Raw genomic sequence first — 115,343 nt, 5'->3', positions numbered from 1 at the left:
CGGCGAGCGCGTCCGGGAGGTCCTGCGGCGGCCTGACGGGGGGTACGGTACTCACCAGCGTGGCTCCATGTAATGAGGCGTGCTGGGATGGTAGTCGCCCTGGCCCCTCACGATAAAGACCTTCAGGGCGCCCGGTTCTTACGGCCTGCGGGCCACGACGACCTCCGTGGCGATCTCCTCTTCCCAGGTCTCGGTGGGGTTGGACTCCACCAGCGCCTGCTCCAGCCGCTCCAGGAACGCGGGCAGCCGGTCCCCCAGCCGTGCGGGTGAGGAGTAGGAGAACGACAGCTGCAACCCGATCACGGCCTGGGTGTCACGCACCGCCGTACGGTGGAAGGAGGCGGTGGACAAACGGCTGAAGGGCGACTCGGCGAGCAACTCGGGATGGTGCCGGCCGGTGCGCTGGAAGGAGCCGTTCCCGACCGGCCACTCAAGGGCGAACGACTGCCGCACGGCCTGTGCCACCGGCTCCCAGGGCGGCTCCACCAAGGTGGCGGTCGGCCCGACGAGCACGACGGCCCCCGTGGGGGGAAGCATGCCGTCGAGGTCGGCCAGCACGCGGGCGCGATCCATCCAGTGGAACGACCGGCCCATGACGACGTGGTCGACGCGGCGGAGCGGTAGCTCCTTCAGGCGGCTCGAATCGCCTTTCAGCCATTGCACGTTCGCGGGCGACCGGCGCCGCCCCTCGGCCAGCATGTCGTCGCTCGGATCGACGGCCACGACCGCCCCGGCGAACCGCGCCAGCGGGATGGCCAGCGTGCCGGGCCCGCAGCCCAGGTCGAGCACTCGCGATCGCCTGCCCAGGGCGAGCTCCCTCGCCATGTGATCGACGACCTCTTCGCCATACCCGTGGCGGTACCGGTTGTAGTAAACGGCGGCACCATCGAACAACAGCCCAGGTTCCACGCCGACAAGCCTACCGACGTCCGCCGCGCCGGCCCGGACGGTTCCCCTGGCCTCACGCGGACGCCGTCGAGCGGCGTCGCCGTGGCTTGACGGACGCTTACGGTTCGCATAGATGACACCATGGTCGGGTCTAGATAAATGCGAAGAAAGGTCATTTCCCGGTGAGGCGACTTCTCGCGGTCCTGCTGGTGGCCTGTGCGGCGCTGGCTGTGGCCGTCGCCCCCGCCCAGGCCCACAACGTGCTGACGGGCAGCGACCCCAGGGACGGCTCGACGCTCTCCTCCGTGCCCGGCAAGGTGACGCTGACCTTCGACCAGCCGGTCAGGGCCGACTTCGCCCAGGTCGCGCTGACGAGCCCCGACGGCATCGTCTCCGCTGCCACGGTGGAGGTCATGGACAACGAGGTGACGGCCACGCTTCCCGCCACGGTCGCGGCCGGCGCGTACATCGTGGGCTACCAGATCGTCTCCAACGACGGCCACCCCGTCAGCGGCAAGATCGGCTTCACCGTCACCGGTGGGACCGGGCAGACCCCCGCGACGACCGCGAGGCAGATCGCCCCCTCGGATGCGCCGGTGCCGAGCAGTGGCGGCTGGGTGTGGGGCCTGCTCGTGGTCGCGCTGCTGCTCTCGGGGCTCGGCATCCTGATCGTCGCGCGCAAGGGGCGCCGGAAGAAGGGCTCCCGCGGGTGAGCACCACCGACGAGACACAGACGCCGTCCACCGGCACCGACCCGTCCCAAGCGCCCACCGGTACGGGGACGGACTCCCCCCGGCCGTCCACCGGCACCCACCCGTCCCAAGCGCCCACCGGCACAGGGACGGACTCTCCCCGGCCGTCCACCGGTGCCGAGCCGTCCGGGGCGCCGTTGCCTGCCGACGCGAACGGCCACGCCCCGGACCAGGTGCCGGCGGAGGAGGCCAGGCGGGTGCCGGCCTTGGGGCTGGCCGGCGCCGGGCTGCTGGCCGTGGCGGTGTCGACCTGGTGGACGGCGCCCGAATCCGTCCCGGGGATCACGCTTCCCGGGCCGCTCGTCGAGTACGGCCTGCCGGTGGTCCGCCTGGTGCTCGATCTGTGCGCGCTCGCGACCGTCGGGCTCAGCCTGCTGCCCAGGTTCCTCGGATTCGACGATCAGGAACGCACCGAGCCGATCCTGTCGAGGGCCCGCGTCTGGGCGGTCGTGGCGGCCTTCGGATGGGCGCTCGCGGCCCTGGTGGCCATGGTGCTCAGCGCCGCCGAGATCACTCCCGGCCGCATGCCCGACCCCGCCGTCTACGTGAGCCTGATCGGCGCCGGCCAGGGCCTGGTGATCAGCGCGGCGTGCGCGCTCATCTACACGTTCTTCGGGCTGCTCGCCGTGCGTTTCGGGGAGAAGGTGCCCGCGGAGCTGCGCGTGGTCGTGGCCGTGTTCGGCCTGCTCCCGCTGCCGGTCAGCGGGCACGCCTCGAACTGGTACTGGCACGACCTGAGCATGGTGTCGATGGAGCTGCACGTCGTCGCCGCGGCGGCGTGGACCGGCGGCCTGGTGGCGCTGGCCGTGCTGCTGACACGTGACCGCGAGCTGCTGGCCAGGGCCCTGCCGAGGTTCTCCCGGCTGGCCACCGTGGCCCTGGTGGTGGTCGCCCTCTCCGGGCTGTTCAGCGGCCTGGTCGAGCTGGCGCTCTCGCCGGCCACCAGCCTGCCCGGGTCGCTGTTCACCACCCACTACGGTCAGCTCGTGGTCGCCAAGGTGGTCTTCGTGTGCGCGGTGGGCGCGCTCGGGGCCAACATCCGCTGGCGCCTGCTGCCCGGTGTGGCACGGCGGCAGGCGACCTCCTTCGCCGCCTGGGCGGCGCTGGAGCTGGGCGTGATGGGCCTGGCGTACGGTGTCGCGGTGGCGCTCACGCGCGCCCCGGTCGCCTGACCCCCGCTGCCCTGGACCGGGGAGCCGCCCTTACGGCCGGGGTGCCGCCCTTACGGTACGACGGGCGCGGTGACGGGCAAGGGCGCCTGGGCCTCGGGCTCGTCGGAGCGCCTGCGGGCGTACCGCTCGGCGCCGAACCACCCCGCACCGAGCAGGACGGCCGTGACGGGCGCGGAGGCGAGCAGGAACGGCGGGGCCTCCAGCAGCAGGTCCTGCGCGGCCAGCCCGCCGTAGACCGCCGCGGTGACCAGCACGGCGCCGAGCGCGGCCCGTACGGCCGGAATCCGGATCAGGAACGCCAGGTCCACGCATACGGCCGCGGCGAGCAGGAAGAACGGGACGGCCGACGGCGGGAAGTGGAAGACGACGAGCAGCGGCCAGATGGCGGTGCGGAAGCCGACGTAGACGGCCGCCACCGCGGTGGCCGACCAGTGGCGGCCGATCAGCTTGCGCGCCAGGACCAGCACCAGCACCGCGGCGACGCCGAACCACATGGGATACACCCAGTCGGGGACGGGCAGGGAGAACGCCTCCACCATGCCCCGATCGACCGGGCGGCCCATCTGCTCGGCGGCGAAGTTGATCAGTGACGGCTCGGCGTAGGGCCGGCCGCGATCCCACGAGGCGAGCTCCAGGATGCCGTACTCCTGGTGCTCGCTCGGGAAGAGCGTGTTCTCCAGGAAGAAGACGAAGAGCGCGCCGAGGACGATGGAGCGCCGCCCGTCCTCGGGCGCGTAGAGGTACCACCCGCGGATCACTCCGGCGATCATGAACGCCGTGCCGACGTAGAGCAGCATGTGGGAAGGGCTCCACGAGGTGATGTCGACGCCGTTCACCCGGTGGTTGATCAGGTCGATCGGGACCGCGATCAGGAACGCCCCCGTGCCCCACTGGATCAGCCGCTGCGCCGTGCGGTCCACGCCGTACCCGGTGTAGCTGTGCACGATCGTCAGCGTGAGCACGATGGCCGTGCCGGCGCTGTTGAGCAGGTGCGGAGGGGCAAGGTCGTCACGCAGCCACTTGAAGTGCCAGGAGACGTCCCATGAGGCGCCGGCGACCTTGAGGACGAAGGCTCCGATCCAGCCGTAGTACAGCACACGGAGAAGCTCGGGTGGGGTCTCACGGCCCGCCTCACCCCTGGTCCAGTAGGGGAGGGCCCACTCGACTCCGCGAGTGGCCTTGTCCTTCAAACCTGCGCCTGGCTTCACGCGATGAATGATGCCGGTCCTCGACATGCTCCGCAATCGGGGATTTCCCCGAGATACCCCGCATCGACCTCGGGCGGGGCGTCTCAGCGGACTCTCAGGGGCGGTCAGTAGGCTCTCGGCATGAAGCTTGCGGGGAAGCGGCCGGTCGCGTTGATCGTCGCGACGGTGCTGGTCCTCGGCGCCGCGGTGTGGATGCTGTGGCCGTCACCCGCGCCGGTGAGAGGGCTCGACCAGAGGATCCCCGTCGTCGACGGGCCCGGTGACGACCAGCGCGTCACGCTGGACGCCACGTTCTTCCCGCCGGCCGGGGGCGGGAAGGCGCCCGTCGTGCTTCTGGCCCATGGCTTCGGCGGCAGCAAGGAGAGCGTGCGCGCCGAGGCCGTGCGCACGGCGGAGGAGGGGTACGCCGTGCTGACCTGGTCGGCCCGCGGGTTCGGCGCCTCCACCGGCCAGATCGCGCTGAACTCCCCCGACTACGAGGTCAAGGACGTCAGGCAGCTCATCGACTGGGTGGCCCGGCGGCCCGAAGTCCTGCTGGACTCCGCGGGCGATCCCCGCCTGGGCGTCGCCGGAGGCTCCTACGGCGGGGCGATCAGCCTGATGGCCGCCGCCTACGACGACCGCGTCGACGCGATCGTCCCGCAGATCACCTGGTACGACCTCGCCGACGCCCTGTTCCCCGGCGCCACCGGCGAGGGCCCGGAGCAGGGCGTCTTCAAGCGCATGTGGGCCGGGCTGTTCTTCAGCAGGGCCGTCGGGTCGCCCCTGGCACCGGGCGCGGACGCTCTGGGAGGCCTCACCGGCGGCCCCGGCGGACCCGGTGAGGCGCCGCCGGCGACGGGCTCCCCCGATCCCGCCGTCCAGGCGCGTGAGGTGCGGTGCGGGCGGTTCCTCCCGGCGATCTGCGAGATGTACCAGCAGGTCGCGACGACCGGCCGCGCCACCCCCGGCGCCGTCGAGATGCTCCGGCGGTCGAGCCCGATCTCGGTGCCCGGGAAGATCCGGGTACCGGCACTGCTCATCCAGGGCAAGCAGGACTCGCTGTTCCCCCTCGGCCACGCCGACGCCAACGCCAGGGCCATCGCGGCCACCGGCGCCCCCGTCGAGGTCGCCTGGTTCGACGGCGGCCACGACGGCGGCGACGGCGAGATCGACTGGGTGGCCGACCGGACGATCGGCTGGTTCGACCGATGGCTCAAGAAGGACGGCACCCCCGCAGGAGACGCCTTCACCGTCACCCGTGACGGCGGGCGCGACCCGGGCACGCGCCGCCCCATCCTCGTCCATGCCGCCACGGCTCGCTATCCCGGCCTGTCGGGCACGGCGCAGACGTCCGTCCAGCTCACAGGCCCGGACCAGCCGGTGGCCAGCCCGCCGGGCGGGTCCCCCGCCTCGATCTCCACGGTGCCGGGCGTGGGCGGGCTGCTGGCCAACCTCGGCGGGGCGGGGCTCGCGATGGACATGCCCGGACAGTCGGCCGCCTTCCAGTCCGCGCCGCTCACCGCGCCGCTGGAGGTGACCGGCGCCCCGGTGGTCAAGGTGCGGGTGCGGGGCAAGGGGGAGGTGACGTTGTTCGCCAAGCTCTACGACATGGGCGGTCAGCGTCCGGCGCTGCCGCAGGGCCTGGTGGCCCCGGTGCGGGTCACCGCCTCCGAGAGCGGCACGCCGGTCTCGATCACGCTTCCGGCGATCGACCACCGGTTCGACGTGGGGCACCGGCTGCGGGTCGTGCTGAGCACCACGGACATGGGTTACGCCTCCCCCTCGGCTCCCGCCGTGCACCGGGTCGGCCTGGCCTCACCGGCGCTCACCGTGCCCACGGACACCTCGCTGAGGGCGGGCGCCCCCGGTCTGGCCTGGTGGACCTGGGCGCTCCCCCTCGCGGCGCTCGCCGTCTCCGCCGTCCTGCTGCTCCTTGGACGTACGCGACGTACGGACGAGGCGGAGCCGGAGCTGGCCGGGGTGCCGCTGCAGATCACCGGGCTGACCAAGAGGTACCGCAACGGCGAGCTCGCGGTGGACGACCTGTCGTTCAGGGTCGAGCAGGGTCAGGTCCTCGGCCTGCTCGGGCCGAACGGCGCGGGCAAGACGACGACGATGCGCATGCTGATGGGCCTGATCCACCCGGATGCGGGCGAGATCCGCATCTTCGGGCACCAGGTCAAGCCGGGCGCGTCCGTCCTGTCGCGGCTCGGCTCGTTCGTCGAGGGCCCGGGATTCCTGCCCCACCTGTCCGGCAGGGAGAACATCGAGCTCTACTGGCGGGCGACCGGACGCGCGCGGGACGACGCGCACATGCAGGAGGCGCTGGAGATCGCCGCCCTCGGCCCGGCTCTCGACCGGGCGGTGCGCACCTACTCCCAGGGCATGCGCCAGCGCCTGGCCATCGCGCAGGCCATGCTCGGCCTGCCCGACCTGCTGGTGCTCGACGAGCCCACCAACGGCCTGGACCCGCCGCAGATCGCCGAGATGCGCAAGGTCCTGATCCGCTACGCCGCACAGGGCCGCACGGTGATCGTGTCCAGCCACATGCTGGCCGAGGTGGAGCAGACCTGCGACCACGTGGTCGTGATGCACCGCGGCCGGCTGGTCACGGCCGGCCCGGTAGCCGGCCTGCTCGGCGGCGCGGTGTCGTCCAACGGATCGAAGGGACGTCTCGAGGACGTCTTCCTGGACCTGATCGGGGACAAGGCATGAGCGCGGCACCAAGGTGGACGCGATGAACGCGATGACCGACCGCACGGCCGGCAGCAAGGCCTACGCGCCCGGACGTACCCTGCCGCTGCGTGTGGAGATCGTGCGGCAGTTCAAGCGTCGCCGCACGCTGGTGATGTTCGGCGTGCTGCTGGCGCTGCCGTGGATCCTGGTGGTGGCGTTCTCCCTGGGCCCGGGCCCGGGCCAGCAGAACTCCCTGCGGCTGTCCGACCTGGCCACCCAGGGCGGCCTCAACTTCGCCGCCTTCGTGCTCTCGGTGTCGGCCACGCTGCTGCTGGTGGTGGCCGTGGCGCTGTTCTGCGGGGACACCGTGGCGAGCGAGGCGAGCTGGGCGTCGCTGCGCTACCTTCTGGCGGCCCCGGTGCCCCGCGACCGGCTGCTGCGTCAGAAGCTGGTCGTGGCGCTCGGCTACTCGGCGGCGGCGGTGATCTCGCTGCCGTTGATGGCGTTGCTCGCCGGCACCGTCGCCTTCGGCTGGAACGACATCCACCTGCCCGGCAGCGGTGAGATGATCCCGGCCTCGACGGTGCTGCCCCGGTTCGGCATCGTCATCGGGTACGCCCTGGTGAACCAGCTCGTCGTGGCCGCCCTGGCGTTCCTGCTTTCGGTGAGCACCGACTCGCCGCTCGGCGCGGTCGGCGGCGCCGTCGGGCTCGTGATCGTGAGCAACATCCTGCAGGCGGTGGAGGCGCTCGGGGTGATACGCGAGTTCCTGCCGACGTTCTGGAGCACGGCGTGGCTGGACGCGCTCTCGCCGGAGCTCGACTGGAGCGGCATGATCAAGGGCTCATCCCTGTCGGTCACCTACGCGGCGATCCTCATGGCCCTGGCCTTCCGCCGCTTCCGCCGCAAGGACGTGGTGTCTTGACCCGACCAGCCGACGCGGATTTATCCGGAAATATCCATTTATGACGCCCTCCGCAGGCACCAGCCATGGAATGGGCCCACTCAGGGGCCCCCTGCGCATGGTGACATTCAGGAGACGGATGTCCGTTTCGGCAAGCATGTCTGCCGACGTTCTGGAATGATCCCCTCGGATAATCCTGTCGGACATCGAGAATGACGGACAGAGACTGATGCCCCCCATCGATCAGATAACCACTTTCGCGTCGGACCATCCCGTTGGAACGGCCACGATTTGCGTGTCCGCCCTGGTGGTTATGGTCCTGGCGTTCTTCGCGCTTCGCGCCGCCTATCGCGCCGTCGCCCGCGCTTACCGCCGGTTCGCCGAGAACCGCTCGGCCGAGGACATCCTCACCATCGTCGCCGCCAGCATCGCCACCGGGGTGTCCGCTCAGGGCATGTGGCGTTTCGCCGGCGACGTGCTCGGCTTCGACGGGCCGCTGCGGCTGCTGCTCTTCGCGTTCATCGAGGTGGCCGTGATCACCAGCGCCGTCCGCGCCCGCCGCAACATGCGCGAGAACTACTCCGCCGGCATCGACGGCATGGCGGTGTGGGCGCTCACCAGCCTCTCCGCGATCCTGTCCAGCCTGGATGCCCGCAGCCCCGCCGAGGCGATCTTCCGGCTCGCCGCCCCGCTCGTCGCCGCGTGGCTGTGGGAGCGCGGCATGGCCATCGAACGGCACCGCATCACCGGGCGTTCGCGCATCAAGTGGCGGCTCACGCCCGAGCGGGCGATGGTCCGGCTCGGGCTCGCCGAGGTGAGCGACCGCACCGCCAGCGAGGTGGACGCCCACCGCAGGCTGACCCGGGTGGCCCTCGCCGCCAAGCGGGCCCGCGCGATGCGCGAGGACGGCGCCTCCGACCGCAAGATGCGCGCGGCCCTCGCCAGGCTCGACCGCATGATGGACCAGGCCGTGGAGCACACCGGGCTCGCGGTCGACCCCAGCCGCCAGGAAGCCCTGTTGTCGCAGATCGGCGCGCTGTACAACACGAACGCGCTGATCGACCTGCGACCGCCGGTCCCATGGGCTCCCGAGCCCGAGCCCCAGCGGCCTCATGCGCTTCCCGTGGCCTCCTCACCGGTCGCGGCGTACATCGCCGACGAGGACGAGGACGCCGAGATGCTGGAGCCCGCCCCGGCCGTGGTCGACACCGCTCAGCGTGCGGCACTGATGCGCGCCGCCCGCGCGTACTGGGACAAGCAGATCGACCGCAAGTTCGTCCCGCGCGCGGCCGACATCGCCAGGGAGACCGGCGTCTCGCTGGCCACCGCCCGGGAGTACCGCGCGCTGTGGAAGCTTGAGCCGAGAGCACACGCGCTGATCGAGATCGCCTACAACGAGCACGGCATCGTCGACACCGGCACCTTCCCCGCGATCGTGGTGCCGGACGGCCCGGAGCGGCAGGAGCGCGTGCTCACGATGAACGGCTCCACCCCGTCGGCCGACCCCGTCGGAGCCTGACGCGGCGCGCCGGCGCGCACGAGCGGCGAGCCGGCGCGATCGCGGTCAGCCCCAGTGCGGGGGGCGCTCCTCCAGAAGGTGGGACACGTCGTCGGGTGGGCGCCAGTCGCCCCAACCGGAGTCGGTGTCGTCGCTGGTCTGGTCGGGCAGCACCGGCAGTCCCTCGTCGAAGAGGTCCACCGGACGCAGGTCATCCGGCTCTCGCGCAGTCACGCCACAATGGTACGCGCCCGGCGGGGGCGGGCGATCGTCCCGCGCCCCGGCGACTTCACCGGTCCCCCGCCTGAGCGCGTGCCGGGCGGGGTTCCGCGGCGGCGGCCTGCTCAGCAGATCACTCTCAGGCGTACATCCGTGGCACAAAGACAGCTAACGGCCCGCACAGGTACGATGCGGGAGCAGGTAGCACGCCGGAACGACCCCCCGTGAGGCGGCCCATGGCAACGCCGGCAGGATGGCGAAGAGAGGGAAATCTCCCCGCGGAGCTGACCAGCTTCGTCGGCAGAGAACGGCTGCTTGCCACCATCAGGCAACGCCTCCAGGAGTCCCGTCTGGTCACGGTGACGGGCATCGGCGGTGTGGGCAAGTCCCGCACCGCGCTGCGCATCGCGCACCAGGTCGGCGGGCAGTTCCCCGACGGGGTCTGGTACGCCGACCTGTCCCGCCTGCAGGACCCCACCATGGTGCGGCACGCCGTCAACGCGGCGCTCGGCATCGCCGACCAGTCGGCCCGGTCCGAGGCGGACACCCTCACCGAGTGGCTGAACCCGCGCCGGCTTCTCCTGGTCATCGACTCCTGCGAGCATCTCCTCAGCGCCTGCGCTGAGCTTGTGAACCAGGTCCTGCGCAGCGCCCCGCAGGTGCGGGTGCTGGCGACGAGCAGGCAGTCCATGGGCGTCCCGGGTGAGCAGACCATCCCGGTCGCGCCACTGCTGGTGCCCGGCGACGACGACTCCGAGAGCCCGTACGTCAACGAGTCGATCCAGCTCTTCGCCGAGCGCGCGTCCGCCGTCGTCCCCGGTTTCTCGGTCGACGAGGAGAACATCGCGGCGGTCTCCGAGCTGTGCCGGCGGCTCGACGGCATCCCGCTGGCGATCGAGCTCGCCTCGGTCCGCCTCCGCGCGCTGTCGGTGGAGCAGATCCTGACGCTGCTGACCGACCGGTTCAGCCTGCTCGCCGGGGCCAGCCGCACGGCGCTGCCCCGCCACCAGACGCTGCGCGCGGCCATCGGGTGGAGCCACGAGCTGTGCGAGCCCGCCGAGCGGCTGCTGTGGGCCCGGCTGTCGATCTTCTCCGGCGACTTCGAGCTGGAGGCGGCCCGCTATGTCTGCGCCAGCGAGGACCTTCCGGCCGAGAACGTCATGGAGCTCGTCTCCGGCCTGGTGGAGAAGTCGATCCTGCTGAGCAGCAACGAACGGGCCGGCGTCCGCTATCGGCTCATCGACACCCTGCGCCACTACGGCAAGGAGTGGCTCGACAAGCTCGACGAGACCGACTGGGTCCGGCGCCGCCACCGCGACTACTACCTCCAGCTCGCCGAGCGGGGCGAGCACGCCTGGTCGGGGCCCCGGCAGGTCTACTGGTTCGGGCGGATGCGGCAGGAGCACGACAACATCCGCGCCGCGCTCGACTACTGCCTGAACGACTCCGCCGAGGCACGCACGGGTCTGGAGCTGCTGTCCTCGCTGTGGTTCATGTGGGTCGCCTGCGGGTTCGCCCGAGAGGGCCGCCTGTACCTTGAGCGGGCCCTGCACGCCTGCCCCCAGCCCAGCAAGGAACGCTGCAAGGCGCTGTGGGTCCTCGCGTACGTCCGCAGCGCCCAGGGGGACACCGTGGGCGCGCTGGACGCGGCGGAGCAGTGCGCCACCGACGCGGTGCGCGTGGGCGACTCGATCGCGGTGATCCTGGCGACGAAGATGCAGGGCACCGCCGCCTTCCTGCAGGGCGACCTGCACAAGGCGACCGCTCTGCTCGGAGTCGCGATCGAGTTCCACCGCAGCGGGCGCGAGCTCAACCCCGGCCTGCTTCCCGCGATCGTCGAGCTCGCGGTCGTGCTCACCCAGCAGAACGAGCTCACCGAGGCCGAATCGCTGCTTCGCGACTGCCGCCAGCTGTGCGCCGAGCGCGGGGAGCTGTGGCTGCGCTCGTACGCCGTCTGGGCCACGTCGGCGATCGAGCGGATGACCGGGCGCACGACGGACGCCGTGATGAGCGCGCAGGAGTCCCTGCGGATCAAGCGCCACTTCCACGACGTGCTGGGCGCCGTCCTGGCGATGGAGACCCTGTCCCAGCTCGCCGTCGACCAGGGCGACCCCACGAGGGCGGCGCGCATCCTCGGCGCGGCGCAGGCCAACTGGCAGCTGTTCGGCCTCCCGCAGTTCGGCTCCCCGTTCTTCAGCACCGAGCACGAGCAGTGCGTCAAGGAATGCAAGCGGTCGCTGGGCGAGGAGGCCTACATGGCCGCCTACCAGCAGGGCACCACGATGAACTTCGAGGAGGCCGTCAGCTTCACCATGGGCGAGATCGACCCGGGTGATCCGCCCGTGGCACAGCCGGCCGGTTGAGCGGCCGGCCCCGGCTCAGTGTCTCTCGTGGCGGATCACGCGCGGAGCCGAGGTGCCCTGCCAGGCCCGGGTGTACCTCGTGCTGGTGAGGGAGTAGTCGATGCTCCCGCTGATCCAGTGCTCCAGGCCCCGCACGTAGCCCGTGACGGCTTCGGACCGCAGGCTCTCCAGCTCCGAGCGCAGCACGAGCATCCGCAGGATCGCCTCGTCGCGCATCCTGCCGATGTGGTTCATCGCGTGCTGGATCGACCGGTGCCGGTGCCTGGCCAGCACGCTCACGAGGTTGTTGCGCGAGTTGACCCCGTGCCGCTCCTTCGCGTACGACAGCAGGTCGTTGTCCCAGACCACCACGTCGTTGGCGCTCTCGGTGATCGCCCGCACGTCGGGGTGGCGCCAGTCGTCAGGGGTCAGGGGATGTCCGGTGGCCAGGTCGATCAGCGCGAACACCGTGAGCATGGCCCCGGTCCTGCGCCGCATGAAGATGTAGTCGCCGTATGTCGGCACGACGGCGTCCTCGCGGTTGGCCGCCTCCCAAACCTGCGCGAACAGGTAGTCCTTGGTGACCGAGCGCCATCGGTCGAGCTGGTCGGCGTTCGCGGACGCGATGACGCGGCCCTTGATGTCGAGCATCGCGCGGGCGAACGGGTTCTCCACCCGCACGCCGGCGAGGTCGTCCACGTCGTCGAGGACGGTGAGCAACTGCGGCAGGGCGCGGGCGATCTCGGCGGCACGCCGGTCCGACTCGCAGAAGGCGTCGTCGAAGGCGAACAGCCATACACACCAGTCGGTCACCAGGCGGAGCATGTCGTGGTCGGCGTAGGGATAGGTGCGGGCTCCGAGCCGACCGTAATTGGCCTCACGGTAGCGGGCCAGCTCGACCGGATCGTCGATCATGCCACTCGCCACCAACCAGGAGAAGGTCTCCTGGTTCACCTGGTCGGCGTACGGGCTGATCAGGCTGGGGAACGGACACGACAAAGGGGGTAGACGAAGCCTGGAAGGCGCTAAATCAGCCATCTCCACATCATGGCAACAAAAACTCCCCGTAACTACTCCGCGACACACCCGGATCTGGGGTGCTATTTCCCTATATGACCGACCCATATGAGGAATTCGGCATGTCCGAACATCTGAGCAGTATCGATCGCGGACGGCGCGCCCTCCGCCGGATCGGCCCCGGCGTCGAGCAGTGCCCGCACGACCTCGGGCTGCTTCCCGAACACCGCCACCGCGAGGGGGGTCTGCCCGCGGTCGTTCGCACGCCCGGAATCGGCCCTCCGCGAGAGCGGCGCCGCGACGGTCTCCTCGGTCCCCATACCGAACCGTGGGCGGCGCTCGACTCGCCCAGCGGAATCCCCAGGACATCCCATAGGTTCTCTCTTGAGAGACGAAAGAAAGGCTGGGACCCAAGGTGTTCGACCCGACGGATCTTTACCGGCTCAGCGGTGATGTGCCTGAGCTGACCGATCCGGTGCTGCTCTACCACTTTGAGGGTTTCGTGGACGCGGGAGGAGCCGGACGGCTCGCCATCGGCCACCTGCTCGCCGAACTGGAGCACCGGGTCGTGGCGACGTTCGACGTCGACCGGCTCCTGGACTACCGCTCCCGGCGGCCACTGATGACCTTCGACACCGACCGCTGGGTCGACTGCGAGGCCCCCGAGCTCGCCGTCCACCTGGCCCAGGACGCAGGGGGCACGCAGTTCCTGCTGATGAGCGGGCCGGAGCCCGATCGGGAGTGGGAGCTGTTCACCGAGGCGATCGGCGCCCTGGCCACCCGGCTGAACGTCGGCAAGCTGGTCACCGTGCACGGCATCCCCATGGCCGCCCCGCACACCCGCCCGCTCGGGGTGACCGCGCACGGCACCAGGCGCGACCTCATCGCCGGTCCCGGCAGCCCGTTCGGCAGGATCCAGGTGCCGGGCAGCGCCGCCGCCCTGATCGAGCTGCGGCTCGGGGCCAGGGGACACGACGCGCTGGGCTACGCCGTGCACGTCCCCCACTACCTCGCCCAGGCGGAGTACCCCCGCGCGGCGGTGACGGCCCTTGAGGCCGTGACGCGCAGCACCGGCCTGATGTTCCCCCTGGAGGACCTGCGGGACGCGGCGGAGAAGACCACGGCCGAGATCGAGGAGCAGATCGTCGCCTCGGCCGAGCTTTCCACCGCCATCCAGGGCCTGGAGCAGCAGTACGACGCGTTCACCGCCGGCTCGGAGCGGGAGAACCTCATGGCCGAGTCCGCGCCCATGCCGACGGGGGACGAGCTGGCCGCGCAGTTCGAACGCTTCCTCGCCGAGCGCGACGAGAGCGATTCATGATCAAGGTGGGCCTGGTCGGATACGGCCCGGCCGGAGAGTTCTTCCACGCGCCGCTGATCGCCGCCACGCCCGGCCTCCGGCTCGACGCGGTCGTCACGGGCGACCCCGGGCGCGCCGAGCGGATCGGGCGCGACCATCCGAAGACCCAGATCGTCCCCTCGGCCGACGACCTGCTCGCGCGCGATCTCGACCTCGTGGTCATCGCCTCGCCGAACCGCACCCACGTCCCGCTGGCCACGCTGGCGCTGACGGCGGGGCGGGCCGTCGTGGTCGACAAGCCCCTTGCCGCCACCGCCGCCGAGGCCCTCGGCCTGGTGCGGCTGGCGCGCGAGCGCGGCCTGATGCTCACGGTCTTCCAGAACCGGCGGTGGGATGGTGACTTCCGCACGCTGCGCACCCTCGACCTGGGCGAGGTCCACCGCTTCGAGTCGCGCTTCGAACGCTGGCGGCCCGTGCCCAAGGGCGGGTGGCGGGAGAACGGCGGCCCCGACGAGCTCGGCGGCCTGCTGTACGACCTGGGGAGCCACCTGGTCGACCAGGCGCTGCGCTACCTCGGCCCGGTGACCGGCGTGTACGCCGAGACCGACGTCCGGCGGGCCGGGGTGGGGGCGGACGACGACGCGTTCATCGCGCTGGCCCACGCGAACGGCGCCAGGTCCCACCTGTGGATGAGCGCCGTCGCCGGGCAGCTCGGGCCCCGGTTCCGGGTGCTCGGATCGCGAGGGGCGTACACCAAGTGGGGCCTCGACCCCCAGGAGGACCGGCTGAGGGCCGGCGAGCGGCCGGGCGGCCCGGGATGGGGCGCCGAGCCTCCGGAGCGCTGGGGCGTGCTGGGCGTCGACGGCGACAGCCGCGCGGTGGAGACGCTGCCCGGGGCCTACCAGGACTTCTACGCCGGCGTGGTCGCGTCCCTCACGGGCGGCGCGCCCCCGCCGGTGGACCCGATGGAGGTCGCCGAGGCCCTGGCGGTGCTGCACGCGGCCCGGACCTCCGCGGCGGAAAGCCGCGTCGTCACGCTCGCCACGGACGCGGAACCGGCCGACGGCACCTAGATCGCCGCGGACACGGTGCCGACCGACGGCACCCAGATCGCCACGGACACGGTGCCGACCGACGGCACCCAGATCGCCACGGACACGGTGCCGACCGACGGCACCCAGATCGCCACGGACACGGTGCCGACCGACGGCACCCAGATCGCCACGGACGCGTAACCGGCCTGCGGCACCCAGGTCGCCGTGGGCCGTCCTGGCTCAGTCGAGCAGGCGGGAGCGCAGGGCCGTGGCGTCCTCGTCCGTCCAGCCGTGCTCGCCGAGCCAGCCGAGCGGGCCCTGGTGCCTGTAGTCCAGCACCCGCAGGAAGTTCTCCATGAACTCCGGGCGCGGCATGTGGCTCTCGGCCGGTCGTGAGTCCATGTCGGCACGGTAGGTGTCGCTGCGGCGCAACCGCCCGAGGATCGCCTCCAAACGGTCGCCCGTCGCCACGTAGTCGGCCACGATGGCCTCGCGGGTCACCCCGGCCACCGAGAGGGCCAGCGCGGAGACCACTCCGGTCCGGTCCTTTCCGGCCGCGCAGTGGACGATCGCCGCGCCCTCGCCCTGCGCGAGGACCCGCAGGGCGGCGAGGATGGAGTCGGGGCGGTCACGAAGGTAGGCGTAGTAGAAGCCCAGGACCCTGACCTCGGCGAGATCGTTCTCGCGCCTGCCCTGCCAGGGCAGCACCCGGTCGCCTTCGATCCGCGTGTTCCCGACGTCGCCGGTGTCGGCCTCGACATCGGTGTACCGGCCGCCCTCGGCGAACAGGGTCAGGTGATGGATGCCGACCTCCGGCACCCGGGTCAGCGGGCCGGGGCCTTCGAGGGCGACTTCGGCGTTGGAACGCAGGTCGATCACGTCGCGCAGTTTGATCTCGCCGACGAGCCGTTCCACGTCGGCGTCCGTCAGGCCCTGGAGGTTGTCGGACCGCAGCACGCGCCCGAATCTGGTCGTCTCGCCGTCGACCGTGGGAAGACCGCCAAGATCTCGCACGTTCACGGCACCGTCAAGAGCTATCCACCTCGTTAGTTCATTCATCACTTGCAACCCTATATGCGCTGTATGTCCACGCGAAGAAGGCGGTAGGAGCACAGTGGCAAAAGAACATGTCCAGTACGTGGCGTCTGCCATCGTGGCGTCGACCGGCGCGTGATGTAAAGGAGTGAGCCCGACATGGGCTCCGCCACCTTCCCCCCGAGGAGGTCAAGTGGACCCACGTAAGCCCACCCCGGAGCTTGTCCTCGACCCGTCCCTGCCCGCCAACGTCGCGCAGATCCTCCGGAGCAGCCCTGGGGCGCTCAAGTCCGCCCGCGCCGGAGTCGTTCCCCGGCCCTGCGGCCCCGGCCGGCTCACCGTCGTGACCGTCGCGTTCCTCCTGCTCCTCGCCCTGCTGCTGACCGGCCCCTGGGGCATGTTCGTGCTCGGGGTCGTCGTCACGGTCCTCCGCGGCGCCCAGGTGGCGGCGGGCGACCCCAAGCAGCGTGAGGCCCGCCGGCGGCTCCGCGTGGCCGTCGAGCACTCCGACCGGTTCGTCCTTCCCGAAGACCTCGACCCCGCCTGCCGCGAACTGCTGGCGCGAGCCCAGGGGGCCGTGGAGGACGTGCTGGCCTCGCAGGTCGACGGCGCCGGCCTGCTGGATTCCATCGACAACTCCGTGACCCTGCCGGCCGAGGTCTGGCGGCTGGCGACGCGGCTGGCCGATCTGACCCGTACGCGGGCGGAGCACGAGCGGATCGTGCCCCGCGACGTGCCCGCCGACATCGCCGGGGTCTTCACGCCGTACGACGAGGTGCTCGACCAGGCACGCCGCTCGCTCGCGGCCCGGGTGACGGCGCTGGAGGAGTACGCCCGCGAGGTGCGGAGGGCCGACGCGGTCTACCGGGCCTACCGGCAGCTGGGGGTGCTGCGGGAGCGCACCCCCGACTACGAGCGGCTCCTGGCCGAGACCGTCCAGGACCGGCTGGCCATCCCGCACATCGACAGGCTGAGCGGGCAGGCCCGGGAGGTGGAGCGCGTGTTCAACACCAGCATCGACGAGGCCAGGCGCGCCGGCAGCCATCTGCTCTCACTGACCGCCGCCTGACCTCGGCCCGGCACATATGTGCGCTTCACTCAAGCAGCGAGATCACCTGGCCGGCCTCTCTCTGTTACCCGGAAATTCATCACCGGCGTTCGAAACACCCCCGTAACGCGCACGGGCGCCGGCTTCATCCCCCCGTAATTCAGCTAGCCGTAAGCGCATGATTCGGTCACGTCTTCTCAGACACGGCTCCCCACCCGCAATTGCGCTCAGGTGTTGATCTCCCCTTTAATCTCCTCTGGACACAGGTCCGGTACGAGCTCCCGCGCAGCTCCGCACTTCGAAAGGAGATGGGTGATCCCGTCATGACCGCGCTCATCGAGGTCCGTGACGCGACCGTCCGCTACCTTTCGACCGGGCAGGCAGCCCTTGGCCCGACCAGCCTCACCGTCGAGCCCGGGGACCTCTCCCTGGTCAGCGGCCCGTCGGGGTGTGGCAAGAGCACACTGCTCCGCCTGGTCAACGGCCTGATCCCGCACGCCTACCGCGCCCAGGTGACCGGCGAGATCCTGGTCGGCGGGCGCCCGGTCGCGGGCCGGTCGATCCGCGACATGTCCGGAGTCGTCGGCACGATGTTGCAGGATCCCCGCAAGCAGATCGTCGGCACGACCGTGGCGGCGGAGATCGCCTTCGGCCCCGAGAACCTCGGCCTGCCGCGGGACGAGATCCGGCGGCGGATCGCCGAGGTGGCCGACCGCGTCGGGATCTCCCATCTCCTCGACCGCGCCACCGCCGGGCTCAGCGGCGGGGAGCTGCAGATGGTCGCCTTCGCGGGCGTGCTGGTGATGCGGCCCAAGGTCGTCGTCGTGGACGAGCCGCTGGCCAACCTCGATCCGGCGGCGAGCCTGCGCCTCATGCGGGAGGTCCGCAGGTTCGTCGACGAGGGTGGCGCCGCCGTGGTGGTCGAGCACCGGGTCGAGGAGATCCTCCGGTTCGAGCCCACCCAGGTGCTCTACCTGGAGGAGGGCTCGACCCGGTACCAGGGATCCGTCGAGGGGTTCCTCGCGATGGCGCCGGCCGGGCACGTCAAGCTGCCGTTCGCCACCCTGGTCGCCCGTGCCGACGAGCTGCCCGCCGTACCGGTGCCGCCCCGCCGGGAGGGCACAGGCGGCACCCCCCGCCTGGAGTACCAGGGAGTCACCCTCGGATACGGCACGCGGACCGTGCTCGGCGACATCGACCTCGTCCTCGGCCCGCACGAGCGGGTGGCGGTGCTGGGCCCCAACGGGGCGGGCAAGTCCACGCTGCTGCGCGCCGCCGTCCTGCTCATCGCCGCCTCACGCGGACAGGTGCTCGTGGACGGCTCCCCCGTCGCCGATCGGTCGATCCTGAGCCTGGCCACGACCTTCGGCTACGTGTTCCAGAACCCCGGGCAGGCGCTGTTCAGCGCCACGGTCGGGCAGGAGCTCGCGTTCGGCCCGCGCAACCTCGGCATGAGCCCCGCCGAGATCGCCGAGGAGTCCAGGAAGGTGCTGCGGGCCATGCTCCTCGACGGCGAGAAGGACATCATGGACCGGCCGCCGCGCACGCTGTCGTTCGGCCAGCAGCGCCGCCTCACCGTGGCGGTCGCCCTGGCCATGCGGCCGCGCACGCTGATCCTCGACGAGCCCACGGCCGGGCAGGACCTGCACACCACCACCGAGTTCATCGGTCACGCGCTCGCCGCCGAGAGCGTCGAGAGCGTCTACTTCATCACCCACGACGTCGACCTCGCGCTCACCTACGCCGACCGCATCGTCGTCGTGGACGAGGGACGCGTCGTCGCCGACACCTCCCCCGCCGAGCTGGCCCGGGCCGGCGACGTGTGGTCGCGTGCGGGACTCGAGGCCACCGGCCTGGTGCGGGCGGTCCGCGACCACCTGACCGACATCGGGCCGATCCCCCATCCCTTCGACCTGGCCCGCCGCCTTTCGCTCCTCTCACGTTCCAACCCATCCCCCCAGGAAGGAACCACCCCCTCATGAACGCAGACGCGACAACCCCACGCGAACCGGTTCTGGCCATCTCCTCCCGCACGGTCGTGTTCGGCGCGGTCGGCGCGGCCCTGTACGCCGTGCTCGGGCTGTTCAGCTTCCTCATCCCCGGCACGCAGGCCGTCGCCGTCCGGCCCGCCTTCGCGCTGGTGCCGTTCTTCGGCAAGCGCTTCGGGGTCATCGCCGGATTCTTCACCGGCCTGGTCGGCAACATGATCATCGACCTGCTCACGGGCAGCGGCCTGACCTACTGGAACTGGAGCATCGCCAACGGCCTGGTCGGCGCCATCGCCGGGCTGATCTTCGCCTACATGCCCCCGATCGCCAACGAGGCCGTGCGCCTGATCGTGACCGCCCTCGGCGCGCTGCTCGCCACCGCCCTCGGCCTGCTGTTCGTCATCACCGACATCTGGGTCCAGGGCATCGACTTCAACACCTTCCTGACGCTGAACTACGGGCCCGCGCTGCTGTCGAACGCCATCGCCGTCGTCATCCTGACCCCGGCGCTGGACGCGCTCTGGGAACCGCTCTCCAAGCGGACCGGACGGTAACCAGGTGGATGTCACGCCGCGCTACCTGGGCGCGGGTTCCTTCCTGAGCCGCCGCGATCCGCGCCTGCTCCTGCTGGTTCCCGTGCTCTACCTGGTGGCCGTGGCGGGGATCGACGACCTTCGCGGCGTGCTCCTGTGCGCCGCGGCCGCCGTGGTGTACTACCGCGCCGCGGGCATCCCGTGGCGCGGTGTGCGGGCCAACTGGGCGGTCATGCTGGCCTTCACCACCGTTCTGGTCGTGGTGAACAGCATCCTGACCTCGGTGGACACCCGCTCCGCCGGGGACGCCGAGGTCCTGTTCACGGTCCCGGTCACCCACAGTGCCGTCACCTGGACCACCCTGTCGTACGCGGCGACCATCTTCCTGCGGTACACCACTCTCGCCATGGTGGGCTTCCCGGTGGCGTTCAACATCGCGCCCTCGGACCTCGGGGTGGCGTTCGCGCGGCTCGGGCTGTCCCAGCGGCTGGCCTACGGCGTGGACCTGACGTTCCGGTTCCTGCCCTCCACCTGGGCGAGCCTCCAGGAGACCGTGGACGCCCAGCGGCTCAGAGGGTACGAGCACAGCCGCAGCCGTAACCCGGTGAAGAGGCTGATCACACTGGGGCCGGTCGTCCTGCCCGTGACCGTGAACGCGCTGATCGACGCGGAGGACACCGTGAACGCCATGGACCTGCGCGGCTTCGGCGGCAGGCACCGCACGTGGATGCGCGAGCTCGCCTTCGACCGGGTCGACTACCTGGTCCTCGCGGGCTTCGCCGTCATGGCCGCGGCGATGGTCACCGCCAAGTTCCTCGGCCTGACGGAGACCGTATGGGTGCCGTGATCCACTCGGCGCCACATGTCATCCCGGTCTCGCGCCCGCCCATCCTCGATGGCGCGATCGCCGTACGGCGGGGCAGGGTGCTCGCGGTCGGGCCCCGCCGCGAGATCCTCGCCGCCCATCCAGAAGAGGAGGAGGTCCGGTGGCCGGGGGTCGTCGTCGCCGGCCTGGTCAACGCCCACACCCACCTGCAGTTCACGCGCATGGCCGAGGTGGGCCGGCGCGCCTACGACAGCTTCGAGGAGTGGTCGGCCGCCTTCGACGCGGTCTACTTCTCCCCTGTGAGGACCGACTGGGCGGCGAGCGCACGCGAGGGCGCCCTCCTGGCGCTCCGCCACGGCACCACCGCCGTGGCGGACGTGGTCACCGACGTCGAGGCCATGCCCGCGCTCAGCCAGACGGGCCTGGGCGGGATCTCCTACCTGGAAGTACTCGGCGACACCGACGCGAGCTGGGCGGAGACCGGGCGCCACCACCTGACCTCGACGGTTCGCGAGCTCGGCGGCGCGGGGGACGCCGGGACGGGCTTGATCGGGATCTCGCCTCATGCCCCCTACACCCTCGACACCGGGGTGCTCGCCGATCTGGCGGTCCTCGCCCGCAGGTTCGGGCTGCGCCAGCACATCCACCTGCTGGAGTCGGTCCACGAGCGTGAGTACACGATCTCGGGCACGGGACCGATCGCCCGCCTGGTGCGCGACCTGGGTTTCGACTTCGAGATCCTGCGCGCCGGAGGCACCGGTCACGGGCCGGTCGCCTTCCTTGACGCGCTGGGCCTGCTGGGACCGCACTGCCATATCGCCCATGGCGTCCACCTCGACGCCGGGGAACGGGCGCTGCTGCGCGAGCGCGGGGTGAGCGTGGCGCTGTGCCCGCGTTCCAACCGCACTCTCGGCCTCGACGGGCCGCCGGTCGCCGCGCTGCTGGCGGAGGGCAGCGCGATCGCGGTCGGCACCGACTCGCTCGCCTCCTCGCCCTCGCTCGACCTGCTGGAGGACGTCCGGCTGCTGCACGCGCTCGCCCGGCAGCAGGGGTACCGGTCGCCGGATCTCGCCCGCCGCCTGATCGAGGCGGCCACCATCGGAGGCGCCCGGGCGCTCGGACTCGACGAGGGGCCCGACCGGATCGGCGCCCTCGACCGGGGCGCGCGTTGCGACTTCGCGGTGTTCGCCATCGACGCGGACGAGAGCGATCCCTACCGCACGTTGATCGAGGACGGGCCGGGGCGGTGCGTCGCCACGGTGACGGGCGGCGACCAGGCCGGCCGCGTGCACCTCGTCAACTCCGCCACGGAGGTCGGCCGTGGGTGCTAACCTCACAGCGATCTTTTCGCAATTGGGCGCGGTATTAGCAAGAAGTACCTTTTATAGGCCTCACGCAAGGCGCGGAGACATGGCCCCTCAGAATCGTACTATTCGGTTTAAGTTATACTCGCTGCTCAGCCTGCCGATTGTCGCGCTAATCGTGCTCTGGAGCTTTATCACCGGGCACATCGTCGGCGACTACTTCGATCTGCGCAGAGCCGTCACCCTGTTCGATCAGGTGGCGACCCCGGCGGGAATTCTCGCCAACCACGTCCAGCAGGAGCGGCAGCTTTCCGCCATCTTCCTGAGCGGCACCTCGCCCGACGGCGGGCGCCTCTCGGCCGCACGCGAGGAGACCGACAGGGCGGTGACCCTGTTCCACCAGCGCGCCACCTCGCTGGAGGGCCGCTCGGCGACCGGCCCCGACGTGGTGCAGAGCATGGCCGAGCTGGAGAGGGAGCTCGACAGGCTCAGCGTGATCCGCGAGGACGTCGACGCCCGCGCCACCGACCGCCTCCAGGCGGTGCTGGAGTACACCGAGATCCAGGAATCGCTCTACCAGATGTACGACCAGCTCGTCACCGTGCCCGAGCTGGCCCTCTACAGGAAGGCCGCGGGCCTGCAGACGGTGGTCAGGTCGCGCGAGCTGCTGTCCCAGGAGGACGCGCTGCTGTCCGGCGCCATCCTGCAGGGCTCGCTGACCGAGGAGGAGCAGCGCGCGTTCGCCCAGATGGTCGCCGGTCGCCGGCTGCTGCTCGGCCGCGGTCTCCAGGCGCTCGACACGGAGCTGCGGCAGCCGTACGACGAGCTGCTCGCCTCTGCCGACTACAAGCGGTTCACCGCCATGGAGAACCAGGTGGTGTCCCGGGGCGACCGTCCCGAGCAGTCCGCCGCCTGGCAGCCCCTGGCGAACCAGCTCGGCTCGCGGACCGACCAGCTCGTCGCCAGCCGCGCCAAGCTGCTCAACGAGCGAACCGACGCCACCGCCTCGGGGATCATCGCGCAGATCGTCATCGCCGCCGGTCTCGGCCTCCTCGCGATCATCCTCGCCGTGGTGCTGTCCGCGCGGCTCGGCCGCGGCCTCGCGCAGGAGCTGGCCGGCCTGCGCAGCTCGGCCCTGGACCTGGCCGACGTACGACTCCCCCGTGTCGTGGCCAAGCTGCGCGCCGGCGAGGCCGTGAACGTCGAGAGCGAGGCGCCGCCGATCCCGGTCACCGGCACCACGCTGGAGGTGCAGGATGTGGCCCAGGCGTTCTCGACCGTGCGCAGGACCGCCGTCGAGGCCGCGGTGGGCCAGGCCGATCTGCGCAAGGGCATCAGCCTCGTGTTCCGCAACCTCGCCCGGCGCAACCAGTCGCTGCTGCACCGCCAGCTCACCCAGCTCGACTCGATGCAGCGGAAGACCAGCGCCCCCGACGCCCTGTCCGATCTGTTCAGGCTCGACCACCTCACCACGCGCATGCGCCGCCAGGCGGAGGGCCTGATCATCCTGTCCGGCGCCCCAGCCGGACGGGCGTGGCGCAAGCCCGTCCCCATGCACGACGTCGTACGGGGAGCGGTCGCGGAGGTCGAGGACTACACGCGTGTCACCGTGATGCCGATGTCCGACGCCGCGGTGGTCGGCACGGCGGTGGCCGACGTGATCCACATGCTCGCCGAGCTGGTGGAGAACGCCACCGTCTTCTCCCCGCCCAGCACCCGGGTGACCGTCAGGGGAGAGCTGGTGGGCCGGGGCTTCGCCATCGAGGTCGAGGACCGGGGCCTTGGGATGAGCGAGGAGGACCGCGGCGAGATCAACCGCCGGCTGGCCAACCCGCCGGAGTTCAACCTGGCCGACAGCGACCGTCTGGGGCTGTTCGTGGTGAGCCAGCTCGCCATCCGGCACGACATCAAGGTCAGCATCCGCCGCTCACCGTACGGCGGCACCACCGCCGTCGTCCTCGTGCCGCACGCCCTGATCATCCTCACCGGCGACGCCGCGCCGCTGGACCAGCGCGACCTGGACCCCCGCTCCCTCACCTCCGCCCCGGAACCCACCCCCGAGCCGGACAACCACCTCTGAACCTCGCGGTCACAGACCGCGCTCGGCGAGGACGGTGGCGATCTCGGGGATGCCGTCGACGATCATGTCCGCCTGGAGTGCCCCGGGGCGCTCAGCGTGCAGGTAGCCCCACGGGCCGCGGCGCAGCAGCGCCGTGCGCATCCCGGCCTCGCGGGCCGGGAGCACGTCGTTGTCGAGCCGGTCCCCCACGTACAGGATCTCGCCGGGGTCCCGCCCGGCGACGGCGGCGACCTTCTGGAAGAATTCGGGTCGCGGCTTGCTGACGCCCCACCCGGCCGAGGTGTGAACGGCGTCGACCGGAAGGCTCATCGCGACGAGCGCGTCATAGGCCTGCGGGGGTTGGTTGCCCGCGACGATCAGCTGGTACCCCGCCGCGCGCAGCGCCGCCAGACCGGGCCGTACGTCAGGGTAGAGGTCGTCGGCGTCGAAGTTCTCGCGCAGCCCGCCGGGATCGTCGCGGCGCCAGGCGTCGATCTCGGCGTACACGTCGATGCCGGGCCGCACCACCTCGAAGGCGTCCTTGTGCGACCGGTCGAGCGCGGCCATCCCGCCCAGCACCCCGAGCATGACGAAGCGCGAGACTCCCAGCCGGTCGGCCCACCGCGACCAGATGCGCGTCTCGTCGATCAGCGTCTCCCCCACATCGAACACCAGCGCCCGGACCACTCGGACTCCTCCCCTTTGATGTGCCATCCGACCTTACTCGGCCGGGTGTGCCCGCCCGTCCTGGAGGTGCCGAGGACCTCGCTCGCGCGCCAGGCCGGATCGGCCCGCGCGGGCCGAGGATCGGCGGAGGCCTCAGACCCCTGAACCCGTCCAGATGTAGCGGTGCTCGGGACGCCCCATGGTGCCGTACCGGGGCTGGAGCGCGGCTCTGCCCGACTCGCACAGGTACTCGAGGTAACGGCGGGCGCTCACCCGGGACAGCCCCGTCAGCTCGGCGGCCTCGGCTGAGGAGAGGTCCGACCCGGCGGTCCTCAGCGCCTCGGCGACCAGAGCGCAGGTCGCGGCGGACAGCCCTTTCGGCAGGGCGGGAACGCGGGCCACGCCGAACAGCCTGTCCACGTCGCTCTGATCGGCGCTGGGGCCGAGCGCGGCGAGCCTGTGGCGCGACTTCGCATAGTCCTCCAGCCGTTCGGTGAGCGCGGCCGGCGTGAACGGCTTGATCAGGTAATGCACCGCTCCGCCCCGCATCGCCGTACGCACCGTGGACAGATCGCGGGCCGCGGTGATGACGAGCACGTCCACCGGGATGGCGGAGCCGCGCAGCGCACGGAGTACCTCCAGCCCTGACATGTCGGGCAGGTAGATGTCGAGCAGCACGAGGTCCGGCCGGTGGGCGGCGACCGCGGCGAGGGCGGCTTCGCCCGTGTGGGCCATGCCCGTGACGTGGAACCCGGGTGTCCTGGTCACGTAGCCGGTGTGGACCCGGGCCACCATGAAGTCGTCGTCGACGACGAGTACCCTGATCATCGCGCCTCCGTGGGGAGCAGGGCGGTGAACACCGCACCGGAGTCGTTGTGCAGACGCACCCACCCGCCCCGCCGCTGACACGCCTGCCGGGTGAGCGCCAGTCCGAGCCCACGCGCCCCCGCCTGCGCGGCCTTCGTGGTGAACCCCTGCCGGAACACCTCTTCTGCGAGTTCGGGCGCGATGCCCGGGCCCGAGTCTCGCACCTGTATGCGCAGCCCCTCATCATCGGTGGCCAGGACGACCTCGACGCCTCCTGGTTTGCCGTCGAGCGCGTCGAACGCGTTGTCCACGAGGTTCCCCAGCACCAGTACGGCGTCGTGGGGATCACCGATGAGCGACGGGTCCACACGCGAGTCCGGCGAGACCGTGAGAGTCATTCCGCGCTCGGCCGCCTCCGCCGACTTGGCGAGCAGGAGCGCGGCCAGCGTGGGTTCCGCGACGCGCTCGCCGAACGTCCCGGCCAGGCGCTGGTGGGCGTCGGTGGTCTCGGTGATGTACCGGATGGCCTCGTCGAACTCCTTGAGGGACAGCAGGCCGACCACGGTGTGCATGCGGTTGGCGAACTCGTGTGCCTGTGCCCGGAGGGCGTCGGTCGTGCTCGACGCGCGATCCAGGTCCTGCGTGAGCCGGACCAACTCGGTGCGGTCGCGCAACGTGACCACCCAGCCGAGGCTTCGCTCGCCGAGGGCCACGGGCATCCGGTTGAGCACGAGCACGCGGTCCTCGTGCGGCACGATGCTGTCCTCCCCGGCGTCCTCTCCTGCCAGCACGTCCCGGAGCCGCTCCGAGATGGGCATATCGGTCAGCGTTCCGGTGGTCGCATGCAAACCGAGCAGTTGGCGTGCGGCGTCGTTGACCACGGTGACACGTCCGTCGAGGTCGAACGCCAGCACGCCCTCCTTGACCGCGTGGAGCACCGCCTCCTGCTGCTCGAACAGCGTCGCGATCTCGTGCGGCTCCAGGCCGAACGTCTGACGGCGCAGCCTGCGGGCCAGCAGCACCGCCGCCATCGCCCCGGCGAGCAGCACGGCCAGCACGGTCCAGATCAGCGGCGGAAGGGCGGACCCGAACTGCTCGGCCACCGCCTCCTCCAGCACTCCGACCGAGACCAGGCCGATGACCCGTCCGGACGAGTCGAGGACAGGGGCCTTTCCGCGCAAGGATCGCCCGAGGGTGCCGGTCTGCGTCCCGGTCCAGGTCCGCCCGGCCAGTACGGGAGAGCCGTCCGTGGAGAGTCGTTTGCCGATGAGCGAGGCGGTGGGATGGGCGTAGCGGATCTGGTCGCGGTTGGCGATGACGACGTAGTCCGCGCCTGTCCGCCGCTGGACGCCGAGCGCGATCGGCTGCAGCAGATCCTGCGGCCGGGCGGCGGTGAACGCCTCCTGGACCGCGGGCATGCCGGCGACCGACTGGGCGATCGCGAGCGCGCGGTGCTGGTTGCCGACGTCGAGCTGGCGCCTGGTGTGCTGCGTCCACACAGCCGCCGTGCCCCCCACCGCCAGGAGCACGATCACCATCAGGAGCACGAACATCTGGGTGCCGAGTGACAGTCGCCTCATGATCCTATCCCGCGGGTCAGGGCCTCAGCGTCGCACCGCCGGATAACGGATCGATGACGAGGCGGGCGACCAATATGACCAATACGATGCCAAGCTTCCAAAGCATCGACGCGCGCACCGCCAGCGCCCACGATCCTCACCACATCTCGTCAGAAGAAGTGGGAGCGATGTCATGCGCATCGGAATCCTCGCCGCGCTCGCCGCGCTGGCCATCACCACGGTGTCCGGATGCGGCGGCGCGGGACGGCAGGAAAGCGGCTCCACCGCACTGCGGATCATGGTTCCGGCCGCGCCCGGCGGCGGCTGGGACACCACATCCCGCACGGTGCAGCAGGCGCTCGCGACAGCCGAACCAGGCAGGAAGGTCGAGGTCTACAACGTGCCGGGCGCGGGCGGCACGATCGGCCTGGCACAGCTCGCCGGCGAGAAGGGGAACGGCAACCTGCTGATGGCCATGGGTCTGGTCATGGTGGGCGCGGTCGAGCAGAACAAGTCCAAGATCACCCTCTCGGAGGTCACTCCGATCGCCAAACTGACCGAGGAATTCGAGATCGTCGTGGTGCCGGCGGCTTCGCCGTACAAGAGCATCGGCGATCTGGTGACCGCGTGGCAGGCGGATCCGGCCAAGGTCGCCATCGCGGGCGGCTCCGCCGGCGGTACCGACCACATCCTCGCCGGGCTGATCGCCAAGGCCGGCGGCGTGGATCCCAAGCAGGTCAACTACATCGCCCACTCGGGTGGCGGCGAGGCGCTCAACGCCCTGCTGGGGAACAAGGTGGCGGCAGGCATCTCGGGCGTCGGAGAGTTCGCCGAGCACGTCAAGTCGGGCAAGCTGCGCGCGCTGGCCGTCTCCGGGCCGCAACGTGACCCGAACGTGGACGCCCCGACGCTGAAGGAGGGCGGGCTGGAGGTGGAGATCACCAACTGGCGTGGTCTCGTCGCGCCTCCCGGCCTGAGCGACGCCGACAAGCAGGCGCTGACCGCGCTGGTGACCAAGCTGCACGACTCGCAGGCGTGGAAGGACGCGCTCAGGACCAAGGGGTGGATCGACTCCTTCCAGAGTGGTCAGCAGTTCGCCGACTACCTGGCCCAGGAGCAGACCCGAGTCAAGGCCATCATCGCCGAAATGGGCCTCGTGTCGTGACAAGTCCGGACCTGGAGGCGAGCCGCATGGCGAACGCGGGTCTGCGGCAGAAGTCCGAGCTGGTGCTCGCCGGGCTGGTCCTGGGGCTCGGGATCTTCGTGATCGCCGGAACCGCGGGGATCACGGCCGCCGGCTCCGCCATCGGCCTTGGCCCGCGGTTCTTCCCGTTCCTGGTCGGCGGCGCGCTGATCATCGTCGGCGGGTGCTACATCGCCGACGTGCTGCGCGGGGGCCGGGGTGACCCCGAGGAGTCCGAGGACGTCGACGAGTCGGCCGGGTCCGACTGGCGCGCGGTCGCCCTGGTCGGCGGCGTCTTCCTCGGCTTCGCCCTGCTCCTGGACCTGCTCGGGTTCATCGTCGCCGGGGCGCTGCTGTTCGCCGGGGTCGCCTGGGCGCTCGGCGCCCGGGGGCTGCCGCGCACCATGGCGGTGGCCGTCGTCCTGTCGCTGGGCAGCTACCTGATCTTCGTGAAGGGGATGGGCGTGACCCTGCCCGCCGGGATCCTGGAAGGCGTGATCTAGATGGACTCCTTCCGGTTGCTCCTGGACGGGTTCGCCACGGCGCTGACCGTGCAGAACCTGCTCTACGCCCTGCTCGGCGTCACCCTCGGCACCTTGGTGGGCGTCCTGCCTGGCATCGGGCCTGCGATGACCGTCGCCCTGCTGCTGCCGATCACCTTCACCGTTCCTCCGGCCAGCGCGTTCATCATGTTCGCCGGGATCTACTACGGCGGCATGTACGGGGGGTCGACCACCTCGATCCTGCTCAACACGCCCGGCGAGAGCTCCTCCATGATCACTGCGCTGGAGGGCAACAAGATGGCCAGGCGCGGGCGGGCCGCGCAGGCTCTGGCGACCGCCGCGATCGGATCGTTCGTCGCGGGCACCATCGCCACGGCCCTGCTCGTGGTCGCCGCTCCTGCGGTCGTCGATTTCGCGATCTCGTTCGGGCCCGAGGACTACTTCGCGCTGGCGGTGCTCGCCTTCATCATGTGCTCGGCGGTCCTGTCCCGCTCGCTGGTGCGAGGCCTGGCGTCCCTGGGGATCGGCCTGGCCATAGGTCTGGTCGGCATCGACCAGCAGACCGGCCAGGCGCGGCTGACCCTCGGCATTCCGCAGTTGCTCGACGGGATCGACGTCGTCATCATCGCGGTCGGCCTGTTCGCGGTCGGCGAGGCGCTCTACGTGGCCTCCCGTCTCCGGCACGCCTCTCCCGACGTGGTGCCGGTCGGCCGCGCCTGGATGGGACGTGCCGACTGGTCGAGATCATGGCGGCCCTGGCTGCGCGGCACCGCCCTCGGCTTTCCGATCGGCGCCCTCCCCGGAGGAGGAGCCGAGATCCCGACGTTCCTGTCGTACGCGGTGGAGAAGCGGCTGACCCGGCACAAGGACGAGTTCGGGTCGGGCGCCATCGAGGGAGTGGCCGGGCCGGAGGCGGCCAACAACGCCTCGGCCGCGGGAACGCTCGTGCCGCTGCTCTCGCTCGGCCTGCCGACCTCGGCCACCGCCGCGATCATGCTGGCGGCGTTCCAGCAGTACGGCCTCCAGCCGGGCCCGCAGCTCTTCACCCACAACCCGGCCCTGGTCTGGGGGATGGTGGCCTCGCTGTTCGTCGGCAACGTGATGCTGCTCGTGCTGAACCTGCCGCTGGCTCCCCTCTGGGCCAGGCTGCTGCGCATCCCGCGGCCCTATCTCTACGCCGGGATCGTGTTCTTCGCCGGGCTCGGGTGCTACGCCGTGAACAACTCCTGGGTGGACCTCGTCATCCTGTTCGTACTCGGCCTCCTCGGCTTCGCCATGCGCCGCTTCGGCCTGCCGATCGCTCCGGCGGTGATCGGCGTGATCCTCGGGCCGATGGCGGAGATCCAGCTGCGCCGAGCGCTGGCCATAGGCGCAGGCGACGCGACGGTGCTGGTGAGGAGCCCGATCGCGGCCGTCCTCCTCACAGTCGCCGTGCTCGCCCTGCTCGCTCCGCTCCTGCGCCGCCGGATCTCGCGTGATGTGCCATCGGAGGTCAGGCGATGAGCTGGGACATGGCCTTCTGGATGCGCTTGTCGGAGACGGGATAGGGGGTGCCGAGGGTCTGGGCGAAGTAGCTGACCCTCAGCTCCTCGAGCATCCAGCGGATCTCCGAGACGGCGTCCTCCGACCTTCGCGCGGCGGGAAGCCTCTCGACCATCTCGTCGTACGCGTCGCGCATCTGGTCGAGCTTGAGCATGCGCTCGCGGTCGCGGAAGGGGTCGTCGGGAAGCTTCTCCAGGCGCCGCTCGACCGCCCGGAGGTAGCGCTGGAGGTCGGGCAGCCGCCGGTATCCGGTCGCGGTGACGAAGCCGGGGAAGACCAGTGAGGACAGGTGCTCCTCGATCTCGTCGAGGAGGTCCGCCGGCCCCTTCATCGCGCCGAGCGTGTTCCGCACGCCCTGCCAGATCACCAGGATGCCCTCGACCCTGGCCACGATCTCGGACACGGTGTCGAACAGCTCGGCCCGTACGTGCTCGTGGACACGCTTGAAGTCGCCGGGCCGCCACGCCGGGCCGCCCGACTCGGCGATGAGCTTGTCCACCGCGCAGGTGACGCAGTCCTCGAAGAGCTCGGCGGCGTCCCGGTGCGGGCTGTGGCTGAGGGCCAGCTTCTGCCGGGTGGTGAGGCCGCGCAGGATGGCCTTGGCCGGCGAGTTGACGTTCAGCAGGACGAGCCGCCGCATGCCCGCCCACATCGCGGACCGCTGCTCGGCCTCGGTCTCGAAGACGCGGATCGCGACGCTCGCGCCCTCGTCGACCAGCGCCGGATAGGCCTTGACCCGGCCCTGCTCGAAGAGCTTGGGCAGCTCGCCGAAAGTCCAGGCGCGTAGCCCTGTCCGTTCGAGCTCCTCGCCCGCGCGGGCGAGCGTGGCACGCATCTTGGGCGCCAGCCGCCGTTTCAGCGCCGACAGGTCCTTGTCCTCGGCGACGGTGCGCCTGTGCTCGTCGACCACGCGATAGGTGACCCTCAGGTGGTCGGGCAGGCGCCCGGGCTCCCAGGCGTCCTGCGGCACCCGCACGCCGGTGAGGTTGAACAGCTCGCGGCCCACCGCCTCGACGAGCGGCTCCCTTCCCGGGCTCACCCGTTCGAGCACGGCCTTGGCGAAGTTGGGGGCGGGCACGAAGTTGCGCCGGATGGGCTTGGGCAGCGACCGGATCAGCTCGACGACCAGTTCCTCCCGCAGCCCGGGGATCTGCCAGTCGAAACCGTCGCCCTCGACCTGGTTGAGCACCTGGAGGGGGACGTGCACGGTCACACCGTCGGCGTCCGCCCCGGGCTCGAACTGGTAGGTGAGCCGCATGCGCTGGCCGCCCTGCCGCCAGGCGTCGGGATAGGCCTCCTGCAACCCCCCGGCGTCGGCCCCCTCGTTGATCAGCATGTCGGCGGAGAAGGTCAGCAGGTCGGGCTCACTCTGCCGCTTCTGCTTCCACCAGGTGTCGAAGTGGGCCGCCGACACGACGCTCTCGGGCACGCGCTTGTCGTAGAAGTCGAACAGCGTCTCGTCGTCGACCATGATGTCGCGCCGCCGCGCGCGGTTCTCCAGCTCCTCCACCTCGGAGAGCAGCCGGCGGTTCTCCTTGAGGAAGCGGTGGTGGGTCTCCCAGTCGCCCTCGACCAGGCCGTGGCGGATGAACAGCTCCCGCGACAGGTCAGGGTCGATGCGGCCATAGTTGATCTTGCGCTCGACCACGATCGGCACGCCGTACAGGGTGACCTTCTCGTACGCCATGACGGCGCCCTGGTTCTTCTCCCAGTGTGGCTCGCTGTAGGTGCGCTTGACCAGGTGCTGGGCGAGCGGCTCGACCCACTCGGGCTCGATCTTGGCGACGACCCGCGCCCACAGGCGCGAGGTCTCCACCAGCTCGCCCGCCATGACCCAGCGGGGCTGCTTCCGGTACAGCGCCGACCCAGGGAAGATCGCGAACCGCGCGTTGCGGGCGCCGATGTACTCGCGGACGCCCCTCCGGCGCGGGCCGTCCTCCTTCTTGTCGGCCTTCTCCACATCCATGAGCCCGATGTGGGAGAGCATCCCGGCGAGCAGGGAGACGTGGATCTGGTACGGATCGGGGCGCGTGGTGTTCAGGGTGACGCCCATGCCCTTGGCGACCTGCTTGAGCTGGCTGTAGATGTCCTGCCACTCGCGGACGCGCAGGTAGTTGAGGTAGTCGGCCTTGCACATCCGCCGGAACTGGCCGGAGGACAGCTCTCTCTGCTGCTCGCGCAGGTGGTCCCACAGATTCAGATAGGTCAGGAAGTCGGATTCCTTGTCGGCGAAGCGCGCGTGCTTCTGGTCCGCCTGGGCCTGCTTGTCCGCCGGCCGCTCGCGGGGATCCTGGATGGACAGCGCCGCAGCGATCACCATGACCTCGGTGGCACAGCCGTTGGCGTCGGCGGCCAGCACCATGCGGGCGAGCCTCGGGTCGACAGGGAGCTGGGCGAGCTTCTCGCCGATCGCCGTGAGCTTCTTGTGCTCGTCGAAGGCGCTGAGCTCCTGCAGCAGGTTGACGCCGTCCTTGACCTGCCGCTGGTCGGGCGGCTCGACGAACGGGAACGCCGCGATGTCGCCCAGCCCGAGCGAGGTCATCTGCAGGATGACCGAGGCGAGGTTGGTCCGCAGGATCTCGGGGTCGGTGAACTCGGGCCGCCCGAGGAAGTCCTCCTCGGAGTACAGCCGGATGCAGATGCCGTCGGAGGTCCGGCCGCAGCGGCCCTTGCGCTGGTTGGCGGACGCCTGGGAGATCGGCTCGATCGGCAGGCGCTGCACCTTGAGGCGGTGGCTGTAGCGGGAGATGCGGGCGAAGCCGGGATCCACGACGTACTTGATGCCGGGAACGGTCAGCGAGGTCTCCGCGACGTTGGTCGCGAGGACGATGCGGCGCCCGCGGTGGGCCTGGAAGACGCGGTGCTGCTCGCCGGACGACAGGCGCGCGTACAGCGGGAGCACCTCCTCCTTGCGGTCCTTGAGCGCCTCGGCGGTGTCCCGGATCTCCCGCTCTCCGCTGAGGAAGACCAGGATGTCGCCGGGGCCCTCGGCGCACAGCTCGTCGACCGCGTCGACGATGGCCTGCGCCTGGTCCTCCTGGTCCTCGCTGATCGGCCGGTGGCGCACCTCGACGGGGTAGGTGCGGCCGGACACCTCCACGATCGGGGCGCCGCCGAAATGCCGGGAGAACCGCTCGGGGTCGATGGTGGCCGAGGTGATGATCAGCTTGAGGTCGGGGCGCTTCGGCAGGAGCTGCTTCAGATAGCCCAGGATGAAGTCGATGTTGAGGCTGCGTTCGTGCGCCTCGTCGATGATCAGTGTGTCGTACCGGGACAGCAGGCGGTCGCGCTGCATCTCGGCCAGCAGGATGCCGTCGGTCATGAGCTTGACCAGCGTGCCCTCGCCGGAGTGGTCGGTGAAGCGCACCTTGTAGCCGACGGCGTCGCCCAGCGGGGTGTCCAGCTCCTCGGCGATCCGCTCGGCCACCGTGCGCGCCGCGATGCGGCGGGGCTGCGTGTGACCGATCTGGCCGCGCACTCCGCGGCCGAGCTCCAGGCAGATCTTCGGGATCTGCGTGGTCTTGCCCGAGCCGGTCTCCCCCGCGACGATCACCACCTGGTGGTCGCGCACGGCCTGGAGGATGTCGTCCCTGCGCTGGCTGACCGGCAGGCTCGCCGGATAGGTGATCGCCGGTACGAGCGCCCGCCTGGCGCCGACGCGGGCCTCGGCGGCCTCGATCTCGGTGGCCACCTGGTCGGTGATCGCCCGCAGGGCCTTCCCATCGCGAACCCTGCGCGCGCCGTCGATGCGGCGGCGGAGCCTGAGCTCGTCGCGCAGCATCAGGCCAGGCAGGCGGTCACGCAGATCGGTCAAAGGCGATTTCAACGAAGACGTTCCCATGGTCGCTTTCCGGCCGTCTCGTCAGACGACCGCCACCGGCAAGGATAAGCAACCCGCCCCCGGTCCACGCCAACGGTTTACCGGTGACCCCCGCGCCCCCGCCCCGCGACGACGGGGGAACAGCGGTCAGTGAGTGGTGAGCAGCTCGCCGGGCGAGTCACGTGTGAAACGCAGCATCTTCTCCAGGCAGACGATCGCCCCCTGGCGCGGACGGTTGATGAAACGCACGTCGTCGGCCAGGGCGCGCATGATCTGGAGCCCCCGGCCATGCTCGGCGAGCGGAGAACGCGCCTGGACCTTCTCCGCGTCGAACCCGCTCCCGGTGTCCACCACTGTGATCACGAATTTGTCGGCGACGAGTTGCGCGCTGACGGTGTATTCATCGGTCTCGGAGGCGTGCCTGATCACGTTCGAGCACGCCTCGCTGAGCATCAGCTGGATGTCCTCCTTGATCTGCTGCTCGACGCCGAGCACTTCAAGCTCCGCGCCAAGGATCTGCCTGGTCACGGACACGCTCGCTGCATCGCGCGGCAAGCGCAATGCGATGGTCACCTCCACGGTGCCTCCTTCCGGCCCACGAGTTTAAAGGTGCCCTCAGGATCCGGCCCAAACACCGAACCTCCAGGTAAATGAGATCGTGGCCGTGTCCGGCCACGGCGTGGAGGCGATCAGCGGGCGGCCGTGGCCGCCAGCGCCGCCCCGATGATGCCCGCCTCGTTCAGCAGGACGGCGGGCACGATCGGCGTCCCCGGCAGCTCGATGTGGGGCAGCCACTTCTCGGACTTCTTGCTGACGCCGCCGCCGACGATGATCAGCGACGGGGACAGCAGGGCGCGGATGTGCTCCAGGTACTCCTGCACGCGGTGCGCCCACTTGTCCCAGCTCAGGTCGTGGACCTCTCGGGCGTGGTCGGAGGCGCGGTGCTCGGCCTCGTGCCCGTCGATCTCGATGTGCCCGAACTCGGTGTTCGGGATGAGCACCCCGTTCATGATCAGAGCGCTGCCGATGCCGGTCCCGAAGGTCAGCATCACCACCAGCCCCCCGCGGCCGTGGCCCGCCCCGAACGTCGCCTCCGCGACGCCCGCCGCGTCGGCGTCGTTCAGCACGGTGACGTCGAGCCCGGTCGCGTCCTCGAACAGCTTGCGCGCGTCCATGCCGATCCAGGCGTGGTCGACGTTCGCCGCGGTCTTGGTCACCCCGTCCACCACCACCCCAGGGAACGTCACCCCGACCGGCCCCGTCCACGAGAAGTGCTCCACCACCTCACGCACCACCTGGGCGACGGGCTCGGGCGCGGACGGGCTCGGCGTCGGGATCCGCCGGCGCTCGTCGAGAAGCTTCCCTGTCGTCGTGTCCACGGGCGCGCCCTTGATCCCTGATCCGCCGATGTCGATACCCAGTACGTTCATGTCACTCCTCACCAAGCGTGTGCAGCCCTTATTGCCGTTATCCGGCCACCGATGCAGAACTACCACCAGTTGGCGGGATTAAAGGACACCAGACATGTGCACATCTGGTAGGGATGTTCGGATGAAGCCGTTCACGTTCAGGGCGCCGCTGGCAGTGGCCCTCGCCGCCGTGCTCACCGCGACCTGCGCATCAGCGCAGCAGGCCGCGGCGAGTTCCGCCACGGTGGCGCGCCCGCCGCGGATCCCGCCGGGCACGACCGCGAGCTACATGGTGTTCGACCGGGTCACGGGCAAGGCGACGCTGGGGTACAAGGTCCACAGCCGGTTCAGGTCGGCCTCGGTCGTCAAGATCCTCATCGCGCTCGACCACCTGGAGTCGCGCGAGCCCGGCACCGCCATCCCCGCCCGTGATCGCGGCCTGCTCTCACGGATGCTCCGTTCCAGCGACGACGACGCGGCGTCGGCGCTCTGGAGCCGCGGCGGCCGCGCGGCGATCATCACCCGCATGGTCCGCCGCGTCGGCCTGACCGACACCGGGCCACCGCCCGCGTCCAAGCCCGGTTTCTGGGGCTACACCGCTTTGAGCGCGGCCGACGTGGTGCGCACGTACCGCTACCTGTTCGACAGGGCGAATCCGCAGGTGCGCGACCTGATCCTCGGCCATCTGAGGGAGGCCACGCGCTGCGCCACCGACGACTTCGACCAGTATTTCGGCATCCCGAGCGCCGTGCCACGGCCGTGGGCGGTCAAGCAGGGCTGGTCAGGCTACGGCTCCACACCGGCCGTGCGATGCGCCGGCACGCGTACGAGCAGCCTGAGGCAGGCCGCGGCGGAGACGGATGCCACCGATACCGCCGCCACGGCCGAGGCGCGGACCACAGGTACCGCGGGTGCGGCAGAGGCGGAGACCACGGGTGCCGCGGGCACGGCGGAGGCCCGCCCGGGTGTGAACCTGATCCGCCCGGTGCTCCACACGACCGGAGTGGTGGGCAAGGGTGATCGCCTGATCGTCGTCGTGCTGACCCTTCAGCCGGCGGGGTCCTCCTTCACCTCCTCCGCCGCCCGGCTCACCGCGCTCACCAGGGACGTCCACCGCGCCGCCCTCCCCAAGTGACCCCGGGGCCGCGCGGGTCAGGGCCTGCCGCTGTCGTACCGGCCGGCAGAGGGGTCCGGCCTGCGTGGCGTGTCCGGTGACACCGCTCTGAAGGGAGAGGTGTTGTCGTCGAAGGTCCATCGGGACGTGGAGTCGAGCGGGTCGAGCCGCCCGTGCCGGGGATCGTCGCTGCCGACCACGAACGGATCGCTCTGACCGGAGGACGAGCCGGCGTAGGAGTCCCTCTGGTAGGAGGCGCCGTTCTGGTAAGAGGCGCCGTTCTGGTAGGAGGCGCCGTTCTGGTAGGAGGCGCCGTTCTGCAGTGAGGCGCCGTTCTGGTACGACGACGGGGAGGCCGGCGGCTCCCTGAGGTAGGCGGTCGGCGTCACAGAGGAAGGCTCGGTCAGATAGGCGGCGGGTTCCTTGGAGTAGGACGCCGGCGTGGCGTAGGCGTCCGTCCGCCGGGCGGAGGTCGTCTCGTAGGAGGTCCGCGCCTGGTAGGAGGGCTCCTGCCGGGGGGCGGACGGGGTCTCGTACGAGTTCTGCGCCTGGTACGACGGTTCCTGGCGGCGGGCGGAGACAGGGCTGATCGCCGCGGCGGCCCTGCCGTTGCCGGAGGAGAACAGGTAGGAGTGGATCCCCTCGACCAGGCGCTGCGCGTCCTGCCTCGGCCGGACGACCAACCGGAGGAACTGGCTGCTGGAGCCCAGCTTGTTGCCGCACTCGCGGACGAACACGTTGTGCGCGGAGAAGAGATGGTCGCGCAACGCCTTGCCGTCCCTGCCCTGGGGCAGCTTCACCATGAGGAAGTTGCCCTGCGAGGGGTACACCGTGAGCCCCGGCAGCGCCGACAACTGCTGGAACATGGACCTGCGGTCGGCCGCCAGCAACCGGAGGCTGTCCTGGTACTCGCGCATGTGCTCCTTGAGCATGAAGACCACCGACTCCGCGAAGGAGTTCAGGTTCCACTTCGGGAGCCTGCGGCGGACCGTGGCGGCCAGGGCGGGGTTGGCCACCAGGTAGCCGAAGCGGATGCCGTGCAGCCCGAAGTTCTTGCCCAGGCTCTTCAGCACGATCACGTTGGGCCGGATGGCGGCCTCGTCGGCGACGCTGGGGTTCTGCTCGGCGTCCACGAAGTCGATGAACGACTCGTCGACGACGACCAGGTCCAGGTCGGAGAGCCTGTCGAGCAGGTCGACGACCTTCTCGCGCGGCAGGTATCCGCCGTCGGGGTTGTTCGGATTGCAGATCACCGCGACCCGTGACCCGCGCCTGCGTATGAACTGCACGTAGCTCTCGACGTCGAGCGAGAAGCCCTGGGACTCCGGCAGGGGGTACATGTCGACCCGCTTGCCGGTCTCCAGCGGCTGGTCGGTCCAGCGGCCGAAGGTGGGGATGGGGATGGCGAGGCTCTCGTGGACGAGCAGGTGGTCGATCCAGGTGATCAGCTCGGTCGATCCGTTGCCCATGACCACCGTCTGCGACTTCAGCCCGAGGACCGCGCTCAACTCGGCGGCGATGGCGTCGGTGTCGCTCGGGTAGTACTTCAGGATCGTGGTTATGTTCTGCCCGAGGCGTTCGAAGACCTCAGGAGTGGGGAAGTAGGGGTTGCAGGGAATACAGAAGTCCACCGGAGCACCTTGAAGCCCGGAAGTCCCCCGCAGGAGCGAGAAGTACGACGGGCTGTGCGCCTCAGCGCGTAGCAGGTTGAGATCGGTGGATCCGGCCAAGGGTGGCCTCCTCCATGACGGCGGACCGGGGCAGGACACCTGGAGTTACGTGGCTTGGCCGTCGCCGGTTCATCCCGTTTCGCCGGGGGCCCGGTCCGGGCCCCTCAGCTCCGCGCCTCACTTGGACCGGGCCCCTCAGCTCCACGCCTCACTTCAGTACGTCAGTGCCTCCGCACATCCGTCGTCGGCAGGAGCCGGCCCGCCGAATACCGCCGATAGGGGTCGGCGCATCGGCGGGCCCGGCGTCATCTGGGGGATCCCACCGTCACCGGCTCCTCCGGAGCCGCCGGCGGCGGCGTGTCGTCCTCCTCGTCCACGAACGTCGCCTCGTCGAACGGGAGCCGCCCGGCCAGCACCTCCTCGGCGCGTTCCCGGTCGAAGTCCCGTACCCACGTGCCGATCAGCACGGTGGCCACCGCGTTGCCCGCGAAGTTGGTCAGCGCGCGGGCCTCGGACATGAACCGGTCGATGCCCACGATGAGGCCGACGCCGTCGACCAGTTCCGGCCGGTGCGACTGGAGGCCTCCGGCCAGCGTGGCGAGCCCGGCGCCGGTGACCCCGGCGGCGCCCTTCGAGGCGATGATCATGAAGATCAGGAGCGACACCTGCTCCCCCACCGACAGCGGGGCGCCGGTCGCGCTGGCCACGAAGAGCGTCGCCATGGTCAGGTAGATGGCGGTCCCGTCGAGGTTGAACGAGTATCCGGTCGGCACGGTGATGCCGGTGACCGCGCGGCTCACGCCGAGGTGCTCCATCTTCGCGATGAGGCGCGGCAGCGCGGACTCGGACGAGGAGGTCGAGAGGATCAGCAGGAACTCCCGGCCCAGGTAGCGCAGCAGCGAGATCAGGTTCACCCGGGCGCCCAGCCACAGCAGCGGGCCCAGGACCAGGCCGACGAACAGCAGGCAGGTCGTGTAGAACCCGAGCATCAAGACGGCCAGGCTCCGCAGCGCGCCGAACCCGCCCGCCCCGACCACCGCGGCGATCGCGCCGAACGCGCCCACGGGGGCGGCCCACATGATCATGGCCAGGACGCGGAAGACGAGCCGCTGGATGTGGGCGATCCCGGCGAGGATCGGTGCCGCCCGCTGCCCCATGGACTGGAGCGCGAACCCGGTGAGCAGGGCCACGAGCAGGGTCTGCAGCACCTGGCCTTCGGTGAAGGCGGAGACGAACGTGGTGGGGATGATGCCGAGCAGGAACGACGTCGTGTCGCTCTTCCCGCCCTTGGCCGCCTCGTCCTCGGCCGCCTTGCGCAGGTCGTCGGTCAGCTGCAGGCCCTCGCCGGCGTGCAGCATGTTGCCGACGACCAGGCCGATCACCAGTGCGATCGAGGACATGATGAGGAAGTAGCCGATGGCGAGGCCGCCGACCTTGCCCACCTTGGCGGCCTGGGCCACCGATCCGACCCCGAGCACGATCGTGCAGAAGATGATCGGGCTGATCATCATCTTGATCAGCGCCACGAAGGCCGTCCCGAGCGGCTTCATCGCGAGGGCGAGGTCCGGCGCCAGCACACCGACCGCGACTCCGGCGAGCACCGCGACGATCACGGCCAGGTACAGATAGCGGGTACGGTCCCGTTGCACCGTGGGTGCCGGGATTTCCGGGGATGGAGGCGTGGTCACGCGACCCTCCTTGTCTTTCGTACGTGTGTACCTGCGTACCTTCGTACGGGGGGAAGTGAGGTTCCGGTCGAGTGACTATGCGTCGGTACAGTGACCTGGGTCACTATTGCGTACATATCGTGCACGACCGTTCTCGCCGGCGCCCGCCCGGCTCCCCTACCCGTGAACCCGCCGATACACGAACCGGTGACCGTGAAGACCCTGACGACGATCTCCTCCCGCCTCGGCCGATGGAGCCTGGCACGCCAGATGCTCGTGCTGCAGATCGTCGTGGTCGGGGTCACCGTGGTGGGCGGGACCCTTCTCACCTTCTCCCATATCCGGCACCTGCTGAACGACGAGGCGGCGAAGACCGCCAAGGCGGTGGCGATCAGCGTGGCCGCCTCACCGGCCGTGCTGGCCGCCCTGAGCGACCCCGATCCGTCGGTCGCGCTCCAGCCGTACGCCGAGAGGGTGCGCAGGGAGGCCGGGCTGGACTTCATCACGATCATGAGCCGTGAGGGCCGCAGGTACACCCACCCGAATCCCTCGCAGATCGGCGGGCACTTCCTCGGGAACACCGCTCCCGCCCTGGAGGGACGCACGTTCACCGAGACCTACACCGGGACGCTCGGCCCCTCGGTGCGCGCCGTCACGCCCGTCCGCGACGCGAGCGGGCACGTACGCGCGCTGGTGAGCGCGGGCATCACCGTCGACAAGTTGAGCGCGCGGCTACGCGACCAGATCGCGGCGGCCGCGCTCACCGGGCTGATAGGCCTGTCGGCGGGGATCGCGGGCGCCTCCCTCGTGTCCGCCCGCCTGCGCCGCCAGACGCACGGGCTGCGCTCGGCCGAGCTCAGCCGCATGTACGAGTACCACAACGCGATCCTGCACGCGGTCCGCGAGGGGCTGCTCATGGTCGACGGCGACCGCCGGCTGACGCTGGCCAACGACGGCGCGCGCGAGCTGCTGGAGTTGCCCGCCGACGCGGAGGGACGGCACGTGAGCGACCTTGGACTCCCGCCCTCCCTGGCGGAGTCGCTCATGTCCGGGGAGGACCGCGCCGACGAGATCCATCTGACGGGTGACCGTGTGCTGGTGGTGAGCGCCGCCGCGGTCCGCTCGGGCACCCGCTCGCTCGGCACCGTGGTGACGCTCCGCGACCACACCGAGCTGCAGGCGCTCACCGGCCAGCTCGACGCCGAACGCGGGTTCGCCGAGTCGCTCCGTTCCGCCGCCCACGAGGCGGCCAACCGGTTGCACACGGTCGTCACGCTGGTCGAGCTCGGCCGTGCCGACCAGGCCGTGGAGTTCGCCACGGCGGAGCTGCGGGCCGCCCAGCAGCTCACCGACCGGGTGGTCGGCGCGGTACGCGAACCCGTGCTCGCGGCGCTGCTCCTGGGCAAGACCGCCGAGGCCGCCGAGCGCGGGGTCGAGCTGTCCATCAGCCCGGACAGCGTGCTGGACGACGTCGTGCTGGACAGACGTGACCTGGTGACGATCCTCGGCAACCTCCTCGACAACGCGGTCGAGGCGGCCATGTCCGGAAGCCCGCCCGCACGCGTCGACGTCCACCTGCGGGCCGAGGACGGCACGTTCCTGGTCCGCGTGGCCGACAGCGGCCCGGGGCTCGGCGCGCAGACCGCCAAGGACGTCTTCCGGCGCGGATGGACGACGAAGGGAGACGGGCGAGGGCTGGGGCTGGCCATGGTCGGCCAGGCGGTGCGCCGCCTCGGCGGCGCCATCGAGGTCGGCGACGACGGTCAGGGAGCGGTGTTCACCGTGCGGCTGCCGCTCCCGCGCGACGGGGTGGACGGAGAGGCGTCGTCATGATCTCGGTGCTGATCGTGGAGGACGAGGAGCTGACCGCCGAGGCGAACCGGCTGTACGTCGAGCGGATGCCGGGTTTCCGGGTCGCGGGGGTCGCACGCTCGGGTGGCGAGGCGCTGCGGTTCCTGCGGCGCGAGCCGGCGGACCTGGTGCTCCTCGACCTCTACCTGCCGGACATGCACGGGCTGGACGTGTGCCGCGCGCTCCGGGCGGCCGGCGTCTTCTGCGACGTCATCGCGGTCACCTCCGCGCGTGACCTGTCGGTGGTGCGGTCGGCGGTCTCCGTAGGGGTCGTGCAGTACCTGCTCAAGCCCTTCACCTACGCCGTGCTGAGCGAGAAGCTCCAGCGGTACGCGGAGTTCCGGTCGTCGATGGGCGGCTCCGGAGAGGTCAGCGGCCAGGGTGAGGTGGACAGGGCGCTGTCCACCCTCCGGGGGACCGCCCGCGCCCCCTTGCCCAAGGGGATGACCGCGGCGACCCTGGAGGCGGTGGCGGGCCAGCTTCGCAAGGCTCCAGGCGGGGTGTCCGCCCAGGCCGTCGGCTCGGCGATCGGGGTGTCGCGGGTGACCGCGCGGCGCTACCTGGAGCATCTCGTCGACAGCGGGAGCGTGCGGCGCGTGCCACAGTACGGCGGGCTCGGACGTCCGGAGCTGCTCTACCAGATCACCTGAGCCGGGGGGAGCCCACAGGTCTCCGGGTCAACCGGCGAGAGCCTTGCTGACACCGCTCGGGCCTTCGTACTCCTTGTCGGGAAGCCGCTGGAGGGCCTCCAGCGCCTGCTTGTCCGCACCCTGCTTCTTGGCGTGCTCCACAAGCTGTTCCTTGGTCGCCGGGTAGTCAACTCCGGACAGAAACTTCTGAACGTGGATGAAGTCCACCTGCGTCATGATTCCTCCTTTGTCGCAAAGTGGTTACTGTCCCAGGTCACTGACCGAGAAACCGCACATTCCACCTCTGAGGGCCGGGATGTACGAGTCTTTGCACCCGGTCCACGACCGGCTTTCGACGTGTCCGCAGCCCATTTAAGACGTGGCCGGCTCCTGACCGGAATCCGGATTCAGGACAAACCGGGGCAGTGAAGTGTGCTCGCCTGGCGCCCGTACGACCCGTGCCGGACGGCGGTATGCGAGCCCGCCCCCCGAGATCCCGAGCATTGTTCTAGCGCAGGCCACAGCAGGTGTACCCGATCCTGCACCGTCAAACACGGTTAACGGAGGAATTTTCCCGAAGTCACCGTCACGCGCGCCTCTTAACCAAAAATCACAGGTCAAGAGGGGCAAGAGTGACAGGTATCACGAATCAATAGTGACACTGGCATATGACACCTGTGGATACCGTCACTAGGCACGGCTGGGGTTATCCGTAATTCTCCTTCTAGCGATCGACCCGATCGAGCGAGGAGAGGGGTGTGGGAAGTGATCGACAGATATGAGATCTATTGCCTAGCCGATCCACTGTTTTACGACACCCTTGACACTCAGCGCACCAAGTACCCTGACTTTCCCATTGCCGGTCGGGCCGTCCCCGCCGGCTGGGAGCATCGTGCCACCGACACCTGGCTCCACTACGGCCCGGAAGACCGGTCGCTCCCCCTTCAGGGGTGGAAGATCCACGTCTCGTCCTGCCTGGACGACGCGGAGAAGACCCTGGACGCGGTATGGGACTACTGCGTGAGCCGCCGGCTCAGCTTCAAGTTCCTCCGCGGGCCCCGTGTCGTCATGATGCTCAGCTCCAAGTACGCCGACCGGGGAAGCAGCGGCAAGCTGGTCACCATCTACCCGGCGGACGTGAACGAGCTCGAGCTGGTGCTCAAGGAGCTCGACGAGCTGCTGCACGGTGTCCACGGCCCGTACATCCTCAGCGACCTGCGGTACGGCGACGGCCCGCTGTTCGTCCGGTACGGCGGCTTCGCCGAACGCTACTGCATGAACGGCAACCGGGAGCGCGTCCTTGCGATCGAGGACACGGAGGGCACCCTGGTGCCCGACCGGCGAGGGCCCTCCTTCTCCCCGCCCTCCTGGGTCACCCTGCCGGACTTCCTCGAACCCCACCTGGCCGCGCGCAACGCGGTGACCTTCACGGACCTGCCGTACCAGATCGAGAAGGTGCTGCACTTCTCCAACGGCGGCGGCGTGTACAAGGGCCGGGACACCCGCACGGACCGTCAGGTCGTGCTCAAGGAGGCCAGGCCCCACGCCGGGCTCGACGCGGCCGGCCGTGACGCGGTCACCCGCCTCAAGCACGAGGCCGACATCCTGCGGCGGCTCGAAGGGCTGGACGTCGTCCCCGCCCTGTACGACTACTTCACTCTCGGTGAGCACCACTTCCTCGTCCAGGAGTTCATCGACGGGACCACGCTGAGCCAGGAGTCGGTGCACAGGCATCCCCTGACCCGCGCGACCGTCGACGCCGAGGACGCCGCCGAGTACACCGAGTGGGCGCTCGACATGCTGGCCCGGGTCGAGCGGGCGGTGACCGCGCTGCACGAGCGCGGGGTCGTGTTCGGCGACCTGCACCCCTTCAACGTCCTGGTGGACGGCGAGCGAGTCGTGCTCATCGACTTCGAGGTCGCCACCCTCGCGGAGAACAGGACCCGGCCGACCCTGGCCCACCCCGGCTTCTGCCCGCCCCCCGACCGGCTCGGCGTCGAGGCCGACCTCTACGCCCTCGCCTGCCTGCGCATCGGCCTGTTCGCCCCGATGTCCACGGTGCTGATACCGCTGCACCGGCCCAAGGTCACCCACCTCGCCGAGATGGTCTGCGACACCTTCCCGGTGCCACGCGCCTACGTGGCCGAGGCGGTGCGCACCATCCTGGGCAAGGAGGCGACGGCCCCCGCGGCGGCGATGCGCGACCTGCCCCTCCCCGGCCGGGCGGAGTGGACGTCGATCAGGGACGCGGCGTGCCGGGCCATCATCGCCTCGGCCACCCCCGAGCGGAACGACCGCCTCTTCCCCGGCGACGCGGCGCAGTTCCAGCCGGGCGGCGGGCTGAACATGGCCAACGGCGCCGCCGGCGTCCTCTACGCGCTCGCCGCCACCGGAGCCGGCCGCTTCCCCGAGCACGAGTCCTGGCTGCGTCAGCGGGCCATGGCGCCCGAGCCCGGCACCGGCCTCGGATTCTGGGACGGGCTGCACGGCGTGGCCTACGCCTTCGAGGCGCTCGGCCGACGGCAGGACGCCCTGGAGCTGACCGGCCTGTGCCTGCGGGAGAAGTGGGACCAGCTCGGACAGAGCCTGTACGCGGGCCTGTCCGGCATCGGCCTGAACCTGTTCCACCTCGGAGAGGCGACGGGCGAGCGCGAGTTCCGGGACACCGCGATGACCATCGTGGACATCGTGGCCGGCCGTCTCGGCGCCGTCGACAGCGTCCCCGAGGTAAGCGGCGGGGGCAACCCGCGCGCCGGGCTGATGCGCGGCTCCTCGGGTCCCGCACTCCTGTTCCTCCACGCGTACGAGGCCACCGGCGACGCCTCCCTGCTCGATCACGCGAGCATCGCGCTCCAGCAGGACCTGCGCCGATGTACCCGGCGCGACGACGGACAGCTCCAGGTCCAGCAGGGCTGGCGCACCAACCCCTACCTGGACGAGGGCTCGGCGGGCATCGGGCTGGTCCTGCGCCGGTACCTGGCGCACCGCGACGACGACGCCTTCCGTGAGGCCCTGCGGGACATCGGCCCGGTCGCGACCCTGGACTACTACGTGCAGTCGGGCCTGTTCGCCGGGCGCGCCGGAATGATCGCGTCCCTGGCGATGGGCCTGCGGCCGGGCGTGGACCCCGCCGGCCCCGAGGTGGCGGACCAGATCGCGCGGCTCGGCTGGCAGGCCATGCCGTACGGCGGCGGGCTCGCCTTCCCCGGCAACCAGCTTCTGCGACTCTCGATGGACCTCGCGACCGGCACCGCCGGTGTGGTCCTCGCGCTGGGCACCGTGCTGCACGACCGGCCGGTGCGCCTGCCCTTCATCTCCCCGCCTGGCACTCCTGCCGGGACGGCGGACCCGACGAATGACGAAAGGAGGTGACTTTCATGGCGCTTTTGGATCTTCAGGACATGGAGCTTCCCACCGGCGGCGGCGGTGGCGGCAGCAACCTGAGCCTGTTGGGGTGCACCCCCCACGAGAACAGCAGCCTCAGCATCCTCTGTGGCTGACCCTCCAGCAAGACAAGACGAAAGGGCGTAACCGAAATGGCGCTTCTCGACCTGCAGGAGATGGAACTGCCCACCGGTGGCGGCGGCGGCGGCAGCAACCTGAGCCTCGTGGGGTGCACCCCCCACGAGAACAGCAGCCTCAGCGTCCTCTGCCACTAATAGCTGACCAGTGCCTGGGGCGGCCCTCATCCGGCCGCTCCAGGCCTGTCCATACCCGGACTCTCTGAAGAGGAAACCTATATCATGCCGGACACCCAGGCGGCCAGTGGCCGGGTGACCGGCAGCCGGGCATCGGACCCCACCGTGCCCGGCGACGGGGGCGACACCCCCGCGCCGGGCACGGGCGCCGAGTCCGGGATCGGCCGGGCGAGCGACGCCCGCAGGGCGGACCGCCTGCTCCTCGAAGTCCTCCACCGCAGCGGCCGATGGCCTGCGGTGTACGCCGTCGCCGCGCTGGCCGGCGCCGTGGTCGAGCTGCTGCTCCCCGGCGCCCTGGGCCGCGCGGTGGACGTCCTGGTCACGCCCGGCGCCGCCACCGGCGACGCGTTCCTGATCTGCGTGGCGCTCGTCGTCACGGTCGTCGCGTGCGACGCGGTGGCCGTGCTGGCGGCGGGCGCCGGCGGCGCGCAGGCCGCACGCTGGCTCCGCGAGCGGGTCGTACGGCACGTGCTGGCCGTCGGTCCCGCGATCTCCCGGCGTTTCCCGGCCGGCGACCTGGTCACCAGAGCGGGAGCCAACGCCGAAGAGGTGGGGGCCGCCCCCGAGGCGCTGATCACTGCGGTGGCCCTCCTGGTGCCGGCCGGCGGTTCCCTCATCGCCCTCGCGCTCATCGATCCCTGGCTGGCCGTGGCGTTCTCCGCCGGCCTGGTGCTGATCGGGATCGTCCTGCGCGCGTTCCTGCGCGAGACGACGAGCGTCGCGACGGGTTACCAGGAGGCGCAGAGCGACATCGCCTCACGGATGGTCGACGCGCTCTCGGGCGCACGGACCATCGCCGCCGCCGGGACCGAGGACCTGGAGACCCGGCGCGTGCTGGCGCCGCTGACGCGCCTGCGCGAGTACGGCATGGCCCTGTGGAGCGTCAACGCCCGCGCCGGCGTGCAGGCGGCGATCGTCGTGCCCCTTCTGGAGACGGCCGTGATCGGCGTGGGCGGCATCCGGCTCTCCGCGGGGGAGCTGAGCGTCGGAGAGCTGTTCGCGGCGGCACGGTACGCGGTGCTCGGCGCGGGGATCGGCTCCGCGCTGGGCTACCTGAACCGGCTGGGCCGCGCCCGCTCGGCGGCTAGACGGGTCCACCAGGTTCTGCGCCGGCCCGCGGTCGCCTACGGCGAGCACGACCCGCGGGACCAAGGGCCGGGGCGGCTGGAGCTTCGCGACGTCACCGTCAGCGTGGAGGGGAAGCCGGTGCTGCGGGACATCGACCTGGTCGTGCCGGGAGGCGCCGCGATGGCCGTGGTCGGCAGGTCGGGAAGCGGCAAGTCCCTTCTCGCCGCCGTCGCCGGCAGGCTGACCGACCCCGACCGTGGCGAGGTCCTGCTCGACGGGGTGCCGCTGCGCCGTCTCAGCCGGACGGCGCTGCGCCGATCCGTCGCCTACGCGTTCGGGCGACCCGTGCTCTTCGGCTCCACGCTCGCCGAGGCGATCACCGTGGAGCGCCCATCCGGCGTGGCCAGAGGGGCCGCCAGGGCCGCCGCGGCCGACGCGTTCATCCGCAGGCTGCCCCACTCGTACGACACGCCGATCGACGAAGCGCCCATGTCAGGGGGCGAGCGGCAGCGGATCGGGCTGGCGCGGGCCTTCGCCCACGGCGGGCGGCTGCTCATCCTCGACGACGCCACCTCCAGCCTGGACACCGTCACCGAGCACCAGGTGGCCAGGGCGCTGACCGAGGAACTGCGCGACCGTACGCGCGTGATCGTCGCGCACCGGGCCGCGACGGCCGCACGCGCCGATCTGGTCGCCTGGCTGGAAGGCGGGCGCATCCGGGGTCTTGGTCCCCACGACGTCCTGTGGCGCGACCCCGCCTACCGCGCGGTCTTCCAGATCACCGGCGCGGGGCCGGGATGAGGGTCAGAGATCTGCTGTGGCAGGCGGTGCGGCGGCGGCCGCGGCACCTGGCGCGGCTGCTCTGCTGGTCGTTCGCCGAGGCGGCGCCGTCCTTCGTATCCGGGCAGGCCATCGCGCACGCGCTGGACGACGGGTTCGGCTCCGGCCGCCCGCTGGTCGGGCTCGGCTGGCTCATGATCCTGGCCGCCGCCTGGCTGACCGCGGCGCTCGGCGCGCGGCAGGTGCTCCTGGCGATCGCCGGGATCGTCGAGCCGTTCCGCGACACCCTCCTGCGGCAGGTCGTCGAGGGCACCCTGCATCGCACGGCCACTTCGGGCATGCGGCCGGACACCGGCGCCGTCGCGCGGCTCAACCGCCAGGTGGAGCTCGCCAGGGACTCCTTCGGCGCCGTGATCGCCGTGGTGAGGTCGTTCCTGTTCTCGATCATGGGCGTGGTGTTCGGCGTGCTGACGCTGATGGGCGCCGTGCTGCCGCTGGTGGTCCTGCCCCTGCTGGCGGGTCTCTCGCTCTTCCTGATGTCGCTGCCCGCCATGGCGAGGCTCCAGCGGCGGCTCATCCTCGCCGAGGAGCGGACGGCCTCCTCGGTGGCCGCCATGGTGGACGGCCTGCGGGACGTCGCCGCCTGCGGGGCCGAGGAGCGCGTGGCGGCCGGCGTCCAGCAGGACGTGGAGTTCCAGGCCCGTACCAGCCAGGCGCTCGCCCGGCTCACCGCCGTCCGCACCCTGTCGCTGGCCGTCGGCGGGTGGCTGCCCATCCTGATGGTGCTGGCCGCCACACCCGCCCTGGTCCGCGACGGTGCGACCGCCGGGATCATCCTCGGCACGCTCACGTACGTGGCGCAGTCCCTGACCCCCGCGCTCGGCAGCCTCGTGCAGGGGGTCGGGGTGAACGGCGTGCGCCTGGTGGTGGCGCTTGAGCGCATCGTGACGACCAGCGCGCGGCCGCCCGCGACGTCGACCGGGTCGGCGGACATGCCCAGGGGCATGCTGCTGCGCCTGCGCGGGGTGACGTTCGCGTACGGCCCGGACGCCGACCCGGTGGTCTCGGACCTTGACCTGGCCGTGCGGGACGGCGACCATCTCGCCGTCGTCGGCCCCAGTGGCATCGGCAAGTCCACCGTGGCGGCGCTGATCGCCGGGATACTGCGGCCCGACGGCGGGCGGATCCTGATCGGCGGGGTTCCCGTCGACGCCATCGACCGCGCCGCCATGTGCCGGGCCCGCGTGCTCATCCCGCAGGAGGCGTACGTCTTCCGCGGCACTCTGGGCGAGAACCTGACCTACATGGCCGAGGGCCGGTCGCAGGCCGACATCGACAAGGCCGTCGACGCGGTGGGCATGACGGAGCTGGCCGCCAGGCTCGGCGGCTGCGCGGCCGAGGTGGACCCGTCCGAGCTGTCGGCGGGTGAACGGCAGCTCATCGCGCTCACCCGCGCGTACCTGTCCCCCGCGCGGCTCGTCCTGCTCGACGAGGCGACCTGCCATCTGGACCCGGCGGCCGAGGCCCGGGCGGAGGAGGCGTTCGCCGCCCGCGACGGCACGCTGATCGTGATCGCGCACCGCCTCACCTCGGCCCTCCGTGCCCGGCGGGTGCTGGTCATGGACGGGGCCCGCGCCCAGGTGGGCACGCATGAGGAGATGGTCGCCGCCTCGCCGCTCTACCGGGATCTGATGGGCCGCTGGGAGGCTCCGGTCACGGCGGAGGCGTAGGGCCCCGCCCCCCGAGAGCGCTCCGTGTCCCAGGCCCCCTTCCACCGCCCTGGACGGAGTAAAAAGCAGACATTCGGTATAAAATAGCCTTATATCTCCTTACACAGGGGTACGTGCGAATTTAGCCGGTTGTGCCTTCCTATTCGGCGACGCAGGCCAGTCCTGCTGGAACGGAGGACAACGAGGTGAGCACACAGATGAACGAAACACCGGGCCAAGCGGCCGAGGTCAGGAGCGCGCGCACGGGGTCGCAACGGGGCGCGGAACTCGTGAGCGAGCGCGGCAGGACGACGATCGCCGACACCGTGGTAGCCAAGATCGCGGGAATGGCCGCCCGCGAGGTACCCGGGGTGTACGCGATGGGAGCGGGGATGTCCCGGGCCCTCGGCGCCGTACGGGAGCGCCTCATCGGAGGGGCCGGCGTCACCCAGGGGGTCGCGGTCGAGGTGGGCGAGCGCCAAGCGGCGATCGACCTCGACGTCATCGTCGAGTACGGGGTGTCGATCCCCGATCTCGCGGCCGGCATCCGGCGCAACGTGATCAACGCCGTGGAGAACATGTGCGGCCTGGAGGTCACCGAGGTCAACATCACGGTGAACGACCTCCACCTGCCCGGCGACGAGGCAGCCGAGCCGCAGGAGACCCGAGTCCGATGAACCCCGCCGGGACCGGCGAGACCCATGAGGTGGGGCGGCTGGCGGACCGCATCGCCGAGGCGGTGGCGGGCTGCCCGGACGTCGCCGCACTGGCGGGAGGGCCGGTGGCCACCTACCTTGCCGGCCGCAGCGTCGCCGGAGTCGCCGTACGCGAGAAAGAGGTCGAGGTCGCACTGGTCGCCCGCTACGGGCGGCCGCTCGGCGAGATCGCCGCGGACGTGCGCACCGCGGTCGAGGCGCTGGCGCCCGGCCTGACCGTCAACATACGGGTCGAGGACATCACCTTGCCGGACCCCGGCACCGGTCCTTCCAAGCCGGAACCGGGCACCGGCCCGTCGAAGAAGGACATCACCCGGCCCGCGAGCGGCGAGGTCTCCCCCGAGCGGTCCGGCGATGCCCCGGTTTCCCCGTGAGGGAGTGCCCCTCCACAGTGGAAGGTGAGCGAAATGGATGAATCCCGCTGGTGGCCGGCGGTCGGCCTTCTGTTCGGGACCGCGCTCGGGTTCGCCATAGTGGTCGGCGGCCTTACCGCGTTCCTCATCGTGCTGGTCCTCGGCGTACTCGGGTTCCTGGTCGGCCGGGCGCTGACCGGCGAACTCGACATGAGCGGACTCCTGGGCGGCACCCGGAGACGCACGTGAACACCGAGATGGCCATGCCCCCTCCGGGCGGGCACGGCACCGAACCGGTCCCGGAGTCGCACGGCGGCGCCGGGCCGGTCGAGGCGCGCGGGCGCACCGACATCGCCAACCGGGTGCTGGAGCGGATCGCCACCTGGGCGGTCACCGAGGTGGACCAGGTCGGCGGGGGCGCGCCCCGGCTGCTCGGGGCGCCCCTCGGGCGCGGCACGCCTGGGGGGGCTCCCCGGGTGAGCGCCCACGTGGACGGGCACCTGGCGATCGTGCGGGTGACGATGTCGGTGACCTACCCGGCGCCGATCCGGCAGGTCGTCCACAACGTCCGGGAGCACGTCAGGACCCGTGTGCACGAGCTGACCGGTCTGGACGCCAGGCAGGTGGACATCGATGTCGCCCGGCTCATCCACCCGGCCGAGCAGAAAAGGCGGGTGCTGTGACCTCCCCGGAGCTCCACCCCGGCCCTGAGCCCGTCCCCGAGCCGCCGCAGGTGGACGAGCGGGCCCAGCGACGGGCCGCGGCGCGCGCGTTCCGCCCCAGCCGGAAGGTGCCCGCGACCGTGACGGCGGTGCTCCTCGCCGCCGCCGGCCTGGCGACCGTCATCGCGGCGGTGGCGGCGGCGACGCGCGGGCGAGCCCAGCAGCCGCCGCTGACGTGGCTGGCCCCGCTCGGCCGGGCACGCTGGGACGATCCCGCGACGCTCATCACGGCCGCCGTGGCGTGCCTGCTCGGACTGCTGCTCCTCGTCCTGGCGCTGACTCCGGGACGTCCCCGGCTGATCGCGCTGGCGTCCGAGGATCCGCAGACGATCACCGGCATCACCCGTGCCGGGCTGCGCCGCCACCTCGCCACCGTCGCGGCCGGCGTGGACGGGGTCTCCCGGGCGCGGGTACGGCTCGGGCGACGACGCGTCGAGGTGAAGGCGGCCACGCCGCTTCGCGACGCACGAGAGCTGCCCGGCCAGGTCACCCAGGCGGTCACGACGCGCCTGGAGGAACTGCGCCCGCTGAGGCCGATGCGCGTGCACGTCAGCGTACGGGAGCGAGAGGAGTGAGCCGGTGAGCCATCGCACCGCCGTCGTCAACCGCATCGGCCTGGCGCTGGTGGGCCTGATCCTGCTCGTGGCGGGCGCCGCGGCGCTCGCACGTGGCCTGGGCCTGGCCTCCGGTCTGCTCGGGTCGCGCACTTCTCCCGTCGTCTCCAAAGCGATCGCCGCCTACACGGCCCGCAACTCCTGGTTCTGGCCCGCGCTGGCCATCGTCGCGCTGCTCGTCACGCTGCTGGCCCTGCGCTGGCTGCTCCATCAGGCGCGCACCGGCACGATTCGGTACGTCAACCTGGAGCCCGACCCCGGCCACGGTGCCACGCACCTGTCCTCCCGGGCCGCCGCGGCCGCGCTGGAGGACGACGTCGCCGACAGCGTTCACCAGGAGGGGGCGGCACGGAGCGAGCGCGTCCACGCCACCCTCGACGGCGCCCCCAGCGCCCCCCATCTCGCGCTGGCGGTCGTCCTCCCCGACCGGGCCGATCCGACCGCCGCCAGGCACGGGATCCAGCGAGCAGTGGACCGGCTGCGGCGGTCCCTGGAAACGGATCGCCTTCCGGCCACCGTCCAGATGCACACCACCCGGACCCACTGATGTTCGGTGAGGAGGGTCGTGACATTCGCCGTCCCGCGCGACGCGGGCGGAAACAACGGGGCTCGGAATGATCAACCCCGGCAACACCGATAGACAAGACAGATCGTCGATCAGACGAAGGAGGCGTCAATGGGCACGCACGCGCGTGATCTGACCCGAACGCCACTGCAGATGGCCGCGCTCATCATGGGGATCGTCTTCCTCGTGGTGGGAATCCTCGGGTTCATCCCCGGCGTCACCACGAACTACGGCTCCATGGCGTTCGCCGGCCACAACTCGAACGCGCATCTGCTGGGCCTCTTCCAGGTGTCGGTCCTGCACAACATCGTCCACCTGCTGTTCGGCCTGGCCGGCCTCGCGCTGGCCCGCAGCTGGAACGGAGCGCGCAACTTCCTGATCTGGGGTGGTGTCATCTACCTCCTGCTGTGGATATACGGCCTGGTGGTGGGACATGACAGCCCGGCCAACTTCGTCCCGCTCAACAACGCGGACAACTGGCTGCACCTGCTGCTCGGCATCGTGATGGTCGGCCTCGGCGTCCTGCTCTCCCGCCGCACCTCGCAGTCGCGGAGGACCTTCCCCGTCTAGGAAGGAACCCGCGGGCCTTCCCGGCTCGCGGCGTGGCACATCTCGGCTCCGGCGGCCCGATCGCCGGAGCCGTGGCATGCGGGAGGAGGGGCGGCGGTGGCCTGGAGAGTGTCCTGACCTGCGGTGATGTGAGCACATCACGGCGATTCGCGTTGCCCCGCGCGCCCGGTTCTGATGGGGTGGCGCTGGGGGGTTGCCATGCTGCGGATCATCGGAGTCGGCCTCGGTCGCACCGGGACGATGACGCTCAAGAAGGCACTGTGCCGGCTCGGGTTCGGGCCCTGTTACCACTTCACCGAGGTGTTCGCCCATCCCCGGCACCTCCACGACTGGGCCGCGGGGGCCAACGGCGTGCCCGAGGCCTGGCGCGGGCCGCTCACCGGATACGTCTCCACCACCGACTGGCCGGGCGTGACGTTCTGGCGGGAGATGGTCGAGGCCTATCCCGATGCCAAGGTGATCCTGACGAGCCGGGACGCCGCCGCGTGGTACGAGTCGGTGACCAGCACCGTCTTCGCGGCCATGTCCGGCCGGTTCCCGGAGGCCGCCGAGCGGTTCCGCTCCTTCGAGACCGCCGAGCAACTGGCCCAGTTCGGCCGGTTGGGGGTGATCGGCCGGTGCTTCGACGGCCGCATCGACGACCGGGACCATGTGATCGCCTGTTACGAGCGGCACAACCAGGCGGTCCGGGAGACGGTCGCGCCCGAGCGACTGCTCGACTTCCAGGTGAGCCAAGGCTGGGAGCCGCTCTGCGCCTTCCTCGGCGTCGAGGTGCCAGAGGACCCGTTTCCGCACTCCAACGACCAGAAGTCGTTCCGAGCCACCGTACTCACGAATCCGAACGACTGAGCGGCACGCCCGACGCCACTCTTCACGGACGACCGAGCGGCGTGCCCGATGCCGATCGCGGGGTCAGCGTGCCAGACGTGTTAGCAACGAGTAAGACCCTGATCACGATTGGACCAACGCCATGCGGACCCGCACGCTCGGAAGCACCGGCCCCACCGTCTCGGCACTGGGACTCGGCCTGATGGGCATGTCCGACCTGTACGGGGCGGCGGATGAGGCCGAGTCGATCGCCACCGTCCACGCCGCGCTCGACGCCGGCATCACCCTGCTCGACACCGGTGACTTCTACGGCATGGGACACAACGAACTGCTCCTGCGTGACGCGCTGGCCGGTAAGCCACGGGAACAGGCCGTCATCAGCGTCAAGTTCGGCGCCCTGCGCGACCCGGACGGCGGCTGGGCGGGCAACGACGGCCGCCCCCGCGCGGTCAAGAACTTCCTCGCCTACACCCTGCGCCGGCTCGGCACCGACTACGTCGACATCTACCGCCCCGCCCGCCTCGACCCCGACGTATCCATCGAGGACACGGTCGGCGCCATCGCCGACCTCGTCCAGGCCGGGCACGTCCGTCACATCGGCCTGTCCGAGGTCGGCGCGGCCACGCTGCGGCGTGCCAGCGCCGTGCACCCCATCTCGGACCTGCAGATCGAGTACTCCCTGCTGTCACGCGACATCGAGCGGGACATCCTGCCCACCGCGCGCGAACTGGGCATCGGCGTCACCGCGTACGGCGTGCTGTCCAGGGGCCTGCTCAGCGGACACTGGAACCAGGAGCGCGAGCTTCCCGCGCACGACTTCCGCAGCTCCAGCCCGCGCTTCCAGGGCGAGAACCTGCGGCACAACCTCGCACTGGTGGAACAGCTGCGCCGGATCGCCGAGGCCAGGGGCGCCACCGCGGCCCAGGTCGCCGTCGCCTGGGTCGCCGCTCAGGGCAAGGACATCGTGCCTCTGGTGGGTGCACGCCGCCGCGACCGCCTCGCGGAGTCCCTGGCCGCCGCCGACCTGGAGCTGAGCGCCGAGGAACTGCGAGACATCGAGCAGGCCGTCCCGGCCGGCTCCGCGGCGGGCAGCAGATACGCCGCCCCCATGATGCGCCACCTCGACAGCGAGGCCTGAGTTCTGGGTGCTGGGTGCTGGGTTCTGGGTTCTGGGTTGTGGGTGCTGAGTTGTGGGTGCGAGTTCTGCCGTGGCGTTGGATGTTTCGCCCACCCGTTACCCATTTGATGGGGGCACCCGTGTGCTTCCCACCCAGATCATCACCTTCCCTCAGAATGCCGGGGTATGGCACGACCTGGCGCTCGGAAAACTGGACCCTGCATGACACGCTCTCGCCGGGTCACCGCTCCCCGCCTAGAGGAGATCTCAACCTTGGCGGGAAACACACGGGCACCCCGATCAAACGGGTGCCGGGAGGGCCATTAATGAAGGAACGAGCCCACCCCTGAACACATAATCGTCCCGCCCCCTTGGGCATCGGAGGATATTCCCCACCCGTTACCCATTTGATCGGGGCACCCGTGTGCTTCCCACCCAGATCATCACCTTCCAAGAATGCCCGGCCATGACACATCCTGGTGCTCGCGGGGCCGGTGGCACCACGGCGGTTCTGGCTCGCGTATCGACTGCTCGTCATACTCGTTGCGGCCTAGCATGAATTCATGGCCACGATAGGAGAGCGGGTCGTCAACCTTCGTAAGCGGGCCGGCATGAGCCAAGCGGAGCTTGCCTCGATCTCCGGGGTGTCCGCGTCTCTCATCAGGAAGCTTGAGCAGGGGTCCCGCTCAGATGTGAGGTTGGAGACCGCCCGCAAAATAGCCGCAGCGCTCCGCGTACCCACCACCGCGATCATCACCGACCATGTCGGCGATCAGGCGGACGCGGAGACGGTTGACCATTGGGGAGCGGTCCGTCGCGCTTTGCACGGTCTTGGCGATCAGTCCGGCGAACCGCCGACCGTGGATGGCATTCGTAGGGCGTTGGACGCCTCGATGCCGCTGTGGAGGGGCGACAAGTACGCGGAGTTGGCCACGACCCTGCCCAAGCTGCTGGCGGACACTGACACGCTAGTGGGCACCGATCGGTCACAGCGGTTCGTGCGGTCTCGCCTGCTTCACCTCACGGGCTGGCTCCTTACTCAGACCCGGCAGTTCGAAGCGGCGGAGCTGGCCTTACTGCGCGGTCTTGACGACGCGGACGACCTTCTCGAAGCGGCGGCGATCGTCAGTACCCGGTGCTGGCTGCTTCTGCGCCGAGGGCGGCTTGAGCAGGCGCGGCAGTTGGCCATCAAGTGGGCGGACGACGTCGAACCTCGCATCTCCCGTGCGACGCCTCGGGACCTGTCGGCCTGGGGGTGGCTGCTCCTGCGGTCGTCGGCGGCTGCCGTACGGGACAACCGGCCTGGCGAGGCGGAGGACGCCATTCGGCTCGCGCGTACGGCCGCCGTTGCGATGAGCCGTGATATCTCTCCGGGGGACGACTTTCTACGCACCTTCGGCCCGATCACCGTGGCGATGAAGCGGGCGGAGAACGCCATGGTGGAAGATCGTCCGGACCTCGTCTTGCGCATGTCACAGGCCATCCCCACCAACGACCTTGCTCCTACCTCCAACAACCGCAATCGTCATCTCCTCGATGTGGCGGATGCCCATCGCCGGTCACGTCAGTACGGTGAGGCATTCGATGTCCTGCGCCGGATCAGACAGGACTCTCCAGAGTGGATCGTCAACCAGGGCTATGCGAAAGACATCCTTAAGGGAATCTTTGCCGGTAGACGCACCCTTACCAGTGATATGCGCGACCTGGCAGATTTCGTCCGGCTGGACTACTGAATAGTGACACGGGATGTGTCACTTCGCTTCCCGATCTCCACAGAGTGATACAAAGTCGATCTAGCCGTATGGTATTGCGCGGTCATACGGTTCCCCCATGCGAATGCCGGATGCGAGAGAAGAGCATTACGGGGGCGATGGACATCCCACCTCCAGCCCGGATCGGGAAACCAAGGGAACGCTGTTAGGTGTTACCGATCTGATCGGCTCTCCGGAATCTGTAGCCCGAGCACGTGAGTACATCAGGCAAAAGCTCGGTGCCGGTCATCCAGCGCTGGAAAATGTAACCCTGCTTGTTTCCGAGCTCGTCACAAACGCTGTGATCCACTCCAATTCCCGGAACGGCGGCAGAGTCACCCTCGCTCTCGCTGACTGCTATGACTTCATACACGGTGAGGTCGTAGACGAGGGAAGCGGTTCCGTTCCGCAGGTGTGCGCGGACATGTTCGCGGAAGGCGGACGAGGTCTCTTCCTCGTGGAAGCCATCTCCGACCGCTGGGGTGTCTATACGGACTGCGCCGGGCAGACGGTGTGGTTTCAGGTGAGTTACCAGCGAGGTGACATTCCATTCCGGCCTCGCTAGCGCACGCCTGACGACTTACCAGAGCGGAGTGAACAGCCACGCGCTGGACGGCGAAGCATGCCGCCCGCACCGTTGCGTAAGGCCTTGAGCAGGAACCGGAACACCGCCTGATCGACCGCTGGAATCTCGACCAAGACGGGTTGAGGGAGACGGCACACAGCCTCACCTTCCCTCAGAATGCCGGGGTATGGCACGACCTGGCGCTCGGAAAACTGGACCCTGCATGACACGCTCTCGCCGGGTCACCGCTCCCCGCCTAGAGGAGATCTCAACCTTGGCGGGAAACACACGGGCACCTTGATCAAACGGGTGCCGGGAGGGCCACTCAACAAGGGACGGGCCCGCCCCTGAAACACACCATCGTCCCCATCCTGGGCGTCAGCGAAGATCCCCCACCCGTCACCCATTTGATCGGGGCACCGGGGAACAACCGGTACACCCCAGTGGTTACATAACCTGTGGCCGGTGTGTCCGGTGTCCCCGGGCCTCACCTATCGCCTTCGCGGAATACCGTTCGGCTGGAGCCGCGTTGAGCTTTCCGCCGAGAGGCGACCCGCACACCGGTCCGCGAACGTGAAAGTCCCCGCCAAGGGCTCCCTTGGCGGGGACTTTCACGTTTCCCTGGTCGGGAAGAGCCGGGGCTCACTCCGAAGTGCGGGGCGGCGACGCCGCGTAGCTCGTGTCAGCGGCCGGCGGCGCTGGATATGAGCGCGCGGGGATCGGCCGCGCCGGCGAGCACGCCGTCCGGTCGTACGTCGATCAACTGGGCGTGCCCGAACGATCCGCCGTACGGCAGTTCCTGGACGACGTGCCCGCGCCGGCGCAGCCCGTCGGCCCACGGCGCCCCCTCCTCGACGTCCAGGGACGCCTCGTCCGGGTCGTCCCAGGCGTCGAACCCCGTCAGACCCGGACCGAGCCGCCACCGGGACGCGCCGATCGCCTGCCCCGGCGACTCCGCCGAGGCGAGCAGGCGCGCCAGCACCTGCAGGAGGATCTGCGGCTGGGAGTCCCCGCCCATGGTCCCGAGCACCGTACGCAGCGACCCGTCCGGCCGCGTGACCAGGGCGGGGGCAAGGGTGTGCGGCGGGCGGCGGCCTGGCCCGTACTCGGCGGGATGCCCGGGGACCAGCGAGAAGCCGAGGCCCCGGTTGTGCAGGTTGATCCCGGTGGACGGTTCGAAGAGCATGCTGCCGAACCCTGCCGCGTTCGACTGGATGAGGGAGACCCCCATCCCCTCGGCGTCCACCGCGCACAGGTACGTCGTGTCGCCGGGCGAGGTGAGGTCCCTGACCCGGGCGCGGCGCGAGGGGTCGATCATCGCGCGCCGCTCGCCGGCCGAGGCGAGCACATGGCCGACCGAGGCGCCGTCGAACAGCACGTCGGTACGGTCGTGCCCGGCGGTCCTCGCGGCCTCGGTGAGCAGATGGGCCCAGAGCGGGTCGGCCGGATCTTCGGGCAGGTCGAGCCCGTCGGCGATGGCCAGCGAGAGCAGCAGCAGGTAACCCTGGGAGTTGGGCGGAATGGTCCACACGTCGTGGCCGAAGGCGCGGGCGCGGAGCGGTTCCATCCAGTCGGCGCTCACACGCGCGAGGTCGGCCTCGTGGTACTCGCCCTCGCTCGGCCCGCCCACCGTGCCGTCGCGGCCGAGGGCGATCAGTCCCTTGCCGAACTCACCGAGGTAGAACCCATCGCGCCCTTCGGTGGCCAGCGCGTCGAGGACACGGGCGACGCCGGGCCGCCGGATCAGGTCGCCCGGGGCCACCGGGTCTGCCACGCCGGGCAGCATCGAGGCGGCGGGGGCGAGCAGCGGGGAGGCAGGGAAGCCCTCATCGGCGTACCGGACCGCAGGGGCGAACAGCTCGGACAGGGGCAGGCGTCCGTACGTCGCGTGCAAGGCGAGCCACCCGTCGGCGCAGCCGGGGACCGGCACCGACCGGATGTCCCGCTGGAACGGCATTCGCTCATGCCCCTCGGCACGTAGCCGGTCAGGGTCGGCCCCGGATCCGGACCGCCCGGAGGCGTTGAGCGCCCGCGGCGGGCCTGCGCCCTCGTGGACGAGGGCGAACAGGTCTCCTCCGAGGCCGCAGGCGTGGGGGGCGGTGACGGCCAGCACGGCGTTCGCCGCGATGGCGGCGTCCGCCGCCGAGCCGCCCCTGTCCAGCATGGCGAGGCCCGCCGTGGAGGCCAGGTGATCGACACTGCAAACCATGCCAAACCTGGCAAATCTGGTGTGCTCCATGCCGAAACTGTACGACGCACCGGAAACACCGGTCATCCGCCGCCTTTCGGTGCTCCGGCGCCGGTCTCAGACCCCCGGTTCGTCGGCGAGGCGCCGAAGGTACCCTGCGAACCGGTCCCGGTCGCGCTGGTCCCACGTCGCGGTGAGCTCCTCGAAGGCGTGGCGCTGCCAGTCGCGGTGCGAGGGTCAGTGGTGGTGGGTGGCGTCGGCGTGGTGCGGGTCGGCCGGGTGCTCGAAGCCCGGCCGCAGCCGCACCTGCTCGGCGTACCGGCGGTCCAGCCAGGCGGAGAAGGCCTGCTCGATCGCGACCGCGGTCAGCTCGGCCGCGATCTCATCGCGCACCGACTCGTACGGTCGCAGGCCACCCGGCTCGATCCGGTCCACCCGCACGGTCCACGGCCCGCCCGGACCCATCACCGGCCCGACCGTCTCCCCCTCCGTGGCGGAGAAGATCGCCGCTTCGAGGTCGCCGGTGAGCTCGCCCCGCCGCACCGGGCCGAGCGACGACCCGCCGGCCCGGCTCACGTGACGCGCCTCCGGACGGGTGAACCGGTCGAGGTTGCGGTCGTAGTAGTCCCGGACCTCCTCCTCCGGGACGGCGACCCCGGCCGTGACGGCGCGGCGTAGCTCCCGTGCCAGGGGCATGGACGCCGTCACGGCCGCGACGACGCCTCCCGTACGGAGCGCTGCGGCCAGGGTCAGCGCGCCGGACCGCGACCCGCCGTCCGCGGACCCCGGCGGCCGTCCACTCTCCTCCGTACCCGGCCGCGACCCGCCGTCCGTCGCGAGGAGCCCGAGCGCCGTGGCCTCCTGCTCTACGAGCGCCTCTGTCACCAGCACCTGGACCAGCCAGCGGCGCAGGTTCCTGCCCTCGGCGCCGTGGGGGTGGGGCAGCCGCGCGGCGAGAGGCCCGGCACGCAGTTCCGCCTCCCGGGCGTCGACCTGGGCGACCGGGATGACCCGCGCGCCCACCTCGGCGGCCACCGCGACCGTGGCGGTGGGCGCGGTCATCGTAGGACCTCGATCCGCACGGCCTCGGTGTAGTGGAGTTGCCCGGCGCTGGCCAGCTTGACGACCGCCCACCAGTGGCCCGGACGGGTGCCGGGAGGCGCCTGGACGTCGAAGCGGAGCCGGGCCTCTCCCCTGGCGGGAACGACGACCCCGGTGTTCCACTCCGGGATCAGCTCGAACGTGTGCCAGGGACTGATCAGCTGCGCCTGCACGGAGACGTCCGTGCGCGCCGGGGACCGCAGGAGCACCTCGACCGCGCCGGACGCCGCCGCGGAGTCCCCCGGGGTCAGCCGCACGTGCGGCGTCTCCACCACGACCTCCAGGCGGGTGTCCTGGCCGCCGCCGACGTGCAGCCGGGTCACGTCCTCGTACGCCTGCCCGCCGTGGGACGTGCCCGCCCGCAGCCAGTACACGCCGGGCTCGGCGCCGTCCGCGGGGACGACCCTGACCGGGACGGACGCGTGGCCGCCGGGGGGCAGCGCGTACGGCCGCTCGGCGGGCTCGCAGGTCCATCCGTCGGGGGCCGTGAAGGTGACGACGCCGGACACCTCGCCTTCGGTGAGCCCGGAGGCGATGGTGACCTCCAGCTTCACGGGTCCGGAGACGGCGACGTCGGTCCGCGACAGGTGCACCGCCACCGGCATGTTGCCGGCGGGGGCCGGTCCGGTGTTGTTGAGCCAATAGCGCGTGTAGACGGGCTGGTACGGCTCGGCCTCCGGTCCCAGCGCCGCACCGGGACGTCCTTGCGGCGGCGCGATCGCCGCGGTGAGCGTGGCGATCTCCATGCCGGTCAGCTCGATGGCGTCGGTGGAGATGGCAGAGAGGGGACGTTCGAGCAGGTCGGTGCGGTGGGCGTCGCCGAGGGGCAGCCCGGTGACGACGCGCGCGGTGACCGGCTGTCCCGTCGCCTCGTACAGCCGCAGGGTGATGCCGCCGATCTCCCCGGCCTCCCTGCCGGAGGCGAGCGGGTTGCCGCCGGCCTTCAGCGCGGCGAGCACGACCTTCCCCGCGGGTTCCACGGCCAGGAACGAGGTCGTCGCCGCGAGTTCCCCCTCGTGCTCAGGCGCGGGGACCGCGGTCAGCGGGTGGTTGACGTCGTGCCCGTGGTCGACCAGCCGGGCCTCGCGCCAGTCACCCGCCCCGGTGACCAGGGAGTACTCGAAGGAGTGGGTCCAGTGCTGGAGCTGGAAGTTCGACCCGTCGGGGGCGGTGCGGCGGGGCGGGTCGATCCACACCCCGGACGGCCAGCCGGTGCAGGAGCGCAGCAGCGACAGGTGCAGCGCGCCGCCCGCGTCGACGGCGAACCCGGGGACGCCCCGGTTGACGATGCCGATGGTGTAGTCGTCCAGCGCCGGCTCGGTCAGCGCGGCCAGTTCGGACGGCTGGCTCACCTCGATGACCGCGTCGTCGAGGTCGGCGACGAGCTCCTCGGCGGCGCCCTCGCCCGCGACGATCAGCACGGGAAGCGCACGCGGCCCGGTGAGATCGGCGCTCGGCACCCACACCTTCTCCAGCGGCTCGGCCGCGGGGACCCAGACCCGGGCCCGCCCGGACGAGGCGAGGCGCTCGCGCAGCAACTGCGCGTAGCCGGGTTCGGCCGCAGCCAGCACCTGTGCGACGAAGGGGTTCTCCTCCGGCGTGCCCAGCGCGACCCGCACGTCGGGCAGGTTGGAGTCGACGGCGAGGTCGCCGTACCGCGGGCCCGGGGCGCTGGAGCAGGTGGCGGTCACCCCCTTGCGGACCAGCGCGACCGCCAGGTCACGCGGCTCGCCGCCGATGATCTCGGCGATGCCGATGGCACGGTCGCCGATGGGCGTGCCGTCCTCGGCGCGCAGCGCGACCCGCGCGGTGGAGGACAGGGCGAACCAGCCGCCCGCCGGGTTGTCGAGGGTCCACGGGTGCTCACCGGAGTCCACGTCGATGAGGCCGAATCCCCGGCCGACCACGGCGTCACCGACCTCGCTGACGGGCAGGGCGCCGGGGATACGGGCGGGCCAGCGCAGCCGGATGAGCTGGTCGGCACCGTCGAACTCGTCGATGTGGGTGACGCAGTCGACGCGGTCGAGGCCGTGCCACAGCGTGATCCGCTGGGTGTAGGTGGCCGGGCCGACCTCTCCGGTGACCGTGACCCGCTCGCCGAGCGCGCACGTCTCGACGGTGACCGACGCGGCGGGCCGCTCGGCGGAGCCGGTGACGGTTCCCTTGGGCACCAGGTGCCAGGGGCCTTCGTGGAACTCCGGGTGCGCCGAGTACTCGTCGTACACGACCAGCTCGTTGCCCACCCGGCCCGGCTGCAGCAGTTCCCGGTCGCGGACGACGTCGTGGAACCTGGACACGCAGCCGCCACGCGAAGGGTCGACCTCGATGTGGTGGGTCGCGGTGGCGATCGCCAGGCCGTCGCGCGCGGTCCAGCCGAGCGGCGCGGCCTGGGTGACCGGCTCGGCGCGCAGGGTGCGGCAGCCGAGGGCGGGCACGGCGGCGGCGAGCACGACCACGTCCACGGCGGCCAGGCCGCCGGCCTCGTCGTACTCGGGGTTCTCCAGCAGCACGGGAAGCTCGCCCCGGTCGGGGTCGGTGACGCGCACGCCGTTCGCGCCGGGCAGCGACAGCGCGAGCCGCACCCGGACCAGGTCGGTGCGCTCCCACGACGAGGAGTTCCACACCACCACGGCGGTGCCGGCGCCACGGGTGTCGACCCGCGCCGTCAGCGCGCCGAGCGAGGCCTTGAGCACCCCCGCGCCGATGTCGTGGGCCTCGCGCCACCCGGTCATCAGGTCGAGGTACACCTGGTCGGACTCCGAGCCGGTGATCGCGTCGTGGTGCGCGCCGTACACGAGCTGCCGCCACGCCTTGTCGAGCGCGGCGTGCGGGTAGCGGGCGCCGGTGGCCGTGGCGGCGAGCGTGGCGAACTTCTCCGCGTCGGAGACCAGCGACTCGGCGGACCGCTGGGCCTGCTTGGTGTCGATGAACGAGACGTCCTTGCCGGTGTACACCGGGTTCATGTCCCGGGTCTGCGGCGAGGGCGCGGGCAGCGACGATCGCACGGCCTCGAAGAACTCCCTGGGCAGCGCGCAGACGAACTTGGGCGAGACGTAGCGGGCGTTCCAGTCGCGGTGGATCTCGGTGACCCACTTGTTCGGCGGCGTGTAGTCGGTGCCGACGGGCAGCAGCAGGTTGCGTGTGGCCGCGACCTTCTTGAGCTGGACGAACAGCTCGTACACCGCCTCCTCGGCGGCGGCGAGGTCGGCGGACTTGTCCATCCACCAGCCCGCGCTGTAGTGGGCGGGCATGTAGTGCGTCAACACGCCCTTGCCGGACGGCGACAGCCACTCGAACTCGGCGGGGAACTGCATGGTCGAGGGGTCGCCCCAGCCGTCGCGCTCCAGGTCGCGGCCGGTGAGCATCGGACCCCACTGGTGGTGGGGACCCCGCGCCCAGGAGCTCGAGGTCAGGCCCGCCTCGGCGATCAGGCCGGGGAACTGCGGGTCGTGCCCGAACACGTCGAGCTGCCACGCGGTCGCCGGGTCGCCGCCCACGATGTCGCGCTGGAAGCCGACCCCGTACACGATGTTGCGGATCGTGGACTCGGCCGAGGTCAGGTTGGTGTTGGGCTCGTTGTACGTGCCGCCCATCAGCTCGACCCTGCCCTCGCCGAGCAGCCGCCGCAGCAGCTCGCGGTCGCTCGGGTGGGCGTCCCAGTAGGGCTTGAGGTAGTCGACCTCGGCGAGCACGAACTTGTAGTCGGGGTCGCGGCGAGCGGTTTCAAGGTGCTCGCGCATCAGGTCGAAGCCGGCGTTCTGCCGGTCGCCGCGGAACTCCTGCGCGACCTCGCCGGCGTCGTCCCAGGTCGTGGTGTAGGCCGCCTGGGTGTTCCACCACACCGGGTCGTAGTGGAAGTGCGGCACCATCCACACCGTCCAGCCGGACTCGGCGACCACCAGTTCCCCGGTCGCGACCGCGTCTCCGGCGGGGTCCTGCGCCGAGGCGTCCCCCGACACCGTCACCTCGATGGGGATCCGCGTTCCCGGCTCGGCGTCCGACGTGACACCCACCTCGACCGGGCGCTGTGCCGTACGGCTCACGCCGGCGGCGCCGGAGCCGATGACACGGACCTCGATCTCACCCGGAGGCCCCTCGACGTGCACCCGGACGACCTGCCCGGATTCGACGAAGAGCTCGGTGGATTCGACGCTGGTGATACGCAAGGGTCAACCCTTCACTGATCCGGCGAAGCTGAACGATCCGGCGAGGTACTTGTTCACGGCGACGTAGAGGACCACGGCCGGTGCTGTGTAGATGATCGAGAAGGCGGCCAGCTCACCGTAGGCGACCTGGCCGTACTGGGAGAAGAAGGTGTAGATGGTGACGGCCGCCGGCTGCTTCTCGGGCGTGTCGAGCAGGACGAAGGGGACGAAGAAGTTCCCCCACTGGCCGACGAAGACGAAGATGGCCACGACCGCGACACCGGGCGCCATCAGCGGCATCACGACGCGCAGGAGCGACTGCACCCAGCCCGCGCCGTCGACCCAGGCCGCCTCCTCCAGGCTCACCGGCACGCCGTCCATGAAGTTCTTCATCATCCAGATGGCGAACGGCAGCGCGCTGGCCGCCAGGAACAGCACCATCGCGGGGATCGACCCGTACAGGTTGAACCGGAAGAACATCGAGTAGACCGGCACCATGATGGCCGTGACCGGCAGGCCCGTGGTGAACAGCAGCGTGAGCATGAAGTGCCGCTTGAAGCGCAGCTTGTAGCGCGAGAGCGGATAGGCGGCGAGCCCGGCGACGACCACCGTCAGGACCGCGGTGGTGCCGGAGATGATGATCGAGTTGATGACCGGCTGGTAGACGGTCTCCCAGGTCAGCACCGTGCGGAAGTTCTCCAGGGAGAACTCGAAGGTCGGCTTGGCGATCAGGTTGGCGTGGGGCTGCAGCGAGGCGAGGACCACCCACAGGAACGGCCCGACGAAGGCGATCGTGATCAGGCCGAGCGAGATGAGCGCCGCGGTCCGGGCGGCCATGCGAGTCATCAGGCGTCCACCTTGATCAGCCGTAGGTACACCAGGGAGAACGCCGCGCCGATGACGAGCATCACCAGCGCCATCGCGCTTCCGTACCCGATCTCGAAGTAGCGGAACGCCTGCTCGTACATGTAGAGCGGCGTGGTCTGGCTGGCGGTGCCGGGACCGCCGCCCGTGAGCGCGTAGATCAGGCCGAAGCTGGCCAGGGTCTGCAGCGTGATGAGCATGAGGTTCGACAGGATCGAGCGCCGGATCAGGGGCAGCGTGATGTGCACCAGCCTGCGCCAGGTGCTCGCTCCGTCGACCGACGCGGCCTCAAGCAGGTCGGCGGGCACGTCGGACAGCGCGGCGGAGTAGACGAGCATGGAGAACGCGGTGCCGCGCCAGACGTTGGCCAGGATGATCGCGAGCATCGGCGCGGTGAACAGCCAGTCCTGCGAGAGGCCGAGCCCGCCGAGCAGCCCGTTGAGGGTGCCCTCCTCGGAAAGGAACGAGTACCAGCACGCCGCCGCGACGACCTCGGGCACCACCCAGGCCGCGATCACGACACCGTTCACCACGCTTCTGACCGCCCTGGCCCGCCCGCGCTGGAGCAGCGCGAGGATGAGGCCGAGGGTGTTCTGCCCGATGACCGCGGAGCCGATCACGAAGATGAAGGTCAGCAGGAACGAGTTGCGGAAGGCCTCGTCGCCGAACATCTTGACGAAGTTGTCCACGCCGATGAACCGCGAGTTCACCGACGCGGCGCCGGTCAGCGTCTCGTTGGTGAAGGCGATGTAGACGCTCCACAGGATGGGCCCCGCCATGAAGATCACGAGCAGGATCAGCGCGGGCCCGAGCGGCAGAAGCCACCGCAGAGTCGTCCCGACCCGCCGGCGCGGCTCCCCCTCCTGGGGGGAGCCGGCCAGCCGCGGCGGTGTCGCGGTGCTGACGGTCATGACCCTGAGGTCACCTTGTCAGGGCCGCCCACGACGCCCGCCAGCGCGTCCGCGTACTCCTTCGCCGCCGCGTCGGGGCTCTTGGAGCCGGTCGTCATGGCCTCCATGACCTTCTGCACCTCGGCGGAGACCTTGGGGTAGACCTCGTACGCCGGGCGGTAGTGGGTGACGGAGGCGAGGTCGGTCCAGAACTTCACCGCCGGGTTGTCGGCGCTGTAGCTGGGATCGGCGGCCACGTCCTTGCGGGGGGCGAGGTCGCCCGACCCGACCGAGTACGTCAACGTGTTCTTCTTGTTGGTCACCACGCTGATGAAGTCGAAGCCCTCCTTCTTGTCCTTGGCGTAGGAGCTCATCGCCATGACCCAGCCGCCGGACATGCTGACCGCGCCCGGGGCCTCGCCGTTCTGGGTGGGCATGGGGGTCCAGCCCATCTTCGTGGTCCACTCGGGCCACGGCTTGGTGCCGGTCGGCTTCCACGCCGAGGAGAGCCAGGCGCCGTCGAGGTCGATGCCGAGCTTGCCGCTGGGGAACCAGTCGTGCCCGATCTTCTCCCCCAGCTTGGGGTTGAACGCGTCGGACTGCTTGGGGCCGAGGTTCTCCCGGTAGATCGTGTTGATGAAGCCGAGCGAGTCGGTGATGCCCTTGCTGGAGGCCACCCACTTCTTCTGCGTGTCGTCGTAGAGGGTGCCGCCGGGGGTGCCGTACAGGAGCATCTCGAAGCCCTGCATGGTGGCGGCCTCGCCGTGCGGCTTGGTGGAGTACATGCTGAAGGGGATGACGCCGGGGGCCTTCTCCTTGATGGCCCGCGCGGCGGTCAGCACGTCGGCCCAGGTCTTGGGCTCCCACGGCACCGAGATGCCGGCCTTGGCGAAGACGTCCTTGTTGTACCAGAGGCCTCGGGTGTCGGTGCTGATCGGAACGCCGTAGATCTTGCCGTCCGGGCCCTTGGCGGCCTGTTTCACCGAGTCGGCGTACTGCGTGCTCCAGTCGGCCCACGAGCTGAGATAGTCGTCGAGCGGGGCGAGCTTGCCGGCGGCGACGTCGGCGTTGACCTGGAACGTGTCGTGGAGGTACACGTCGGGAGCGGAGTCGGCCGAGCGGTTGAGCAGGGCCAGCTTGGTGTAGTAGACCTCGTTGTTGCCCTGGACCGGCGTGAGCTTGATCGTCACGCCCTTGTGCGCGGCCTCGTACTCCGCCTTGGCCTGCTTGAGCACCTTGTCCATGTACGGCCAGGTGGGCTCCATCTTGTAGAGGACCTCGATCTCCTTGGCCCCGCCGACGCTCTTCTCCGCCGTGTCACCGCCGCATGCCCCGGCCGTGGCGGCAACCGCGACCGCCAGCATCGAGGCCACCATCGCTCGTCTCATCGGACTCCTTCTCCGGTCATGCCGCCGGCCACATAGCGCAGCCCCGGGGCCCCGAACCCCGCGCTGGAGTAGCCGTCCGACCGTGTTTCGACCGTGTTTCCTTGGGTGACGAGAACTTAAGTCTTTTTGATTTACTAAGTCAACGGGTTGTGCGATATTGCCGGAAGACCTCAAGGATGCAGGGAGTTATGCATGCAGATGGGCACAAACCTGCCGAAAGTAGGCAGCTACAACCGTGCCGTCGTCCTTGAGGCGATCCAGGTGTCCGACGGCATCAGCCGCGTGCAGATCGCCAAGCGCGCCGGGCTCACCGCCCAGACCGTCTCCGTCATCGTGCGCAAGCTCCTGGAGGAGGGCCTGGTCATCGAGGACGGATCGCTCCCCTCCAGCGGGGGCAAGCCGCGCACCATCCTGCGGGTCGACCCCGCCGCCGGGTACGCCGTCGGCATCCACTTCGACCCGGGCGAGATCTCCTACGTCCTGGCCGACCTCGCCGGACAGCCGGTCACCAAACTGCACACCGACGTGCGCCCCGGCCTCGCCCCCGACACCGTCATCCGCGAGATGGCCGCCACCGCCCGGCGGATGCTGGGCGAGGCGGGCGTCCCCGACGGCAAGGTCCTCGGCATCGGCCTGGCCTGCCCCGGCCCTCTCGACGCCGACGGCGTCATGAACTTCCCGCCCCGCCTCACCGGGTGGGACCACGTGCCGATCAAGCGCCTGCTGGAGGAGCACACCGGCTTCCCGGTGACCTTCGACAACGACGCCGCGGCGGCGGCCATCGGCGAGCGGTGGGCCGGGCTGGCCCGTGCCACGCCGAGCTTCGCCTACCTGTACCTCGGCACCGGCATCGGCGGCGGCCTCTTCCTGGACAACCAGATCTACCGGGGCCGGTCGCTGAACGCCGGCGAGTTCGGCCACATCACCGTGGTGCCCGACGGGCCCGACTGCTACTGCGGCAACCGCGGGTGCGTCGAGGCGGTCTGCTGCCCGAGCGCCATCGAGGCGACCGTACGGGCGCGGCTGGCCGGCGGGGCCCGCAGCACGCTGGCCGCGGAAAGCCTCGACCACGCGGCGATCTGCGCCGCCGCCGCGTCCGGCGACCCGCTCGCCCGGGAGGTCATCGGCGAGGTCGCGGCCCGCCTCGCCGACGCGGCCGTCAGCATCGTGAACATGCTCGACATCGACCTGCTGGTGCTCGGCGGGCCCGCGATGCACAAGGTCGCCGACATCTACCACCGCGTGGTCGCCGAGGCCGTGGCCACCCGGCCCCTGGCCCGCCGCCTGCACAGCGTCCAGGTCGAGACCTCCCCCATCGCCGCGGACGCCGCCGCCATCGGAGCGGCATCGCTGGTGTTCCACGCCACCTACGCACCTCGCCTCGGCGCCCTCCTGACATCCTGATAACGCCTTACCCCCCATTCCGAGCGACGAGGAGCTCATGATCCCTTACGTGCTCGCCGCCGACATCGGAGGCACGAAGCTGGCCGCTGCCATGATCGGCACGGACGGCACGGTGCTCCGCCGCGTCGAGGCGCCCACCCCGGCCGCGCCTCCCGGCCAGGCCGCCGTGGTGAGCGCCGCTCTGACGGGCCTGATCCACCAGGTGGCCGGTGACGCCCCGCCCCTGGCGATCAGCGTCGCGTCGGCGGGGCCGCTCGACCTCCTCGCGGGCACGGTCAGCCCGGTCAACATCCCCGCCTGGCGGGAGTTCCCGATCCTCGCGCGGGCGTCCGAGGTCGTCCCCGGCGTGCCCGCCCATCTGGTCGGAGACGCCGTGGCGGCGGCCGCGGGAGAGTCCTGGCGCGGCGCCGGGCGGGGTGCGGCGTCCATGCTCGGCATCGTGGTCTCCACCGGCATCGGCGGCGGGCTCATCCTCGGCGGCGTGCCCTTCACCGGGCCGACCGGCAACGCCGGCCACATCGGGCACATCGTGGTGGATCCCGGCGGCGAACCCTGTCCCTGCGGCGGCGCCGGATGCGTGGAGACCATCGCCAGCGGCCCCTCGATGGTCCGCTGGGCCAGGGCCCGGGGATGGGCCGGCCCGGACGCGCGCGAGCTGGCCCGCGCGGCCCACGGCGGTGAGGCGGTCGCCGTGGCCGCCTTCGAGCGGGCGGCCGGCGCGCTCGCCGACGCGATCCTCTCGGTGGCCGCCATCTGCGACCTCGACCAGGCGGTGATCGGCGGCGGGGTGGCCGGCGCGGGCGAGGTGCTGTTCGCGCCGCTGCGCCGGGCCGTCGCCGACCGGGCGCGACTGGACTTCGTGCGGCGCCTGCGTGTCACGCCCGCCGCCCTGGGCGGGAACGGGGGCCTGGTCGGCGCGGCCCGCATGGCCCTGCTCAAGTGATCTTCCGCTGATCCGCTCGACGGCCCGGCGGGGCCGTGGGATGGCGGATCGACGGGCCGATCGCCGCCAATGAGGGGACCTTCGGCCCTGATCGGTGCCACCGGCGTCGGGCAATCTGGACCCATGACACTGGATTCGGCTGGGCTGCAGGTGCTGTCACGCGCCGAATGCCTCGCGTTGCTGGCCTCGGTCCCGGTCGGGCGCATCGTGTTCACCGACCGGGCGCTCCCGGCGGTCCAGCCCGTCGGCTTCGTCCTCGACGGCGAGGACGTCGTGATCCGGACCACCGCCGGTTCCAGGCTCGCCTTCGCCGCCAGGAACGCGGTGGTCGCGTTCGAGGCGGACGAGTTCGACGCGCGGATGAGCACGGGCTGGTCGGTCACCATGGTGGGGCACGCCCGAGCCGTCCAGGATCTGGCGGAGATCGAACGGCTGTCCCTGCTCCCTCTGACCCCGTGGGCGCCCGGCGCCCGGGAGCAGTTCATCGTCATGTGCCCCCAGGAGATCTCCGGACGCCGGATCCACGCCGAGACCCTCCTCAGATGAGCGCCTTGAGCTCCTCCAGCGCCTCGCGGAGATAGCCGGTGAGGCGGTGGAGGTCGGGCACCATGTCGCGGCAGGCGAGGAGCCCCACCGCGATCCGCCCGTTGTAGGAGAAGGCCGTGATGTTGAGCCCTCCGCTCGCGTCGGTGACGACCGAGACGGGGTACTGCGCGAGCAGCCGCCTGCCGCACACGTACAGCGGGATCTGCGGGCCGGGGATGTTGGAGATGATCATGTTGATCGGCGGCGAGGTCTGCGCGACGAGGCCGAAGGCGGCCCGGTCGGCCAGCCCGGTGAGCGCGGCGGGCATGCTCTCGCTCAGGTGCCGCAGCCAGGGGGCCGGGGCCAGGTTGAAGCGGTCCTTGATCCGCCGCATCGCCTGGTGCACGGCGTCCAGCCGCTCGCGCGGGTCGGCGACCTGCGTGTCCAGTGAAGTGATCATGAGGGTGACCTGGTTGCCCGGCCCGTCCATCCCCGCGTCGCGCAGCGAGAAGGGGATCCCCGCCACGAGCGGCTCGGCGGGGAGGGCGTCGTGCGCGATCAGCCAGCGCCGTACCGCCGTCGCCGCCAGCGTCATCACGACGTCGTTGACGGTGACGCCGAAGGCGTTCTTGACCTGTTTCACCTCGTCCAGCGAAAGATCGACGAACGCGAAGCGGCGGTGCGCGGACACCGGGCCGTTCAATGGGGTGCGGGGCACCGACAGCTTCGGCAGCTCGGGGATCTCCGGCCCGAGCCCCACCTGGCGGGCCAGCCAGCGGGTGGCCCGCGACACCGGAACCGCGCCGGGAAGCCGGGAGATGACGGGGATCTCGTCGAGGTAGGGCATGGCCCCGGCGAGGAACCTGAGCAGGTGGGCGGGGTTGGCCACCAGCCGCGCGGCGGTCCTGACCAGCATCTCCGCGGTCTCCGGGGCGAAGTCCGGCTCCACCGGCCGCTGGGGGACCCGGCGCTTCGGCCGGGGCTCCACGTCCATGAACGCGGCCAGCACGTCCGCTCCGCCTATGCCGTCGATCGCGGCGTGGTGCAGCTTGGTGTACAGCGCGGTACGGCCGCCCTTCACCCCGTGGATCAGGTACATCTCCCACAGCGGGTGGCGCCGGTCCAGCCGCCGCGAGTGCAGCCGGGCCACCTGGGCGGAGAGCTGCCGGTCGCTCCCGGGGGCCGGAAGGGCGAGCTCACGCACGTGGTAGTCGAGATCGAGCGTGTCGTCCTGGACCCAGTAGGGATGGTCGAGGCCGAACGGGACCGAGACGATCCTCTGCCGCAGCGGCGCGATCAGCGCGGCCCGCTCCCCGACCAGGCGGACGATGTCGTCCCGGCCGACCTCACCCTCGAGGATCGACAGGCCGGCGACGTTGGCGACGTTGGTCTCGGTCTCGAAGTTGAGGAACTGCGCGTCCAGCGCGCTCAGCTGACGCAAGGTCCACCTCCTCGATCCGAAGCGTACTGCCCACTACCTGCCCCCTTGCGTCCCGTACGACGCCCGGCGCTCAGGGGCGGAACCGATGGACGGAGATCAGGCCGGCGTAGGGGCCTGGCGGGCCGGTCGCCAGGCGCGCGGCCCCGTCGAGGGCCGAGCCCGCCGCCGGGCCCAGCCGCGCGCGCGGGACGCCGGCGGCCAGCCGTGTCCTGAGCGGGCCGAACACCTGCTCGCCCGCGGCGAAGACCCCTCCGGTGCAGGCCACGGGTACCTCGCCGGTGCCACGCAGGAAGGCCACGGCCGCGCCGATCGTGTCGGCCAGGTCGGCCGCGGCGTCCTCGACGATGGCCGAGGCGACCGGATCGCCCTCGGCGGCGCACGCGAGCACCCGGATCGCGAGCCGGGCCACGTCTTTGGTCAGGGTGGGCGAGGTGTAGAGGCGGGTGAGGTCCTCGTCGAGCGCGCCGGCGAGCGCGGTGGCCGGGCCACGACCGTCCCTGGCCCGCAGCGCGGCCACGAGCCCGGCCCGTCCGATCGCGAAGGCGCCCCCCGCGTCCCCGAAGAGGTAGCCCCACCCGTCGACCCGGTGCCAGGACCCGTCGGCGTCGACCGCCAGGCAGACCACCCCGGTGCCCGCGGCGAGGACCACGCCGTAGCCCTCCGGCAGCGCCCCGGCGTGGGAGGTCACCATGTCCCCGCACAACCGGACCTCCTCGGCCCCCAGCACCCGCGCCACCCCCGCGGCCAGCACGGGCGAGGTCCCGGCGTCCAGCGTGATGCCGGAGAGCCCGAGGCACGCCACCGCGACCCGCTCCCGGGCCGCCGCGTGCGCCGTCCCCTCCCCCGCCGCGTGCGCCGCCAGGCGTACGGACCGGATCACGGCCTCGACGCCGTCGGAGACGTGCACGTAGCCGGGACCGGTTCCGGTCCGGCCGTCCGGTAACCACCGCATCCGCAGCCCCGACTGGCCCCCGTCGACCGCCGCCCATCGCGTCACGCGACCCCACCTCGCTCGTGCCCGTCGCCGATATGCCGGTACGGCCCACGCCACCCGGAGGCGCGGGCCGTACCGTAGATCATGGGTCAAGGAGCGGGGACGGTGTCCACCCACCGGGTGGCGGCGGAGCGATACCCGTTGACCCGGTTCACGACCTCGTTGGGCGCCACGACCTCGTTCTTGGCGTGGTAGAACCAGTCGACCTGCTGGACGTAGGAGCGCTGTGTCGAGCTGCCGACCAGGCCGCCGCTGATGAACCACAAATTGAAGTTCACCGACTGCACGGTCTCGGGGTAGTAGATGTCACCGTGCTGGGCGAACAGGGCGCCGTCGATGTAGTACTTGATCTGGCCGCCGGAGACCTGCAGGACCAGGTTGTGCCAGCCGGCGTAGCTCGCCCTGACCTCGTTGTGGACGTTGACCGCCAGCCACGGCTCGTTGCGGTAGGTCTCCCACGAGGTGGCGTACATGATGTTGCCCGGCTCGCCCCAGCCGCCGTTCGGCAGGTACTCGAAGTCCTGCTCGCTGTAGTTGGGGTCGAGGTCGGCGGCCAGCGGGGTGATCGTGAAGAAGGTCTCCACGATGTTGTCGCCGTCCGGGCCGCTGACGGGGGCGTCGGAGAAGTTCACGCGCGCGGCGTAGGTGCCTTCGAGGAACTTGCGCTGGTGCAGGAACTCCGCCTGCTGCGTCCCCGCGCCGGTGCCGTCACTGACGGCCTTGAGCTGCAGCGCCTGGTTGCCCGTGCCGATCGAGGGGAAGCTGACGTTGCCCTTGGGCCAGCTCGCGCCGGGAACCCCCGGACCACCGGAGTTGGTGCGCACGGTCCACTTGTGCGCGGTGATGTTCGGGTCGTCGGAGTTGGTGTAGGCGAAGTCGTCGAAGACCACTCCGGCGTTGCCCCCGGGAGGCGGCGTGACGGTGGGGGTCGGTGAGGGAGAGGGCCCGCCTCCGGCCGGCGCGGTTCCCCAGACCAGGGCGCCGTTCCGATAGACGGTCACCTTGGTCCAGTCCCCGTACGTCGTGCGCGCGGGCCCGAAGGAGTGGTCGTCGCTCTGCGTGGTCGTCTGCCAGTCGGTCCGGTGGAAGCGCAGTTGCAGGTCGCCGGTGCGCGCCGCGGCCGCCAGGTTGCCGGAGGTGAAACCGACCTCCAGGTAGCGGTCGGCGCTGGCCGTGCCGGGGGAGATGGCGCCGAACGTGCCGGTCACCGTCGAGCAGGAGATCACGGCCCACGAGCAGGCGAAGCGGTACTGCTGCGAGGGCGAGTCGGCCTTGAAGTAGTAACGGATCTTCACTTCGCTCAGCGGCACCGCCGAGGGGCCGTCGTTCACCAGGTCGAACCACGGCTCCACCTGGTCGGCGGTGGCGCCGGTGGCGCTCGTCTTGTACTGGAGCCGCAGCGACTGCGCGGCCCCGGCCGGTCCCGCGGCGCTCACTCCGATCGTCGTCGCGAGCAGGGCGGACACCAGCCCGCCGAGTAACAGTCTTCTGGACGTTCTTGGTCGTCTCGTTTCGCTGGGCACTTTCGTTCCTTTCCTGGGCGGGTCCCACGAGGGAGGGGTCCTCGCGAGTGCGGCCTGGGTGGCGTCCGGGGGCCGCTACGGGATGAGCGGCCCCACGCGGACGCCTTGCGCGGTCAGCCGGGCGAGGTGCGGGTCGAGCCGCTGGAGGAAGTCCGGATAGTCACCCGGGGACCCCCAGGCCACCTCGGCGAAGGCGCAGAGCCGGGGGAAGGCCATGTACTCGACCTGCTCGGGCGTCGGCATGTACTCGGTCCAGATCTGGCACTGCACCCCCCGCACTCCGGGGTCCGGGGCGAAGCCGTAGGCGTCGGCCAGCGTGACCACCCCCGGCTGGGCGGGCGGCTGCCCCGGCGCGTCCGAGGGGTAGTAGTCCAGGTACGTCCGCGTGTGCGGGGCGAGGATGATGTCGGTCCTGTCCCGCCCGGCGTGCTCGTCACGCCACACCATGACGGTCGTGCCCGGAGTGGGCTCGCGGTCCGGCTCGTCCCAGCAGATGAGCTCGCGCCCGTGCCGCGACAGGTGCGAGGCCATCCGGCCGATGAACCATCCGCACGCCTGTGAGGGGCCGGACAGCCCGAGTTCCTCCAGCCGCCGTCGCGCGCGCGGGCTGTGCTCCCACTCGGCCGGCGGGCACTCGTCGCCGCCGACGTGGATGTACGGGCCGGGGAACAGCTCCACCACCTCGTCCAGGACGTCCTGGCAGAACCGGATGGTGGACTCCTCCAGGTTGAACACGTGCTCGCTGATCCCCCACTCGGACCAGACCTCCAGCCGGCGCGAGGGCTGGTTGCCCAGTTCGGGGTACGCGGCTATCGCGGCCTGGACGTGGCCGGGCATCTCGATCTCGGGGACGACGGTGACGAACCGCTCGCCGGCGTAGGCGACGATCTCGCGGATGTCCTCGCGCGAGTAGAACTCCGGGGTGCCGGTGGACCCGACGCGCCGGGCGCCGACCTCGGTGAGGCGGGGGTAGCGCTCGATCTCCAGCCGCCAGCCCTGGTCGTCGGTCAGGTGCAGGTGCAGGATGTTGAGCTTGTGCTCGGCGAGCAGGTCGATCAGGCGCAACACGAACGCCTTGGGCATGAAGTGGCGGGCCACGTCGAGCATGACGCCGCGCCAGCCGAAGCGTGGCCTGTCCTCGATCGTCCCGTACGGCACGGCGGCGCCGAACTGGGCCAGGGTCTGCAGGCCGTAGAACCGGCCGGCGCCGCCTCCGGCGGTGAGCCGGATGCCCGACGGGCCGACGTCCAGGCGGTATCCCTCCTCTCCCAGGGAGTCGTCCTGCGGCGCGAGCCGTACAAGATCTGGGTGGAAAGCGACGGAGCCCCCGAGGACGGCCAGCTCACGCGGCCGCGGAATGATCACGTGGTCTCTTCCTTTCACAGCTTCACAGCTTCACAGCGAGGGTGGTGGACGGGCGGGAAGAAGGCAGGGCGGGACCGGCGGCCGGCGGCCGCCGTGGTCACAGGCACGGGTCAGCCCTTGACGGCGCCGGCGATCATGCCGGAGGTGACCCTGCGCTGTAGTACGAGGAAGATCAGCAGTACGGGGAGCATGAAGAGGGCGGCGGCGGCCATCGTGGCGCCCCAGTCGGTGCCGAAGATGTTGCTGAAGGACGACAGCCATACCGGAAGGGTCCGGTCGTCCTGGTTCTTGATGATCAGCGCGTTGGCGAAGGCGAACTCGTTCCACGCGGTGATGAAGCCGAACAGCGAGGTGGACATCAGGCCGGGGGCGAGCAGGGGCAGGACGACCCGGCGGAAGGCGACCGTGCGGCCGGCGCCGTCCATCATGGCGGCCTCCTCCAGTTCCGGCGGGATCGCCGCCAGGAAGCCGCGCAGGGTCACGATCGTGAACGGCAGCGTGCACATGAAGTACAGCAGGGACAGCATGGAGAGCCGGTCGAGCATGCCGGTGTCGCGGGCGATGATGAACATGGAGATCAGCAGCGCCTCCCAGGGCGCCATCTGGGCGATGAAGACCATGAGGATGAACGCCCGCCGGCCGCGCCAGCGCATCCGCGCGACCGCGAACGCCGCCAGCAGCGCCACCACGAGCGAGAGCAGGACCGCGGAGACGGTGACGAGGAGGCTGTTGCGCCAGAACATCCAGAAGCCGTCGGCGTCCACGGCGGTGGCGAAGTGCTCCAGCGTGGGGTGGGCGGGCCAGAAGCTGGGCGTGTCCGCCTGGATGTCCGCGGTCGGGGTGAACGCGGTGACGACCATCCAGTACACGGGGAAGACCGACACGACCAGGACCGCGACCGCCGCCAGGTTCAGGGCCGCCCGGCGGGACGCGCGGCGGAGCACCGGGCGGGACCCGGCCCTGGCGCGGGCGGGCGGTCCGAGAGCGGTCACAGCGCCTCTCCTTCGTGCTTGAGCATCCGGCGCAGATGGGTGATCAGGGCGGCGAGCAGGATGAGCACGGTCAGCGTGGAGATGGCCGAGCCGAGGTCGTACTTGTGCAGCGACTGGGCCACCTGGAAGGCGTAGATGGGCAGGGTCGTGGTGGCCCCGTCGGGGCCTCCCTTGCTGATCGCCCAGATCTGGGCGAAGCACTTGAACACCCAGATCACCTCCAGGGAGGTGATCAGCCCGAACAGGGGGCGCAGGATGGGGAAGGTGATGGTGCGGAAGATCTGCGAACCGCTCGCCCCGTCGATGCGGGCCGACTCGTCCAGTTCGGCGGGGATCGTGGTGAGGCCCGCGTACAGGGTGAGGGCGGCGAACGGGACCGACTGCCAGACCACGAGCATGACCAGGATCGCGAACGTCGACGTGCCGCCGGCGAACCAGGTGTAGTCCTCGAACGAGTCGAGTCCGAGCCTGACCAGCAGCCAGTTGACCACCCCCAGCCGTGACTGGAACAGCCACTGGAAGATCGTGGTGGCGGCCAGGACGGGCGTCGCCCAGGTGAGCACCAGCGCGCTCATCACGGCCAGCCGCATCCGCTTCCCCAGCCGCGCGATCATCAGGGCCGCCAGCGTGGAGATCACCATGATCAGCACGACGTTGACGGAGGTCCAGATAAGGGTGCGGCGCACCACCGACCAGAACTCCTCGCTGCCGAGGACCTCCTGGTAGTTGTCCAGCCCGACGAACGCCGCCCCGCCTCTGATCAGCTCTCCTGTCCTGAAGTGCTGGAAGGAGATCACCACGCTGCGCGTCACCGGGTACAGCAGCAGGAAGGCGGTCCCCGCGACCGTCGGAGCGATCAGGAGGTACGGCCACCACCCGGCCGCCCGCCGCGCCCACGACCCGCCCCTTCCCGATGCCTCCGGAGCCGGGGAGCCCTCCGGCCGCCCGGGGGTCTCGCGACCGGTGGAGGGCGCGGGGAGGTCGCGGGGATCTCCGGCCGGGCGGGCGGGCGGCCCCGGCACGCCCTTGCCGCGGCCGCGCCGTGGCGCGGGGAGCGGGGGTGAGACGGACAAGACACTCCTCGGTCGATGGGTGACGCCGTACCCCGGCGCTTGGGACCTGCCGATGCCATGCGCTCGGAGGCTCAGGGCGTGGTGTTCAGGATGGTGGTGATGACCTGCGGGGAAGCCGGTCTCCCGGAGGATCAGGACGTGGTGTTGAGGATGGTGGTGATGACCTGCGAGGCCGCGGCGGCCTCCGTGGCCGGGTCTCCGCCGGTGAGCGCCTTGGTCATGTACTCCTTGATGACGTTCTTGGCCTCGACCGCCGCCCAGTTGGGCGAGTTGGGCGTCGCATGGCCGTTCGCGGCTCCGGCGGCCATCGCCGCGGTGCCCTCGTCGCCGTCGAGCGCAATCCCCAGAGAGACGCGGTTCGGCACGTAGCTCATCTCCTTGGCCATGTCCCGCTGGAACGTCTCCCCGGCGAGCGCCTTGACGACCTCGTAGGCGGCCTCCTGGTTCTTCGACCCCTCAGGGATGATCAGATCCGAGCCGCCGGTGAACACCGCGCCCGGCTTGTCGGCCGTCTTCCCAGGGATCGGGAAGAATCCGAGCTTCCCGGCCAGCTTGGGGTTGGCCTTCTCGATCGCGACCGCGCCCCCGGGGGTGGAGATGAGCTGCGCGACGTCGCCCTTGGCGAACACGTTCGCCTGCGGGGGCTTGCTCTCGTCGGCGTCCTTCGGACCCTCGCCGAGGGCCTGGAGGCGCTTGTAGAACTCCATGCCGGTCAGCGCCTGCGGGGTGTCGAGCGTGCCCTTCCACGCGGCGCCGTCCTTGACCGCCAGGTCGCCGCCCTCGTCCCAGATGAACCCGGCCAGGGTGTACCAGTTCTGTCCCGCCAGGTAGATGCCCTGGTCACCGCCCTTGTTGAGCTTGGCGGTCGCGGCGAGCCACTCCTCACGCGTCTTGGGCGGCGCGCTGATGCCGGCCTTGGCGAACAGGTCCTTGTTGTAGATCACGACGCGGTTGGCCGCGTACCACGGGATGCCGTACTGGCGCCCGTCGATCTTGCCGGGCTCGGCGAGGCCGGGAAGCCAGTCGGTGCCGCCGAGGTCGGCGACCTTGTCGCTGAGGTCCTTCACGCCGCCGCTGGCGGCGTACTCGGCGACCTGGGTGTTGCCCACCTCGATCACATCTGGGGCGTCGTTGCTGGCCAGGCCGCTGGTCACCTTCTGGCCGATGCCATCCCATTCCTGGATCTGGATGTCGAGGGTGATCTTTGGATGGGTCCGCCGGAATTCAGTGGTGAAGCGGTCGAGGATCGCGTCGGAGAAGCTGTCCCGCATCACCCAGACAGTGAGCTCGGCAGGGGCCGCGCCGGCTTCCGTAGAGCCCGCGGAGCCGGTGGACGGGGAGGGGGAACCGCACGCGGTCAGGCCGGCGGCGAGCGCCACGACTCCTGTCGCGGCGAGAAGGCGATACCTCACGGGGATCTCCCATTGGTCAGATATTGGTAAGCAATTCCGCCCGATGGGGATAGAGTGGTCTTAACCAGTTGGCGCGTCAAGACCCCTTTTTGCGATATATACCGGCAAGGCATTCACGATTGGTAAGACGCTGGTAAGGTCACCGGTGTGACTCTGAACATGCGAGCCGGGCTCAAGCGTGATCGGGTGCGTGACTTCCTTCTCGACTTCATCGCCGACAAGCGGCCGGGTGAGGCCATCCCGTCCGAGCGTGACCTGTGCAAGGAGCTCGGGGTGTCCCGCCCCACCCTGCGAGCGGCGATAGACGATCTGGTCAGGTCGGGCCTGCTGGTCCGCGAGCACGGGCGCGGCACCTTCACCGGGCCGCACAGGGTCACCCAGGCACTGGCGGCGACGCCCAGCGGCTCCTTCTACGCCCCGCCCGCCGAGGGCCACTGGCTGAGCCGGATCCTGGAGTTCGGCCTCGCCCCGGCCGGCCCGCAGCTCGCCACCCGGCTCCAGCTCTCCCCCGCCGACCCGGTCCTGCGCGTGGTGCGGCTGCGTATCGTGGACGACGAGCCGATGGCCATCGAGCGCATCCAGCTTCCCGGCGCGCTGGTCGAGGGCCTGGTGCCCGCCGACATGGAGTCGGGGTCGTTCTACCGGCTGCTGCGCGAGAGGTTCGGCGTCGACGTGCGCAGCGCCGTGCAGACCATCGAGGCGACCGTCACCGACGAGACCGAGGCCGAGTTGCTGCACGTGCCACAGCACTTCCCGGCCCTCGGCGTGGAACGCACCACCCGCGACGCCGACGGCAGGATCGTCGAGTTCGTCCGCTCCATCTACCGAGGCGACCGCTACCGCGTCACCTCCGAACTCCACTTCGACGCCAACTCCGGCTGAGCCGCAGGGGCGTGAAAAATAACATCGCAGATCGGCAACGGACCAGAAACAATTTTCACCGTCCTCGTTGACATGATCCGGAACATGGTGTGACTTCGCTGATAAGGGTGCAGAACACCGACCTGGAGGTTGGTCATCAGCATGTTCAAAGGTGGGAAGCGCTTCGCGGCGCTGGGCCTGGCCCTGGTGCTCGCGGGCACCGCGACTCCGGCACAGGCCGTGCAGGAGCCGCAATCAGGCAAGAAGATCGTCCGGCTCGGCGTGACGCAGAGCATGGACTCGATGAACCCGTTCCTGGCACTTCGTCTGGTGTCGACCTCGATCCACCGCTGGATGTACGGCTACCTCACGGTGCCGGACCCGAAGACCCTCCAGCCGAGCCCTGACCTGGCCGAGTCGTGGGAGACCTCCAAGGACAAGCTCACCTGGACCTTCAAGATCCGTGAAGCCAAGTGGTCGGACGGGCAGCCGGTCACCGCACGCGACGCGGCCTGGACGTTCAACAAGATCATGACCGACGACGCGGCCAAGACCGCCAACGGCAGCGCCGTCGAGAACTTCGACACCGTGACCGCCACCGACGACCGCACCTTGGTCATCAAGACCAAGAAGCCCCAGGCGTCGATGCTGGAGAACCCGATCCCGATCATGCCCGAGCACGTCTGGAAGGACGTCCCGGACATCGGCACGTTCGAGAACGACAAGTACCCCGTCGTCGGCAACGGGCCCTACATCGCCGTGCAGCACAAGAAGGACGGCTACGTCCGGCTGCGGGCCAACCCCGGTTACTGGCGCGGCGCCCCCAAGATCGACGAGCTGGACGTCATCTTCTACACGAACCCGGAGGCGGCCAACGCCGGGCTGAAGAAGGGCGACATCGACCTGATCGGCCGCCTGCAGGCCCCCCAGTACGAGGCCCTCGGCGGGGACCCGAACATCGTGCAGTGGAACACCCAGGGCAGACGCTCGGCGTACCTGCAGCTCAACCCGGGCGCGGCGACGGCCGACGGCGAGCCGGTCGGAGACGGGCACCCCGCGCTGAAGGATCCGAAGGTGCGGCAGGCGATCCACCACGCCATCGACAAGAAGGCCCTCGTCCAGCAGGTGCAGAACGGGCTCGCCGTTCCCGCCGACGGGTCGATCGTGCCTCCGATGTACCCGGAGTTCTTCTGGAAGGCCGAAGGCGCCGACCTCGTCACCTACGACGCCGCCAAGGCCAACGAGATCCTCGACCAGGCCGGGTACAAGAAGGGCGGCGACGGGATCCGGACGATGCCCGACGGAAAGCGCAAGCTGGAGATGCGCTTCAGCATCCACACCGACACCCCGACCGAGGACAAGCTGGCGCAGTTCCTCACCGGCTGGCTCAAGGACATCGGCATCCAGCTCACCACCCGCAAGCTCGACTCCAACAAGTTCACCGAGGAGACCGGCAGCACGGGGCTCTACGACATCGCGATCAGCGGCTGGTCGGTCAACCCGGACCCGGAAGAGGTCCTGGCCACCCACCTGTGCAGCCGCCGTCCCACGGCGAGCGGCGAGGGCGGCGGCACCGAGTCGTTCTACTGTGACAAGGAGTACGAGGGGCTCTACCAGCGGCAGCTCAGCGAACTCGACCGCGCGGAACGGGCGGAGATCATCAAGCAGATGCAGAAGCGGCTGTACACCGACGCGCCGGTGATCGCCCTGTACTACCCGAACAACCTGGAGGCGTACCGCAAGGACCGGATCACCAGCATCACCCCCATCCCCGAGAACAAGGGGATCCTGTACGGCGGCAGCGGCTACTGGCCCGTCTACTCGCTGCAGGCGGTCGCGACCCCGGCCGGCTCCGCGGCCGGCGGCTCCGGTACCGGCACCACCATCGCCGTCGTGGCGGGCGTCGTGGTGCTCCTCGGAGCGGGCGGCCTGTTCCTCGCGCGGCGCCGGCGCGCTTCGGCGTACGAGCGCGAGTAGCCGTCCGTGGCCGCACCTCTCGGAACACCGCTCGACAGCGATCCCGTCGCCGGACCGGCGGCGGGACCCGAGGCGGAGCAGCACGCCAGCAGGGGCGGCGTGCTGCGGTACGCCCTCGCCAAGCTCGGCGGGGCGGCGCTGAGCATCGCCATGGTGATCGTCGCGACGTTCTTCCTCTTCCGCCTGGTTCCCGGCGATCCCACGATCGCCTACACGCGCGACGTGCCGATCACCCCGGAGCAACTGGACCTGCTCCGCCGCCAGATGGGACTCGACCGGCCCCTGCCACAGCAGTTCATCGACTTCGTGCTGAAGACGCTTCGGCTGGACCTCGGCACCTCCTACGAGTACAAGCGCCCGGTGGCCGAGCTCATCGGCGAGCGGGTGGGTCCGACACTGCTGCTCGCCGGGGTCGGGCTCGTCGTCGCGGTCAGCCTGGGGCTGTGGCAGGGCACCCGGGCGGCGTGGCACCACGGAGGGCGGCTCGACCGCGTCTCCACCGGCATCTCGCTCGTGCTGTGGTCGGTGCCGACCTTCTGGCTGGGCCTGCTGCTGCTCATGGTGTTCGCGGCCGGAGTCGGGCCGGTCCCTGGCATCTTCCCCACCCGCGGCATGGAGGGGGTCGACGCGCCGGACGGACCGGCCTACCTGTTCCACGTCGCCCAGCACCTAGCGCTCCCCTGTCTCACGCTGGTCGCCGTGGTCTACGCGCAGTACCTGCTGGTCATGCGCTCCTCGCTGCTGGAGGAGATCGGCCAGGACTACGTGACCACCGCACGGGCCAAGGGCCTGCGGGACGACGAGGTACGGCGGCGCCACGCGGTGCCGAACGCGCTGCTGCCGACGGTGACGCTGGTCTTCATGCACATCGGGTTCGTGGTCGCCGGGGCGGTGTCGGTTGAGACCGTCTACTCCTGGCCGGGGCTCGGCCTGCTGTTCTACAAGGCCATCCAGGGGCCGGACTTCGCCGTCATGCAGGGCACCTTCATGGTGCTGTGCGTGGCGGTGATCGTCATGAACACCCTCGCCGACGTCGCCTACCACTTCCTCGACCCAAGGGTCAGGTCCACATGAACCAGTTCACCTGGAGCCGCCGGCGCACGGCCCTCTCGCGGTTCTGGACGGAGTTCCGCCGTCACCGGGCGGGGCTGCTCGGCGCGGTGGTCCTCCTGGTCGCCGTGGCGCTCGCCGTGATGACGCCGTTCGTCAGCGACCCCGCCGACCTGGACGTCACCAGGGCGACCGGGGACAAGATGGCGCCCCCGGACCTGTCGTTCCCGCTCGGCACGGACGAGTCAGGCCGGTCCATCCTGGTGATGCTCCTGTGGGGCTCCCGCGTCTCCTTGCTCATCGGCTTCATGTCGGCACTGCTGAGCATGGTGATCGGCACGATGATCGGGGTCCTGGCCGGCCACTTCCGCGGCTGGCTCTCCGCGGTGCTGATGCGGATCACCGACTGGTTCCTCGTCCTCCCGACGCTGGTGCTGGCGCTCGTGCTCGCGGCCGTCCTCGGCGGCGGGTCGTCCACGCTCATCCTGGCGATCGGCGTGACCTCGTGGGCGTCCACCGCACGGCTCATCAGGGCCCAGACGCTGGCCGTCGAGGCACGCCCGTACATCGAGCGCTCCAAGGTGCTCGGCGCCGGGCACTGGCACATCATGACCCGGCACGTTCTTCCGAGCGTGGCGCCGCTTGTGCTGGCCAACACCACGCTCATGGTCGGCACCGCCATCGTGCTGGAGTCCACCCTGGCCTTCCTCGGCGCGGGCTCGGGGCAGGTGTCCTGGGGCGGCATGCTGCGCGGCTCGTACGACTGGGGCGCGGCCACCTCCGGCGCGTGGTGGTACATCCTGACCCCCGGCTTCTGCATCGTCGCCGTCGTCATGGCGTTCACGCTGTGCGGCCGGGCGCTGGAGGCCGTACTGAACCCGCGCCTCAGGGAAGCGGGAAGGTGACCGTCCCCGTGGGCGGCGAGATGACCGTGCCCAGGACGACCAGGCAGGAAGGTGACCGTGCCCCAGGGAGCGAGAACGTGACGATGCTGGAACTCCGCGACCTCACGGTGACGTACCGGATCGCGGCGGGCGAGGTGCCGGCCGTACGTGGAGTCTCGCTCGCCCTCGCCAGAGGGGAGGCGCTGGGGATCGCGGGCGAGTCGGGGTCGGGCAAGTCGACGCTGGCGATGGCCCTGCTGCGGCTGCTCCCCCGGGACGCCCGGGTGTCAGGGGAGATCCTGCTGGACGGCGAGGACGTGCTCACCATGCCATGGGGACGGTTGCGCGCGGTCAGGTGGGCGTCGGCCTCGATCGTCTTCCAGGGGGCGCACCACGCTCTCAACCCGGTCCACCGGATCGGCGACCAGATCGCCGAACCGCTGCTGGTCCACGGCCTGGCCTCCCCCGCGGAGTCCCGGCGGAAGGTCGCCGAGCTGCTGGAGCAGGTCGGCCTGCCGGCCTGGCGTGGCCGCAGCTACTCGCACGAGCTGTCCGGCGGCCAGCGGCAGCGCGTGATGATCGCCATGGCGCTGGCCTGTGAACCGCACCTGATCGTCGCGGACGAGCCGACGACGGCGCTGGACGTGATGATCCAGGCCCAGGTGCTGGAGCTGATCCGCTCGCTGATCGCGCGCCGGGGGCTGAGCCTGATCATGATCTCCCATGATCTGTCGGTGCTGGCGGCGACCTGTGAGCGGCTGGCGGTGATGTACGCGGGCCGCGTCGTGGAGACGGGCCCGTCGGGGGCGGTCTTCGGCGACGCGCGGCATCCTTACAGCCGTGCGCTGGCCGACGCCTTCCCCCTCGTGGGCGACCCCGCCTCGCGCCGGGCGCCACGGGGCCTGGGCGGCGATCCGCCCGATCCGATGGACCTGCCCTCGGGCTGCTCCTTCCATCCCCGCTGCCCGGCCGCCCTCCCCGAGTGCTCCACCGCCGCCGTGGAACTGTGGCCGACCACCGACCCCCGCCACACCGCCGCCTGCGTCCTCGTCCACCCGGAGACGACGCCGCGCCTTCCCCACGGCGGGGCCGCGGAAGATCCTGGGAGCGGCGGCGCTCCCCCACAGCAAGAGCCGGCACCGCACGCCCCCGGCACCCCCGCGTCCACGACCGTACGGCCGGAGGTGGCGCCGTGACGCTCCTGGAAGCCCGTGACCTGCGCGTGGAATTCGCCTCACGGGGGCGGCGCGCCCGTGCGGTCGACGGCGTGAACCTCGCGATCGGAGCAGGGGAGATCGTCGCGCTGGTCGGCGAGTCCGGCTGTGGGAAGACGACGCTCGCCCGCACGCTGCTCGGGCTGGAGCGTCCCGTGTCGGGTTCGGTGGTGTACGGCGGGGCGCCGCTGGACTACTCGTCGCGCGCGCTCAAGGCGTACCGGCGGGAAGTACAGCTCGTGCTCCAGGACCCCACGGGATCGCTCAACCCCCGGCACAACGTGTACGAGGCGGTGGCCGAGGGCCCGCGTATCCATGGGCTGACGGACGAACGGGAAAGGGTGCTCTCGGCGCTGTCCCGAGCCGGGCTCCGCCCGCCCGAGCGGTTCCTGCTCACCTATCCGCACGAGCTGTCCGGCGGCCAGCGGCAACGGGTCGTCATCGCCGGAGCGCTCGCGCTCGATCCCCGCCTGCTGGTCGCGGACGAGCCGGTGGCGTCGCTGGACGCCTCGGTGCGCGGCGAGATCCTCGCACTGCTGATGCGGCTGCGCGACGAGCTGGGCCTGTCGGCTCTGGTGGTCACCCACGATCTCGGGCTCGCGTGGAACATCGCCGACCGGGTCGCCGTGATGTACCTCGGCAGGATCGTCGAGACCGGACCGGTCGAACAGGTGCTGACCTCCCCCTCCCACCCCTACACCCAGGCGCTGCTGTCCGTGCTCCCCGAGTCCCCGGCTCCGGTGGTGCTGGCGGGTGAGCCGCCGGATCCGACGCGGATACCGGGGGGCTGCCGGTTCCACCCGCGCTGCCAGGTCCTCGCCTCGGGGGACGCCGCCCGAGCCGGGGTCGACCACGCCTGCCGGTCCGAGCCGCTGGCCGTGCTCTCCGCCTCGGGCGGGTCCCAGGTGGCGTGCCATTACGCGGGTGTGCGGGAGTCGCTGCCCTGAGCTCCCCAGTGGTATTGCTCGATGCCGCCGAATATGTGCCAATGTCGTGGTGGACATCCCCCTTCCACCGGGCATGGAGGGCGAAGGGGTCTCGAATGGAGTGATCGCGTGCGGGAGACGAGCCCTTCGGTAATCCGGAAGCGCGTCGAAGAAATATGGAAGGACGTGCTCGACGTCTCTCCGGACGAGATGGACGCCACGTTCTCCGAGCTGGGCGGGCGCGGGATGTCGGCTCTCCGGATCGTCGCCCGCATCGAAAGCGAACTCGGCATCGAAGTCGACCCGGCCGCCCTGTTCGACCACCCTCACCTCCCCACCTTCGTCCACCACGTCATAACAAAAGCCCAAAACCCCCCCAAACCCCACTAACCCACACCAGCGACTCCCCTCCGCAACCCTCCCGAAGACGCCCCCCGCTGTCCAACTCTGCTCTCGTCCTCAGGACGGCGGCTCTCTCGCTGCTGACGTACGGGAACGTTGCCGGCTCAGGGCGGTGGGGCGTGGGACGGCGAAGGAGGCGCTGTACGGCGTGGGACCCGGTGAACGTTCGGTGGAGGCATCTCCTTTCAGGCCGGACCCCAGGTCCCTCTTCTTTCCCGCCGCTCTGTTCTCGGCTCTGCCTCCCCCGCCGCTGAAGCACGGCTCTGTTCTCGGCTCTGCCTCCCCCGCCGCTGAAGTACCGCTCTGTTCTCGGCTCCGCCTTCCCTCGCCGCTGAAGTACGGCTCCACCTCCCCGCGCCGCTGAAGTACGGCTCCGTGTTCGGCTTCGCCTCCCGCTGGTGCTGGTGGGTGGCTCTGTTCTTCGGCGCCGGGCGGTGGGGTGTGGTGCGGCGAAGGCGGCGCCGTCGTGCGGCGGGGACCCGGTAGGTGGGACGGCGCGCACCCCGTCGGCCCCATCGTCCTCGGGCGATGGTCCGTCGCCCGGAGTGTCCAACATCCGGTTGGCAGGAAGCTGCTATCGGTGTGCAACTTGCTGACTTGGAATTGTCTGGTCCGAGGGCTGTGAATCGCGGAGAGTTGGTGATGCGAGAACAAATACAACAGCCCAGAGAAAAGAGACCAGGAAATGAAGAACCACAGCAAGTCCCCGTTCGGGTCGAGAATCGTCGCCGGTACCACCTGGGACTCATCGGCCGCCATGCGCGGAACGACCTGGGACTGAGGAAACAATCCCGATGCTCATCGAATTGAGAATACGCCGGGCCGCAGGAGAACCGTTGCCGAACTCGCCGGTCGACGGAATCCGAATACTGGCCCTCCTGCCAAAACAATGGCGCAAGGACCTCCGGAACGTCACCGGCGACATCGCCATCCGGGTCCACACCGACGAGGAGACGACCAACGCGCAGGTTCGAGCCGAAGTGACCGAGATCCTCACCAACCCCGAAGTCAGCGACTGGGAACTCGTCACCTGCAAGACCCTGGCCGGCCACCCGACGAAACAAGAAAGGACAGACCATGAACGCCCTCGCCCTGAAGACCGGTGAATGCCGCGTGTGGTGGGCCGACCCGCAGGAGCAGCCGATCGAGACCCTGATCAGCGTGCTGAACGACTCAGAGTTGAGGCGTGCCGCGACCTACCGTCGCGAGCCGGACAGACGCCGCAACCTCACCGCGTCCTGGCTGCTGCGCACCGCGGCCGCCGAACAGCTCGGCACCTCCCCCGAGAACGTGCCCCTCATCCGGCGTTGCGGACGCTGCGACAAGCCGCACGGCCGGCCGTACATCCTCACCGATGACGGGCTGCACGCCTCGATCTCCCACTCGGGGAACCGGGTCGCGGTGGCGCTGACGACCGCCGGACCGGTGGGCGTGGACGTGGAGGAGGTGCCATCGGCCCCGGTCAGCGAGCTGGTGCGGTGCGCGCTTTCACCCACCGAGCAGACGATCCTCAGGGCGCTCCCCGAGCGCGACCAGCAGGCCGGTTTCGCCCGGATGTGGGTGTGCAAGGAGGCGGTCCTGAAGGCGACCGGCCACGGGTTGCGGATCCCTCCGGACAAGGTCGAGGTGAGCCCGCCACGCGAGAAGCCCGCGCTGCTCAGCTGGCCGCTCGACATCGCCCCGGGGTCGGTGCAAATGAGCATCCTTTACCCGGGTGAAGGCTATGCCGGTGTCGTGGCGGTTCTCAGCGATGGCCGCCCGATCACGGTCTCCGAATCAGATGTCACGGACCTTCGTGCCATCTCACTCTACGCCGCGGCTCCCGTGGCCGCCTGACCACCATTGACGCGATCCAGCACAAGACTGTTCAATAATGATGGGAATTCACCTTCGGCACGGCCACCCCGGCCACCCGATAAACGCACCGGCAGGCCTGATTCCCATATTGTTCACCGCAGTCTAGCTGTAAAGGAGAGGAACCCGACCTACCGTGAAAAATCATTTCATCCTGATTCCCGGCCCATGGATGGGCGCCTGGGTCTGGGAGCCGGTGACCCGCGGGCTGCGGGCGCTCGGTCATAACGTCCGCCCGATCACCTTGTCGGGGCTGGCGAACCCCGACGCCGATGTCTCGACCGTCGGCCTGGCCACCCATGTCGACGATGTGCTGTCGATCCTGGAGAAGGAGGACCTGCGCGACGTCATCGTCGTGGGACACAGCTATTCCGGGATCGTCGCCGGCCAGGTCGCCGACCGCGCGCCCGATCGCGTGAGGCACACGGTGTTCGTCGAGGGGTTCCTCCCCCACGACGGCAAGTCGATGCTCCACGCCTTCCCCGAGCGCCAGCGGGCCGGTGAGCTGGAGCTCATCGCCGAGAACCGCGGCCGCTGGCCGATCCCCGATGTCACGATCGTCGCCGACGGGCAGGATCTGTCCACCCAGCAGGCGCAGTGGCTGGTGGAGCGCTTCGTCGGCCACCCCGGGCACACACTGTCCGAGCCGGCCGTCCTCACGCGACCACTGGCACAGCAGCGGGCGAGCTACATCGTCTGCGCCAAGGAGCACTTCGGCAACAGGATCTCCGAGGACGTCGCGGCCATGCGCAGCGAGCCGAACTGGACCTTCCACACCATCAACACCGGGCACTGGCCGATGGTCTCGGCCCCCGACCAGCTCGTCTCGCTGCTGACGTCGATCGCCGCATAGCGAGAAGCCGGCCACACCCCCCGTGGACGCGGATCGGACCCACCCCGCCAGGCGGCTCAGACCGTCCGCACGGGCCGCGAACCCAGACCCGGCGCACGCGCGCAGCGCACGCGGCGTCCCTCCCCCACCGCCCTTGACGGCATGCGCTCAGCCGAGCGCGGGGATCGGGTCGAGGAGACCGGCCCGGCCGTAGTCGAACCGCGACGAGAAGACGCCGGCGAATGCCTTCGCGATCTTGATCTCCCCGCTCATATTGGGGTGGACACCGTCGTAGGTGTCGAAACGCGGATCGTAGACGGCGTCCAGGTCGACCAGGACGGCCCTCGATCGAGCCGTCGACATCGCCACCAGACCGGCGGCCAGCTGCCGGTTGTAGGACGTGATGTCGCCCGCCAGGCGCGGATGCTCGGGCAGCGGCGTGCGGTGCACCACGTTGGCGATCAGAAGCTGGATGTCCGGGTTGGCCTCACGGGCCCGCCGGACGAAGGTCTCGATGTCCGCCATCATCCGGTCAGGGCGGGACAGTCCCCAGGCCAGATCGTTGAATCCCAGCGCCACCATGAGATGGTCGGCGTCGTAGGCCGCGACGGCGTCCGCGATGTTGTCCTTGGCCTCGTTGAGCAGGCGTCCCCAGCTCGCGTAGTGCCTGCTGTCGCCGAAGCGGATGCCGTCGCGGTACCGCCCCGAGTGGACGGGGTCCCCCGGTGGAGCGGGGTGCCCGGCCGGCTGGACCGCGGACGACACCCAGGTGCCGGTCCACGGCCCGACGAACCGCGCCGCCACGTCATGCAGCGCGAGGTTCCGCCAGAACCGGTAGCGCCAGGTGTAGTCGCCTTCCCGGCCCTGGCTGATCGAGTCGCCGACCACCATGATGTTCGGAATCATGCCCTGGATCGCGTGCCTCCAGCCTCGCAGTGCAAGCTTCGTGGGTCGCCAGGCCACCCCGGAACCGGCACAGGCCCGGGGCGGGCGGACGGGCCGTCACCCCGGTGCGAGGCCGCCGCTCAGTGTCGGACCGCGGGCTCGCGTTCGGATGCGCCGCGTGCGGCCGCCTCTCCCGGCGCGGACCTCCGTACCGGCCGCCGCAGCCACCCGGCGTACGGGAACGCCAGGATCGCGGCGCCCGCCAGGAGCAGCAGCGCGGTGAAGACCCACTCGCGGGAGCCGCCCGGCCCGTACACCTGGTTGGGCCGCCCGACGTCGACGGCCTCGGTGCGCATGTCCGGCCGCAGCGCGTCCCGGTCGCTGCCGTACAACGCGACCCGGGCCCGGTGGATCGTGCCATCGTGGGATCGGAACTCTCCGGTCCACGAGCAGCTCTCGTGCCCCGGATGCTGGACGCAGTCGACGGTCTTCGCGGTGAAGACGCCGTGCTGCCCGTCGGCCCGGGCCGCGCGCACGGCCGGGCCGACATTGGGTATCGCCAGGTACAGCAGGAAGGCTCCGAGGAGGGTCAGGACGGCGGTGAAGACCGGTGAGTTCCCGCGCCTCGTGGGCCTGCCGGTCGTGTCCTCACTCACCGCCCGTACGCGGGCACCGCGCAGCCGCACAGCATCGCGGCACGCTCGGGCTCGCTGGGCCGCAGGTGGCGGACCATCGCGATGACCATGGGGATGAACACGATCGCGTTGTAGAACAGGTGCAGTTCCATGCGCGGCAGGAAGATCTGCAGCACGCTGGTCGGGGCGGGGCGGCCGAGCAGGTTGGCGCCGACGAGCGCCTGGATGAGCAGCAGCAGGTGCTCCAGGTGGTGCCACACCTGGATGCCGAGCGACACGTTCCACCACGTCCGCGCGCTACCGGTGAAGCCCTTTCTCAGGACGATGAGGCCGGCCAGCATCAGCAGTGCGTAGCCGTAGTGCATCCACTCCGACTTCACCAGCCACGGGAAGGGCACGCCCAGCACGCCCCGCGCCTCGGCGAGCGGCCAGCCGAGAACCCATACCTGGATGGCCTGGGCGACGTGCTCCGCCCAGTGCGCCACGACGATGAACGCGAAAACGCCCAGCGCGGTCTTGTGATAACGGGTGTTGAGGGCCGATAACCGGCCGGGAACCGCCTGAACCGTCTCGCTCGCCATGCGCAGAACCTCGATCCCAGAGCTCGTGACCGTGTCCGCCGCGCACATCTCCGCGCGGGGGATGCTCTCCCCCTCCTGTATGGCGCGATGGGGGATCACTTGATGTTAATTGTCCTGGCCGCGTAGGTCATCTTCTTCTTTTGCCGTGCGCACTTTCACGGGTCGTCGCCGGTCAGAGCGCCCTCCCGGGCCGTCGCCGGAACCCGCCGCGGATCACAACGGAACGTTGCCGTGTTTGCGTTGCGGTGAGGGCTTGCGCTTGTTGCGCAGCATCGCCAGCCCTTGGGCCACGACGGCCCGGGTCTGCACCGGGTCGATGACGTCGTCGACCAGCCCTCGTTCGGCGGCGTAGTGGGGGTGCATGAGCTGCTCGGCGTACTCGGCGACCAGCTCGGAGCGTAGCGCGGCGGGATCGCCTGCCGCGGCCAGCTCCTTGCGGAAGATGACGTTCACCGCGCCCTCGGCGCCCATCACGGCGACCTCGTTCGTGGGCCACGCCAGCGACAGGTCGGTGCCGATGGTGCGGGAGTCCATCACGATGTACGCGCCGCCGTACGCCTTGCGCACGATGACGTGGACGCGCGGCACCGTGGCCTCGCAGTACGCGTACAGCAGCTTGGCGCCGTGCCGGATGATGCCCGCGTACTCCTGGTCGGCGCCGGGGAGGAATCCGGGCACGTCGATCAGCGTCACCAGCGGGATGCTGAAGGCATCGCAGAACCGCACGAATCGCGCCGCCTTCTGGGACGCGGCGACGTCCAGGACGCCGGCCAGCACCATGGGCTGGTTGCCCACCACGCCGACCACCTCGCCGTCGATGCGCGCCAGCACGCACACGACGTTCTGCGCCCAGTCCTCGTGCGTCTCCAGGAACTCGCCGTCGTCCACCAGCTCGGCGATGACCTGCCGCATGTCGTACGGGCGGTTCGGCTCGACCGGGACGATCTCGGCCAGCCGGGGGCGTACATCCGTGGTCGCGCCGCAGGAAGGCGCTCTGGGCGGGAACTCCAGGTTGTTGCCGGGGAGCATCGAGATGAGATACCGCACGTCCTGCAGGCAACCGTCCTCGTCGTCGTGCACGAACGTGGCAACGCCGGACCGCCGGCCGTGGACGTCGGCGCCGCCGAGCTCGGCGTGGCTGATGCGCTGCCCGCTCACCGCCTCGACCACGTCGGGCCCGGTCAGGTACATCTGCGCGGTGTCGCGGACCATGAAGGCGAAGTCGGCCAGCGCGACGGTGTAGGCGGCCCCGCCCGCGCATGGCCCCAGCACGACGCTGATCTGGGGGATCACACCCGACGCCTGCACGCTGCGCTGGAAGATGCCGCCGTAGCCGCTGAGCGCGACCACGCCCTCCTGGATACGGGCGCCGCCGCTGTCGAGCAGGCCGATGAGCGGGGAGCCGGTGGAGATGGCCAGATCCATCACCTTGTGGATCTTCGCCGCGTGCGCCGCGCCGAGGGATCCGCCGAAGATCGTGAAGTCCTGGGCATAGACGAACACCCGGCGGCCGTCGATGGTGCCCGACCCGGTGACCACGCCGTCGGTGTGCGGGCGGTTCTCCTCCATCCGCAGGCCGTGAGCCTGGTGGCGGCGGTACATGTCGAGTTCGATGAAGGATCCCTCGTCCAGCAGCGCGTCGATCCGCTCGCGCGCGGTGCGCTTGCCCAGCGCGTGCTGCCGCTCGACCCCTTGCGGGCGACCGGCGACGATCCCGTCGCGCAACCCGTCGTGCCGCTCACGGAGCGCGGCCATGGACCGGGCCGGCGGGGCCGGGGGCTCTTCCCGCCGATCGCCGTTCTGGTGGGTGTCCGGACCGCCGTCGACGCCGTCCCTGTTCCGTCTGGGCACCGCGACCGGGACGAAGTCGAGCTCCACGGTGCCCACCGGCGGCCCGGCCTGGGGGTATTCGAGGCTGGTCGCGGTCCGCTCACTCATGGCGGCGTCTCCCCTCATTGCGCTCCTACAGACGACAGGCTCGGCTCCGCCAGCCCCGCCTGCCGAGCGGTCACCTGGCCGCTCTCGTGGAGCCAGCGCACCGTGTCCCGGACGGTCTCGGCGACGGGCCGGGGGCCGATCCCGCCCGTGTCGGCGTTCTCGGCCACTCGTGTGGCGCAGGCGCAGGTGTAGATGGCCCCGTATTCGGCGGGGATGTGCCACGGCCACACCCGCTGGACCCTGTCGGCGAGCAGCCCGACCGGGATCATGGCACGGGCCGGGAGGAAGAGCGCCGGAAGCGTACGCCCGGTGACCTCGCGCAGCACCGCCACGTACTCCCGGGTGGACAGGTAACGGCCCGGACCGAAATGGCGGCCGGGCCCGTCGCCCGGTGAGGTGAGGAGCCTGGCGTGCAGCGCCGCGGTGTCGCGCACGTCGCCGACGGGGAACCCGCCGAGCGGCCACATGGGCGTGAGCCCGCGCAGCACGCTGCGGACGCGCGCGTTCTGGTCGCCCAGGTTCGGATCGTGCGGGCCGAGCAGGGCGGGCGGGTAGGTGATGACGACAGGCGCCCCCTCGTCCTGGTGCCGCCGGGCGATGACCTCGGCCGCGGCCTTGGTCGCCATGTACGTCTCGCGCGGCCGGCCGACGGGCGAGCCGGCGTCGACGACGCGGCCTCGCGCCGGGAACATGGCGACGACGCTGGAGACGTGGACGATCGGGCCGCCGACGGCCCGCCGCGCGGCGCCCAGCACAAGCTCGGTGCCGCGTTCGTTGGTCTCCCGCATACGGGCGTGGAACCTGCTGTCGAAGGAATACACCGACGCGGCGTGCAGCACCGCGTCGGCGCCGCGCACCGCGCGGGCCACGCTCTGCTCGTCCGTGACATCCCCGGCGACCACGTCGATGGCGGCGCGATCGAGGTCGAACGGCGCCAGCGCCTGGTCGATCTTGGCCGTGTCGCGGACGAGCATGCGAACCCGATGTCCCATCCGCACGATCGCCGCAATCGAATGGGCACCGACGAATCCGGTTCCGCCGGTCACACTCACCAGCATCAGACCATCTCCTCTGATCCACACCAGTCAAATGCCTGACGCTCTCGGCTGTCATCTCCGAGTGTGCTGCGTCCGTTATCCGATCACGAGAAAAGCCGTTGAACCGCCATTGTCGTATAAACCGAAACAACGCCTCGGCGGTCCATCGAATATCCGCGGCGGACCGTCAGATCCAGTTCTCTTCCTTGGCGCGCAGTGCGGCCTGGAAACGGTTGACGGCGCCGAGCCGGGCCATGAGGTCGGCGACATAACGGCGATACGTACGGACGGAGACGTCGATCTCGCGAGCCGCGATCTCGTCCTTGTCGGCCGTGGCCATGACCGCGAGCACCTTTCTCTCCAGGTCGGACAGGAGAGGGGCGTCCGAGCTGGGCTCGATGAACTCGCGGAAGTCGGTGGCGCCGTCCCACACGCCGTCGAAGTAGGTGACCAGCTGGGACACCAGGCCCGGCTCCTTGACCAGGAGCGCGCCGCGGGAGCTCTCCTTGGGATGGATCGGAACGACCGCGACGCTGCGGTCGAATATCAGCATCCGGTCCATGGGATCTTCGGTGATGTGAATCTGGCCGCCGAGGCTCACGACTTCACGCAGATATGCCGACATATTCGCGTCGTCAAGTGCCTTGGGGTGGTAAACGGCTTTCACCGCGAGCCCGCGGCGCAATGAACGGGTGTCCAGGGGAAGCGCCGTTTCGATGGCGCCGAGCGAAAGCGGCCCGCCCGGATGCAGGCACAGCGTTTCCTTGTAGGAGAAGAATCCGAGGTCGTCCAGCCGCTGGCGAACGCGGTCGAGGCCCTCCACGCGCTCGATGTCGAGCGCCGAGTTGGCCTTCTCGCCGTGCTGCTGGTCCTCCACGAAGGACGCGATGGCGTCGCGTGTCGACAGGACGCGGCGTATCTCCGTGTTCAGCTCGTTCAGGCGCTGCTCGATGAGGCGTTCGATCCCGACTCTGGGCTCGGTGGCCATCACGCGGTGGCGGTCGGTGAGGTCGAGCAGGGACAGCCGTTCGAGCGTGTCGATGGCGCCCTCGATGGTATCGGGGTCCAGGTCGAGGGCCTGGCGGATCGAGCCGATGCCATCGCCGCGGTGTCGAAGGAAGTACCGATAGATCTCTACTGCTTCAGCTGGAACACCGATGACGGAAATGTCCATGGCTCACCTCCTCGCCATGTACCTCACCCAAGGGAGGACCACGGGGGTCCTCAGCCCTTGCCCGGCTCCATGGATACGTCGAATTACAAACTATCAGAGAGCAGATGGTCCATACTCACTCATATAGTGCTCACTCGGGCCGCGGAGCGCCGCCGGCGAGTTGCGCGAGGATCCGGTTGAGGTGAGCGCGGTCCTCGTGGGTGAGCCTGGCCATCACACCGCTGTGCACCCGCGCGGTCAGCGGGTGGAGCACCTCGACCAGCAGCGTGCGGCCAGGGCCGGTCAGCTCGATGGAGTAGGCCCGCCGGTCGGCGCGGTCGCGGCTGCGCACGACCAGCCCCTGCTGTTCCAGGACATCGATGACGTGCACCATCGTCGACCGGTCGACGGCCAGCCGCCGGCCTATCTCCTGCTGTGACAGCGGCCCGTCCGCTTCGAGCACGACGAGCACTCCATAGTCCCTCCAGCGGAGGCCGGTGCCCTTGAGCGCCTCTTCCAGCTTCAGCGTGATCTCGCGCGCCGCGTCGGTGAGCAGCCAGCCGGTGGACTCGGCCAGCCGTCGCGCGGCCGTCGCGGGCTCGTGCCCGTTTCCGCCCATGGCTCCACCCCTCAGCGGATCGGGAAGACCCCAGTCTTCCATGTCCTACCAGGTCGCGTTGATCGCGAACTCGACGACGCCCGAGGGCCACCCCTTGCGGGCCCGCCATGTCGCGACGCGAGCGAACCCCGAGACGTCACACGATGCCGGCCAGGCCCTGACCTGGTCCCATGTGGTCCCCGCGTCAGGACCGCCCTGCAGCTCCGACATGGACTCCTCCTCGCCATGAGGGGCCCCACCCCTGCCGTGACCCCTTCGCACCCCACACGCATTAAGTAGCTTCGCAGATCGTCAGTTTCCCTGTCAATCAGTGAAGCTGATGATTTGAGATCGGCGGTTGCACCGCCTATGCCTCCGTGTGACACTCGTGCCGTATACCGGTGTGCTTGATGAGGGGCATGCCGTACGTTGCGGGACAGGTCACCACGGAAGGCACGTTGTGAGCGCTGATTCTGCGAGTACCGATGCCCCGCTCCCGGACTTCCTCGCCGGCTCCCCAAGTGTCCTGCTGAGCAAGGCGAACGATCTGTTCAACCAGATCCTGGAGTCGGCGGTGGAGCCCTTCGGGTTACGGTCGAAGGATTTCATCGTGCTCACGGCCATCGAGTCGATCGGCCCCCAGTCACAGCAGCAACTGGCGCGCTCCCACGGCATCGACCGGACCACCATGGTGAGCGTCGTCGACGGGCTGGAGCGGGCCGGCCTCGTCCAGCGCGCGCGCAACCCCGATGACCGGCGCAAATACGCGATCGCCCTCACGACGGAAGGGCAGGCGCTCCTGCGTCACAAGCTCGGCCCTGCCATGCTGAACGCTCTGGACACCTTCCTGGCCCCGTTCGCTCCCGAGGAGCGCGAGTTGTTCAGCAAGTTCCTCTGGCGTCTGGTGCACGACCGCGGCGCGGAACAGCCGGGCGGAGCGGGCACCGCCTAGGGCACGGGGCAGGGAAGCGTCGTGCCAGGCGGCACCGTGCGGTAACACGCGGCGCCGGGGCAGACCACCTTCACCGGATCGCCGAACACTCCCAGCTCGACCAGGATCGGCTCGTGCCCGAACCGGCGGCAGGCGATGTCGGCCCAGCCGGGAACGCCGTCCCGCAGCTCAGGCGAATCGACCATCGACGCATCGCCGTCCAGGGCGGACCACTCCAGGTAGGCCAGGTAGTCGACCTCGCGATGCCACACCGTGAGGCGGCGCAGGGAGTCCGCGGTCGACAGCGTGTTCCACGGCTGTGCCCGCGCCGCCATCGCCCGCAGGAACGCCTCGCCGACCGCCGCCTTCACCGAACGCGCGGCGGCGGTCGCTATCGTCGTGCCCTCCTCGCTGACCCCGACGATGGCGATCTGGAAGTCGGGGCCGGGCAGGACGAACGCGGAGACGCGCAGCCCCAGGGCCTCGACCGCGGAGGCCGCGCTCGGGGGGATCAGCCTGTCCAGGTGCCGCGAGACCCGCAGCAGCGGCATCCGGGGGTTCGCCCACCAGCGCGCGACCATGTCGTGGGCGAGGAGGTCGGCGATCGCTCCTGAGACGCCGTCGGAGGTGCCGGAGATCACGCCGACCGCGGTCGGCTCGACCCGGCAGTCCCGGTCCCCCATCCACACGACCTCGGCCGGCAGGAGATAGCGCTCCCCGCTGAGCAGGCCGATCCCGGCGACGCGCGCGCGGGCGTCCGCGGGGGCCTCGGGCATGAAGTCGGCCAGGGACAGAACCCTGCCGTCATGGCCTGTGTGGCTCTCGAGGACGCCGTCGGGAAGACGGTACAGAGCGTCGAGCGCCGCGGCCCGTGTCCTCGCCCTGTCTCCCGCCGCCTCCGGCGAGAAACCCGCCGCGACGGTGACGACCGCCGAGTCCGGCCGCTGCGCGTACGCGAGGTAGACCTCCCCGCCGAGACTCTCGGCGATCTCCTCCAGAGGTGACGGCGACGGCGGCGCCGAAGTCGCCGACTGTGATGTGTCAGATGTGGGCGCCATCAAGTCACTCCTCGCGACGGATCCCGGAGTCCCCGCAGGGCCGGGGTGAAGCCCTCCGGCTCTCGGGCGCGTGCCGCGGACCGGAAGGGTCGTGCCGTTGGCGGGGCCACGAGCCGGGCCTCCCCGGCCGCCGGCGTCCCGGCCAGTGTCGCGGGTCGTACTAGATGCTCGACACCACATCAATACAACACAGGGCACAAAGCACGCGTCAACGTTCGGCGCCCCATGCAGCAATGTGGAAGAAGCAGGCGTGTTCCGTCATTCGATTGTTCGCGGATTCTTCGGGATCGACCGGCCGGCCGTGGTTCTCACCCCTTTTGTTCGGCCTGTGCCCCCTATTCGCGATACCGCGGCCGGGGGCGGAAACAAGGGGTCGTGATGGGGAGGAATGGGTCGGCCGTGCCGATGCCGGCGGCCCGGCGCGCACGTGCCTCCCGGTCCATCCGGGGCGTTCGGGTGCGGTCGCCGGGTCGATGGATGTCGCGGTTCCGCGCCCGCGAAAGGGACGGGCCGGGCGGCCTCACGTGGCCGCCCGGCCCGATCACTCTGCCGAGGTTCGGCTCCGGCCCGAGATCAGGCGGCGCCGCGAGGGCTGTTCTGGTAGGCGGCGAGCCTCCACTCCCCCTCGTACCGGGTGACCACCCACGTCGCGCGGATGGCGCGCTCGTCGGAGACCTCGGTCTCCCCGGGGGCCAGCACGCCGCCCAGGGTGATGACCAGGGCGGCGTCGGCGCCGAGGAACCGCAGGTCGAGCGGCTTCCCGGTCACCTGGGTGCCCTTGTAGGGACCCTCGAAGGCTCCCGCCATGAACGCCTCGATCTCATCGGCGCCCTTGCGATAGAACCCGGGAAGGATCATGGTCCCGTCCGGGGTGAAGACGTCGGCGAACGCCTTCGCGTCGTGGCGCGCCCACGCGGCGACGATGCGTCCGGGCACGGCGGCCACAGCGGCCTTGTCCGCGTCCGACACACCGGCGTCGATGGTCGCTGAGGAATTCGATGTGGCCATGGGTCAACCCTTCTCCATGAGAGGCGGTGCCGCGGTGGATCACCAGGCCGGGCACCGCCCCGGTGGTCAGATGTAGAGCGTGTTGGGCTCGAGGCCGCACAGGACCCGGCCGTACAACTCGGCGTTGGTGTTCGGGTGCATCAGGGCGTGCAGGTTGACGGCCTGGATGTCACGGGCGATCCGCTGGATCGGCACGTGGCTGTAGATGGAGCCTCCGCCGCTGGCCGTGTTGAGGACGTCCACGGCCTCCTTCGCGAGCTTGCACACCGCACCCATGTCGGCACGCGCCCTCGCGCGCTCCTCCAGCGTCCAGGACGCGCCCTCGGCACCCTTGCCGTCCACCAGCGCCGCCAGGCGGTGGGCGTGGAACTCGGCCTCGTCGATCTTCATGGCGGCGTCGGCCACCTGCAGGTGGGTCAGCGGCGCCTCGGCCTGGCTGGAGTAACCGGTGTAGGTGATCTTGCGCTCGGGAAGGCGCTCGAGGAAGGTCTCCATCGCGCCCTTGGCCAGGCCGATCGTGGTACCGACCGAGGACGCCGAGGCGACCGGCAGCAGCGGTGCCCGGTAGATCGGCCGGTCGGCGTTGGCCGGCGAGGTGGACTGGCCCTGCAGCACCACGGGCAGCGGAAGCCAGCGCTCGGCCGGGACGAACACGTCCTGCGCGATCGTGCTGACGCTGCCGGTGCCCTTGAGGCCGGAGGTGTGCCAGTCGTCGACGATCTGCAGCTCGGAGATCGGGACCACCGCGATGATCGGCATGGGCTCGCCCTCACCGCCGACCAGGATCGCCACGACGACCTGCCAGTGGCTGTGCAGCGCGCCGCTGATGAAGCCCCACTTGCCGTTGACGACGATGCCGCCGTCGACGGGGGCGGCCATCGCGGTCGGGCTCAGCGTCCCGCAGATGCGCACGTCCGGGGTGGAGAACACCTCGTCCTGGACCTGGTCGGGGAACATGCAGGTCATCCAGGTCGGGATCCAGTACACCGACGCCACCCAGGACGTGGAGCCGTCGGCCCTGCCGAGCTCCGATGCCACGTCGACCAGCGTGCGGGTGTCGCACTCGTAACCGCCGTAGCGGACGGGAACCCGCAGCTTGAAGATCCCGGCGTCGGCCAGAGCCTCGATGGACTCCTCGTGAATCCGCCGGTTCTCCTCCGCCCAGGCCGCGTGCTTGCGCAGAACGGGCACCAGTTCGGACGCGCGGCGAGCGAACTCCTCCCGCGTCGGAACATCGGTCGTCAGCACCATATCCTCCTAAAGAATCCGACGAGAATGCGCGGAGCCGGCAAGATACGCCGGATGGCCGGAATCCAGTCGTGGCCGAATGGCCGTCCGCCGATGCTCACCATCCGACGGTCGCATTTCCCGCTCCGCAGACGCATCTTCTGAATTGCGGGTCTCGTGGTAGAGGGCGTCCACACCGCAATGTGAAAGATGCCCGCCGGGAACTCCTGATGTGACGATTAGAGTCCGCAACAGGCTTGCGGGGTGCCCGCCCATCACCGCCGGCGAGCGGGAGGTATCCGGCTCCCGCCGTTCCCTCACCTTCCCGCCGGCGCGCGCGTGCGATCTCGGACTTTTCTTCGGGCGCGTCCCATGGACGGCTCGACGGCTACCGATTCATCAAGGAGTTGAGGTGCTAGAAGAGGGAAGCAGTCCGATGGCAGGCGAACAGGCCCCCGCCGCCGCCGGCCCGACCGAGGCACGGCGGAAGACACGCCCGCTGACCGGCGACGAATACATCGAGAGCCTGCGCGACGACCGGGAGATCTACCTCTACGGCGAGCGGGTGAAGGACGTCACCTCGCATCCGGCGTTCCACAACCCCATCCGCATGACGGCACGGCTGTACGACGCGCTGCACGACCCCGACAAGCGGGACGTGCTCACCAAGCCGACCGACACCGGCAGCGACGGCTACACCCACAGGTTCTTCACCACGCCGCACAGCGTCGAGGACCTCGTGGGAGACCAGCAGGCCATCGCCGCCTGGTCGCGTATGAGCTACGGCTGGATGGGGCGCAGCCCCGACTACAAGGCCTCGTTCCTCGGCACGCTGGGCGCGAACGCCGACTTCTACGAGCCCTTCTCCGACAACGCCCGGCGCTGGTACCGGGAGTCCCAGGAGAAGGTCCTGTTCTGGAACCACGCCATCGTGCACCCGCCGGTCGACCGCAACCGCCCGCCGGACGAGGTCGCGGACGTCTTCGTCCACGTGGAGAAGGAGACCGACGCCGGCCTCATCGTCAGCGGGGCCAAGGTCGTGGCGACCGGCTCGGCGCTGACCCACTACAACTTCATCGCCCACTACGGCCTGCCCATCAAGGACAAGCGGTTCGCGCTGGTGGCCACGATCCCCATGGACGCCAAGGGGATGAAGCTGATCTGCCGGCCGTCCTACACCACCACCGCCACGGTGATGGGCAGCCCGTTCGACTACCCGCTCTCCTCGCGGATGGACGAGAACGACACCATCCTGGTGCTCGACAAGGTGCTCATCCCCTGGGAGAACGTCTTCGTCTACGGTCACCTGGGCAAGGCCCTGCTGTTCACCGGCCGCTCGGGCTTCTTCGAGCGCTTCACCTTCCACGGCTGCACCCGCATGGCGGTCAAGCTCGAGTTCATCGCCGGCCTGCTCATCAAGGCGACGGAGATGACCGGGTCCAAGGACTTCCGCGGCGTGCAGACCCGCATCGGTGAGGTGCTGGCCTGGCGCAACCTGTTCTGGGCGTTCTCCGACGCGGCCGCGCGAAACCCGGTGGAGTGGAAGGACGGCGCGCTGCTGCCCAACCCCGCGTACGGGCTGGCCTACCGGTGGTTCATGCAGATCGGCTACCCGCGCGTCAAGGAGATCATCCAGCAGGACATCGCCAGCGGGCTGATCTACATCAACTCGAGCGCGGAGGACTTCAAGAACCCCGACATCCGGCCCTACCTGGACAAGTACGTCCGGGGTTCGGACGGCAGCGACGCGGTCGAGCGGATCAAGGTCATGAAGCTGCTCTGGGACGCCGTGGGCACCGAGTTCGGCGGGCGCCACGAGCTCTACGAGCGCAACTACGCCGGCAACCACGAGAACACCCGCGTGGAGCTGCTGTCGTCGCAGATCGGCAACGGCCAGGTCGACGGCTACAAGGCCTTCGTCGACGAGTGCCTCGCGGAGTACGACCTGGACGGCTGGACCGTCCCCGACCTCTCCTCGTTCGACCACCTGCGGCGTACCGGGAACGGCGCCTTCGGCGAGTGAGCGGGCCGGAGCCACCCGACGTCGCGTCGGGTGGCTCCGCCCTTTCCGCCGCAAGCACGGCGCGGCCGTACCCCTTCCCGGCGCACCGGCCCTTCTCGAAGCGGCCCTTTGTACGAAGCCCTCCTCATCACGGCCCCTCTCACCAAGGCCCTCATCACGGTCCCTCTCACCAAGGCCCTCATCGCGGGACCTTCACGCGGGCCCCTTCTCATCGCGGCCGTACCGCGCCCACGCGATCGCGGCGGGACGGCGCCCACGTCATCGTGGCGGGACGGCGCCCACGTCATCGTGGCGGGACGGCAACGAGCCCCTGGTCCTGACGGTCGCGGGAGATCCGCGACTCGTCTACCAGGGGCTTCGGTATCCGGCGATCGAGGGGCGTGGCGCCGGGCCTAGGACGAGGCCCCCGCCTTTCCCACGACGGTCCGCACGAAGGCCTCAAGGGTCGGGTCGTCCTCGAACAGGTCGGCCACCTCGATGTCGACGCCGATCTCCTCCTCGACGCGCGAGGCGATCCGGGTGGCCGCGATGGACTCCCCCTGCAGCTCGAAGAACGTCGCGTCCTCCTCGCCCGGGACCACCGCGAGCACGTCTTTCCAGATTTTCTCGACCTTTTCCTGGATCGCCGAGACGCTGAGGTCCCCAGGGTGGACGGTGCTCATTCGATCTCCTCCTGTGTGATGCGAATCTTGCCGATCGTTCTCTTGTGACGGGCCCGCACGTCATGCGGGCCGAACTCATGCCTGCACCGGCGCGGGGTCCGTCCGGACGGACGGGCCCCGCGGCCGTCAGCTCTGCCGCAACGGGGCGTCCGGAGCGGTGATACCCTCGCGCAGCACCCGGGCGAACTCCGACGCCAAGGTGCTGAACGTGCTCTCCTCGAACAGGTTGCGGTTGTATCCCAGGGTCCCGAGGATCTCCCCGGAGGAGTCGATCTCCAGCTGCCACAGCGCGCCGTCGGGGACGTCCCCTCCCTCCGACTGCGACAGCCGCCTTGGGATCTCGGTGTACTCCAGGTCGCCGGCCAGCTCGCGACCGGTCGGGAACGGAGACCGGAAGACCTGGAACGCGCAGACGGCCCTGTCGTCCTCGGCCAGGGGGCTCATGAGCGCGGGAGCCTCCCCCATGACCTGGGCGAAGGGGATGTCGTGGGAGTAGGCCTCCATGCAGGTGGCCCGGGTCCGCTCGACCACCTCGCGGAAGGTCGCGCAGCCGGTGAGGTCCGTCCTGAGCGGCATGAAGTTGAAGAACGATCCCACTGTGTTGTGGAACCGCGCCTGGCCTCGGCCGGAGGTGAACGTGGGCACGACGATGTCGGTGCTGCCGAGGCTGTCGCGCAGGAGCACGTTGTACGCGGAAAGAAGGATCATGAACGGGGAGCTGCGCGTCTCCCTGGCGATCTTGAGGATCGCCGAGGTCGACTCCTGGTCGATCGCGAAACGGTGCCACCCCGTGGTCTTCGGCAGCCCTTCGGACCGCCGGTGGTCGGTGACGCTCGCGGAGACCCGCGCGTTCTGCAGCTTCTCCCGCCAGTACTCACGCGAGGCGTCCCCGCCGGCGCCGGTGAGGTTCTGCAGCTGCCAGCGCGCGAACTCCTGGTACTGGTGGACTTCGGGAAGCTCCGGCACCTGGAAGCCCCGCCGGGTGGCGTAGAAGGAGGCCAGGTCGCGCATGAGCAGCCGCATCGACCACTCGTCGACGGCGGTGTGGTGGGCGATGAGCACCAGGACCGCGTCCTGGTCGTCGAACCGGCCGAGCACCGCGCGCAGCAGGGGAAGCTCCTGAACGCCGTAGGCGCCGGCCTCTGCCTCGTTGAGCAGTTCCCCCGCGCGGCGGTCGCGCTCACCCGGGGGCGTCTGCGACAGATCGCGGACCGACAACTGGGGAGGGCTCGGGGGAAGGATCGTCTGGCGTCTTCCCTCGTCGTCGGCGACGATCAGCGTGCGCAGCGCCTCGTGCCGGGCCACCACGTCGTTCAGCGCCTCCTGCAGCGTGCCGAGGTCGATCGTCCCCTTGAGGCGCCAGCCGTAGAAGATGTTGTACCGGGAGCCGAACGGCCCCTCGCCGTCACCCCTGTCGAACATGACCAGGAATTCCTGGTTGAAGGACAGCGGAATGCGCTCCACCACGTGACTCGGTGGATTCGATGTCTCAGAAATGCTCATTGACGCCCCAAACCCCCTTCAAGGTCTGCGTGCGCATCGGACCGCCGGCTCGGTACGGATGTGCGGGTCGCTCGCCGTCCCTTGAAATGGAATTCACCATTCCAGGGACGTTCGTTGAACGGAATCAACTGACCGCGCGGCCCGGACGAAATAGCGCACGGCGGTCTCGTTCATTTTATTGTTCACGGCCGGATCGCGGTTCTTCCGCATTGCCGAATTTCGCCGCCGGCGGGGCGCCGTACCGCCGGCGACGAGAAGGGCGAGCGGGGCCCGGCCCGCTCGCCCCTGGAAAGGTCTAGCGCAGTTCGACGTCGGTGCTCGTGGCGGCCGCGAGGAACTCGCCTCGCGACAGCGCGGCGGCCACCAGCTCGATGTCGTCGGACATGAAGCGGTCGCGGTCCAGCGTGGGCACCAGCGAGCGGACCAGGTCGTAGGTGGCCTTGCCCGTACGGCTGAGCCCGTCGTACCTGCCGGACAGGTCGACCGCCTGCGCCGCGGAGAGGTACTCGACGGCGAGGATCTTGTTGTTGTTGCCCAGTACCCTGCGGGCGTTGCGGGCGGCGATCAGGCCCATGCTCACCACGTCCTGGTTGTCGCCGTTGGAGGGGACACTCTGGGTGCTGGCCGGGCCGATGGTCCGGTTCTCGGCGACCAGCGCGGTCGCCGGGTACTGCGCGCCCGCGAACCCGCTGTTGAGCCCGGGGTCGCCCGCGACGAGGAACTCGGGGAGTCCGTCGCTGAGATGCCGGTTCAGCAACCGGTTGGTCCGGCGCTCGGAGAACACGCCGAGCTGGGTGAGGGCGATGGTGACATAGTCCATCGCGAAGGCGATCGGCTGGCCGTGGAAGTTCGCTCCGTGGAAGATCTCCTTGTCCTCGAAGAAGAGCGGGTTGTCGTTGGCCGAGTTGAGCTCGATGCTGAGCTTGTCGGTCGCGTGGTACAGGGTGTCCCGGACGGCGCCGACGACCTGCGGGATGGCGCGCAGTGTGTACGCCTTCTGCAGGTAGACCTCGGTGCGCGAGACGCCGTCGCCGTTCTTCTGCTGCTGTGCCTGCTCCCGCAGCTCGGCGTGGTCCACGGTGACACCGCTGCCGAGCATCAGCGCCCGCATGTTGGCCGCGGTGTCGATCTGCCCCCGGTGCGGGCGGGCGATGTCATGCCCCTCCGCCAGGAACGGGCTGGTCGAACCCCTCAGGGTCTCCACGACCAGCGCCGTGACGATCTCGGCCTGGCGCACCTGGTCGAGGGCCCGGCCGACCACCAGGGACCCTAGCCCGGTCATGCCGGAGGTGCCGTTGATGAGCGCGAGCCCCTCCTTGAAGCGGAGCTTCAGCGGCTCGATGCCGAGCTCCCGAAGGACGGTGCCGGTCTCGGTCCGCTTGCCGTCGCGCAGGACGTAGCCCTCGCCGATGACGGTGACCGCGATGTGCGCCAGGGTCGCGAGGTCGCCGCTCGCACCGAGCGAGCCGATCTCCGGGATGGCCGGGGTGATGCCCATGTTGAGGTACAGCGCCAGGCGCTCGAGCAGTTCCGGCCGTACGGCCGAGTGGCCCTTGGCCAGGGCGTTCAGCCGGGCGGCGAGGATGGCCCTCGCCTCGTCCTCGGCGAACAGCGGGCCGACGCCGGCACTGTGGCTGCGGACCAGGTTGGTCTGCAGCTCCACCTCCTTGGAGGTGTCGACCAGCATGTAGATCATCTCACCGTATCCGGTGGTGACACCGTAGACGGGGATCCCCTGCCGTACGGTGTGCTCGAAGATCTGCCGGCTGGTGGCGGCCCGGGCCAGGGCCGCCGGGGCCACGCTGCACGGTGCGCCGTCCTCGGCCACCCGGCGGATGCCTGCGATGTCCAGGCTCTCGCCGTCGAAATCGACCGTCACTGTGGTGTCCACCAGAGTCACGCCATCTCACCCCATCACGATGTCAGTAGCAGTTCGGTTGAAGAAATTCGCGTATCGACCAGGGCTGAGAGCCCGACGATCGTCGGGTTCGCGAAGTATTCCCAGAGCGACACCGTCACGCCGAAGCGCTCGCGGATCCGGTCGAGCAGCACCGGCACCAGCAGGGAATGCCCGCCTGACGCGAAGAAGGTGTCGTTCGCCGAGAAGGCGGCCTTCGCCTGCCCCGGCTCGTCGCCCAGCAGTTCCGACCAGAGCTCGGCCATCGCCCGCCCGGTCTCGCTTTCCGGCACGCCGGAGGCTCCGGCGAGCGAACGGGCGGGGTCCGGCAGCGCGCGCCGGTCGATCTTGCCGCCCACGTTGCGCGGGAGCTCGCTCAAGGTGGTGAACGACACCGGCAGCGTCGACTTGCCGAACCGGCGGCGCAGCCCGGCCCGCCACAGGCTCGCCGGCGCGACCTCCTGCTCCACCGCCGTCGCGTGCGGCACGACGTACGCCACCAGGCGGGTCACCAGCCCTTGGGGGTCGGCGACCGGGACCACCGCGCACTCCGCGACCGACTCCTCATCGGCCAGCGCCGCCTCGATGTCGGTGAGCTCCACTCGCGTGCCGTTGAACTTGATCTGGAAGTCCCTGCGCCCGCCGAACTCCAGCGTGCCGTCCCACCGCCTGCGGCCGAGGTCACCGGTCCGGTACCAGCGGCCCACGCTCCCTTCCGATCCCGCAAGGTCATGGACCGGGCGGAAGGCGGAGACCTCGCCTGAGGCGGCGCCGGCGTAACCCGGGGTCAGGTAAGGGCTGTGGATGACGATCTGACCGGTGACGCCCGGCGGGCAGGGCCGGTCCCGCTCGTCCAGCACCAGGACCTGGCGCCCGGGGATGGACGTGCCGATCGGCACCGTTCCGTGCGCCGGACCGGCGACCTCGTGCCAGGTGGCCAGGATCGACTCGGTCGGTCCGTACATGTTGACCAGCCGCGCCCAGGGAAAGGCCGAGCGCAGCCCGTTCGCCAGCTCTCCCGGCAGCGCCTCGCCCGCGAGCAGGAGATGGCCGAGGGCGATGAGCCGCTCCACCGGTCTGCGCTCGTTGACCACGCCGAGCAGCCGCCGCGCGAAGCTCGGGACGGTCTGGAAGTGGGTGATCCGTTCCGCCGAGAGCCAGAGGGCGATCCGCTCGGGGTTCGCCCTGATCCGGTCGGGCACCGGGCACAGCGTCGCGCCCGCGGTGAGCGCCGCGAAGGCCTCGACCAGGCTCGCGTCGTACCCCGGTGCCGCCCACTGCGCCACCCGCGCGCCCGGCCCGATGCCGAACTCCCCGGCGAACCAGGTGACGAACTGCGCGAAGGTGGCATGCGACTGGGGGATGCCCTTGGGCCTGCCGGTCGAGCCTGAGGTGTAGGTGACGTAGGCCGGCTCGCCCATCTCGGTACGAGCGGACGGCACGTCGCCGTCACGGTCCAGTCCGGTGATGTCGAGCAGCCGGCCGCCCAACTCTTCCACATACCAGGTGGCCAGCTCGTCGCCGGCCGACTCGCCGTCCAGCACCACGCAGGCCGGCCGCAGGTCGGTGAGCACCGCTCTGCCGCGCTCGCCCGTGTCACCCGCGCCGAGACAGACCAGGCGCGCGCCCGCGTCCAGCACTCCGAGCGACGCGGCGATCTGGCCGGGCCCGGATGACATGCGCACGGCGACCGGCAGGCCCTCGACCCCGCCGAGCGCACGCAGCGCCAGCGTCACCGCCGCCGCCTCGCGTTCCAGCTCGCGGTAGGTGACCGTGTAGCCGTCCGTCGCGATCGCGACCGCGTGCGGGTCACGCCGAGCGCACTGGTGCACCAGCTCGTGGACCGGCCGCTCGGGGATGTCCGCGCCGGTCAGGTCCGCCTCGCGTACGGCCGCGAGCACGCTGTGCGGCTCTTCCAGCGGCAACTCGCCGACCGGCAGGTCCGGCTCGCGCAGCGCCGCGGAGAGCAGGGTGCGCAACTGGCCGAGAATGAGCCGCGCGGACGCGTGGTCGAAGAGGCTCTCGCGATACCGCAGGGATCCGGTGACCGAGGAGCCGGGCCGGTCGGCCGTCAGCGTCAGGTCGGCGCCCGTGAGGCCGTCATCGGCCCGCAGGCGCCGGACCTCGGCGCCGGGGAGCCTGAGCTCGGACTCGGGGGCGTCGTGGTAGACGAACACGGCGTCGCACAGCGGGAGCCGCCGCGGGTCCCGATCGGCGTTCAGCGCTCGCACCAGCTGGTCGAAGGGAAGCCCTCTGTGGTCGAGCGCCCCCGCCGCCGTGGCGGCCACCCGCCCGGTCAGCTCACGGAAGGTGGGACCGCCCGAGAGGTCGGCGGGGAGGACCAGCAGGTTCTCGAAGGGGCCGATGAGGTCGCGGAAACCGTCGCCGGGGCGAACCGTCACCGGCACGCCCACCGCCACGCGCTGCTCACCGGCGTAGCGGCAGAGCAGCGCCTGGAATCCCGCCAGCAGGACGGCGAACGCGGGCTTCCCCTCCGCCCGGCAGAACCCGGCCAGGGCGCCTGCGAGGTCCTCGCCCCAGTCGAACCGCGCCACACCCTCCTGGAGTGACGGCGCCGGAGGGCGCGGACGGTCCACCGGCAGGGCAGGCGGGGGTGGGAGCGGCGTCAGTGCCGAGACCCACCAGTCCAGCACGCGCCGGTGCCGGGGCGTGTCCAGCCGCCGGCGCTGCCTGCGGGCGTAATCGACATACTGGAACGGAAGAGGGAGAAGGGAGCCGGCCGGCGACCGGCCCTCCACCGCCGCCGCGTAACACGCGGAGACCTCGTCCACCAGGATGGACATCGAGCGGGCGTCGCTGACCGCCCGATGCGTCTGCAGGCACACCATGTACTGAGAGGCGCCCACCCGCGCGACGGCCACCCGGGCGAGCGGCCCCGTCGCCAGGTCGAACGGCATGGCCGCCTGCTCGGCGCGCCACCGCTCGGCCTGCCAGGCGAGCGCGCCCAGATCGGTGAACGGGACGGCGGCCCGGCCCGCGGCGGCGATCTCCTGCACGGGCCGCCCGCCGGTCTCGGCCAGGGTGGTCCTGAGGATCTCGTGCCGGCGGGTCACCTCGTGCCACGCGGCGCCCAGGGCCTCCAGGTCCAGCTCGCCGGTCACCAGGTAGGCCCTGGACAGGGTGTGCGCCGGCGAGCCGGGGACCAGCCTGTCCAGGAACCACGCCCTGTCCTGTGCGTGGGACGTCACGGCTCGCCAGGGGTGGGACCCACGGGTACGAGATGCCTCGGTCACTCATGTTCCCTTCGAGGTTCGGCGACGTGAGACGACCTTCAGAGGGCGGGGACCTTCGCCTTCTCCCCGGTCCAGGTCCAGTGGCCCTTGGCCTCCCGGACCTTGGACAGGCCCGCCGCCCCCAGCAGCACGCGCAGGAGGAACTTCGGCCGCATCAGCGTCTCGGGCCGCTCCACCTGGCCGGCCACGCGGAAGTAGGCCGCGGTGACCCTGCTGTCGCGGGCACCCGCCCGGTAGATGAGGTTGGTCATCACCTGCCGCATGCGGATCGAGAACGTGCGCTTGCCCTCGACGCCGGGGAAGCCGAGGTCGACGGCGTGCGTGACCTCCCACGGCGGGTCGATGACGTCGCGCGCGAGGTCGCGGAAGTACTGGAGCGGCTGCGGGGCGGCGCCGCTGTGCAGGTGGTCGCGCATGGTCAGCGCGGACAGCGCCGCGACCGTCATGCCACCGGCGTAGATCGGGTTGAAGCAGGTCACGGCGTCGCCGACCACCAGCAGGCCGTCGGGGAAGCGGTCCATGTCCTCGTACCGGCGCCGCAGGGTGGTCGGGAAGCGGAACGCGGTCGGCTCGTCGAGCGGCTCGGCGGCGATGACGGCCTCGTAGATCTCGGGGATGCCGAGCGACTTGACGAACTCGAAGTAGCCCTGCTGGTCGGTCGGCGGGTGGTCGCCGAGGATGCCGTAGACCGTGAGCTCGACGCGGCCGCCGTCCGTCTTGGTGAAGATCGCACCGCGGGGCAGCTTGGGGTGGGCGATGGTGTTGATCGACAGGTCGCCGTCGTAGGGGTCGGTGCGCAGCCGGTAGTGCTGGGTGCCGTAGCCGAGACCGATCTTCTTGCGGTCCTCGACGACCCGCTGGTAGCCCAGGTCCTCCAGCCAGATGGGGGTACGGGAGCCACGGCCGGTGGCGTCGACGACGAGGTCGGCGTCGATGATGTCCTCGCCGCCGTCGGTGGCGATGCTCTGCACGCGGACACCGGTGATCTTGCTGCGCTCCGGCGTGGCGACCAGGCCGAGGATGTCGTGCCGCTCGCGGAAGGTCACGTTGCCCAGGGCCGCCGTCCGCCGGCGGACGTGCTTCTCCAGCATCGGCCGGCTGGCGGCGACGCAGATCATGCCGGCGGGCTCCTGCCTGAGGTGCTTGCCGAGGGCGTACCAGCGGACGGTCCCCGCCAGGTCACCCTGGGGCGTGCCGTCGTCGAAGATCTCGGTCGTGATCCCCGGGTACATCTCCTCCATGGCCATCTGGCCGCGGGTCATCAGCCCGTTGATGTGACGTCCCTGCGGGCAGCCGCGTCGCGGCCCCTCCACGTCGATCAGCTCGTCGCGATCGACGATGACCACCTCGTCGTAGGCATCGGAGAGCACTCTGGCCGCGAACAGTCCGGCAAGGCTTCCACCGAGCACCACCGCGCGAGTCCCTGACACATCGCCCATTACGGGTTACCTCCTCGGAATTCCGAATTTGCATCGGGGGTCGGCTGCGCGGCTTCTGTCGACGGTCGTATATGACCAGCCATTGCCTGTCCCCGGGGACCTTACGACTCGCCCGAATTCCACCGGCCGCTCGTATCGGTCCTCACTGGTACATCGTCACGCCCGGCCGCTCCCCACCGCATCTCCTGGAATGCTGCGGCACGGCGGCGACGCATTTATCGCCCGGCTCCCCTGGAAATCCGGTGACCTGAAAGGACGCCGGGCCCTGCGGATTCCGGTTCTCATGGAGAAAGGGAGAACCGTCCAGAGGAAAGGGAAATCACCGGCGGAAGGGGCTGGGTCCCGGAACGCCGCCGGCCGCGCCCGGGGACGGGCACGGCCGGCGAAGGTTCGGCATCCGATCAGAAATGCGGGTCCACGATGCCGAAGCGCGCCATCGCGTACTCGCGGCTGGCCATGCTGGACAGATAGATCGAGACTCCGGCATGGGTGTGGAGCGTGGACATGTCCCGCCACACGCGCTCCACGCGCTCGCCGTTGCGCACCGAGCTGGAGCCGGCGGTCGGGAACAGGTACTGCTGGACGGCGTTCCAGCTCAGCTTGACCACCTCGCGGCCGATCCCCGCGAGCCGCAGCTCCTGCTCGCCGGTGAACGCCGCCGAGCCGCGCGCGCAGGTGTCGATCCACTGCTGGAGCGCGCCGGTGATGGCGGTCTCCGCCGTGGCGATCATGCCGGCCGCCTGGCCGTACCAGTACTGGAAGTCGGGATTCTCCGCGCGGCCGGTGATCGGCGGGAACGAGGTCGTCCGCGACCGCATGAGGTCCTCGTAGGCGTCGAGCGCGCCCAAGGCCATGCCCACCGCGAGCACGGCGCTCTCCAGGATCATGAAGCTGAGCGGCCCGCCTCCGTACTGCGGGTTGCCGTGCAGCGCCAGCCCCGGCGTGCCCTCGGTCACGGTCACCTGGCTCAGGTGGGTGTCGATGGTGAAGTAGTCGGGAATGCGGGCGTTCTCGATCACGATGCTGTGCGACCCGCTGCCCTTGAGGCCGAGCTGCCCGCCCCAGTCGTCCAGGCGCCTCCACTGGCTGCGCGGGGCGATGAACAGCATGGGTACCGGCGGCTCGCCCTCCGCAGGCGAGACCAGCACGTGGCCGAGGAAGTGGGTGGCGTAGGGCGAACCGGAGCAGTAGCTCCACATGCCGTTGATCACCCAGTCCCCGTCGGCGGTGCGCTCGGCGGTGCCGCCCGGCATGATCGTGGCGGGACAGATGAAGTCGCCGTCGAAGATCTCGGCCTGGGCGCGCTCGTCGAACAGTGTGGCCACGGCCAGCGCGTGCGCGGCTCCGAGGCAGTACATCCATCCGGTCGAGGGGCAGGCCCGGGTGAGCGTCATCACCACGCGCATGAAGGTGTCGACGCCGAGTTCGTAACCGCCGTAGCGGCGGGGGACGAGTATCCGGTAGAGGCCGGCCCTGGCGAACTCCTCGTGGGTGTCCTCGGCGTAGAAGGTGCGCTCCTCGGTCTCCGCCTGCCGCCCTATCAGCGATGGGGCGATCGCCTCGGCCCTGGCGATGATGTCCTCCGGCGTGGGAACCAGGTCCGGCGGTAGAGCGATTCCCTGTTCGCGAACGTTCGTGATGACTGCCATGCCGCAGGTCCTTTGTCTCAGGGTGATCGGCTCAAGACAGCGTCACATCCACCCGCTTCACGACGCATCTCCCGAAGTGCGATGTGACGCCCCCGCGAACCGGGCGCCTCTCAGGTCCCGCTGCGACACGGAAACGCACGTTGGAAGAAGACACGGGCCGCAACCGATGAAAGGCTCGGATCGGTGGGCATCTCGCCATCGCGGGAACCGGCGAGCGTGCGCGCGCGTACGGCCCGGCGGAGGACGTGCCCACCGGGTGCCGGTGCGGGTGGGCCGCTCAAAGATGTGCACCACGTAACTGGAGCGGAACCAACGGTTCTGGGAGGGTGGCTCTGACCCCTCCCGGCAGATCCGGAAAGGACGGCACGATGAGCGACATCGCGATCAGTCGCACCTTCGACGCGTCACGCGAGACGGTGTGGAAGACCTGGACCGAGCCCGAGCGCTTCGCCGCGTGGTGGGGAGGCGAGGGATTCACGACGCCGGTGGACACGGTGTCCATGGACGTCAGGCCCGGCGGCATCTGGAAGGCCACCATGGTCGCCGACGACGGCAGCGCCGAGTACCCCTTCCTCGGGATCTACACCGAGGTCACGGAGCCCGAGAAGCTGGTGTTCGCCTTCCTCGACGCCGCCGACCCCGAGGCCGAGGCCAAGGCCAAGGCGGCCGAGGTGGCCGCCGACGAGCTGGTGGTCATCACCTTCACCGACCTCGGAGGCAAGACCGAGATGGTGTTCAGCCAGACCGGTACCCCCGAGGACAAGGTCGAGGAGGCCGAGGCGGGCTGGGGCGGCTTCCTGGACGCCCTCGTCCAGCACCTGGCGAAGGCCTGAGCCACCAGGCGGACGCGGACGGCGAGGACCCCCAGCGACGAGCGGGAAAGGGCAGGACCGGCGGTGCCGGTCCTGCCCTTTTCGGTGTCGCCCTCCCGCCCGGCGTGGAACAGAGCAATCGCGAAGATGCGTCCGCCTCGCGCGGAGGAAATCATTCAAGATGAAACCGTGTTTCCCGATGATCTTACTCGGGTGCCGCCCTGGGCTATCTGCCGAACGGTCCAGCCGCTCACTTGTCGGCGATGAACGCGAGGGACCGATTCGCGCACGCGTGAACGATCGGGACGCCATGCCCTGAAAGCAGGAGGAATCGAGTGAAGAGCAAAATCGTCGTCGATGTCTGGGTACCCGACCTCACCTTTCCGGGCTGGATGGACCGGTGGCACGATCAGGCCGCGGAATTCAACAGAAGGCATCCCGAGTACGAGATCAAGGTGCATGGGAAGAACTTCTGGCATTTCCCGCTGGAGGTCGCGCAGGCCGCCGCGGAGGGGCGGGCTCCCGCCATCGCCGAGTACTACTTCTACGTCGGGCAGGCGGCCCGCGACGCGATCGCGCCGAACGGCGAGCCGCTGTTCACCTCGATCGAGAAGGCCATCAACGGCCGCACCGAGATCCTCGGTGAGCCGGTCGTGATCGATGACATCATCCCGGCGCTGCGCGACTACTACACCTACGAAGGCGACCTCACCTCCATCCCGACCGTCGGCACGACGAGCCTGCTCTTCGCCAACACCGACCTGCTGCGGGCCGCCGGAGTGGAGGAGCTGCCGCAGACCTGGGACGAGGTCGAGGCCGTCTGCGACGCCGTCGCCAAGATCCCGAACGGCCCGTCCCACGCCATCACCTGGTCCAACCACGGCCTGTTCTTCCAGCAGGCCCTGGCCTCGCAGGGCGGGCTGTTGGTGAACAACCACAACGGCAGGACCGGCCGGGCGACCGTCGCCGACCTCTCCTCGCCGGAGATGCTGACCTGGGTCGACTGGTGGCGGCAGCTCCACGCCAAGGGCCACTACCTGTACACCGGCAAGATCCCGGACTGGGCCGGCACCCTCAAGGCGTTCGCGGACCAGCAGGTCGCGATCAGGATCTCCTCCTCCAACGACGTGAACTACATGGTGCAGGCCGCCAAGATGAACGGGTTCGGCATCAAGGTGGGGGTGTTCCCGTTCAACGGCCACGTCCCCTACGTCGGCAACGCGGTCGCGGGCACCTCGCTGTGGATGGCCAACGGTCTCGACGACGCCGCCCAGGACGGGGCGCTGGCCTTCCTGATGTGGATGCACAACCCGCGCAACGCCGCCGACCGGCACAAGGCCAACAGCTTCATGCCCCTCACCCAGGCCTCGTTCGACCTGCTGGAGGAGGAGGGCTGGTTCGAGCAGCACCCCTACCACCGGGTGGCCAGCGACCATGTCAACAAGTTCCCCTCCCGCGCGTACCGGAAGCGTGACCGCGTGAGCGGCGTGCCGATCTCGGAGGGGGCGCTGTTCGGCGACTTCGCCGGGAACCAGGACGTCATG

Annotated in this window: 100 protein-coding genes (2 of these 100 cut by a window edge); 53 read left to right on the top strand and 47 right to left on the bottom strand. The window is 70.3% G+C overall.

Annotated elements, in window-relative coordinates:
* On the bottom strand, positions 1 to 55 hold the 5' end (the start) of the coding sequence (locus ABD810_RS07410; protein WP_344935981.1) for an MFS transporter. The gene continues 1,232 nt to the left of window position 1, outside the view; only the first 55 of its 1,287 coding nucleotides appear in the window; the start codon lies at positions 53 to 55; its stop codon lies beyond the left edge, outside the window.
* 83 nt (positions 56 to 138) lie between these two features.
* Entirely contained in the window at positions 139 to 909 is a 771-nt protein-coding gene (locus ABD810_RS07405; RefSeq protein ID WP_344935980.1) for a class I SAM-dependent methyltransferase, read from the bottom strand.
* Between the two features lie 161 nt (positions 910 to 1,070).
* On the opposite strand from ABD810_RS07405, the gene ABD810_RS07400 reads away from it, so the two are divergent.
* Both ABD810_RS07400 and ABD810_RS07395 read left to right on the top strand, forming a co-directional pair.
* Positions 1,071 to 1,601 (top strand): copper resistance CopC family protein, encoded by a 531-nt coding sequence (locus tag ABD810_RS07400; protein WP_344935978.1) that lies wholly within the window; start codon positions 1,071 to 1,073, stop codon positions 1,599 to 1,601.
* Positions 1,598 to 2,812, top strand: coding sequence for a copper resistance D family protein (locus ABD810_RS07395; protein WP_344935976.1), 1,215 nt, complete (start codon positions 1,598 to 1,600; stop codon positions 2,810 to 2,812). The genes ABD810_RS07400 and ABD810_RS07395 overlap by 4 nt, the downstream gene beginning before the upstream one ends.
* Positions 2,813 to 2,862: 50 nt before the next feature.
* Here the strand turns inward: ABD810_RS07395 and ABD810_RS07390 are convergent, their stop codons facing one another.
* Positions 2,863 to 4,002, bottom strand: coding sequence for a hypothetical protein (locus tag ABD810_RS07390; RefSeq protein WP_344935974.1), 1,140 nt, complete (start codon positions 4,000 to 4,002; stop codon positions 2,863 to 2,865).
* A gap of 138 nt (positions 4,003 to 4,140) precedes the next feature.
* Here ABD810_RS07390 and ABD810_RS07385 point away from each other — a divergent pair, with 138 nt between their 5' ends.
* From ABD810_RS07385 to ABD810_RS07375, 3 genes are all read left to right on the top strand, one after another.
* Complete coding sequence (locus ABD810_RS07385) at positions 4,141 to 6,717, top strand: alpha/beta fold hydrolase (RefSeq protein ID WP_344935972.1); 2,577 nt, start codon at positions 4,141 to 4,143, stop codon at positions 6,715 to 6,717.
* A gap of 22 nt (positions 6,718 to 6,739) precedes the next feature.
* The gene (locus ABD810_RS07380) at positions 6,740 to 7,603 is read left to right on the top strand and encodes an ABC transporter permease (RefSeq protein WP_344935970.1); all 864 of its coding nucleotides are present in this window, start codon (positions 6,740 to 6,742) and stop codon (positions 7,601 to 7,603) included.
* A gap of 274 nt (positions 7,604 to 7,877) precedes the next feature.
* The gene (locus ABD810_RS07375; RefSeq protein ID WP_344935967.1) at positions 7,878 to 9,101 is read left to right on the top strand and encodes a hypothetical protein; all 1,224 of its coding nucleotides are present in this window, start codon (positions 7,878 to 7,880) and stop codon (positions 9,099 to 9,101) included.
* 45 nt (positions 9,102 to 9,146) lie between these two features.
* Here the strand turns inward: ABD810_RS07375 and ABD810_RS07370 are convergent, their stop codons facing one another.
* A complete protein-coding gene (locus ABD810_RS07370; RefSeq protein ID WP_344935965.1) occupies positions 9,147 to 9,314 on the bottom strand; it encodes a hypothetical protein in 168 nt (55 codons plus the stop codon).
* 221 nt (positions 9,315 to 9,535) lie between these two features.
* On the opposite strand from ABD810_RS07370, the gene ABD810_RS07365 reads away from it, so the two are divergent.
* Positions 9,536 to 11,662, top strand: a complete 2,127-nt coding sequence (locus ABD810_RS07365; RefSeq protein ID WP_344935963.1) for an ATP-binding protein — start codon at positions 9,536 to 9,538, stop codon at positions 11,660 to 11,662.
* A 15-nt stretch (positions 11,663 to 11,677) separates the two neighbouring features.
* Here the strand turns inward: ABD810_RS07365 and ABD810_RS07360 are convergent, their stop codons facing one another.
* Both ABD810_RS07360 and ABD810_RS07355 read right to left on the bottom strand, forming a co-directional pair.
* The gene (locus ABD810_RS07360; RefSeq protein ID WP_344935961.1) at positions 11,678 to 12,640 is read right to left on the bottom strand and encodes a 4-epi-cubebol synthase; all 963 of its coding nucleotides are present in this window, start codon (positions 12,638 to 12,640) and stop codon (positions 11,678 to 11,680) included.
* Positions 12,641 to 12,741: 101 nt separating this feature from the next.
* Positions 12,742 to 12,978 (bottom strand): ankyrin repeat domain-containing protein, encoded by a 237-nt coding sequence (locus ABD810_RS07355; protein WP_344935958.1) that lies wholly within the window; start codon positions 12,976 to 12,978, stop codon positions 12,742 to 12,744.
* Positions 12,979 to 13,073: 95 nt separating this feature from the next.
* Here ABD810_RS07355 and ABD810_RS07350 point away from each other — a divergent pair, with 95 nt between their 5' ends.
* The gene (locus ABD810_RS07350; RefSeq protein ID WP_344935955.1) at positions 13,074 to 13,979 is read left to right on the top strand and encodes a proteasome assembly chaperone family protein; all 906 of its coding nucleotides are present in this window, start codon (positions 13,074 to 13,076) and stop codon (positions 13,977 to 13,979) included.
* Positions 13,976 to 15,031: a Gfo/Idh/MocA family oxidoreductase gene (locus ABD810_RS07345; protein WP_344935953.1), complete on the top strand. Its 1,056-nt coding sequence runs from the start codon at positions 13,976 to 13,978 to the stop codon at positions 15,029 to 15,031. Before ABD810_RS07350 ends, ABD810_RS07345 begins: the two co-directional genes overlap by 4 nt.
* Here ABD810_RS07345 and ABD810_RS07340 read toward each other — a convergent pair.
* Together ABD810_RS07340 and ABD810_RS07335 are read right to left on the bottom strand one after the other, a co-directional pair.
* Entirely contained in the window at positions 15,028 to 15,207 is a 180-nt protein-coding gene (locus ABD810_RS07340) for a hypothetical protein (protein ID WP_344935950.1), read from the bottom strand. The genes ABD810_RS07345 and ABD810_RS07340 overlap by 4 nt on opposite strands.
* A 25-nt stretch (positions 15,208 to 15,232) precedes the next feature.
* Complete coding sequence (locus tag ABD810_RS07335) at positions 15,233 to 16,051, bottom strand: tyrosine-protein phosphatase (RefSeq protein ID WP_344935948.1); 819 nt, start codon at positions 16,049 to 16,051, stop codon at positions 15,233 to 15,235.
* Positions 16,052 to 16,220: 169 nt separating this feature from the next.
* On the opposite strand from ABD810_RS07335, the gene ABD810_RS07330 reads away from it, so the two are divergent.
* The 6 genes from ABD810_RS07330 to ABD810_RS07305 all read left to right on the top strand — a co-directional run bounded on the left by ABD810_RS07330 (position 16,221) and on the right by ABD810_RS07305 (position 23,806).
* On the top strand, positions 16,221 to 17,096 hold the full coding sequence (locus ABD810_RS07330) for a hypothetical protein (protein ID WP_344935947.1): 876 nt from the start codon (positions 16,221 to 16,223) through the stop codon (positions 17,094 to 17,096).
* A gap of 287 nt (positions 17,097 to 17,383) precedes the next feature.
* The gene (locus ABD810_RS07325; protein WP_344935944.1) at positions 17,384 to 19,057 is read left to right on the top strand and encodes an ABC transporter ATP-binding protein; all 1,674 of its coding nucleotides are present in this window, start codon (positions 17,384 to 17,386) and stop codon (positions 19,055 to 19,057) included.
* Positions 19,054 to 19,617: an ECF transporter S component gene (locus ABD810_RS07320; RefSeq protein WP_344935942.1), complete on the top strand. Its 564-nt coding sequence runs from the start codon at positions 19,054 to 19,056 to the stop codon at positions 19,615 to 19,617. Before ABD810_RS07325 ends, ABD810_RS07320 begins: the two co-directional genes overlap by 4 nt.
* Before the next feature lie 4 nt (positions 19,618 to 19,621).
* Positions 19,622 to 20,443 (top strand): energy-coupling factor transporter transmembrane component T family protein, encoded by an 822-nt coding sequence (locus ABD810_RS07315; RefSeq protein ID WP_344935939.1) that lies wholly within the window; start codon positions 19,622 to 19,624, stop codon positions 20,441 to 20,443.
* Positions 20,431 to 21,753 carry an amidohydrolase family protein gene (locus ABD810_RS07310; RefSeq protein WP_344935937.1) on the top strand — a complete coding sequence of 441 codons (1,323 nt, stop codon included), beginning with the start codon at positions 20,431 to 20,433 and terminating at the stop codon, positions 21,751 to 21,753. Before ABD810_RS07315 ends, ABD810_RS07310 begins: the two co-directional genes overlap by 13 nt.
* Before the next feature lie 151 nt (positions 21,754 to 21,904).
* Complete coding sequence (locus ABD810_RS07305) at positions 21,905 to 23,806, top strand: sensor histidine kinase (RefSeq protein WP_344935934.1); 1,902 nt, start codon at positions 21,905 to 21,907, stop codon at positions 23,804 to 23,806.
* A gap of 9 nt (positions 23,807 to 23,815) precedes the next feature.
* Here the strand turns inward: ABD810_RS07305 and ABD810_RS07300 are convergent, their stop codons facing one another.
* From ABD810_RS07300 to ABD810_RS07290, 3 genes are all read right to left on the bottom strand, one after another.
* Positions 23,816 to 24,472 (bottom strand): HAD family hydrolase, encoded by a 657-nt coding sequence (locus tag ABD810_RS07300; RefSeq protein WP_344935932.1) that lies wholly within the window; start codon positions 24,470 to 24,472, stop codon positions 23,816 to 23,818.
* 132 nt (positions 24,473 to 24,604) lie between these two features.
* Entirely contained in the window at positions 24,605 to 25,279 is a 675-nt protein-coding gene (locus ABD810_RS07295) for a response regulator (protein WP_344935930.1), read from the bottom strand.
* Positions 25,276 to 26,838, bottom strand: a complete 1,563-nt coding sequence (locus ABD810_RS07290) for an ATP-binding protein (RefSeq protein ID WP_344935928.1) — start codon at positions 26,836 to 26,838, stop codon at positions 25,276 to 25,278. Before ABD810_RS07290 ends, ABD810_RS07295 begins: the two co-directional genes overlap by 4 nt.
* A gap of 172 nt (positions 26,839 to 27,010) precedes the next feature.
* Here ABD810_RS07290 and ABD810_RS07285 point away from each other — a divergent pair, with 172 nt between their 5' ends.
* The 3 genes from ABD810_RS07285 to ABD810_RS07275 are packed head-to-tail and all read left to right on the top strand — an operon-like array spanning position 27,011 to position 30,006.
* Positions 27,011 to 27,982 (top strand): tripartite tricarboxylate transporter substrate binding protein, encoded by a 972-nt coding sequence (locus ABD810_RS07285; RefSeq protein ID WP_344935927.1) that lies wholly within the window; start codon positions 27,011 to 27,013, stop codon positions 27,980 to 27,982.
* Entirely contained in the window at positions 27,979 to 28,503 is a 525-nt protein-coding gene (locus ABD810_RS07280) for a tripartite tricarboxylate transporter TctB family protein (RefSeq protein ID WP_344935926.1), read from the top strand. Before ABD810_RS07285 ends, ABD810_RS07280 begins: the two co-directional genes overlap by 4 nt.
* Positions 28,504 to 30,006 carry a tripartite tricarboxylate transporter permease gene (locus ABD810_RS07275; RefSeq protein WP_344935924.1) on the top strand — a complete coding sequence of 501 codons (1,503 nt, stop codon included), beginning with the start codon at positions 28,504 to 28,506 and terminating at the stop codon, positions 30,004 to 30,006. It abuts the gene before it with no gap.
* Here the strand turns inward: ABD810_RS07275 and hrpA are convergent.
* From hrpA to ppgK, 3 genes are all read right to left on the bottom strand, one after another.
* A complete protein-coding gene (hrpA, locus tag ABD810_RS07270) occupies positions 29,996 to 33,886 on the bottom strand; it encodes an ATP-dependent RNA helicase HrpA (protein ID WP_344935922.1) in 3,891 nt (1,296 codons plus the stop codon). The two genes, ABD810_RS07275 and hrpA, sit on opposite strands and share 11 nt — an antisense overlap.
* Positions 33,887 to 34,012: 126 nt before the next feature.
* Positions 34,013 to 34,444 carry an ATP-binding protein gene (locus ABD810_RS07265; RefSeq protein WP_344935919.1) on the bottom strand — a complete coding sequence of 144 codons (432 nt, stop codon included), beginning with the start codon at positions 34,442 to 34,444 and terminating at the stop codon, positions 34,013 to 34,015.
* A 110-nt stretch (positions 34,445 to 34,554) separates the two neighbouring features.
* Complete coding sequence (ppgK, locus tag ABD810_RS07260; protein WP_344935916.1) at positions 34,555 to 35,295, bottom strand: polyphosphate--glucose phosphotransferase; 741 nt, start codon at positions 35,293 to 35,295, stop codon at positions 34,555 to 34,557.
* Positions 35,296 to 35,416: 121 nt separating this feature from the next.
* On the opposite strand from ppgK, the gene ABD810_RS07255 reads away from it, so the two are divergent.
* Entirely contained in the window at positions 35,417 to 36,409 is a 993-nt protein-coding gene (locus ABD810_RS07255; protein ID WP_344935914.1) for a serine hydrolase, read from the top strand.
* A gap of 17 nt (positions 36,410 to 36,426) precedes the next feature.
* Here ABD810_RS07255 and ABD810_RS07250 read toward each other — a convergent pair whose 3' ends face one another.
* Together ABD810_RS07250 and ABD810_RS07245 are read right to left on the bottom strand one after the other, a co-directional pair.
* The gene (locus ABD810_RS07250; RefSeq protein ID WP_344935912.1) at positions 36,427 to 38,118 is read right to left on the bottom strand and encodes a pyridoxal phosphate-dependent aminotransferase; all 1,692 of its coding nucleotides are present in this window, start codon (positions 38,116 to 38,118) and stop codon (positions 36,427 to 36,429) included.
* Positions 38,119 to 38,363: 245 nt separating this feature from the next.
* On the bottom strand, positions 38,364 to 39,746 hold the full coding sequence (locus tag ABD810_RS07245) for a cation:dicarboxylate symporter family transporter (RefSeq protein ID WP_344935910.1): 1,383 nt from the start codon (positions 39,744 to 39,746) through the stop codon (positions 38,364 to 38,366).
* Between the two features lie 186 nt (positions 39,747 to 39,932).
* Here ABD810_RS07245 and ABD810_RS07240 point away from each other — a divergent pair, with 186 nt between their 5' ends.
* Together ABD810_RS07240 and ABD810_RS07235 are read left to right on the top strand one after the other, a co-directional pair.
* Positions 39,933 to 41,558 carry an ATP-binding protein gene (locus ABD810_RS07240; protein ID WP_344935908.1) on the top strand — a complete coding sequence of 542 codons (1,626 nt, stop codon included), beginning with the start codon at positions 39,933 to 39,935 and terminating at the stop codon, positions 41,556 to 41,558.
* On the top strand, positions 41,555 to 42,226 hold the full coding sequence (locus tag ABD810_RS07235) for a response regulator (protein WP_344935906.1): 672 nt from the start codon (positions 41,555 to 41,557) through the stop codon (positions 42,224 to 42,226). The genes ABD810_RS07240 and ABD810_RS07235 overlap by 4 nt, the downstream gene beginning before the upstream one ends.
* 27 nt (positions 42,227 to 42,253) lie before the next feature.
* Here ABD810_RS07235 and ABD810_RS07230 read toward each other — a convergent pair whose 3' ends face one another.
* A complete protein-coding gene (locus ABD810_RS07230; RefSeq protein WP_344935903.1) occupies positions 42,254 to 42,442 on the bottom strand; it encodes a DUF2795 domain-containing protein in 189 nt (62 codons plus the stop codon).
* A 528-nt stretch (positions 42,443 to 42,970) separates the two neighbouring features.
* Here ABD810_RS07230 and lanKC point away from each other — a divergent pair.
* From lanKC to ABD810_RS07150, 16 genes are all read left to right on the top strand, one after another.
* Positions 42,971 to 45,577: a class III lanthionine synthetase LanKC gene (gene lanKC / locus ABD810_RS07225; protein ID WP_344935900.1), complete on the top strand. Its 2,607-nt coding sequence runs from the start codon at positions 42,971 to 42,973 to the stop codon at positions 45,575 to 45,577.
* 5 nt (positions 45,578 to 45,582) lie between these two features.
* A complete protein-coding gene (locus tag ABD810_RS07220) occupies positions 45,583 to 45,705 on the top strand; it encodes a SapB/AmfS family lanthipeptide (RefSeq protein WP_344935897.1) in 123 nt (40 codons plus the stop codon).
* A gap of 36 nt (positions 45,706 to 45,741) precedes the next feature.
* Positions 45,742 to 45,864 (top strand): SapB/AmfS family lanthipeptide, encoded by a 123-nt coding sequence (locus ABD810_RS07215; RefSeq protein ID WP_344935894.1) that lies wholly within the window; start codon positions 45,742 to 45,744, stop codon positions 45,862 to 45,864.
* A gap of 84 nt (positions 45,865 to 45,948) precedes the next feature.
* Positions 45,949 to 47,772 (top strand): ABC transporter ATP-binding protein, encoded by a 1,824-nt coding sequence (locus ABD810_RS07210; protein WP_344935890.1) that lies wholly within the window; start codon positions 45,949 to 45,951, stop codon positions 47,770 to 47,772.
* The gene (locus ABD810_RS07205) at positions 47,769 to 49,481 is read left to right on the top strand and encodes an ATP-binding cassette domain-containing protein (RefSeq protein WP_344935887.1); all 1,713 of its coding nucleotides are present in this window, start codon (positions 47,769 to 47,771) and stop codon (positions 49,479 to 49,481) included. Before ABD810_RS07210 ends, ABD810_RS07205 begins: the two co-directional genes overlap by 4 nt.
* A gap of 197 nt (positions 49,482 to 49,678) precedes the next feature.
* Complete coding sequence (locus ABD810_RS07200) at positions 49,679 to 50,137, top strand: Asp23/Gls24 family envelope stress response protein (protein WP_344935885.1); 459 nt, start codon at positions 49,679 to 49,681, stop codon at positions 50,135 to 50,137.
* The gene (locus tag ABD810_RS07195; RefSeq protein ID WP_344935883.1) at positions 50,134 to 50,550 is read left to right on the top strand and encodes an Asp23/Gls24 family envelope stress response protein; all 417 of its coding nucleotides are present in this window, start codon (positions 50,134 to 50,136) and stop codon (positions 50,548 to 50,550) included. Before ABD810_RS07200 ends, ABD810_RS07195 begins: the two co-directional genes overlap by 4 nt.
* Positions 50,551 to 50,583: 33 nt before the next feature.
* Complete coding sequence (locus ABD810_RS07190; RefSeq protein ID WP_344935881.1) at positions 50,584 to 50,778, top strand: hypothetical protein; 195 nt, start codon at positions 50,584 to 50,586, stop codon at positions 50,776 to 50,778.
* Entirely contained in the window at positions 50,775 to 51,212 is a 438-nt protein-coding gene (locus ABD810_RS07185; protein ID WP_344935879.1) for an Asp23/Gls24 family envelope stress response protein, read from the top strand. The genes ABD810_RS07190 and ABD810_RS07185 overlap by 4 nt, the downstream gene beginning before the upstream one ends.
* A complete protein-coding gene (locus tag ABD810_RS07180) occupies positions 51,209 to 51,826 on the top strand; it encodes a DUF6286 domain-containing protein (protein WP_344935876.1) in 618 nt (205 codons plus the stop codon). The genes ABD810_RS07185 and ABD810_RS07180 overlap by 4 nt, the downstream gene beginning before the upstream one ends.
* A gap of 4 nt (positions 51,827 to 51,830) precedes the next feature.
* On the top strand, positions 51,831 to 52,412 hold the full coding sequence (locus tag ABD810_RS07175; protein ID WP_344935874.1) for an alkaline shock response membrane anchor protein AmaP: 582 nt from the start codon (positions 51,831 to 51,833) through the stop codon (positions 52,410 to 52,412).
* Between the two features lie 129 nt (positions 52,413 to 52,541).
* The gene (locus ABD810_RS07170) at positions 52,542 to 53,000 is read left to right on the top strand and encodes a DUF4383 domain-containing protein (protein ID WP_344935872.1); all 459 of its coding nucleotides are present in this window, start codon (positions 52,542 to 52,544) and stop codon (positions 52,998 to 53,000) included.
* Positions 53,001 to 53,198: 198 nt separating this feature from the next.
* Positions 53,199 to 53,849 carry a sulfotransferase family protein gene (locus ABD810_RS07165; protein WP_344935869.1) on the top strand — a complete coding sequence of 217 codons (651 nt, stop codon included), beginning with the start codon at positions 53,199 to 53,201 and terminating at the stop codon, positions 53,847 to 53,849.
* A gap of 121 nt (positions 53,850 to 53,970) precedes the next feature.
* Positions 53,971 to 54,966, top strand: a complete 996-nt coding sequence (locus tag ABD810_RS07160; protein WP_344935867.1) for an aldo/keto reductase — start codon at positions 53,971 to 53,973, stop codon at positions 54,964 to 54,966.
* 542 nt (positions 54,967 to 55,508) lie between these two features.
* Positions 55,509 to 56,678 carry a helix-turn-helix domain-containing protein gene (locus ABD810_RS07155; RefSeq protein WP_344935865.1) on the top strand — a complete coding sequence of 390 codons (1,170 nt, stop codon included), beginning with the start codon at positions 55,509 to 55,511 and terminating at the stop codon, positions 56,676 to 56,678.
* 97 nt (positions 56,679 to 56,775) lie between these two features.
* On the top strand, positions 56,776 to 57,261 hold the full coding sequence (locus tag ABD810_RS07150; RefSeq protein ID WP_344935862.1) for an ATP-binding protein: 486 nt from the start codon (positions 56,776 to 56,778) through the stop codon (positions 57,259 to 57,261).
* 682 nt (positions 57,262 to 57,943) lie between these two features.
* On the opposite strand, the gene ABD810_RS07145 is transcribed toward ABD810_RS07150, so the two are convergent.
* From ABD810_RS07145 to ABD810_RS07120, 6 genes are all read right to left on the bottom strand, one after another.
* Positions 57,944 to 59,470, bottom strand: coding sequence for a gamma-glutamyltransferase family protein (locus ABD810_RS07145; protein ID WP_344935859.1), 1,527 nt, complete (start codon positions 59,468 to 59,470; stop codon positions 57,944 to 57,946).
* Positions 59,471 to 59,686: 216 nt separating this feature from the next.
* Positions 59,687 to 60,511: a peptidyl-prolyl cis-trans isomerase gene (locus ABD810_RS07140; RefSeq protein ID WP_344935856.1), complete on the bottom strand. Its 825-nt coding sequence runs from the start codon at positions 60,509 to 60,511 to the stop codon at positions 59,687 to 59,689.
* Positions 60,508 to 64,716, bottom strand: a complete 4,209-nt coding sequence (locus tag ABD810_RS07135; RefSeq protein ID WP_344935854.1) for a glycoside hydrolase family 38 N-terminal domain-containing protein — start codon at positions 64,714 to 64,716, stop codon at positions 60,508 to 60,510. Before ABD810_RS07135 ends, ABD810_RS07140 begins: the two co-directional genes overlap by 4 nt.
* 3 nt (positions 64,717 to 64,719) lie before the next feature.
* On the bottom strand, positions 64,720 to 65,541 hold the full coding sequence (locus ABD810_RS07130; RefSeq protein ID WP_344935851.1) for a carbohydrate ABC transporter permease: 822 nt from the start codon (positions 65,539 to 65,541) through the stop codon (positions 64,720 to 64,722).
* Positions 65,541 to 66,470 (bottom strand): carbohydrate ABC transporter permease, encoded by a 930-nt coding sequence (locus tag ABD810_RS07125; RefSeq protein ID WP_344935848.1) that lies wholly within the window; start codon positions 66,468 to 66,470, stop codon positions 65,541 to 65,543. Before ABD810_RS07125 ends, ABD810_RS07130 begins: the two co-directional genes overlap by 1 nt.
* Positions 66,467 to 67,837 (bottom strand): extracellular solute-binding protein, encoded by a 1,371-nt coding sequence (locus tag ABD810_RS07120; protein WP_344935846.1) that lies wholly within the window; start codon positions 67,835 to 67,837, stop codon positions 66,467 to 66,469. Before ABD810_RS07120 ends, ABD810_RS07125 begins: the two co-directional genes overlap by 4 nt.
* Positions 67,838 to 68,029: 192 nt before the next feature.
* Between ABD810_RS07120 and ABD810_RS07115 the strand changes: the two genes are divergently transcribed.
* From ABD810_RS07115 to ABD810_RS07105, 3 genes are all read left to right on the top strand, one after another.
* Entirely contained in the window at positions 68,030 to 69,241 is a 1,212-nt protein-coding gene (locus tag ABD810_RS07115) for an ROK family transcriptional regulator (RefSeq protein WP_344935843.1), read from the top strand.
* Positions 69,242 to 69,278: 37 nt separating this feature from the next.
* Positions 69,279 to 70,184, top strand: coding sequence for an ROK family protein (locus ABD810_RS07110; protein ID WP_344935840.1), 906 nt, complete (start codon positions 69,279 to 69,281; stop codon positions 70,182 to 70,184).
* A gap of 123 nt (positions 70,185 to 70,307) precedes the next feature.
* A complete protein-coding gene (locus ABD810_RS07105; RefSeq protein ID WP_344935838.1) occupies positions 70,308 to 70,730 on the top strand; it encodes a pyridoxamine 5'-phosphate oxidase family protein in 423 nt (140 codons plus the stop codon).
* Here the strand turns inward: ABD810_RS07105 and ABD810_RS07100 are convergent.
* The 7 genes from ABD810_RS07100 to ABD810_RS07070 all read right to left on the bottom strand — a co-directional run bounded on the left by ABD810_RS07100 (position 70,723) and on the right by ABD810_RS07070 (position 79,509).
* Entirely contained in the window at positions 70,723 to 72,150 is a 1,428-nt protein-coding gene (locus ABD810_RS07100; RefSeq protein ID WP_344935835.1) for a WS/DGAT/MGAT family O-acyltransferase, read from the bottom strand. The two genes, ABD810_RS07105 and ABD810_RS07100, sit on opposite strands and share 8 nt — an antisense overlap.
* Before the next feature lie 70 nt (positions 72,151 to 72,220).
* Positions 72,221 to 73,147 carry an N-acetylglucosamine kinase gene (locus tag ABD810_RS07095; protein WP_344935833.1) on the bottom strand — a complete coding sequence of 309 codons (927 nt, stop codon included), beginning with the start codon at positions 73,145 to 73,147 and terminating at the stop codon, positions 72,221 to 72,223.
* Between the two features lie 86 nt (positions 73,148 to 73,233).
* Positions 73,234 to 74,667, bottom strand: coding sequence for a cellulose binding domain-containing protein (locus ABD810_RS07090; RefSeq protein WP_344935831.1), 1,434 nt, complete (start codon positions 74,665 to 74,667; stop codon positions 73,234 to 73,236).
* Between the two features lie 75 nt (positions 74,668 to 74,742).
* Positions 74,743 to 76,032: a beta-N-acetylhexosaminidase gene (locus tag ABD810_RS07085; RefSeq protein ID WP_344935828.1), complete on the bottom strand. Its 1,290-nt coding sequence runs from the start codon at positions 76,030 to 76,032 to the stop codon at positions 74,743 to 74,745.
* Positions 76,033 to 76,142: 110 nt separating this feature from the next.
* Entirely contained in the window at positions 76,143 to 77,024 is an 882-nt protein-coding gene (locus ABD810_RS07080) for a carbohydrate ABC transporter permease (protein WP_344935826.1), read from the bottom strand.
* Positions 77,021 to 78,097, bottom strand: coding sequence for a carbohydrate ABC transporter permease (locus tag ABD810_RS07075; protein WP_344935824.1), 1,077 nt, complete (start codon positions 78,095 to 78,097; stop codon positions 77,021 to 77,023). The genes ABD810_RS07080 and ABD810_RS07075 overlap by 4 nt, the downstream gene beginning before the upstream one ends.
* 131 nt (positions 78,098 to 78,228) lie before the next feature.
* Complete coding sequence (locus ABD810_RS07070; protein WP_344935822.1) at positions 78,229 to 79,509, bottom strand: extracellular solute-binding protein; 1,281 nt, start codon at positions 79,507 to 79,509, stop codon at positions 78,229 to 78,231.
* Between the two features lie 147 nt (positions 79,510 to 79,656).
* Between ABD810_RS07070 and ABD810_RS07065 the strand changes: the two genes are divergently transcribed.
* The 10 genes from ABD810_RS07065 to ABD810_RS07020 all read left to right on the top strand — a co-directional run bounded on the left by ABD810_RS07065 (position 79,657) and on the right by ABD810_RS07020 (position 89,530).
* The gene (locus ABD810_RS07065; protein ID WP_344935818.1) at positions 79,657 to 80,391 is read left to right on the top strand and encodes a GntR family transcriptional regulator; all 735 of its coding nucleotides are present in this window, start codon (positions 79,657 to 79,659) and stop codon (positions 80,389 to 80,391) included.
* A 141-nt stretch (positions 80,392 to 80,532) separates the two neighbouring features.
* Entirely contained in the window at positions 80,533 to 82,347 is a 1,815-nt protein-coding gene (locus ABD810_RS07060; protein WP_344935816.1) for an ABC transporter substrate-binding protein, read from the top strand.
* Between the two features lie 6 nt (positions 82,348 to 82,353).
* Positions 82,354 to 83,421: an ABC transporter permease gene (locus tag ABD810_RS07055; protein WP_344935814.1), complete on the top strand. Its 1,068-nt coding sequence runs from the start codon at positions 82,354 to 82,356 to the stop codon at positions 83,419 to 83,421.
* Entirely contained in the window at positions 83,418 to 84,302 is an 885-nt protein-coding gene (locus tag ABD810_RS07050) for an ABC transporter permease (protein ID WP_344935811.1), read from the top strand. Before ABD810_RS07055 ends, ABD810_RS07050 begins: the two co-directional genes overlap by 4 nt.
* Before the next feature lie 83 nt (positions 84,303 to 84,385).
* Positions 84,386 to 85,477 (top strand): ABC transporter ATP-binding protein, encoded by a 1,092-nt coding sequence (locus ABD810_RS07045; protein WP_344937532.1) that lies wholly within the window; start codon positions 84,386 to 84,388, stop codon positions 85,475 to 85,477.
* Entirely contained in the window at positions 85,474 to 86,442 is a 969-nt protein-coding gene (locus ABD810_RS07040; RefSeq protein WP_344935808.1) for an ABC transporter ATP-binding protein, read from the top strand. Before ABD810_RS07045 ends, ABD810_RS07040 begins: the two co-directional genes overlap by 4 nt.
* Before the next feature lie 108 nt (positions 86,443 to 86,550).
* Complete coding sequence (locus ABD810_RS07035) at positions 86,551 to 86,811, top strand: phosphopantetheine-binding protein (protein ID WP_344935805.1); 261 nt, start codon at positions 86,551 to 86,553, stop codon at positions 86,809 to 86,811.
* Between the two features lie 806 nt (positions 86,812 to 87,617).
* Positions 87,618 to 87,929, top strand: coding sequence for a hypothetical protein (locus ABD810_RS07030; RefSeq protein ID WP_344935803.1), 312 nt, complete (start codon positions 87,618 to 87,620; stop codon positions 87,927 to 87,929).
* Complete coding sequence (locus tag ABD810_RS07025) at positions 87,901 to 88,659, top strand: 4'-phosphopantetheinyl transferase family protein (protein ID WP_344935800.1); 759 nt, start codon at positions 87,901 to 87,903, stop codon at positions 88,657 to 88,659. Before ABD810_RS07030 ends, ABD810_RS07025 begins: the two co-directional genes overlap by 29 nt.
* A 154-nt stretch (positions 88,660 to 88,813) precedes the next feature.
* The gene (locus tag ABD810_RS07020) at positions 88,814 to 89,530 is read left to right on the top strand and encodes an alpha/beta fold hydrolase (RefSeq protein ID WP_344935797.1); all 717 of its coding nucleotides are present in this window, start codon (positions 88,814 to 88,816) and stop codon (positions 89,528 to 89,530) included.
* 147 nt (positions 89,531 to 89,677) lie between these two features.
* Here the strand turns inward: ABD810_RS07020 and ABD810_RS07015 are convergent, their stop codons facing one another.
* From ABD810_RS07015 to ABD810_RS06980, 8 genes are all read right to left on the bottom strand, one after another.
* Positions 89,678 to 90,415, bottom strand: coding sequence for a GDSL-type esterase/lipase family protein (locus ABD810_RS07015; RefSeq protein WP_344935794.1), 738 nt, complete (start codon positions 90,413 to 90,415; stop codon positions 89,678 to 89,680).
* A gap of 119 nt (positions 90,416 to 90,534) precedes the next feature.
* Entirely contained in the window at positions 90,535 to 91,050 is a 516-nt protein-coding gene (locus ABD810_RS07010) for a hypothetical protein (RefSeq protein WP_344935792.1), read from the bottom strand.
* Positions 91,047 to 91,610, bottom strand: coding sequence for a hypothetical protein (locus ABD810_RS07005; protein ID WP_344935790.1), 564 nt, complete (start codon positions 91,608 to 91,610; stop codon positions 91,047 to 91,049). Before ABD810_RS07005 ends, ABD810_RS07010 begins: the two co-directional genes overlap by 4 nt.
* A gap of 213 nt (positions 91,611 to 91,823) precedes the next feature.
* Positions 91,824 to 93,548 carry an acyl-CoA carboxylase subunit beta gene (locus ABD810_RS07000; protein ID WP_344935786.1) on the bottom strand — a complete coding sequence of 575 codons (1,725 nt, stop codon included), beginning with the start codon at positions 93,546 to 93,548 and terminating at the stop codon, positions 91,824 to 91,826.
* Positions 93,549 to 93,562: 14 nt separating this feature from the next.
* Positions 93,563 to 94,606 (bottom strand): NAD-dependent epimerase/dehydratase family protein, encoded by a 1,044-nt coding sequence (locus tag ABD810_RS06995; RefSeq protein WP_344935784.1) that lies wholly within the window; start codon positions 94,604 to 94,606, stop codon positions 93,563 to 93,565.
* 166 nt (positions 94,607 to 94,772) lie between these two features.
* Entirely contained in the window at positions 94,773 to 95,759 is a 987-nt protein-coding gene (locus tag ABD810_RS06990; protein WP_344935782.1) for a hypothetical protein, read from the bottom strand.
* 130 nt (positions 95,760 to 95,889) lie between these two features.
* On the bottom strand, positions 95,890 to 96,357 hold the full coding sequence (locus tag ABD810_RS06985; protein WP_344935780.1) for a MarR family winged helix-turn-helix transcriptional regulator: 468 nt from the start codon (positions 96,355 to 96,357) through the stop codon (positions 95,890 to 95,892).
* 45 nt (positions 96,358 to 96,402) lie between these two features.
* On the bottom strand, positions 96,403 to 96,567 hold the full coding sequence (locus ABD810_RS06980; RefSeq protein WP_344935778.1) for a hypothetical protein: 165 nt from the start codon (positions 96,565 to 96,567) through the stop codon (positions 96,403 to 96,405).
* A 229-nt stretch (positions 96,568 to 96,796) separates the two neighbouring features.
* On the opposite strand from ABD810_RS06980, the gene ABD810_RS06975 reads away from it, so the two are divergent.
* Positions 96,797 to 97,288 carry a MarR family winged helix-turn-helix transcriptional regulator gene (locus tag ABD810_RS06975; protein ID WP_344935774.1) on the top strand — a complete coding sequence of 164 codons (492 nt, stop codon included), beginning with the start codon at positions 96,797 to 96,799 and terminating at the stop codon, positions 97,286 to 97,288.
* Here the strand turns inward: ABD810_RS06975 and ABD810_RS06970 are convergent.
* The 3 genes from ABD810_RS06970 to ABD810_RS06960 all read right to left on the bottom strand — a co-directional run bounded on the left by ABD810_RS06970 (position 97,285) and on the right by ABD810_RS06960 (position 100,584).
* A complete protein-coding gene (locus tag ABD810_RS06970; RefSeq protein ID WP_344935771.1) occupies positions 97,285 to 98,325 on the bottom strand; it encodes a hypothetical protein in 1,041 nt (346 codons plus the stop codon). The two genes, ABD810_RS06975 and ABD810_RS06970, sit on opposite strands and share 4 nt — an antisense overlap.
* A gap of 573 nt (positions 98,326 to 98,898) precedes the next feature.
* Positions 98,899 to 99,333, bottom strand: coding sequence for an SgcJ/EcaC family oxidoreductase (locus tag ABD810_RS06965; protein WP_344935768.1), 435 nt, complete (start codon positions 99,331 to 99,333; stop codon positions 98,899 to 98,901).
* 66 nt (positions 99,334 to 99,399) lie between these two features.
* Positions 99,400 to 100,584, bottom strand: a complete 1,185-nt coding sequence (locus ABD810_RS06960; RefSeq protein WP_344935764.1) for an acyl-CoA dehydrogenase family protein — start codon at positions 100,582 to 100,584, stop codon at positions 99,400 to 99,402.
* A 412-nt stretch (positions 100,585 to 100,996) separates the two neighbouring features.
* On the opposite strand from ABD810_RS06960, the gene ABD810_RS06955 reads away from it, so the two are divergent.
* The gene (locus tag ABD810_RS06955) at positions 100,997 to 102,583 is read left to right on the top strand and encodes a 4-hydroxyphenylacetate 3-hydroxylase family protein (protein WP_344935760.1); all 1,587 of its coding nucleotides are present in this window, start codon (positions 100,997 to 100,999) and stop codon (positions 102,581 to 102,583) included.
* Between the two features lie 392 nt (positions 102,584 to 102,975).
* Here ABD810_RS06955 and ABD810_RS06950 read toward each other — a convergent pair whose 3' ends face one another.
* The 6 genes from ABD810_RS06950 to ABD810_RS06925 all read right to left on the bottom strand — a co-directional run bounded on the left by ABD810_RS06950 (position 102,976) and on the right by ABD810_RS06925 (position 112,987).
* On the bottom strand, positions 102,976 to 103,245 hold the full coding sequence (locus ABD810_RS06950; RefSeq protein ID WP_344935758.1) for a phosphopantetheine-binding protein: 270 nt from the start codon (positions 103,243 to 103,245) through the stop codon (positions 102,976 to 102,978).
* Between the two features lie 126 nt (positions 103,246 to 103,371).
* Positions 103,372 to 104,709, bottom strand: a complete 1,338-nt coding sequence (locus ABD810_RS06945) for a condensation domain-containing protein (protein WP_344935756.1) — start codon at positions 104,707 to 104,709, stop codon at positions 103,372 to 103,374.
* 334 nt (positions 104,710 to 105,043) lie between these two features.
* Positions 105,044 to 106,648, bottom strand: a complete 1,605-nt coding sequence (gene cmdF / locus ABD810_RS06940) for a tyrosine 2,3-aminomutase (protein WP_344935751.1) — start codon at positions 106,646 to 106,648, stop codon at positions 105,044 to 105,046.
* Positions 106,649 to 106,662: 14 nt separating this feature from the next.
* Positions 106,663 to 109,899 carry a non-ribosomal peptide synthetase gene (locus tag ABD810_RS06935; protein ID WP_344935748.1) on the bottom strand — a complete coding sequence of 1,079 codons (3,237 nt, stop codon included), beginning with the start codon at positions 109,897 to 109,899 and terminating at the stop codon, positions 106,663 to 106,665.
* A 38-nt stretch (positions 109,900 to 109,937) separates the two neighbouring features.
* Positions 109,938 to 111,338 carry an NAD(P)/FAD-dependent oxidoreductase gene (locus tag ABD810_RS06930; RefSeq protein WP_344935746.1) on the bottom strand — a complete coding sequence of 467 codons (1,401 nt, stop codon included), beginning with the start codon at positions 111,336 to 111,338 and terminating at the stop codon, positions 109,938 to 109,940.
* Between the two features lie 401 nt (positions 111,339 to 111,739).
* Positions 111,740 to 112,987 carry an acyl-CoA dehydrogenase family protein gene (locus ABD810_RS06925; RefSeq protein WP_344935741.1) on the bottom strand — a complete coding sequence of 416 codons (1,248 nt, stop codon included), beginning with the start codon at positions 112,985 to 112,987 and terminating at the stop codon, positions 111,740 to 111,742.
* A 368-nt stretch (positions 112,988 to 113,355) separates the two neighbouring features.
* On the opposite strand from ABD810_RS06925, the gene ABD810_RS06920 reads away from it, so the two are divergent.
* Both ABD810_RS06920 and ABD810_RS06915 read left to right on the top strand, forming a co-directional pair.
* Positions 113,356 to 113,820, top strand: a complete 465-nt coding sequence (locus tag ABD810_RS06920; protein WP_344935737.1) for an SRPBCC family protein — start codon at positions 113,356 to 113,358, stop codon at positions 113,818 to 113,820.
* A gap of 314 nt (positions 113,821 to 114,134) precedes the next feature.
* Positions 114,135 to 115,343 carry the 5' portion of an extracellular solute-binding protein gene (locus ABD810_RS06915; RefSeq protein WP_344935734.1) on the top strand. Its footprint extends 225 nt past the window's final position, so the window shows 1,209 of its 1,434 coding nt (coding positions 1–1,209); the start codon lies at positions 114,135 to 114,137; its stop codon lies off the right edge, out of view.

Origin of the sequence: Sphaerisporangium flaviroseum (assembly GCF_039537005.1) — a bacterium.
Classification (GTDB): domain Bacteria; phylum Actinomycetota; class Actinomycetes; order Streptosporangiales; family Streptosporangiaceae; genus Sphaerisporangium; species Sphaerisporangium flaviroseum.
Note: the sequence above shows the minus strand (reverse complement) of the source record. Positions and strands in the feature narration are given on the sequence as shown.

Excerpts from the sequence above, each read along its gene's own strand:
- ABD810_RS07105 (WP_344935838.1), top strand. The coding sequence starts at position 70,308 with ATGACACTGGATTCGGCTGGGCTGCAGGTGCTGTCACGCGCCGAATGC.
- ABD810_RS07205 (WP_344935887.1), top strand. The coding sequence starts at position 47,769 with ATGAGGGTCAGAGATCTGCTGTGGCAGGCGGTGCGGCGGCGGCCGCGG.
- ABD810_RS07335 (WP_344935948.1), bottom strand. The coding sequence starts at position 16,051 with ATGAATGAACTAACGAGGTGGATAGCTCTTGACGGTGCCGTGAACGTG.
- ABD810_RS07345 (WP_344935953.1), top strand. The coding sequence starts at position 13,976 with ATGATCAAGGTGGGCCTGGTCGGATACGGCCCGGCCGGAGAGTTCTTC.
- ABD810_RS07275 (WP_344935924.1), top strand. The coding sequence starts at position 28,504 with ATGGACTCCTTCCGGTTGCTCCTGGACGGGTTCGCCACGGCGCTGACC.
- ABD810_RS07290 (WP_344935928.1), bottom strand. The coding sequence starts at position 26,838 with ATGAGGCGACTGTCACTCGGCACCCAGATGTTCGTGCTCCTGATGGTG.
- ABD810_RS07110 (WP_344935840.1), top strand. The coding sequence starts at position 69,279 with ATGATCCCTTACGTGCTCGCCGCCGACATCGGAGGCACGAAGCTGGCC.
- ABD810_RS07050 (WP_344935811.1), top strand. The coding sequence starts at position 83,418 with ATGAACCAGTTCACCTGGAGCCGCCGGCGCACGGCCCTCTCGCGGTTC.
- ABD810_RS06925 (WP_344935741.1), bottom strand. The coding sequence starts at position 112,987 with ATGGCAGTCATCACGAACGTTCGCGAACAGGGAATCGCTCTACCGCCG.
- ABD810_RS07025 (WP_344935800.1), top strand. The coding sequence starts at position 87,901 with ATGAACGCCCTCGCCCTGAAGACCGGTGAATGCCGCGTGTGGTGGGCC.
- ABD810_RS07155 (WP_344935865.1), top strand. The coding sequence starts at position 55,509 with ATGGCCACGATAGGAGAGCGGGTCGTCAACCTTCGTAAGCGGGCCGGC.
- ABD810_RS06985 (WP_344935780.1), bottom strand. The coding sequence starts at position 96,357 with ATGGGCGGAAACGGGCACGAGCCCGCGACGGCCGCGCGACGGCTGGCC.
- ABD810_RS07160 (WP_344935867.1), top strand. The coding sequence starts at position 53,971 with ATGCGGACCCGCACGCTCGGAAGCACCGGCCCCACCGTCTCGGCACTG.
- ABD810_RS07220 (WP_344935897.1), top strand. The coding sequence starts at position 45,583 with ATGGCGCTTTTGGATCTTCAGGACATGGAGCTTCCCACCGGCGGCGGC.
- ABD810_RS06970 (WP_344935771.1), bottom strand. The coding sequence starts at position 98,325 with ATGGCGCCCACATCTGACACATCACAGTCGGCGACTTCGGCGCCGCCG.
- ABD810_RS06930 (WP_344935746.1), bottom strand. The coding sequence starts at position 111,338 with ATGGGCGATGTGTCAGGGACTCGCGCGGTGGTGCTCGGTGGAAGCCTT.
- ABD810_RS07060 (WP_344935816.1), top strand. The coding sequence starts at position 80,533 with ATGTTCAAAGGTGGGAAGCGCTTCGCGGCGCTGGGCCTGGCCCTGGTG.
- ABD810_RS06950 (WP_344935758.1), bottom strand. The coding sequence starts at position 103,245 with ATGAGCACCGTCCACCCTGGGGACCTCAGCGTCTCGGCGATCCAGGAA.
- ABD810_RS06980 (WP_344935778.1), bottom strand. The coding sequence starts at position 96,567 with ATGTCGGAGCTGCAGGGCGGTCCTGACGCGGGGACCACATGGGACCAG.
- hrpA (WP_344935922.1), bottom strand. The coding sequence starts at position 33,886 with ATGGGAACGTCTTCGTTGAAATCGCCTTTGACCGATCTGCGTGACCGC.
- ABD810_RS07235 (WP_344935906.1), top strand. The coding sequence starts at position 41,555 with ATGATCTCGGTGCTGATCGTGGAGGACGAGGAGCTGACCGCCGAGGCG.
- ABD810_RS07125 (WP_344935848.1), bottom strand. The coding sequence starts at position 66,470 with ATGACCGTCAGCACCGCGACACCGCCGCGGCTGGCCGGCTCCCCCCAG.
- ABD810_RS07170 (WP_344935872.1), top strand. The coding sequence starts at position 52,542 with ATGGGCACGCACGCGCGTGATCTGACCCGAACGCCACTGCAGATGGCC.
- ABD810_RS06955 (WP_344935760.1), top strand. The coding sequence starts at position 100,997 with ATGGCAGGCGAACAGGCCCCCGCCGCCGCCGGCCCGACCGAGGCACGG.
- ABD810_RS07320 (WP_344935942.1), top strand. The coding sequence starts at position 19,054 with ATGAACGCAGACGCGACAACCCCACGCGAACCGGTTCTGGCCATCTCC.
- ABD810_RS06965 (WP_344935768.1), bottom strand. The coding sequence starts at position 99,333 with ATGGCCACATCGAATTCCTCAGCGACCATCGACGCCGGTGTGTCGGAC.
- ABD810_RS07140 (WP_344935856.1), bottom strand. The coding sequence starts at position 60,511 with ATGACCGCGCCCACCGCCACGGTCGCGGTGGCCGCCGAGGTGGGCGCG.
- ABD810_RS07285 (WP_344935927.1), top strand. The coding sequence starts at position 27,011 with ATGCGCATCGGAATCCTCGCCGCGCTCGCCGCGCTGGCCATCACCACG.
- ABD810_RS07325 (WP_344935944.1), top strand. The coding sequence starts at position 17,384 with ATGGGTGATCCCGTCATGACCGCGCTCATCGAGGTCCGTGACGCGACC.
- ABD810_RS07000 (WP_344935786.1), bottom strand. The coding sequence starts at position 93,548 with ATGAGTGAGCGGACCGCGACCAGCCTCGAATACCCCCAGGCCGGGCCG.
- ABD810_RS07200 (WP_344935885.1), top strand. The coding sequence starts at position 49,679 with ATGAACGAAACACCGGGCCAAGCGGCCGAGGTCAGGAGCGCGCGCACG.
- ABD810_RS07190 (WP_344935881.1), top strand. The coding sequence starts at position 50,584 with ATGGATGAATCCCGCTGGTGGCCGGCGGTCGGCCTTCTGTTCGGGACC.
- ABD810_RS07380 (WP_344935970.1), top strand. The coding sequence starts at position 6,740 with ATGAACGCGATGACCGACCGCACGGCCGGCAGCAAGGCCTACGCGCCC.
- ABD810_RS07295 (WP_344935930.1), bottom strand. The coding sequence starts at position 25,279 with ATGATCAGGGTACTCGTCGTCGACGACGACTTCATGGTGGCCCGGGTC.
- ABD810_RS07165 (WP_344935869.1), top strand. The coding sequence starts at position 53,199 with ATGCTGCGGATCATCGGAGTCGGCCTCGGTCGCACCGGGACGATGACG.
- ABD810_RS07145 (WP_344935859.1), bottom strand. The coding sequence starts at position 59,470 with ATGGTTTGCAGTGTCGATCACCTGGCCTCCACGGCGGGCCTCGCCATG.
- ppgK (WP_344935916.1), bottom strand. The coding sequence starts at position 35,295 with ATGAACGTACTGGGTATCGACATCGGCGGATCAGGGATCAAGGGCGCG.
- ABD810_RS07045 (WP_344937532.1), top strand. The coding sequence starts at position 84,386 with ATGCTGGAACTCCGCGACCTCACGGTGACGTACCGGATCGCGGCGGGC.
- ABD810_RS07365 (WP_344935963.1), top strand. The coding sequence starts at position 9,536 with ATGGCAACGCCGGCAGGATGGCGAAGAGAGGGAAATCTCCCCGCGGAG.
- ABD810_RS06990 (WP_344935782.1), bottom strand. The coding sequence starts at position 95,759 with ATGGACATTTCCGTCATCGGTGTTCCAGCTGAAGCAGTAGAGATCTAT.
- ABD810_RS06995 (WP_344935784.1), bottom strand. The coding sequence starts at position 94,606 with ATGCTGGTGAGTGTGACCGGCGGAACCGGATTCGTCGGTGCCCATTCG.
- ABD810_RS07115 (WP_344935843.1), top strand. The coding sequence starts at position 68,030 with ATGCAGATGGGCACAAACCTGCCGAAAGTAGGCAGCTACAACCGTGCC.
- ABD810_RS07355 (WP_344935958.1), bottom strand. The coding sequence starts at position 12,978 with ATGGGGACCGAGGAGACCGTCGCGGCGCCGCTCTCGCGGAGGGCCGAT.
- ABD810_RS07230 (WP_344935903.1), bottom strand. The coding sequence starts at position 42,442 with ATGACGCAGGTGGACTTCATCCACGTTCAGAAGTTTCTGTCCGGAGTT.
- ABD810_RS07005 (WP_344935790.1), bottom strand. The coding sequence starts at position 91,610 with ATGGCGAGCGAGACGGTTCAGGCGGTTCCCGGCCGGTTATCGGCCCTC.
- ABD810_RS06960 (WP_344935764.1), bottom strand. The coding sequence starts at position 100,584 with ATGGTGCTGACGACCGATGTTCCGACGCGGGAGGAGTTCGCTCGCCGC.
- ABD810_RS07015 (WP_344935794.1), bottom strand. The coding sequence starts at position 90,415 with ATGATTCCGAACATCATGGTGGTCGGCGACTCGATCAGCCAGGGCCGG.
- ABD810_RS07150 (WP_344935862.1), top strand. The coding sequence starts at position 56,776 with ATGCGAATGCCGGATGCGAGAGAAGAGCATTACGGGGGCGATGGACAT.
- ABD810_RS07120 (WP_344935846.1), bottom strand. The coding sequence starts at position 67,837 with ATGAGACGAGCGATGGTGGCCTCGATGCTGGCGGTCGCGGTTGCCGCC.
- ABD810_RS07030 (WP_344935803.1), top strand. The coding sequence starts at position 87,618 with ATGCTCATCGAATTGAGAATACGCCGGGCCGCAGGAGAACCGTTGCCG.
- ABD810_RS07310 (WP_344935937.1), top strand. The coding sequence starts at position 20,431 with ATGGGTGCCGTGATCCACTCGGCGCCACATGTCATCCCGGTCTCGCGC.
- ABD810_RS07215 (WP_344935894.1), top strand. The coding sequence starts at position 45,742 with ATGGCGCTTCTCGACCTGCAGGAGATGGAACTGCCCACCGGTGGCGGC.
- ABD810_RS07255 (WP_344935914.1), top strand. The coding sequence starts at position 35,417 with ATGAAGCCGTTCACGTTCAGGGCGCCGCTGGCAGTGGCCCTCGCCGCC.
- ABD810_RS07195 (WP_344935883.1), top strand. The coding sequence starts at position 50,134 with ATGAACCCCGCCGGGACCGGCGAGACCCATGAGGTGGGGCGGCTGGCG.
- ABD810_RS06920 (WP_344935737.1), top strand. The coding sequence starts at position 113,356 with ATGAGCGACATCGCGATCAGTCGCACCTTCGACGCGTCACGCGAGACG.
- ABD810_RS07385 (WP_344935972.1), top strand. The coding sequence starts at position 4,141 with ATGAAGCTTGCGGGGAAGCGGCCGGTCGCGTTGATCGTCGCGACGGTG.
- ABD810_RS07130 (WP_344935851.1), bottom strand. The coding sequence starts at position 65,541 with ATGACTCGCATGGCCGCCCGGACCGCGGCGCTCATCTCGCTCGGCCTG.
- ABD810_RS07210 (WP_344935890.1), top strand. The coding sequence starts at position 45,949 with ATGCCGGACACCCAGGCGGCCAGTGGCCGGGTGACCGGCAGCCGGGCA.